This is a genomic window from Shewanella donghaensis (genome assembly GCF_007567505.1).
Lineage (GTDB): Bacteria > Pseudomonadota > Gammaproteobacteria > Enterobacterales > Shewanellaceae > Shewanella > Shewanella donghaensis.
Genome location: NZ_CP041783.1, coordinates 3,806,315 through 3,921,657, shown reverse-complemented (window position 1 = coordinate 3,921,657; position 115,343 = coordinate 3,806,315). Strand labels below are relative to the sequence as shown.

Here is a 115,343-nt window from a genome sequence, read left to right as displayed (position 1 = left end):
TTTAGGCCACTGGACCTACACAGCCGATAATTCCCAGCCGAGTATTCAAGGGCTTAAAACTGGCGAATCCGTCACCGATACTGTACTAGTTCACTCCGTTGATGGCACAGAGCAAAAAATTACCGTAACCATCAACGGTACTGACGATAAAGCCGTTATTGGTGGCACTTCCACTGCAAGCCTGATCGAAGATAAAGATGTTCATTCTGGCCAGCTTAGAATAGATGGAGCACTCACTGTTACCGATTTAGATAACGGCCAAGCTCAGTTTTCAGCAGAATCACTGCAAGGTCAATTCGGTACCTTGAGTATCAATAATCTAGGTCATTGGACTTACACAGCAAATAACTCACAGCCGAATATTCAAGGCCTTACAACCGGTGAATCCGTTACTGACACTGTGCTTGTACATTCAGTTGATGGCACAGAGCAAAAAATTACCGTCACCATTAATGGCACTGATGACAAAGCCGTTATTGCTGGCACATCAACGGCTAGCTTAACTGAAGATAAGGATGTTCATTCAGGTCAGCTTAGGGTTGATGGCGCATTAAATGTTACTGATGTAGATAACGGCCAAGCTCAGTTTTCAGCGACGTCATTACAAGGTCAATTTGGCAATTTATCGATTAACAATTTAGGTCACTGGACCTATACCGCCGATAATTCCCAGCCGAGTATTCAAGGTCTTAAAACCGGTGAATCCGTTACCGATACAGTGTTAGTTCACTCGGTTGATGGCACAGAGCAAAAAATCACCGTAACCATTAATGGTACTGACGACAAAGCCATTATTGGTGGCACATCAACAGCTAGTTTAACCGAAGATAAAGATGTCCATTCAGGTCAGCTTAGAATAGATGGCGCACTCACAGTCACTGATGCTGATAACGGCCAAAGCCTATTCGCTGCCACATCACAGCAAGGCCAATTTGGTACCCTATCAATTAATGAACTTGGCCATTGGACCTACACCGCCGACAATTCACAAATCGCCATTCAAGGCTTAAAAACCGGTGAATCATTAACGGATACGTTATCGATTCATAGTGTTGACGGCACAGAGCAAAACATCACGGTGACCATTAACGGCACTGACGATAAAGCACAAATTGCTGGCGTTGATACTGGCTCGATATCTGAGAATACCGCGGGCACAGACATGTCACCCGACTATTCCCAACCAGGGATAGCCACACTTGGCAATAAAACGCTATATGCCGATGGCAAACTGACAATAACCGATCCGGATGTCGGTGAATCAGGTTTTGAACGCCAAGGTAGCAATGGTTACGACTACCACGGCACCTATGGCGATCTAATCTTACTCACCGATGGCACCTGGCATTATCATGCTGATGCGGGACATAGAGCCGCTATTGGTGCAAGACCCACAACTCGCGGCACCGCAATTGACCAACTCGGCGAAGGCCAAAGCCTAACCGATACTATTACGGTTCACTCAAAAGATGGTACAACACACGACATCGTTATCACCATTCACGGCAGTAACGACAGACCCTATTGTTCATCTGAGGTGGTGCTACAAAGTGGCAGCGAAGATACACGCCAAACCCTGACAACTGCACAACTGCTTACTAATACCGTCGATGTCGATAAAAACGATGCCGGATTACTGGTTATTGAAAATCTGCATGCCGATCATGGCTCTATGTTAAATAATACCGATGGCACCTTTACCTTCACACCAGAAAAAGACTACAACGGTCAGGTTCACTTTACCTATGATGTCAAAGATGCCCACGGCGGAGTAACGCATGCAAGTGCGATTACTACGCTTACAGCAGTTCAAGACAATGCAATGATCAGTGGCGTCGACACTGGCAGTGTGACTGAAAATACTGCAGGTAAAGATATGTCGCCTGATCAGGCTCATGCTGGTATGAGTCATTTGACGGGTGCAATGTTATACGCTGATGGTAAGTTGAATATCTCTGACCCCGATACAGGGGAAAATGAATTTGATACCAATCAAGGTGGTGGTCAGGGATATGGGTATACCTACCACGGCAGCTACGGCCGACTTATATTAAACGCGGATGGTGGATGGCACTATAACGTTAATGCAGGAAACCAGCATAACGGCGCTATGTCTGGTACGGTGGGCACTGCCATTGATAAACTTGGCGAGGGTGAAGAGCTAACCGACACGATAACCATCCACAGTAAAGATGGCACTCCACACGATATCGTTATCACTATTCATGGTAGTAATGACCGTCCTTATTGCTCGTCGGAAGTACAGCTAAATGCTGGAACTGAAGATACTCGCCAAACGATTACACTAGCACAGTTACTTACCAATACTGTTGATGTTGATAACAATGATATCGGCTTGCTCACCATTGAAAATCTACACCCCGATCATGGATCTATCTTAGACAATAAAGACGGTACGTTTACCCTCACTCAAGAGAAAAATTATAACGGTCAAGTGCATTTAAGCTATGACATTAAAGATGCTCATGGTGGCATAACACATACAGGTGCAACCACCACACTTTCAGCTGTTAATGATGCGGCAATAGTCGGCGGAGATATAACAGGAAGTGCTTTTGAAGATCATAATATTTATTCTCAAAATCATATTGAAGTAACAGGCCATCTGCTTGTTACCGACCCTGACGCAGGACAACAAGGTTTCCAATATACTCGTTCCACCACCGTAAGTGATCCCTTTGGCGGATCTTTGCACATAAGTGCTTCAGGTAATTGGGTCTATGACGTAGATAACGCCAAGCTTCAGCATTTAGGGGCTAATCAGGAGGTATTGGTTACTCATCGTGTTTATACGACCGACGGCACTGCACAAGATATTATCATTAAAGTAACGGGTACCAACGATGCACCTGTTGTTTCATCTGAAGTGGTATTACAAACAGGTACTGAAGACACCGATATTATTTTCACTCAAGCTCAATTATTAGTAAATTCGAGCGATGTTGATGGTAATGATAAATTACATATTGATTCAGTCACTGCCGATCATGGTGCAATCACTAAAAATGCAGATGGATCATTTACTTTCCATCCTGATCAAGACTACAACGGCCAAGTGCATTTCACTTATGATGTAAAAGATGCTCATGGTGGAGTCACACATACTGGCGCTTCAACAACACTGGCTGCCATCAACGATAATCCTGATGTTCTACCAATAACTGATACCGTTAAAGAAGATGCTAGTAATCATCATACCGTAGATTTATTACTGGGCGCTTCAGACAAAGAGGGCGATACATTAAGTATTAACCAACTCTCTTATTCTATAGATGGTACTCATAATTCGGCACAGTTACCTCCAGGTATATCAATTGATGCAGATGGTCATACGATCATTGTTGATGCAACTAATGCTGCTTATCAACACCTAGCTAATGGTCAGTCACAAACAATCACTATTGCTTACCAAGTAATTGATGGACAAGGCGGTCACACTCAACAAACAGCTGATTTAACCATTGAAGGTACTGATGATAAAGCCACACTGGTCTCTAATGTTATTCAATTAACCGAAACGCAAACGTTAGATAGCCAACATAATGTGTACAGAGGAAATCTTCAGCTTATCGATCCGGATAGTGGCGATAATACACAATTTATCCATAGTGGTACTTATTTGGGACAAGGCTACGACCCGGGTTATTTTAATGTTTATCCAAACGGGTCCTATGACTTTAGTTTACAGTCAGCTCTTAATCGAAGCGCCAGTGATCAAGTTGCTAGTTTAAAAACTGGCGAATCGATGCAGATCCCCTATGAAGTTGAAACCAGTGACGGTCAGAAGCTGACAATCATGGTGAAAGTGATTGGCGAAGATAACCAAGCAAGAATTGAAGTTTCACCCGGATCTAGTTTCACTGAACATGCCTATGAAGATCGCACTTCAGCAAGCACACCTGATCAAATATGGAGTGGGGGAAATTTACATGTGATCGATCCCGACCATGATCAAGCAGGTTTTATTGCACAAAATATAGCGACACCAGAAGGAGGGAATTTTTACATCAATCCTCGCGGTAACTGGGCTTACACTATCGACAACGCAAAAGTTCAGCATTTGGGTCAAGGCGAATCTTACCAAAAAACATTTTCTGTTGAGTCTATCGACGGTAGCGCACATCAAAATATCACTGTAACAGTTCATGGCACCAATGATGCGCCAGTTGTTTCCGCCGAAGTTCGCATAGTTTCGGGAATTGAAGACACTAGCATGCAACTGAGCACGGTTGAGCTACTCGCCAACGCAACAGACATTGATCACAATGATGTGGGCCAATTAAGTATTGCCAATTTAGTGGCTGATCATGGAACGGTTATCGATAATAAAGACGGTACATTCACCTTCTCACCGGAAAAAGATTATAACGGTGCCGTGCAATTTAACTATGACATCAAAGACGCGCATGGTGGCATCACCCATACCCAAGCTGGACTGACGTTAACAGCCTCACAAGATGTTGCAACATTTAGCGGTGATAGCACAGGCGATGTACATGAAGGGCATAGTTTTACTGCTGCCGATGGAACAGTCACTAATAGCTCTGTGGGGGATCGCTCGCCCGATCATCAACATGGCAATATTGGCAAGCTTTGGAATGATCAAATCCATACCGACGGCCACCTTAATATCAACGATGCCGATAGCGGTGAAGCCCATGCTCAAACAGGTGTTTATCACGGAAGTTATGGTCAGGTCATATTACAAACCAATGGCGATTGGAGCTATTACGCATCAATAGGCCAGGATGCAACAGGCAGAACAATTGATAAACTAGGTCAAGGGCAAAGCTTAACCGATACTGTCACAATAACGTCAGCGGACGGCACAACTCATGACATTGTAATCACTATTCATGGTAGTAATGACCGACCTTATTGCTCGTCAGAAGTACAGTTAAATGCTGGAACTGAAGATACTCGCCAAACGATTACCCTAGCACAGTTACTTACCAATACTGTTGATGTTGATAACAATGATATCGGCTTGCTCACCATTGAAAATCTACACCCCGATCATGGCTCTATTGCGATTAATGCCGATGGCAGTTTCAGCTTTACCCCTGAAAAAGACTACAACGGTCAAGTCCATTTCACCTATGACGTGAAAGATGCTCATGGCGGCCTCACTCATACAGGTGCTACAACCACCCTTGCAGCAGTAGGTGATGCCGCAACATTCAGCCATACTGACAGCGGCGCGATTAAAGAAGATCGACACGTTGAAGGAGATGCAGACCAAAGCGTGGCAGTGTCAGGTGTACTCAATGTCACTGATCCTGATGCTAATGAAAGCGCGTTTGTCGCAAGCAGAAATGTGCAAGCCGTTAGCGATCCTTTGCATGGTCATTTAAGTATCGGCCGTGCGGGCGATTGGACCTACTCGGTACCTAATGCCAACTTAAATCATCTTGCTGAAGGTGAAACAATTCAAGTCACTTACCAAGTGCGCTCAAGAGGCGGCGATACCCATAACATTACCGTTGATGTGGTCGGTACTAACGATGCTCCTGCCATTAGTGTTCACACACTAGCTGACGGCAGTGAAGATATCAGCTATCAAATGCAAGCCAACCAGTTTGGATTCACTGATGTCGATAACAAAGATACGCTACATTCAGTTTCCATAACGGACTTACCCGACCCGCTGCAGGGTAAATTTATGCTGGATGGCCAAGCTATTAGCGCCAATCAGGTGATTGCTGCAGGCGATATAAGCAAACTACAATTTGTGCCAGCACATAACTTTAATGGTGATGTAGGCTTTTCATACACCGTTAACGACGGCCATGTAGATTCAGTTAAAGCAAGCAACACGCTGCACATTAGCCCAGTCAATGATGCAGCTACCATTGATGGACAGACGCAATCAAGCACTAGCGCTTCAATTACTGAAGATTCGGCCACCAGCGTGATATCTGGCCAGTTGACCTTGGTCGACCCCGATGCTAGCGAAGATAAATTTGCCAGTAATACTCAAATATCCGGCCAATATGGTCAGCTCACAGTCGATCAAGATGGCAGTTGGCATTATGCGCTTAATAACGCCTCGCCCCTGGTTAATATGTTGAGCGCTGGGCAGCAATTAACAGACACAATAACGGTGACTTCGCCCGATGGTACTGCTAGCCAAACCATAGCAATTACCATCAATGGCCACAGCGATACCCCAAGTTTACAGCTGCAAGAAGCTGGGGCGACGCAAGGCCTAGATCTCTTCGCTGGTATTCAAGGTAACGGTATTAGTCAGCTGCAATACTCTACCGATGGCGTCAATTTTAACAGTCAAATTCCAGCGGGATTTAGCCTTGGCGCAGACGGACATACTTTGGAGGTTGACCCTGCTAATGCAGCGTACGATCACCTTGCTAATGGGGCTCAACACAAGATTTGGGTCAACTACCAGCTGCAAGAAGGCGCAGGTAGCTCAACGCATCAATCAAGTCAGCAAGCTGAAGTGGTTATAGTCGGAACCAGTGATAAACCTTTAATCCATTCCTTTGATGCCAATTCAGCACAATTTAGTGGACCGGTAACGGGTAACTTACTGCAAGGTGCTACTGACGTGGATGACGGTGCGCAGTTAGTATTACAAGATCTACAGTTTAAAGATCCAACCACGCAGCACTATGTGACCGTTCACTCTGGGCAAGATGCCAACATCAAAGGTGTTGGTCATATCACTATAGCCAGTAATGGTGACTATACCTTTACCCCCGATCCAAGCTTTAGTGGCGATACGCCAGGGTTTATCTATCGTGTTGTTGATACCCATGGCGACTATCAAGACAATAGTCAAAATATGCTAGATATCCATATCAATGCCAACCACCAGCCAAGGGTACAAACATTCACAGCCAGCACTGCAGAAGATACTGACTTTCAATTTACTGCGGCAAGTTTTGGCTATCAAGATAGCGATAGTGATGCATTTGATCATTTGAGCATTAATCAGCTGCCCGATCCGGCCACTGGCTCATTGTGGCTAAATGGTCATGGAGTAACACAAGGGCAAGCTATCGATGCTAACGATATTGATAAGCTAATTTTCAAACCTGCGGCAAATTTTAATGGTGATGCACATTTCAGTTACGTTGCTAGCGACGGTCATCAAGACTCCGCAGCCCATACTGCGGTGCTAACCGTGACTGCAGTCAATGACCAACCGCTCCTTAGCATCAATCAAACCAGCCACACTCAAGGCCATTTAGTGGCGACTGACGTAGATACCGGTGACACGCTTAGCTTCTCAGCGCCGCAGCTAACTGGCCAGTTTGGTAGCCTGTCTATTGACCCTGACAGCGGCGCCTACACCTATACCCAAAACAACTCAGTCGCACAGATGAACTATAATCCTGCCACTGCAACCTATAGCGGTGTTGACGTATTTGAAGTACAAGTAAGCGATCACCATGGCGGCGTTGCGAGCAAATATATCAGCTTTAGTGCCGAGGCCACGGTGAGCAGCACAACAGCAGGTACCCTTGTCATCAGTAGCAGTGTTACTAACCAACCTATAGTTAGCAACACGCTGCCCACTGGGCATAGCGTTGCAACTCCACCCAGCAACCATGTCAGTATCGATCTCAGCGCCACTAGCGACTCAGGTAGTAGCAATCATGATGACTTAACTAATGACACCACACCAACCGTCACAGGTCATACTGATATTCCGTTCTCAACGGTCACAATTTATGACGGAAATACTCCGGTGGGTCATGCGCTATCTAATGCCAGTGGCGACTATAACGCGACCTTATCGAGCTTAGCTGAAGGGCTTCATAATCTGTCAGCCAAAGCCCTAGCACCATCATCAATATTACCTGCAGTATCATCAGTCGTTGATATTCAAGTTGATACTCAAGCCAGCTCAACTATCAAGCTTGACCCCATCACTAGCGATAATGTGATTAACGCACAAGAGAGTGGCGCGGATATCAGCGTGACAGGTCAAGTCAGTGGCGATACACATCAAGGTGATAGTGTCAGTCTAGTCGTCGAGCAACATAGCTATAGTGCAACCGTTGATGCCAGTGGCCACTTTAGCGTCAACATCGCAGGCATTGAATTAGCATCGAGTTCATCAATAACAGCTAGTGTTGTAACTACTGACAGCGCAGGTAATCCAGCTAACGCCAGCCAAGTCATGCACTATAGCAGCGACACACAAGTCGGTATGCCAACCATTACCTTCGAAAGCCCAGGCAATGACAACGCATACAGTAAAGCCGAAATCGCTCAAGGTCATGCAGGTACGATTACCGCGACAATTCATGCAGCAACTGACGCACAAGTCGGGGAGCATCTTAATATTAACGGCGTTGACCATGTACTGGACGCCAACAGTTTAGCCCACGGTATCGCCCTTGAAGTGGCGCCCAGCAGCATAGTCAAAGCCATCATGACGGATGAGCACGGTAACGTTAATTCAGCACTCAATATCGCCGCTGGAGCAAAACCTGAACCTATCGTGGTGACTGCCCCACCAGGCAGCCATCATATCGGTGCATCTTTGGGTGCACCTACGTTACTGCCAACACAAACACCAGTTCCTGTTGCCGAGCAAGGTTGGAAAATATTGGTTAATGGCCATTATCAAACCTCCTTTACCAGCCAATGGGGTACTTTATCGATAAACCCCAAAACAGGTCAGTTAAACTACCAAGAACATGCCGACACCCATACTGGTCCCCATGGCTCAGCCACCAATGTTGGCGTGCACGAGGATAAGTTTGAGGTTGCGCTGCAGGGATCACATCATGATGATGTCATCATGCATGTTCAAGTGAGCATATTAAGCCGTGGACCAGGCCATAGTGGTAAGCTGACATTAGGTTCTGAAGTGCTCGATATGACGGTGACTCCAACCTTTAGTCACCCTGTATCGCCCCAACCTTCAGCAGCTGATGCCCATGATGAGCCTCAGAGTGAAGCCATTACTGAGGTCAGCATAAACTTAAACGATATCGTTGTTGATGGTGCAGATGCTAATACTGAGCAAGATAAAAATACTGAGCTAAATGCTATTAAGCAGGATAGCGCTGAGCAGAATGATACTAAACAAGATAATACCGAGCAGGAGCCCTCAAATGATGGCTCTGCTCATACTGAATCAGAGCCAATACCAATATCACAACCTGCTGCAGCAATGAGCGCAACAGCAAGTGCGCCAATCGATCACTACTTACAAATGGTAGGTTTAAGTCACACCGATGTTGCCCCTGCCACTGATTTACCATCCATTGCAGGTTTGCCTGATATGCACGCGTTAAGTAGCAGCGATCCACAAACAGATATGCTTGATACCAGCCAAGTCGATGCCTTTGAAAACCCATTAGATGATGATAAAAATGATCATCAGCAACTGGAAGAACACAATCCAAATGACGATTCGATAGCACAACATGATGCTAATCAAGCTAATGATGATGACTTACTTCATCAAGCATTAAACGATATGCATAATCAGTTTTAGCGACTGATACAACCGTCCGAGTTGACACTCTCAGGTAAACACGGCACTTAAACTCAACAATAATGTTGAGTTTAAGTGCGTTGGAGATGAGCTAAATAACTGCGAAGATTATTGAATAAAATTAAAGCACTTTACTATAGCTTATCACCCCATAACCATGCCAATCGTCCACATCAGACTGATATTCTTTGCTATAAAAATCAAAACTCCAACTCACAGACCATGTGGGAAACGCCCATATCACCCCTAAACTTGCTTGCGCTTGTTCATGCTTGATTTCAAGCGCTGACTCATAAGGTAAATCACCATCAATGGTTAAATCATTAAACCGATATCCAGCCTGTACCCTTGCATAAGCCGTCCAGCTTCCATCAGAGTTAGCGGAATGAGTATAATTTCCTAAGTGACCAGCCTGACTTGAAAGTTGGCCAAAGGTTTGGTCTAAGTCATCCCCCCAACGCAAGGTGAGACCGACACTCGATTGAGAACGAAAATTCCCCGCCATCGAATGATTAAATGCGCTTAAATCCCACTGACTATTTTCAAATGCTTGCTGACGAGTGAGTAAAGCTTCGACTTCGTAAGCAAGTTGAAATGTCAGCTGATTCTCTATTTGGTAATCCCAGCCACCCGGTTTAGTCGATGAAGTGATTTTATGCACCACTGATTGCAGCATTTCAGCACCAGATGCAGGCCCCATAACACCAACAGACAACCAATTTTTTTGTGCCAGTGATGGGCTAAACACACCGGTATAACTTTCTAACTCCAATAGACCTGCATAAGGTCTTTCTTGTGCTTGCGGATAGTCATAGGCGATTTCGGTAGGAGTCCACATTCGGCTATATAACTGAGCACCACGATGTGTTTGCTGTGTTTGTTGAGGGAATAAAAGTGCAGACTGCCATTGAAAGACCGATGCAGCCGCTGAAAAATTTTGTTCTGGCTTTGCATGCCAACCAATGACAAAACCATTGGAGTAATCACCATCTGCGCCGGTAACGATATCATTATCAAAGCTAAAATAAAGTTGATCGGCATTGACAATATTGGGCATGAACATCGTGGATGCCATTAATAGCAACGATACTGCAGTTATGTCTTTGTTACCCAAAATAGCCCCTTAATCAACCAGAAAACGTTCAATGGGAATTCAATTAACCCAAGTTCAGTCTAGCGTTTCAAGTAAGTCACTCAATCTATTTTTATCAAATAATCAAAATGGGTAAAGCTTTAAGCATTGCAATGACAGTTCGATAACACCACGGTGATTGTTAGCGCATTTTATTTGCAAGAAAAACATGACCGCAGTATAAATATCTAAATGTAACTCAACCTAATGGTTGACGATTATCAGGTTGAGTAATTGTTGATTAAGCAATCTTTTATCGAGTACATTGCTGAATTAACCCATAATCAACCAATAATTGACCTGTAATCCGCCTTCTTTTACGAAGCGACTAACGAACTATAGTGCTCAAAAAAGTCATCTGCATCCAGCGGTTTTGAGAAGAAATAGCCTTGGATTAAATCAACGCCTTGGGTTTTTAAATACGTTAACTGCTGCTCTGTTTCCACTCCTTCAGCAATCACACTTAAACCGGACTTTTTCGCAAAAGAAATAATGGCATCGAGGGTTTTTTCATTGAAGTTATCTTTAACGCCAATAGTATCAATAAAGGCTTTATCAATTTTTAATGTGCTAATACCTAACTTTTGCACATAGCTGAAACCGCCATAGCCCATTCCGGCATCATCCAACTTTAAATCCACGTCTATCGCATAAAAATAATCAAGCATCTGACGTGCTTTAACTAAATCCGTAATAGGTTGGCGCTCAGTTATCTCTAATGAAATCCGGTGTTGGCCTAACTTTCCAGATGCGATTAATGCCTTGATATAGACATACAGCTTATCATCATGCAAATGTGCTGGAACGATGTTAATACTAAAGAATAGTGGCTTAACTTGATGACCCATTTTATGTATATCTTCCGCCATAACATCAAGCATAGAGTATGTCATATCAACAATAAGACCGGCGGATTCTGCGAATGGGATAAACTGATTAGGGGGAATTAAATCACCGTTAGCTTGGCGCCAACGCATTAAGACTTCAACACCAACCAGTTCGTTAGTATTCCCATTGATAACAGGCTGAAAAAATGGAATAAACTCATTATGCTTTATCGCATTTCTTATGTGTGAACGCGTTGAACCATAAGCATTTCTCCAGTACCAATAGGCCACAGCAACACCTAAAGCCAACCAGAAACTAATAAAGCCACTCACCCACCAATTTAAAGATTGATATTGAGCAAGATATTCCTCATTACCAGATAAAGTAAAGGTGGCGATATAATACTCATTTTTATGGGTGATTTTTTCAGTAACAACATGTGCACCTTCAAATTCATCAAAGCCAAACTCCAGAACTGGCACAGCGGCAAGGTTGTCATTAAGGCCATCAATGGTAATGGTATATTCTAAACAATCCTCGCAATATACGTGGACAAAATATCGTGGATTCATCGGTACGATACTGGCCACATATTTTAATTGACCGGAATTATGCGATAAAAATAATTCATGTAGATCTGAATCGTCTTTATCCATGACGGCCATATTTAAATTCTCGCCAATTTTATGCTTAGCGAGAGAGTCGTAATCCCTGACAATATCTTCAGAAGAACACAGCACATTGAGGTTATCCATCACCGCTGTCCAGCGGATAAACGTTGATTGAAAAATAGTTTTTCTCAATAATGCCCTGGTTTCTGACGTGCATTCAAATTGATCATCAAGTGCTGGCAGTGCTCTTAAATCTTCAGCTGAATCCCTAATGTACATAATCAGCTTTTCGGATAATATTGAGGCGTCTCTATTAATGAGCTCATCAGCAATAATGTTATCAATTGCTTTGCTGCCAAAAATAAAGACCACAAAAAAGATGGCGAATACAGCAACACATTTAATTCTTTCCATGATTTAGTAAATTCCATTTTATCTAGTATCTATATTGATGAATTTTAAAACTCAGCTTACTAGGCATTATTGATGAGAATCATTTTCTACAATATCAAACTCAGCGTCATAGCCCTGGCAACTCACCATTCTCTCTATATTGCTTAGGGGATCAGTAAAGGTCAATCTCTTAGCAATTAACCGCAGGGGTTTACTAAAGTCATCTGCACTTTTAGGAGCTAAGTTGGGGTAATTAGCATCATTTTCTAGTGGCATACCTAATGACATCATATGTACTCTCAATTGATGCATTTTGCCCGTTATCGGGCTCAGTTCAAACAAACCTCTAGATCCCTTAATCGCAATCAGGCTAATTTCAGAATGGGTATTCGCCTCACCTTCTATCACCTTCATTAAAAAGCTCGGAGTGGATCTCACCATGCGGTTTTTAACTGTCCAGTGTATTGGTAGTTTCAATTCACCGGCCTGATCCTGCGCCATTAATTCAGGCGTAATTTCAGCAATTGCCTGATATTGCTTGTTAATCTTCCCGTCACTGAAAAGGCTATGATATGCGTGTCTTGTCTCAGGATTAACCGTCATTAGCATGACGCCAGCAGTTGGCCTATCAAGTCGGTGTGCGGGTGAAATAGTATCAATACCCGTGGCGATTCTCAGTCGATGGATAAGGCATTCATTGACAAAATTACCGCTGGGGGTGACGGGTAAAAAGTGCGGTTTAAACACCAATATGCAATGTTCATCTTGGTGCAATATTTTTTGTAAGAAAGGGATCTTAGTTTCAGCTTCAACCTCTCGATAGTAATATACCCTTGTCGCTGGACGATACGCAGTATCTTGAGTAATTAAACTGCCATCAGCCCAATGCACTTTGCCTGCTTCAATTCGCTTTAACCATACTTGTTGAGGGATTCGAGAAAAGTGTGACACTAAAAACTCAACGACGGTTTTCGGCATTGATATATTAGCTTTAGATGCTGCTATGTCGCTATTGTTAGATTGCTTGGTTTTTGATGGATGAGCAACTTGTGGCAGAACAACATAAGAAGGTTGAGCGGCTCTGGCAGAGGTATCTGACGACATAGGTTAATTAATAAGTAGCTTAAATATTATCGGTTAGTATAACTGACAATATGCAGATAAATGAACTTAAGCAGGCACTTAAACTGCCGAATTAAGGTAAATGCCGTAAGTGCACAACGACAACATAAGAAAGCACACACAAATCAGCCATCCACATGAGATTTAAGCAGTTGCAGTACAAAGTCCATTGTCTTGTGGCAATTGGGTTGATCCACTAACAGTAACTTATCCCGATTATACATAGGTAAAACCTCTAGCCAACGCTGGCTCACCCATGCAGCATCTTCTAAATGCACTTGGTTATACAAGTCTAACAGGTCGGGATTCACTTCATAAAACTGCTCTAAAGCTGCGCTGATGATTTCAAACTCTTCAGCAATTGGCTCATGTTGCCAATTTTGACAAGGCAAGGTCCGCGCAATCCAACTTTGATCTTTCAACTGCGCCGCTGACAGAATTTTAACCCGTTGTCGTCCTTCCAGCACAATACTAAGTGAGTCATCGCTTAGCTGATGAAAGTCGATAATTTCACACTCTGTGGCGATATCATAACAAGGAGGATAACTGTTACTTTTTGTGGCTGCTAACGCCAATCGATAGTGGCCTTTTAGCACACTAGCAACCATAGCAAGCTGATGAGGAGAAACCATCCTCATTTCTTGCCGACCACCAGGAAGTATTACCGCTTCTTGGATAAATAGCGTCATTTCTATCGTTTGCATAGCAACCTCCATTACAACGATGCTAGCAGCCACGATTAACCACTGTGGCAACTAGAGCAAAGCTTGCAGCGTTATCGGCACCTGCCATCAAGGGGCAATAAAAATCAACAAGTTGTCATATTTAAAAGATAATTAAGTCTAGCAGCCAACGCTATATTTGCGAGAATAGCGCAGATTTTCAGCCTTTTTGATTAGCTTAATGAGCAACTGAGACAAGCTCACAGCTCACAACCAATAATTAACCAACAACAAAGCGAGTTATTTACCAGACGGTTTATTAAGCAAGGCTACTTGTAAAACACGGTTAATTATTAGACAGGGGTATTTACGAAATAGTTTCAATAAATGATCAAACTAGGCCATAAGCTTGCACAATACACGGATAAAACGTCTCAAATCCCGCTTAAATAGCCTAATACAGTTCAATGCAGCTAAAAGTAACTTAGAGTCGCTCGATATGATCCATCATTGATTGGTTGGCAACAATATCAGCAAACTCAATAGCCAGTTGCTCACTGCGCTTAACCGACTCACGCCAATAAGCAATTCGCGCATCAGTATCAAGATGCTTAAAATCTTCTCTATCGGGGATTTTTTGATATGGCAAAGAAGCGATAAACTCAGCTGTGGGAGCAAGAATAAGTGCATTGTGATAATGCTTTTTAGCGCGGCGCCACTTTAGTGATTTATCGAACCAACCAGGGCTCATATAAGGGTAAAAATGAGGATATAAACTTAAGCCCTCTTCCTCGTGTAACGGCATATCAAAATGATAGTCCGTAATACCACCATCATAATAATGACCATCACTCACACCATTAATTTGAGTGACTGGCGCTAATAATAATGGGATAGATCCTGTCGCGAGCAATACTTGATTGATATTGCTGCGAGTCAGTTGCGCATGCTCTGTCGGCAGATCGGATAATTGTGAAAAAGGGGATTTAACTTGCTGATGACTAAACACCAATCGCTCAAAGTGCCAACCTAAACTTCGACGACTTATTGCATTCGATAATGCTGTGGCGGCAAGTCCTACAGCCAACTTACCTTTAGACCGACCGGCATTTAAATGCTTAGCCTTACACACCACAAAATGGCTTTGTATAATACGATTATTGACGATTTCCATCGCACCATCGGCGCCTAAAATACCGCTAATGACACGCTCAACTTGTTCGGTAACTTCTTGACGAGACGGCACGGTCTCGTAACGTTGTTCAATGTAGTTATCTTCAAAACGATGATAGGAATTTAAGGGATTATTCTGTGCTAAACAGCTTAAACGCCAGGCTCCAGATGAAGCGCCCATGGTATAAAGCGGCGATTGCCTTTCGTTAAAAAACTCACTAAATAAGTATTTATCAAGTCCTGCAACGCCAATCCATTTGGGGCCACCAGATGCTGCAAACAATTGACTAAACATCGATTGTTGTAAGCCATTTTGCTCAATTTGTTTAAATGCGGTTTTACCTGCCAGTAGTCGTAATGCTGCCACTATATGTCCTATTGAGTTATGTATATCATCCTTGCCAATCAACAACTCATCATAACTAACTGGGGGATGCTTTGTCTAAGTGCGTTTGTTTATCAGCTATAGCTGTGTGTTTATAAACGCTTGAAGTGGATGTTCGAGATGGTGCGCTAGGAATTATTAAGCGATAATAACCCTACTACTTTCACGCAGAGACTCATCATGATTGTCGATACCCTATCAAATCATCAGCTTTATCATCCTTTAAGCCCTAGATTATCAACAGCACTCGCTCATTTAGCTGCGACTGATTTCAGCCAGTATGAAGTCGGCAGTTACCCGCTTGAAGGCAAAGATATTTTTGTTATCGTCAATGATTACCAAACTAAACCTAAACACACGGAACCTTTTGAAGTGCATCAACGTTATATTGATGTGCAGTATGTGGTGAGTGGCGAAGAAGAGTTTGGCTATGTACCTCTTGCAGATCAAACCCCGTTAGCGCCTTATCATACCGAGCATGATTTTACTGAATTTGATTATGAATCTAACAAAGACCAGGCGGCATTTATTCCGTTAAAAGCAGGTATGTTTGCGATATTTTTCCCTGATGACATGCATATGCCCGGTACCAGTGACACGCCCCAAGATGTCAGAAAAGTAGTCATTAAAGTCAAAATATAATTTTTAATAACAATAAAACCTTCCACATTATAAAAAAGGAATAAGCCTAATCGTTTTATTCCTTTTTTGATTTAAGAGTTCAATATCAAAAGACTCCTGCTGTGTCATCTGACTCTCGAAACATAAACTGCCAAAATTAAATCCCAAATACCCCACAAAAAATCAGATTAACCACGCAAGTGCTGCTGCCATTTAAAACTATATCGATAAATTACAGAGCATTCCTTAACCGCTAAAACATGGTCTTTCTGACCAATGACAATTCCAGCAAGCTATTTTTTAGGCGTTATTTTGAGAATTAGCTGTTTCGTAAAAAGTAAAAATGTGATCTTGATCGATATTTTTAACCTGCTAATATAACCGCAAGAAATTAGTTATAACTAAAAGCTATATACAAACTAATCAATTTGCGAGTCACTATCTTATGAAAAGCTCAACGGAATTAAGCCAGATTTATTTAGATGCCAATGCCACCACACCGGTATTACCCCAAGCCGCCCAAGCGTCATTAGCCACTATGGAAACCTTATTCGGCAATCCCAGTAGTAGTCATATCACCGGGCTTAAAGCAAAAAATCTGATGGAACAGACTCGCATAAAAGCCAAACAAGTTATTGGTGCAGAATCAGGAACGGTTATCTTTACTAGTGGTGCAACTGAAGGGATCCAAACAGCGATCATTTCAGCTTTAGTTGCCGCTAAAAAGATGATGAAGCACGATCAAACATACAGCCTACTTTACGGTGCAACTGAACATAAAGCGGTACCTGAATCGCTAAAGCACTGGAATAGTATTTTAGAAATCAACGCTGACATCAAAGCGATTCCAGTGGATCATCTCGGTAATCTTGATCACGAGTTTATTGCACAAGAAGCGCCAAATGCTTTAATGATTTGCACCATGGCTGTGAATAATGAAACCGGGGTATATCAAAACCTTGCGCAACTGGATAAGGTTATTCGCCAGGCAAACCCGAGCATATATTGGTTAGTAGATTGTGTTCAGGCTCTGGGTAAAACAGCGCTTAACCTATCAAAAACCAGCATTGATTACGCCCCTTTTAGCGGTCATAAATTGTATGCGCCTAAAGGCATTGGTTTTGTTTATATTCGCGAGAACGCCCCGTTTACTCCGATTATTGCTGGTGGGGGCCAAGAAGGCGGCTTGCGATCTGGCACTGAAAACTTACCCGGTATGGCAGCGATTAATGTCATTTTTGATATGCTGTTAAACACCCATGACAATCAAGCAGATCCTAAGCAATTAACTCAGTTTGCAGATGTTGATACCCTAAGGCGTTACCAGCAGCAATTTGTTGATACCCTTGAACACGCTTTTCCTGCGGTGGTGTTCAACCATAGTTTTACTAATAGTGTGCCAACAACCCTTAATTTTGCTATTGAAGGTTTTAGCAGCAAAGAGATCATGGACTTGTTTGATGCTGCCAATATTCGCGTAAGTTCAGGTTCCGCTTGCTCATCAAAAGTCACCCGTAGCTTTGTATTAGATGCGATGGGATTGCCTCAATGGCAAAGTGAAGCGGCTATTAGAATGTCATTTGGGCCAGCAATGACCCAAGAGCAAGTCGATGAAGCCTGCACTCGAATTCAATCAGCGGCTAAAGCGCTGACTCACAGTTGTATGATTTTAGACACTGGTGAAATTAGTGAGAAGCAGCCATTGAATGGTTTGGTTCAATTACGCTCAGGCCCGAGCTGTACTTGGATTTATGCTGACCAGCAAAGTAAACAAGCCATCATTATCGACCCATTGCCAGAACTTAATGAACGTTTAGATACCCTACTACAATGCCAACAGCTAGAGTTGGTCGCTGTTATCGATACCCATGGTCATGCAGACCATGATTCAAGCAGACAATTCCTTGCAGATAGACATTTACCGATGCAGTTAACTGACCATTTAGGTTGGCCACAAACGGTAAACACTCACTCAGAAGCCAATGAGACTTTTGAATACATCAAGATCGGCAATCAATCGCTAGTGAAAGTAGCAACGCCTGGGCATACCGCTGATAGTATCAGCTTGTTGTTATGTGCCGATGCACTGCAATCGAAACCATTAAGCCAGCAATGCCAATTTGCCTTTTGTGGTGACACCATTTTAATGGGCAGTTTAGGTAGAACCAACTTTGACAGCAGTAGCGCCAAAGCCATGTTCAATAGTCTTAAACAGCTTCATACACTAATTGGTAATCACACTTTAATTTGTGCCAGCCACGACTATAATAATGAGTTCACGACCTCATTAATGGCAGAGTGTTGCCGTAATACGTTATTGGCGAATACCTTAAATGGTGAACTGTCTCTAGCGCAATTTGAAGCTCAAAAAGCCCTGCTTGATAGCCAATTATGTGATGAGTCAGGTACTGAAATCCTTTGTGGTGCATTACCCGCTAATGCCTCGTCTGCACACTGTATTACTGAATACAATGCTGACAGTCTCAATACCGCATTATCTCAGCACCAGGTTACCTTGATTGATATCCGTGAGCCCCACGAATATGCACTGCAACATACCACCAGCTCCAGTGAAAATGTGCCATTGACGCGTTTAGTGCAGTTTATTCAGCAACATCAACATGAAAAACATAAGCCATGGGTATTGGTTTGTCGCAGTGGTAGCCGCTCGATGGTAGCCGCTCAAGCTATGCAGCGCTTAGGTTTTGACAATATTGCCCACCTTAAAGGGGGTTATGCGCTCAGTTAGTAAAAGTGAGCGAGTCAACACAAGCTCGCAAACATGAAGATAACTTGATTTGAATTGCCTCAGACTACTCTCTGGGGCTTTTTTATTGGTAAAGATTGGTCAGGCGGTTATTTCTTGTTAAAATCGCTGCAAATTTATAGGAGCGTAACAAATGGCAATGTATGTAGTGGGTCATAAGATCCCTGATTCAGATTCAATCTGCGGTGCGATCGCACTTGCTTACCTAAAAAACCAAATTGAAGAGCCTGCAATTGCAGCACGTTTAGGTGAGTTATCACCAGAAACAGCCTATATCCTTGATAGATTTGGTTTTGATGCACCAGAGTTCAAAACAAGCTACGCTGGTGAAGAAGTGTATATCGTTGATCACTCTGAATTAACCCAGGCACCAGATGACATTGCCCTGGCAACAATTGTCGGTATTGTTGATCACCATAAATTGGGTGACTTAACCACTTCAACACCGCTTGAGTGTTGGATCCGTCCAGTTGGCTGTAGTAATACCGTGATCAAAATGATGTACGATTTTTACCAGGTAAAAATCCCAGCTGATATTGCTGGCATCATGATGTGCGCTATTTTAAGCGACACTGTGATCTTCAAATCTCCAACCTGTACCACTGCCGATATTCGTTGTGTTGAAGCATTAGCAGAAATTGCTGGCATTGAAGACTTCAAAGAAGTGGGCATGGAAATGTTCAAAGTAAAATCTGCAGTTGAAGGGACGCCAGCCCGTGACCTCGTCATGCGCGATTTTAAAGACTTCAACATGAACGGTAACTTAGTGGGTATTGGCCAACTAGAAGTTATCGACCTAGCGGTATTTGACGATATCAAAGCGGATTTAGAAGCTGATATTGCTGCACTTAAAGTTGAAGGTAATCGTCACAGTGTACTATTACTGCTAACTGATATCATGAAAGAAGGTTCAGAAATGCTAGTGGTTTCTGACAATGCTAATTTAACTGAACAAGCCTACGGTAAAGCAACCGTTGAAGGCCGTGTATGGTTAGATGGTGTATTGAGCCGTAAGAAGCAAGTGGTACCATCACTTCAGGATGTATTCGCTAAGGCATAATTGGTGCTTGAGTTACGCTAGCACTAAAAAAGCTGAATCATTTGATTCAGCTTTTTTGTTTTTAAATGCCATGGCTTGGCCAAAAAGGACATTACAAATTTGTGAGTAATTTTATCCATACTTCTGAGTCTGCCACCATAAACTTGTAATGTTTGTCGTTACTTAATTCAATCGTTATAGCATCTGCCGTAATAGGTAATACGCCACCACCCGTTCCCCAACATTTTTCTACTTTAATAATATCCGTTAAATTAATTTCATAAGGGCCCATTTCAAATATTTTATTTGACGCTTCAAAATACAATCGACTTTGAGTAAGAGATAACTGACCATCGCCACTAAACGCCCCATTTTGAGCCGTCGCAAAAGTCGACTTAATCACGGTTTCATTATCTAAATTGATGGTACCCATATGTATTCCCTATTTATAGCCTGCTTTGCAACGGCCAAATCCCTATCAACGACCTATAAGGGCTATCTATAACTGCTATCTATAACTGCTATCTATAACTGCTATTTATAACTGCTATCTAAAACAACGAGCAATACTCACCATACTGATTGCCATACTATTGCATAGTAGACCCTAACTCAGTAAGTTGAATGCACGCATCAATAAGTATAGTCATAGTAGAAGATATGGCATGACTAACCGTTAATTAAGGCCGATATGAACAAAGTAAACAAACTAAGCACATTAGCCACATTGCTCGCTTGCTTAGGCTTAACAGCATGTGTCAGTACAGCGAATCAAAATAGTGAAAGTGTCGCCATTCTTTGGGAAGGACAAGGTGAGATGGGGCTCTGCCAATTAAAAGGCAACATTATTGGCTCTCAAGGTCATTGGTACGATTACTTATTTATTTCAAATAAGGATTTAACTCAGGGCGCGATTAATCAACTGCGAAATGATGCGCTTGAACGGGATGCCAATACGATTTACTTGTTCAAACCTAAAGCCTTTGCCACTTCAGTGACAATCATGGCCAATGTTTATGATTGCCCAGCTTCATAAACTGCCGATTTTACAGCTAATATTGAGTTGTTTGTCAGTACCTTCAATCCGGCTCTAATATCATATAGACATTTAAAGGGGTAAATATCTTCACCCCTTTATCTGGTGTACACCAAGCACTAATTGAAGGTTAAAGACCGATACAATTAGCGTAGTAAGTTACCGTTGCAGGCCAGTCTGAAAACACGCCAATTACGCCAACATCTTTGGCAAGTACATCCAATAATTCAAATGCATCACCTTCATTATCGATTGCATCTGTGATGCTCTGATAATACCAACCACCAGCTCCATCTGCTAACAAACCTGAGCGTTCAAGCGTCCAAGTAATGATATCTAAACCTGCTAATTTGGCTGATTTTGCATATTCAGAAGCAACAATATTATTCTCTGCATCAAGTGTCACTAATACCCACAAAGGCGGAGCAATGATGTTAACCCCATCATTGGCCAGTTCATCCATACTGGGTGTCCAGGTTAAACTATTTTGTGGATCAAAATCAGCAAGGTCATAACGATCATCCAAGTAAACCGCTTGTTCACCAAAATCAGGATTAGTGGTTATCCAGTATTTAACATCATCAAGATTAAAAGATTGGGGATATACTGATGCAGCATTCACATCTGCAGCAATGTATTCATCTAACATTTTTTGGGCATAATCTTGCTGACTAAAGCCATCAAATGGCATCTCTACACTGGCAGACTTAAGCTCAGGCGTCATTTTGATCCCTGCCGCTTTGAACAATTCAATACTCTCAGCGTGCGTCATCAAGGTACCGCTACCTGAATATAAATCGGTGCGCCAATTAGCCGTACCCGCCATAAACTCTTCAACCGTTATCGCATAAGGATTAGCACCATCCATTTTTCCTGTTAAGGTTTTGAACTCTGCTAAGGTGATGTCACTGGTGCAACATTGTGCTGTCGCTAATACACCATTAACTGCATCCGCAGGACTAAATGGCACCGAACATTTACTGGCAAGTTCTGGAATAGCCAATATATTGGTGGTGGTGGCTAAATCACATTGGGAATGTCGGCAAACTAATTCTTTATCTTCAGTAAAAGTCACATCACATTCAACCACACCTGCACCAGTAGCAATCGCAGCTTGGTAAGACTCTTTTGTATGCTCAGGAAATTGCATTGCCGCGCCGCGATGACCAATTGAAAAGTCATGACGATACATAGTATTTCCGCCACACTGAGTCAGCTGAGTTTTAAGTTCACTGTCTTGCATTTTATTAACTAAAAAGGTCGGTCTTGGGCCGACACTGACAACCACAGTTTCATTTATTTGAGGGCTAGCCCCCTTTTTATCGTCATCGTTATCGTTGCAACCAGTAACGAGTAACAAACTTGCGGTAATGCTCAATACGGTCAGCTTACTTATCCATTTCATCGACATTTTTACTCCATTTAACTTATTAAATATTTAAAAGGTTGGTATGGAGGCATAAGCTAAAGCCTAAATGTGACTATAAAAACAAGGTAATATGACAATTATTAGTATTTTTGAATATAAGCACTTTCGTTTTAGGGTGAACTAAAAGAGTAACTGTAATAATCTAATAGCTGACTAGTAGCTAACTAAAAGCACAGCCCAATTAATTCATTTGTAGGATGAGAAATGATTACCCACGAGCCTAACCCTCAATACATCGCTAATTCAGATCGTTATCAAAACATGGCCTACGCACGTTGTGGCCAAAGTGGAATACGCTTACCAAAAATTTCATTAGGTTTATGGCAAAATTTTGGTGCATCAGATCCACAATCAAATGCCAGAAGTATTCTACAAACAGCCTTTGATATTGGGGTCACTCATTTTGATTTAGCCAATAATTATGGCCCGCATTATGGCGCTGCAGAATCAACTTTTGGCAATATATTCAAACAAGACTTTATCCCATACCGCGATGAACTGATAATTTCGAGTAAAGCGGGTTATGACATGTGGCCAGGACCCTATGGTATTGGCGGTTCAAGGAAGTATTTGATCGCCAGCTGCGATCAAAGCCTTAAACGTACTGGTTTAGATTACTTCGATATTTTTTATCACCACTGTATGGATACTGACACACCGATTGAAGAAACTATGCAGGCACTGGATTATATTGTCAGATCTGGCCGTGCAATGTACGTCGGTATTTCAAACTATCAGCCAGCACAAACCCAACAGGCTATTAGTATTTTAAAGCAGCTAGGCACGCCATTATTGATCCACCAGCCTCGCTACAATATGTTTGATCGCTGGATTGAAGATGGCTTAACTGATGTATTAAAAAGTGAAGGCGTGGGGTCCATCGTATTTTCACCTTTGGCTCAAGGTGTACTTACCGATAAATACCTTAAAGGTGTACCTGAAGATTCTCGCGCAGCACAAGCGCACCAAATCTATTTGGGTAATAACGATCTTACCCCTGAAAAGTTAGCTAAGGTACAAGCATTAAACAGCCTTGCTCTAAAACGCGATCAATCTTTAGCTCAAATGGCGATCGCCTGGAACCTCAATAATGATGCAGTCACAAGTTGCCTAGTTGGCGCGAGTCGCCCAGCTCAAGTCATCGACTCTGTTGCAGCTCTAGATAATCTTGACTTTAGCCCTGCAGAACTTGCTGCAATCAATACTATTCTTCAGTAGCATTTATGTGCTCAAATTATGGATAAGCCAATGATGAATTTTAATATTAATGAAAATATAGATAAATTAAAAACAAAACTGACCGGAGCCATGTTAATGACATTAGTGACAACCACACTACTTAGCGCTGGTATCGTCAACCCTGCTGCCGCGCAAATAGACCCTAGTCAGCTTGATGATATCAAAGCGCTGAAAGTGAATAATAGCCAGGTGATTACTGCAGGTCTGCCAACAGCAAAACAATTTGAAAGCCTGCAAAAATCCGGGGTAGAACTGGTGATCAATTTGATCCCAAAAGACAATTCAAATTACATCGAAAATGAAGCTCAGCTAGTATCCGATGCTGGAATGATTTATCAAAATATTGAAGTCGATTGGCAAAAACCGACTATTGCAGATGTTGAGACATTTATTGCGCTAATGGAACAAAACCAAGATAAATCGGTACTTGTCCACTGCGCTGCCAATTATCGCGCCTCGGCATTTTATTATTTGTATTTAGCCACTCAAGAATCACCAATATCTGATGATGCCTTAGCTGATACCCTATCGCCTTGGGGAGATTTGCAAAAAAGTTATGCTAAGTACCCACAGTGGCAGAAGCTGATTGAAGATGTAAAAATCAAATATGCTGATAAGTAATAAGTTGAATTAAAATAAGCAATAACCGGACGGCCACTTTCTTGTCCTAATCGGAAGTGGCTTTGCATATATTTCCTCTTATGCGCTAAAGCATATTAAGCTCCGATGATTAATCAATCAGCTTTCCGCCTAATTTACGGGTTTTTCCCTTGGTCATTTGTTAGAATCCCATCTTATTTTTTGGCAGCTGTATTATCTGCCACTTTTGTACAAGATTCTTTACCTAGCTCGGGCTGACAATCTGTTTAGTTCAGAGTACTCAAGTTTTACTATTCAAAGGCAAGCTATGACTGTTCTTCTAATGACTCCACCTATGACCCAGCTGAATACGCCCTATCCGGCAACAGCCTATTTGACTGGTTTTTTGCGTTTGAGAGGCTATGAAGCAGTGCAGCGAGATCCTGCGATTGAGCTTTTCTTGGAAATGATGACAGCACCAGCATTGGATGCGATTCGTCAGCATGTTGAAGCTAATTTCGAGCACTTTGAAGATGATGAATTACCTGATGTTATCTTTAACTTTCTGGCTGAATTTGACCGTTACCAGCTCACCGTTGAGCCTGCTATTCGCTTTTTACAGGGTAAAGATCCCAGCCTTGCTCTGCGGATTAACTCTCGCCGTTTTTTACCAGAAGGCCCTGCATTTGACGCTATTGCTCAAATGGAAGCTGTCTCTGGTGATGTACTACAAGCTGCCTTTGGTAATCTCGGCGTACAGGATAAGGCCAAATACCTTGCGACCCTGTTTATAAATGATCTGTCTAACGTTATTACTCAAGGGGTAGACCCTTACTTTGAAGTTAGCCGTTATGGCGAGAAGCTAGCCGCGGCTAACCCAAGCTTTGATAATCTCTACGACACGGTAATGGACGAGCCAAGTTTCAGCTCAGAAATTTTGGAACAATTAGTCGAGCAGTATCTAGAAGAAACCCAGCCTAGCGTCGTCGCATTAACCGTGCCTTTTCCCGGTAATATGCTGGGCGCCTTACGCATTGCCCAAACCTGTAAAGCCATCAATCCTGAACTGCCTATCGTTATGGGTGGCGGCTTTATTAATACTGAGCTGCGCGCCCTGAAAGATCCTCGAGTGTTTGAGTTTGTTGACTTTATCTGTCTCGATGATGGTGAACGTCCGTTAATCACGCTACTCGAGTACTTTGAAGGGAAACGAGAAATAGACGATCTGGTGCGCACCTATTTTCTCGCAGAGGATGAAAACGGCCAACCACATGTTCATTTCAATGAAAACCCAGAGCTCCATGATATCCCACAGGTGGAAGTCGGCGCGCCGATTTACGATGGCTTGCCGTTAAGCGAGTATTTATCGTTATGTGAAATGCTCAATCCTATGCACCGTATTTGGAGTGATGGACGCTGGAATAAACTCACCATCGCCCATGGCTGTTACTGGCGTAAATGTAGCTTTTGCGATGTCAGTTTGGACTATATCGATCGCTACGATACTGCTGGCGCTGATATTCTGGTTGATCGCATCGAGCAACTTATTGAAGAAACCGGACAAACAGGGTTCCATTTTGTCGATGAAGCCCTGCCGCCAAAGACCTTATTTGCCTTTGCGAAACGCTTAATCGAACGCAATGTGGTGATCAGTTGGTGGGGTAATATCCGTTTTGAACGAACCTTTAGCCAAGCACGCTGCCAATTGCTCGCTGATTCTGGTTGTATCGCGGTCAGTGGCGGCCTTGAAGTGGCGTCAGATCGTTTATTAAAGCTGATGAAAAAAGGCGTCAGTGTTGAGCGAGTTGCCCAAGTCACCAAAGCCTTCAGTGATGCCGGTATTATGGTACACGCATATTTAATGTATGGCTTTCCATCACAAACCGAGCAAGAGACAGTCGATTCGTTGGAAATGGTGCGTCAGATGATGGCACAAGGTTGTTTCCAGTCTGCCTACTGGCATCGTTTTGTGGCCACGATCCACAGCCCTGTGGGCATGAATCCTGAGAAGTTCGGCATTACCCTTGCCGATCGACCTGAGGTTTTATTCGCTGAAAACGATGTCGATTTTACCGATCCTATCGAAACCGATCATGAGATGCTCGGTGAAGGACTGCGTAAGGCGATCTACAATTATATGCATGGTATTGGCTTTGATCAGCCGATGAGTTTCTGGTTTGAACAAGCCGTTACGCCTACTATGATGCGCAAAGATCTGGTATCAAGGGCCATTAGCAATCTGATCGAAAGCAATGAGGAATGATCCGCTGTTAACTATCAACGCTATAACAGCGATTAATACCTCACAGCTCTTATAACTAATAGCACTTATAACTAATAGCACTTATAACTAATAGCGCTAGCCAATAAAAAGGCCACTTTCTTGTTCCAGAAGAAAGTGGCCTAGTACTTCTTACATCATAAACTTCTTACTGCTTACTTCTTCATTAAGCCACGTTGTCTTAAATAACGTTTACCGATAAAGAAGCGTGTGAGGATGGCGTGTTCCAAACACCAACAATCACACTGTGCACTTCGTTTTTAGCATTTAAAGGATGAAGTAAAAATACTAAAAACCAGTACCTATTGTCACTCTTGTTAATCTCCAGTATTAATACTGGTAATCAAACTGCAGAGTGAATTCTGTTCCAGGCTCCTTCGCGTATACCACCACATCTTGTTGGTCGTATTCGGTCGTTTCGCCGAGGATATTCTTCACTTTAAACTTCACCCCAAAGCTCTCGGTCGGTAAAAAGCTATAAGTGAAATCTAAACTATGGAATGGTTGCTCATACACGTCATCTAAACCACCACGTCCACCATAAGCAATGCGCTCACCGAACACGTTATAAACCAGGGTGGCACTGTGGGATTCATTAGCAGAATCATAGCTTAACTGCATATTGGCAACCCACTCAGAGTGACCTGTCATGCGGCGTGTGCTATTGGTTGGGTCAATTTCACCATTGCTGGCAATATCAATTTCTGAATCACTTAAGGTTAAGTTACCTGCGACAAAGAAGTCTTCCCATATTCCACCATCACTGCCAATAAAGCCTAAGTCATGTAAAAACTCAGTTTCAAGACCGTATATGTAACCTGACTCAGCATTGTAAAACTTCAGCTGACGACCGGCTTCAGAGATACGTTGAATCGCTTCAATCGGCGCATCAACATCTTTATAAAAGCCGCCAATACTGAGGTTTGCGCCATCTTCTGAGTAGTATTCCCAGCGTAAATCTAGGTTATAGATATCAGAGCTTTCAAGCTCTGGGTTACCGAAGAAATCAAAACCGGTAATTGGGTCTTGGAAACGCACTGGGGCGACTTCACGCAAATCTGGACGAACCAAAGTTTTACTTGCGCCAAAGCGCCATTGACTCACATCTGATGCTTTCCAGGTTAATGCCAATGAAGGAAACCATCCGTCTTCAGCAATAGCATAATCTTCAATATCGTAACGGCCGCCTTCATCTGAAATCTCACCATCTGGTGTTAATGGCAATGTCACGCGGCGAAAATCTTCATAACGCACACCTGCGGTTAAGCGCCATACATCATCGAAATCGATATCAAGATTCACAAAACCTGCATCTATCATTTCCGCAGCAACGTAATCTTCAGTATCAGTTGAGGCATCTTTTAGTTCTAGATCAAGTGAGTCATCAGCAATATTCTTGTCTGAGAAAATATCATCAAAGTCACCTGCTAGGATGTCACCATTGGGATCTGTCGGACTGAGTCCCACATCAAAACCCAGTCGCGTGGCAAAGCTTTCACGGGTGCGTTCGAAATACTCATAACCACCACTGATTTTTAGCACATTCATGCCAAATTCAAAGGGTAGGGTTAAATCAAATTTGTAGTTTTCGGTATTATCGTCAAGGCGGCTATAAACATATTTAGGCGCATCTTGGGTGTTTAAGTTACGGCGAGTAATGTTATCCGCATCATCAAGTATTACATTGTATGTGTAGGACAATTCACTGGGTGCATAACGCTTTGAACTGGCATTTGAATACATCCAGTTAGCTTCTAAATCCCACAAGTATTCAAAGAAATGCTCACCTTGAATTTGGTTACTGATAAGGTTTCGCTCTTCATACGCAATATCATAAACCTGCAACGCATTAGGCTCAGCGATAGTATCAATGGTTTCTTCTATGGCCACTGACACATCATCTGATGTATCGCGTAAATAAGTCGAAAATGTCTGTATTTTATGGTCGTAACCAATTTCTAAACCTAAGTTAAGCATGCCAGACATTTGCACGATTGAGTCTGTGCCCACAATGTCTTTTGAGTTTTCAATTTGTACGCTGTTCTCATCACCATCTAGCTCAACTTCACGCTTGGTATAGTTTTCAGCTTGTTGTTTATAAGACACTGCAGACATGGCACCAAAAATAATGTCGTCAGTAATATCCCAGCGATCGCCAATGGCGATATTGCCGCGGATCCCAGGATCGGTACTTTCGGTAAATACTGTCATATCACGATACATATCACTGGCTAAACCACGGTTAATGGCCTGGGCACTAGCAAAATCAATGGTGCCATTTGAGCCCGTAACGATATCGATTGGGCTGATGCCGCCATATTGATTAGTCACATCATTAATGCTGTTTGGCATTGCACGGGTACCATCATCTTGACCCGTCCAGTCATCACCACCGCCGTTATAGGTATAAGTGTCATCGCTATCATTGGTGTTATAACGGCCACCAACAGATGCCTTAAAAAAGAAGTCAGCAGGAATTGATTTAGTACGAATATCAACATGACCACCACCAAATGCAGCGGGAGTGCTAGCTGAACTGGATTTTTGAACTGATAATGATTCAATAATTGAAGCGGGGAACATATCTAGCGGTACCACATTACGGGTAGGGTCTGGCGATGGTACAACCGCACCATTCAATGAGGTACTTGAATAGCGCTCACCTAAACCACGCACATAAATGAACTTACCATCTTTAAGGGTTAATCCAGTAACACGTCGCAGCGCTGCGGCGGCGTCGCTATCTCCGGTGCGAGAAATCTGGTCTGCGCCCATAATATCAACCACAGCAGGTTGCTCACGGCGCTCTTCCATAGCTTCTGAGGCGGAGCTACGTAAACGTCCTGTCACAGCAATGACTTCAATGGGGAAATCTTCACCTGGATCGTAAGCAGGTGTTTCTTCCGAGTAAGCAGGTAGTGTTGCAAAAAGTGAGGCTGCAGAAATAGCAGTGACAACAGCTAGGCTTAGCTTATTAGCGATAAAACTCGGCTTGGTTTTCATAACGTTTTTCAATCCTGTACACAGTTCAGGTCGCGCCACTAAGGTATGAAACATCGGTGACAATTGCTGGAAAATTTAACTAACTATTTTGATTATCTAATCGCACTTTAAGCAGCATCGAGGAGCACTCACTCCCCGATGCTGAAGGTGTTAATAAGCCTTATTTAATAAAAGCCCAACCTTGACGCCAATCTGTCTGACCATCGAATGCGCCGATGAAATCAGTTGCTTCGAAGAAGGTGTCAGTCGTGCTCATATCAAGACCCGTACCCAGTAACACAGTGTCAGTACCCGCTGGCATACCGTCGGTTAATGTCACTGCAGTAGTTGAGTTACCCGTCTGTGCTAGGAACCACGCCTCAGTATCAACAGCGTCAGCTGTATCAACATTGTCAGAGCTGTATTTGAAAGGTTCGTTACAATCGATAACCGAGTGAGACATCACTAATGTTTCATCATTAACGTTGGTAACAAGACCTGCGTAAGTACCATCAAGTTCTAGACACTCACCCGTTTCAGTTTCAGAAGTTGAGCCTTTACGACCTTGTACTAGAACGTTATGAAGTGACGCACGAGTAGCAACACGAAGAATAATACCTTCACCTTTATCGCCACTGGCATTTTCAATATCAGTACCAGGAAGAATGGTCACGTTAGAGATAGTTGGGTTTGAAACTGGCGTGTCGTCTGTGCCTTTATGGCTATCGCCTTCAATACCACGGTTAGCTTGTCCGTCTTCATGGGTGATATACACATATTGTGCTTTACCCTGCCAGCCATTAGTCCAATCTAAGCTGTCATCGAAGTTGTCTGTCAGGTAAACATATTTCAGGTTGACCGCGCCGCCCCAGAATTCAACACCATCATCACCATTTGCATGGACTTGAATATGGTCAACTTGGGTTCCGCTGCCCACTGCCGCAAATGAGATACCGTTCATTTCTTGAGTATCATTGACTTTGAAACCAGCGTATTTAACTACTACGTAGCTAATTTGACCGCTGTTATCTGCATTGTCGTTACCGCCATATGGGAAGTCGCCCACTTCAAATGACACATCACAATTGTCTTTATCAGGACACTTATTGGTTTCGCCATTACCCAGAATAACTAAACCACCCCATTGACCACGCTCGCCTTCTGCGCCAGCAATCACATCTTGCTGAGAGGTCATAGTAATTGGATGCTCTGCACTGCCTTGGGCCATAATTTTAGAGCCACGACTCACTGCAATGTAGCTGTTATCTGTCGCAAAAATCTGCGTACCTGCTTGAATCGCTAATGTCGCCGAATCAGTCTTATCGCCGCCGATAATCACCGCGCCGCCATCCACTTTGTACATCACGTTTTGACCAGCAAGCAGTGTGGTATTAGTGGTGATATTGCCTTCAATTGAACACACCAAAGTGACGCTATCGTCTTTATAAAGACCGGCGACCACATCTTCTGCCGTAGTGCCTACAGGACAAGACGTTAACACGGGTAATTCAGAGGGTGCAGGTGTAGTTTCATCATGAATGGCCGTGGTCCAGCCCATCGTCCAATCAGTCGTTCCGTCAAATGCGCCAATATATTGGGCATCATCTAAACGGTCATCCATGTTAGCTAAGTCAGCCGCTCCGCCAGTTAAGGCAACAGAAGATGAGTTTGGCATGTAATCTGTTAAATCTGATGCGCCAGCTAAGTTACCGTTTTGCGCCATAAACCATGCTTCAACGTCATAAGCTTTGGTGTAGCCTTTATCTGCATCAACCTTGGCGTTTTTAAATGGCTCAACACAATCGATTAAGCTGTTTTGCATGTTTAAATTGCCAGCTTCTGCTGTATCAACCGTGTTGTCGCCGTTGATTTCTAAACATTCGCCTGAATCCACATCGCCTTTAACCAGCATGTTGTAAGCATTAACCGCTGTGCCTTTACGCAGTAAAATACCTTCTGCATCATCGCCGCCACTGTGAGTGCCGTTAGCCACCTGAATGGTGAAGTTAGCCAATGTAGGCATTGACTGTGGCGCTGCATCAGCGCTGCTATTACTGTCGCCTTCAATACCGCGGTTTGAACCATTATCTTCTTGACGAATATAAACGTGCTGGGCACTACCTTGCCAACCGTTGGTCCAATCTAATGAGTCATCGAAATTTTCAGTTAACACCACATGTGAAAGTGATACGTTACCGCCCCAGAATTCAACACCGTCATCGTTATTCTTATGAATTTGAATATGGTCGACAGTGGTACCTGCGCCAACAGCGGCAAAGCTGATACCGTTCATTTCTTGAGTATCGTTGATTTTAAAGCCACCAAACTCAACCCGAACGTATTGAATAACACCTGAATTATCTTCGGTGTTATCACCGCCGTAGTTGTGGTTACCCACTTCAAATGCCGCATCACAACTGGTTAAATCAGGACAAGAGTTAACAGGCGCATTACCAAGAAGGACTAAACCGCCCCATTGTCCTGCTTCGCCAGTTTGGCCTAGCGCAGCTTCAAGAGAAGTAAATACGATTGGCGCTTCTGCTGTGCCTGCTGCCATAATTTTTGAATCACGGCTAATCACTAAATAGGATTCGCTGCCACCAATAATTTTGGTGCCTGGCATGACTGACAACTCAACTGAATCTGCTTTATCGCCACCTGCGATAACCGCACCATCTAGCATCCAAACAACATCGTTACCTAGAATGATATTTGCACCATCCTGGCCGCCAACTTTAACCGTTGAAGCACCTGTAGAAGGAGCAAGCGAGCCAGTTAACACCCACACTTCTTTGCCATCGACTGCCGCTATTGTTGTGCTTTTTTCTGCGAAGCCACCATAAGCAATTTGTTGATCTGTTTCAGTTGGTACTGTTGGTGTTGTTGGATTAGTAGGCTCTTGAGATCCCGTATCGATATTGATATCGCCACCGCAACCCGCAAGTAGCAATGTTGCAGAAAGAGCAGCTGATACAGCACTAAGTTTAAACATATTTTTCAGTTCCATTGTCATCTCCGAAGACGGATGTAAGCGTGTTAAGTAATTCGATTGGACGACAAATTAACCTGCAAAAATGACAAAAAGACTGCTATAAAATGACAACTACATTTCATTAACATTATGAATTTGTGAATAAATAAGGTAAACAATGACTTAGGCGAGGATTTCAGGTAACTTTAATTATCACAATATTAACAATTATTTCACCTAGGTAACCTACAGCGGAGCTGTAGTTGTAATAATCGTCTATTTTATCTTCTGTTATTACATCCAATAATTGGCTTCAGCTATTCATTATTCTTAGCAAAACCTGCCACTAATGGGAGGCTAACTTTTCAGTAACATTTGTTTAACAAAACTTTCAGGCACTTTCGCTGTATATTCTTGCTTGGCAATTAACGGTGAATAATGTTAAATACGGCCTTGCTTCTCAAAGCTAATAGCCTGCTTTTTCACTAAGCGGCTTAATAAGGTTTTAACCGTTTTCTCATGCAAAATTTGAGCTTTTGCTAATGCATCCACCACTTCACCCGAGGTTAGCGGCGCTTGCAAACAGAGCGGTTTTAATACTAATAACTCGCTATTACTGATGTCTTTAATATGCTTCACTTCGTTAGTTTTTAATGCTAAATAAATTCAGCGAGTGAAATCGCCCTTAGATTACAAACGTAATCCTAATGTTAAAATTACAGCCGTAATCCTAAATAAGTAATTACTTATTTGATGTTTTTATAAACAGTTAAAAAACGCATAAAAAAGCCCAATCAATTGACTGGGCTTAATGGACTTAAAAAGCTATTTACTATAGGAAAGTTAACTATTAAGTGAAATTTCATCTAAATAAGCCATCACTAGCTCACTTGCTCGTTCCATCTTGTCAAGATATTCCAACGCTGATTCTTTTTCGCCAGCATTAATCAAAGTAAGCGCTTCGACACCACTTCGATGCACAAGCTTATGCGGCTCATCTAGCTTTTTAAACGCAGATAAATTTGCATAATTATTTCGTCCAGTGGTTTGATACCATTTACCTAATCGGCACATAGTGTGATCTGAAAATGAACCAATATTTTTATTACTTACTCCTGAAGCCACTGCATAAACATCACCTTTCCAAACAATATGATCTAATTTAACTGTTTGAATAAAAGTGCGTAATGACGCATGGCCAATTGCATTCTTCATAGAAGTACAGCATGAGATTATGGACTCATAATCCTGCTTCAGTGACGTCATGTCATTCGCTAATTCTGAGTTACTTGCTTGAATATCTTCGACTGAATAAACTGTTTCATTTGTAGAAAGAATAATTTTTTGCACTAACTCTGCGACTTCTTTTGCTGACACATTAGTATTACTGGCCAAAGCCCTTACTTCGTCCGCTACCACACTAAATCCCCGCCCAGCTTCGCCTGCTCTTGCAGCTTCAATTGCAGCATTCAAGGCTAGTAAGTTAGTCTGATCAGAAATTTTTGAAATAGTTGCTACAAATGCATTGATATTATCCGCCATAGACGACAAGCCCGAGATATTAGTCGTTAATCCCGTCATCTTCTGAGTTATCGCATCAATACCTAGCACCATATTTTCTAGTGAATGATTAGATGCATCCAATGACTCATTAATCTGTTCGCTAGATTCTTTCTCATGATTAATATCATTATGAGCCTGAAGCACTGTCCCTCTAACTCCTTCAATGTGCCCTAAAGATTGAATTGCACAATTTAAAAGTTTGCCTTCAAACTTAGCATCGGAATGATGGGTCATTACTATTATCTCTTTAGATAATTCTTGGTTTTTATTATTTAGCTCGACATTTTCCGCAGTTAATATCTTGATTTGTTGCTCTAATGCCTGGTTTTCTTGTTGTAATTTTTTATGGTTATTTTTTAGAACGAACATAACTTTCCCATTAAATATTGATATTGACTTCCCCAAACATTTTTTGAGTATAAGCTCTATTAAAATAAGTTAGATTACTTTGTGTCAATAATAAGAACTAAAGCTGTATCAGTTTGCATCCCAAATGGCTTACTACAAAAATTTACTTAGTAAAAAGCCCAAACAATTGATCGGGCTTTACTGATCGAAGATCCCCTATTAAAGAACTCTTTACAAAAAAACTTGTTCCTCGCTATAACTGGCTCAACATTTTTATGCCGTGACTCCATGACGTGTTTTCCACTGCACGCCAATCAAACTTAAAATCACTAATACCCCGATAAAACCAGTGCTTAACGGATTAAACAATACCCAAGGAACCACCGTTATTGCCACTACTCTCTCAATCGTTTTAAGCGGTCGTAATAGATAGCCCTCTATCGATATTGCTATCGCGACAATAATGGTCGCCGTTTGCACTATGGCAAAAGTAAACGCCATTAAACCTGCATCAGGATTAAGTAAATCGGTATAAGCCATCATGATTGGGATCATAAATAACCCCCCTGCTAATTTGAAGGCTTCCACAGAAGACTTCATCGGATTAGCATTGGCGACACCCGCCCCCGCAAAGGCAGCAAGTGCAATCGGCGGAGTCACATTTGAGGTTTGCGATAACCAAAACACAATCAAGTGTGCGGTTAATAATGGCAGGCCAAAATCACCTAGCATTGGTACAGCCATAACCGCCAATACAATATAAGCTGCCGTCACAGGTAAGCCCATACCTAACACCAAGGCCACAATACTGATTAGGCCTAACGCCACCAGCATATAACCGCCAGAAAACTCCATCACAAATTGGGTAAATTGCAAACCTATGCCTGTTTGACCAACAACCCCCACAATAATCCCTGCTGCGCCACACGCAGCCGAAATAGGCAGAGCCATTAAGGCGCCATTTTTCATACCAGCAATAAACTTTTTCAAGCCGATACGGCTATGTTTGCGCAATGCTGCAGTTACTAAAATTGCTGCACAACCAGCCACGCCAACTAACAATGGCGAATAGGCCATCATCAATAATGTGGTAATAATAGCCAGCGGAATAAGGTGATGCGCGCCTTGCTTCATAACTGAAATGACGGCTTCTGTTCGGCTCGCCGCTTTAAGGTCTAATTTACATGCCATCAAGTGCACGTAGAGCAAGGTACAAAAGAAATATAGGATAGCTGGCGCGATAGATGCCAGCATGATGTCGCTATAAGGCACGCCGGTAAACTGTGCCATCACAAACGCACCCGCGCCCATAATCGGCGGCATAATTTGTCCACCGGTTGAGGCCGCAGCTTCAATACCAGCAGATTGCTCAGGGGTATAACCGAGCTTTTTCATCATTGGAATCGTCACTGAACCAGTGGTCACAGTGTTGGCTATGGCTGAACCCGATATCGACCCCAACCCAGCAGAGGCTAAAACCGCAGCCTTGGCCGGTCCGCCGCGATATTTACCCGCGATAGAAAATGCCAAATCAATAAAAAATTTACCTGCGCCAGTCACCTCTAAAAAGGCCCCAAATAACACAAAAATAAACACCGTCGTAGCAGCAATGCCCAGTGCTGAGCCAAATACGCCGTTCGCTGAATATATTTGAAATTGAATCAGTTCCTGTAAGGAATAGGCTTTGGTTGCCATTGCCCCAGGCAGCATATCGCCAAAGGCGCTATAAGCTAAAAACATACCTGCGATCAGTACCATGACCCAGCCTACAGTCCGGCGGCAACCTTCAAGTAATAGCAGCACCAATGCACCGCCAGCAACTAAGTCCGCCATGCCTAAGCCATACAGCATATGGTCGATATCGTTGTAGTCGAAAATCGACATACGGTAACCTGCAAATACCGTTAAGCCGCACAAGGCCAGATCAACTGCCCGCCCCAACATATAGCCTTTATTTTGGCGATTACGAATCAGTGGGTAATGCAAAAAGATCAACACTAGCACCCAACATAAATGCACTGGACGAAAGTAGGTTGCAGAGATAGTCGAAGTGATCCCTTGCCAGATTTGAAATGACGATAATGCCACTGCTATGGCTAGAATGAGGTAACCGAAAAACTTAACTGATTTTTCATAAGGTAAGGCTTCAATTATTGCCTTACTGCTATCAAAACTATCCGCTTGAACTGGGTTCATATAAAGTCCTTTGAAACTGCAGTGATGGCAATTAGCCAATCACAAACAGCCTAAATAACGCAAAGGCAACTATTAGCTGCCTTTGTGGGTAAAACTTTGCCTGTTAACATCAGTGGTTATTGTTAACTTCTGACTTAACTGGCTAATTATAATGAGATAATCATCGCTATTTTAGAGAATCTAAATACTTTTTTGCACCCGGATGTAATGGCACACCTTCTAGACGGTTAGCATTTTCTGGCGTGGTAGCTTCAGCCACTTTTACCACTTTTTGAACTTCTGTCATATTTTCAAAAGCCGCTTTAGTCAGGTTAAACGCCATCTCATCGCTCATTTTTGCGCTAACGACAATGACGTTCCAAACACTTAACGTCGATACTTCACCGATATTGTTATAAACATCAGCAGGTATGGTGTAGTTACTATAGGCAGGATTTTGTTTAATAAATGCAGCGCTTTCAGCAGCAGATACAGGGATGATATTAACCTTATGAGTCAATGCCACCTGTGTCACTGCGCCAACACCTTGGCCACCAACTATAAAGCCTGCATCAATTTGGCCATTTGCCAGAGCGTTAGTGGTTTCAGCGTAGTTAAGATATACCGCGTTAATGTCTTTCTTAACATCGATGCCTACAGATGCAAGTAATGCAGCTGATGTCACAGCGGTGCCACTGGCTGGAGCGCCTAATGAAATACGTTTACCTTTAAGGTCTGCTAATGAGTTAATACCTGATTTTTCTAAACTAATGGCATGAACAAGATTTGGGTACAATGCAAATAAGGTCTTAACGGGCAAAGCACCTTTAAATTTACCTTCACCTTTATAGGCATCAAGCACCACATTACCCATTGCGATCCCAGCGATCATATCGCCGCGAACCACTTTGATGGTGTTCTCAACGGAAGCTGCTGTCACTTCGGCTTTTACGTTTACTTCAGGGACCTTATCAGACCAAACTTTTGCTAGTGCGCCACCAAATGGATAATAAATACCACTTTGACCACCGGTACCAATTGAATAGTTTTCAGCCTGAGCTGAAGCTGGCAATACCAATAGTAGAGCTAAAACTAACGAACGATAAAACATAGCCTTCCCCTTATTACTCTTTTTTATATATTAGGATTTGATGAAAAACCTTTATATATTAGTAGTTTTCTTAAATTTGGCATCGATAGTCACTTATGGACTAGGCAATGTCAAGGTACCGAATAGTCGAACAGAGTCAATTTAGATAGGGGGAAATAACCATCAAACATAAGTCGTTGAGACTTTTTAGCATCGGCTTTAGATGAAAATACAGAGGATAAATAGGAAGTAGAGCTAAGGGGGACTTTTCAAAAACAGTAAAAAAAAATACCAAGATTTGTACCGTGTTTACAACGAGTTTATTACAAAAAACAAACTTTTGGTTGAATCGAATAAATAGCTGACAACATTGCATAGCCACACAACGCTGTATGCTTTAACAAGCGATTTCGTTATTGAGATTTGACGAAATATTTTCATAAATTCAGGTTTAGGTGATCAAGCTAAACCTATTAGCTAATACTCAAAAAGCGAGTATTGCTCACACTTATCATTAGTTAACTTTAATGCGCTCTACATCAGCAGCTGGCTCATGAATAACAAAATCAAGCTGTACTTGTGCTTTTTTAACGCCACTAGCTGATTCAGTATAAACCCATTGTGATAAGGCATCTGTAGCAGATTGGTCAAATACACCTGTAGGAGATGATTTAATCACTGCAACATTCGATACTTTACCAGATTGACTAATATCAAATTCCAGCTGTACATAACCATTGAGTCCTGCAGTTGCCGCTTTAGCAGGATAGATAGGATCTATACGCATTGTAGGGACAACATGTGTCTCCGCTTGCTTAGCTTGTGAACCTGCATGAACTTGCTGGTTTAACATTAATCCACTCACACCTAATGCTAGGGTGATCCCCATGATGACGAGTGTGTTTTTTCCGTGCTGTTTTTTCATCTGTATAATCCTTTCTTTTAAGATGGTTTTATCTCCATAGTGAGTGTGTAACATGCTCAAAGGAACATGCTGCGAGTAGGCCAATAGCGCATGGCTATAGGCAATTTTATTATCTTTTTCCATTTCTGATGTTACCTGGGCATCACACGACAACTCTTGATCATGTCTAAAGCGCCTGTAAGCAAACCACATCAAAGGATTAAACCAGAACATCAATAGCACACTACAACCAATGACATTGCACCATAAGTCTTTACGCTCATGATGAAACGCTTCATGAGCGATGATTGCTTGCTGTTGATTAATATCTAATGATTTGAAATTTAACGGCACCAGAATACAAGGTGACAATAGCCCCACCAACATTGGAGACTGAACGGATGCATGAGCCAATATATCAACACCCTTATTGGTTTCAGCGACTTTAACCGCAGAGGCCACAATGGGGTTAAATTGAGTCTGTTGGTACACCATACTCACGAATAAGAAGCTCATAACCGCGATGTATAAGTAGTCGAGATACAGTGAGCTAATAAGCATAGAAGATAGCTTGATAGTATCAGTGGCAAGCACTTGATAATGCTGCATGACAGCAGCAGGCTCAGGCAATGACAACCATGAAAGCTTTAGGGACATAAAGCCCTCAGGAAACCACAGCTGACATACTGAAATGAGCAGTAATATCGGCACTGCACTCCATAATACATAGGTATAATGGGCACCGATTTTTGCCAAAATAATCCGATGAGACACCATCATCGGCAAACAAAATAGCGTTAATATCACGGTTTGTTCCATAAACCAGTTCAGCATCATTTTTGCTCCTGCTGCCAATCATCAAGTAATGTCTTTAATTCAGCGACATCATCTGCTGATAACTTATTGTTCTTTGCAAAGCCCGCCACCAAAGGCGCTAACTTGCCAGCGAACATACGTTCAACAAATGATTCTGATTCTTTAGCGGTGTAGTCATGCTCAACAATCAATGGTGAATAATGGTAAACCCGACCTTGCTTCTCATAACTAATCGCCTGTTTTTTTACTAAGCGGTTAATTAAGGTTTTAACGGTTTTTTCATGCATATCATGACTTAATGCCAAAGCATCAACCACTTCAGTTGATGTTAAAGGCGCCCGTTGCCAAAGTTGTTTAAGGACTAATAATTCGCTATTGCTGATGTCTTTCATCGTTTACTTCCAATGCTATTTGTTTTGAATGCTATTTTTTTTCGATGCTATTTTTTCAATGCTGTGTTTGATAAAAGATGTTTGAAACACTGCTTTTTTCAATAAAATTTGCTTCAAACATTAGGATTACATATGTAATTCACAATTAAAGATTACAACCGTAATCCTAATTAAGCAACACCTTATTTGAAGTTTTTTTGAACAGCTATATTCGTGAATGGAGTCTATGGCGAAGATACCAGTAAGTTAAAGTGCAGCTTAAGCGACGATAAATTGATGTAAACAAAAACAAAAAATGCCAGTCGATTTACATCGACTGGCATTGACTTTGTTGGAGACGAGATTTGAACGGAGGTTGAATTTACCTATAAATCGTCGAGAGTCGGCTTATATTCAAATCAACTAGCAAGCTTACTTAAGCTCTGCTGGCCATTCTTTTTTAACACGCTTGTCTAAAAATATTTCTTTAGACGCTTGCATAGCTTCTAGGTCAAGACCCACTAAAGGCTGTACCTTCGCTTTAGTGTCGTACTTAGTTGCATCATACTTATAGCTAGGTGCGTATTTAGCTAATAATGCATCTGCTTCAGTCAATGCTGCATCTAAAATATCATTAGATTTTTCTAGCAAACGTACTGCTTCAGTCGGGTTATGCGCATGAATACCGTGAGATGCCGTTGCGCTATCCCAGAACCATTGTGCATTTCTCACTTTAGTCAGTAGGCTATTCATTTCAGTCGCAAGCGGGGTTTTCGCTTTTAAGGCTGCTTCATAGTTGCCTTTTGCTTCACCAATACTCTTACCTGCTTCTAATCCTTCAATACCATTAGCAGACCAGATAGCTTGTGCTTTAAAGTGCACTTCAGTTAAACGTGGGTCGGTGCCATTGGCATCGAAACGTAACTTAGTGATCTCAGCTTTACGCTCATCAAGGATCTCTTTAAAGTCACCAGCTTCATGACAAGATTGACAGTCTTCTGGCAATTTATCCGCTTCAAAAGTCACTTTATGGTTAGAGAACTCTGCACCTTTAGCATTAGTCGCTTTAGGCATATGACAAGTCGTACAACCAAACTCTAAATGGTCATCCATTGCATGTTCAGTTCTATCTAACATGTTTTCAAATTCAGGATGCTGCGCTTTAATCATTGGCGCGCCAGAAACGGCGTTAGTCCAATCTTTAAAGCCACGTTGGTCGAAATAGGCAAGTTGTGCTTCAGCAGCAAAACCTAGGTATAAACCATCAGTACCAGTGTAGTTAACAAACTTTTTGTAATCAGTTTCTACGCCAGGTACCCAGTAATCCGTTGGGTATTTCACTTTCTTACTGTCTGTGCCATCAAAATAGTATTCAACATGACACTGAGCACAGGTTTGGCTGGCTTGCATCGTTGAATCTTGCTTAGCGAAATCTTTACCAATCGTTTTCATCGCACGATCAGTATAAGGACGGCTCAATCTAAGCTCTTCTTTACCTAACTCATGACAATCAGCACAGCCGATTGTGTTAGACATTTCATGACCCCATGTAGACCATGCATTGTCAGAGAATTTACCTTCACCCACTTCATCATACATACGGGCGACATCAGGGCTTTTACATGACCAACAGCTAGCAGCCATTGCTTCGCCAACGACTTTACCGTCATGACCAACAACAGGATGGCCTACACGTAATGTTTCGATAATATCGGTCAAAGCATAGTGATGACCACGAGCACGGTTATAGTCTTTAGCAAAACCGTAACCCGCCCAAGCTGAAACTAGGTTTGGGTTAGCCGCTAAAAGATCGTCAAGTTCACCAGATGCAGGTGTGCTTTGCTCAGTTTCAGCCCAAGTTTTATATTGCTCAGGGAAGGTTTGTTGCCAGTTTTCACTCTTGTATAAATCAACATCTTTATCTTTAGCAACGGTTGTACCTGCAAAAATCGCAGATACCATTACCGCTAGCGCAAGCTTTTGTAATTTCATCATCACTCCTAATTGGAACTTATTTCATTTTATTAGCAATCTATTATTTAATAAACTTAAAAATTAACATTCAAAGTTTAACAATTATTGTCACAAATAAAATAAACGTAAATTTATTTAACCCAATAGTGTGACCATGTTCTAATCAAATAAAATAACTCGCTACAGACCAATACCTCTTTAGGAGTACATAGTTTATATTAAAAAGTATAATTATTATTAAACCTTTCAAATATATAAATTAACAATAAATAAAATTTAAAACAAACTGATTAAAAACAATTGCTTAACTTTTTAAATGGTGAACTCAAGATTGTGACAGGTATTTAATTCAAGTAGTTAAGAAACACTAGAACATTTATTAATTTAAGCTTAAAAATAAATTAAACCAGCATTAATAAATTAACATTTATAATAAAAAATACTAAGACCAAATGTAAACTTAAATCTAATACATATAATAGTTTATTAGAAAGTAATTTATTACCATTTATTAATATCTATATTATTTTTTAACTTTATTTGTTGAGTTATTCTACCAATAACGTTTACTAAATTATTAATCGATATATTTATTAGAATTATTTGTAAAATAAAAATAATATCTAAAATTAATATCAGACTGCACAGGGATTAAGCAGGATGATAAAACGCACTTAAACAAGACCCGTTTCCGAGCTGTTTATATTGCTTTTATTTCATGTTGTGGCACATATTGAACATCCATAGAGATTGAAACTCCTAAGCCCAATCATAGGATTGGGCTTTGCTTAATAAATATTTTTAAAAGTGATGATTTACTTCATGACTCATTCTTCGATTAAGTGACGTTTCCCCCTCGATAAAGCCACTGATACATAGTCGGCAGTACCAACAACGTCAGTGCGGTGGAGCTAAACAGTCCACCAATAATCACTATTGCTAAAGGTTGCTGAATTTCGCTGCCGACGCCTGATGAGATTAAGATGGGTATTAAGCCTAAGGCAGAGGTTAGCGCAGTCATTAATACCGGACGTAATCGACCAACAGTGCCTTCATAGACACTATCAAATAGACTTTCATCACCGTCAGTAGCTTCAACAGTTAAACGGCGTTGGTTAATCGAATCCACCAGCACCACCCCATTAAGCACCGCAACGCCGAATAAGGTAATAAACCCTATAGAGCTAGGCACAGACAGATAAGTGCCAGTGACATAAAGCGCTACTACACCACCAATCAAGGCTAACGGCACATTAGCCATAATCAAGGCGACTTGTTTGATAGAACCAAAGGAGAAAAACAATAACAATGCGATTAAACCGATCGAAATTGGCACCACTAACATCAGCTTTTGTTGCGCCCGTTGTTGGTTTTCATATTGACCGCCAACGACAACGGTATAACCAGAAGGCAATTCAGCTTGCGGCACAATGGCATAGATATCATTAACCACTGAGCCCATATCACGACCCGAAACGTTTGCTTGTACCACAACACGTCTTTGCACGTCATCACGGCGAATATTCGGTGGCGCCATTTCAACGCCCACTTCAGCCACTTCGCCCAATCTCACTTGAGTGCCATTAGCGCCCATCATGATCAAATTGCGTAACACATCAGGGGAGCTACGGTACTCTTTCGCTAAACGCACATTAATGTCGTAGCGAGCATTACCATCAATAACTTGGCCAGCACTCACACCACCAATACCTTGGCTCACAAGGTTCATCACTTGATCGACACTTAACCCATAACGAGCCAGTTGATCGCGAAGTGGCCGAATAACCAATTGCGCTTCGCCACTCACTTGCTCAAGTGATACATCTACAGCGCCAGGAATAGCGCTGACAAGCTCAGTAAGTTGTTGGCCTTTTTCAGATAGTACATCTAAATCAGGGCCAAAAATCTTGATGGCTAATTGCGCTTTAACACCTGACAATAATTCATCAACGCGGGTGGCAATGGGCTGTGAGAAAGTAAACAATAATCCAGGGAAGATACTCAGTTTTTCTTCCATCAAATGTTGTAGCTCAAAGCGATCGCTCGCGCTTTGCCATTCACTGACGGGCTTTAAGCCAATGTATATTTCAATATTACTCACAGGTTCAGGATCGCCGCCTAGCTCAGGTGCACCAATACGACTTAGCGCATATTCCACCTCAGGAAAGTCCATTAACATGGCTTCAATTTTAGGAGCAATGTCGAGCGATGTCCCAAGACTTGCCGTTGGCGCAAGCGTGACACGTAAGTTGATGGTGCCTTCTTCAAGTTCAGGGACAAACTCTGTGCCTAAACGTGGCACTAACATCATGCTGGCAATAAACAACACCACGGCGATGCTCATCACAGTCACTGGACGATTCATTATTGATGCGAGTAATTTACGATAACCTGCTTCAATCGGCGCTAAAACCACGCTTTTCTTGATAGTAACGCCACGATTAAATAGATATACCGCCATGGCGGGTACGGCTATTAATGCCACTAACAAGGCTGAAATCATCGCCAGAATGATACTTACCGCCATTGGCTGGAATAACTTACCTTCTACCCCCTCAAGTGCAAATAACGGGGCAAATACCACAATGATAATCGCAGTAGCAAAGAAGATTGGGCTACAAACCTCCTTTGCTGCTTGCATGACTTTAGTCACTGTTGGATTCGGCACCGCTGAATTAGTAGCAGTTGACTTAGCGCTCTCTCCAGCTTCGATAACACTTCCATCTGCCGAAGTTTCTTCTCGGGTTAAATGTTTGAAAATATTCTCAACCATCACCACTGAGCCATCAACTAACATCCCGATGGCAACGGCTAAACCGCCCAAGGACATCAAGTTAGCGGACATGCCGTAATACGACATGATAAGTAGTGCCATACCAATAGAAATCGGGATAGACAGTAATACCAGTAAGGTCGCTCTGATGTTGACTAGAAATAACGCTAAGATGATGACAATAAAGAAAAACGCCATTAATAAAGCATTCACCACGGTCGTCACTGCTTGTTTAACCAGATCAGATTGATCGTAAAACACCTCAAACGATACGCCTTCCGGTAGCGATTGTTCAATCAAGGCCACTCTGTCACTGATATCATCAATGGTTGCTTTGGTATTTGCGCCCATGCGCTTGAGTACGACACCCGCGACCACTTCACCCAAGACTTCGACCTTATCATCTTGTTTTCTAGTCATAGTCACTGCGCCAACACGAATTTCACTGCCATAAGCCACCGTTGCAATATCTGCTACCCGTACAGGCGTGCCGCTCACTTCGGTTAATGAAATTTGGCCAATGGCTTTAAGCCCTGCATCACCAGCAGGTAATAAACCGTAGCCACGAACCACTAACTGCTCCTGACCTTGATCCATAAACCAGCCGCCCGCATTACGGTTATTGCTTTCTAATGCATCGGTGACTTGCTGCATTGTCAGGCCGTAACTGAGCAATTTATTGGGATCAATTTGTACCTGATATTGACGAACATCACCGCCAAAAGATAACACTTCAGTGACACCGCTCACTGGCATCATGATCAATTTTACTAAGTAATCATTAATGCTGCGAAGCTCTGCAGCGTCAACACCTGACTCTGGTGTTGTGCGCAAAATATATTGATATATCTGCCCTAGCCCTGATGTATTAGGGCCAATTTCTGGCACGCCGACGCCATCTGGGATCATTTCACGGGCAGCTTGCAGTTGTTCAAACACTTGCTGACGAGCAAAGTAAATATCGGTGCCTTCAGCAAATACCACTGTCACTATCGACAAACCAGTGCGAGATAATGACCTCACTTCTGTCACTGCAGGCAAGGCATACATTGCCGATTCAACGGGATAACTGATCAGTTTTTCAACTTCTTCGGCCGCCAAACCTTCAGCCGCTGTATTGACAGTAACTTGTACATTGGTGACATCCGGAAAAGCATCGAGATTGAGTTTGGGTAACATAAACGCACTGGCTACGGCGATACATAGCAAGGCTAAGCCGACAAGCAATCGGTTACGGATGGCAGACGCTATTAATTTAGCTAACATGGCTTATTCCTTCCTAGTGGTTGTGGATATCAAAACCAGCTTTCGCTAATTCAGATGCCAACAGGAAAGCACCGCTAATCACTACCTGACTGTTTGGTGCAAGTCCGGTAACCATGTTCATGCCACGTTGACGTTCGACGACTTCAACTTCTACCGCTTCAAAACCATCCTCAACTTGAATAAACACTTGCCAATCACCATCACCACCGCGAGTTAGTGCAGCGTCGGGTAACACCACACCACCATTAAGCGCATTGGGTAAATATAATTCAGCAAATTGCCCGGCATGCAGGCCGTAGTCAGTATTATTGATACTGACAAGCACTTGCTCGGTACGGGTAATAGGGTTGAGTTCATGTGAACGACCAATAATCGTGCCTTCAATTGATACCTTGCCCACCTTCACCATGGCTTTATCGCCAGATTCAATACCATCGGCTTGCATAGCCGATAATTGCGCTTCAACCCATAAATGTGACTCATCAGTTAACTGCATTAATGGCGCACCGCCTGCAGATACTTGCCCTAACATAGCGACATCTTGTTGAACACGGCCACTAATAGGCGCCAGTAATTGGTATTGACCAATAGCCTTAGGATTTGCTGTTAAGCCACTAATTTGAGCTGGAGTCATTTTTAACGCTTCAAGGTTTGCTCTTGATAATTCTGCTTGTACTTGGGCAACTAACAATTGGCTTTCACTGAGGGTATTTTTCACCATCCTCTGCATCCGTCCCCATTCTGCCGCATTAGTAATAAAGTCAGCTTGCGCCTTGGCAACCTCAAAACCGCCTAGGGTCAGCAACGGCTGGCCTTTAATTACTTCTTGCCCTGGGACCACATGACGCGCAAGAACCCTTACATCTAGCTGCGGTGCAATGCTGATAGTACGATCGCGATCGACAACGATGGCAGCAGGCGCAACTGAGTCGATATTAAACTTACTATTAGATAAGTTAACCACTCTGATCCCAGCGAGCTTTTGTTGATGTTCAGAAAGCACCATTGCGTCATCATGCTCAGCTTCGTTTACTTCGCTATTATCAGGTTCATGATCATGGCCATCACCTTTCTCTGATTTTTTAATCGTATTTCCCACTGACGTTAGCGGTGTTTTTTGAGCAGGTTCACTTAACTCAGAGGGCAGTAAATCATGATTATGCTTACCAGCTTGAACGTGATTATCTGTTTCAGCATAGCTATTAGCTGCGTGATTATTAGCAGCATGGCTATTAGCAGCATGGCTATTAGCAGCATGGCTATTAGCTGCATGGCTATTAGCTGCATGGCTATTAGCTGCATTTAGCTGAATAGCTTCTACCGCAATAGTGCGTGATGAAACCGTTAAGCCAGCACTGGCAATAGCTGCGAGTACACTAAATTGAATAATGAGTGAGCTTGTAGCTAATGATTTTTGTATCGTGCTTTTTTGTATCGTACTTTTTTGTATCGAGCTTTTTTGCATAGTATATTTTTTCATCGTAAGTTCTCGATTCAGCGAGGCTGAATATTTAAGAATGTCATTACGATTAATACTGCCAACATCCACAGCGCATCTTGCAGACCTGTTTAGGTACCAAGCATAAACTTAGTGCCAATGAGCCGCAGGATGATACTAGCCATTGATTAAACCAATTGGCGTAAATATTGATAAAGACGCAGTATTAATCAGTTAAAAATTAACTGATTTTATGCAATTGGAGGGCGATAACTTAAGCGCGCGTCTGGGGGGAAATAAGCTTGTTGAAAGGTGTGTGGTACCGCTGATATACAATGATTTAGTGCAAGGTGAGATATCACTTCTATCGTAGCTGAGTGTCCACCATGGCATTGGCAATCAAGACATAATTCGACACTTTCATCATTTAACGAGTTGTGCTGATGACCCGCTTGAACGGTTTGACTCATCTTTATATCACCATTAACACTATGCAATAAATGATTGAGATCATCATGCATATCACAGACATCACTTGGCGCTGAAATCATCAAATGTGAATGACTGACGTCTTCTTGTTCTGCATCACTCAAGTGCAGTTGATGCGCGCCAACATTCACTGCAAAAAGCTGCAGTAACATTACGCTGAGCATCAACTTAGCAAAATTTCGCATGAACACTAATGAATACAAGAAGAACCTTTTTAAATATAAAAAGCAAAAATGAAAATAATCAATAGATATGACAGCCAGTGTAAGCCAAAGTTCTCACTGAGCTATCAATATCTGTTATTAACCAATATCTATTCTTAAAGCTACTGATACCACTGTTAATATTGCGGAATTAGCACATTAAAAAACACAATGTTTTGCGTAATCAGCCGCTTCATTGGCAGTCCAATCACCACTAGGCTTGTCTTGCATTTGTTTACACCATGCTTCGCTACCCACTTCTGGCGAACAAGCACTTAAACCGATGATTAACAGACCTGCGCTCAATACTGCGGCGATTTTTGAATATGATGTTGTTACTGACATATTTTCTACTTCCTTGAAGATTCACTTATTAATATTATTGTTGCAACCATGCGATTGCTTGCTGCTTTTGTTCAAGTGGAAACCACGCCACTTCGCCCTGCATAAAAGGCGCAAGTAAATTGACCGCATTGCCGACCCAATCAGGCCCGCCGACAAAAACTAACGAATCAAAATGCGGTAATTGCACTTGATCACCACCTGATAGTGATTTGACATCCCAACCTTCCAGTAAGACATCTGCTTCGATATATAAGCAAACTCGACCAGTTTGTTCACGATATTGTGTGATCAAAGGTTGTAGATGCGTTCGGTAATCTTGCGTTGATAACCGCCCACTGACGAATAAACTAATCACGCCCTTGGCGATATCGGGAATTTGGCACAACATAATAAAACTCCAAACGGTCAATGTGGCCTAGTTTTTATATAATTGTTGATAGTAGCAAATCTTATCCGCAGTACTAAACAAAAGTTTGTTAAACTCAAGACATAACAAACAATAATCTCGAATCTGTATCCTTAAACGTACCCAAGCAGAATTCTAAAAGTAGAATGATAAAAAGTAGAATCAAACAATGATCATCATAACCAACCGCGTCAGCATTGAAGATAATGAAATTGAATGGCAATTTGTCCGTTCAAGTGGCGCTGGCGGACAACACATCAATAAAGTCTCGACTGCAGCGCAGATTATCTTCGACATTCGCCAGTCTTCTTTACCTGAATTTTATCAGCAAAAGCTATTAGCCAAAGCAGATCACCGTATTACTAAAAGCGGTAAGGTCATTATTAAATGTCAGCAAAGTCGCAGCCAAGACTTTAATCGTCAGGTGGCGTTAGAGCAATTTATCGAACTGGTAAAAGGTGTGGGTATTGTGCAAAAGGCGCGTATTGCAACCAAAGCGACCAAAGGCAGTCAACGTCGCAGAGTTGATGCAAAAAAACAGCGTGGCGCCACTAAAGCACTGAGAAAAAGTAAGTCTGATTACTAATCCATTATTCTCAATAATCAAACTTATTCTCGTCATGAAAAATTATCGCCTTAGGGCAATAATTACATGATAAATTAAACTTATTCGGTATTATCAATACTCATCATTCGTAATCGGTAAGGAAAGAGCATGACGTCTCAAGCCAAAATCTTATTAGTTAATGGCCCTAATTTAAATTTATTAGGTCGTCGTGAACCGGGCCTCTATGGCAGTGATAATTTAGACACGATTATTGAGCGTTGTAAATCTCAAGCGTTGTCAGCCAATTTGGCTTTCGACCATATTCAATCTAATGCCGAACATGAATTGATTGACGCTATTCACGCAACCGATGCGGCATTTATTGTCATCAACCCTGCAGCATTTACTCACACAAGTGTGGCGTTAAGAGATGCACTGCTTGGGGTAAATATTCCTTTTATTGAGATTCATATCTCGAATGTACATGCCAGAGAACCGTTTAGACATCATTCTTATTTATCAGACAAAGCGGTTGGGGTTATTTGCGGACTAGGTACTCAAGGCTATAGCTTTGCTATGCAAGCGGCGATTAGTCAGTTGAATAAGAGCTAAGTAGAGAAACCGTTAGTAATAAAGGCCAATAGTAATAGAGACAAGCAATACATGAGTAAATTAAGAGCTGACGTCAGCATTATTCAATCTGGTATTTTTAGTCAGTGGGATTCTGAAAGTGATGAGCTACCAAAGTTTTTATCTGCAACGGTACATGTTCCGGCTGAAATTGATGTTGAATTTGGTTTTGTCACCCGCATTCGTAAAGCTAAAAATCAGGTACTGCAATATTGCATATACCATCCAGATATTCCAGATGCCGAGGGCAATATCGAAGCGCCATATGCTGGCGAAGTGTATATCAAAGAGAATGACTGGAAGTTTTATCTCGGTGATTGTATTTGGGCACCGGTTAGCAATAAAGTCGGTAATTGGCGTATGACGTTAACCTTAAATAACAAAGTCATTGCCGATAAAACCTTTAAAATATACTCAGTTTAAGTCATCAACGTCAGCAATCAGCTCAGTGTCCAAAATGATGGCTCACCTTTGAACTACTTCTGTATTTACAGCATTTAAACTCTGACCTACCGACAAGCAAGACGAAGCTTGATATAATCCACTTTTGCCCTCTAAACGCGAACGAGCACAACTATGTCATTAAAGTCTTCTCTTACTACTGCTATCAATCAACGCGCTGACTTTATCAAGCAAGCACAACTCAATAACACTGATTGTTTTCGCGTATTTCATGGCACCGTAGAAGGTGAAAATGGGCTTAATATTGATCGTTATGGCAACGCATGGTTGATTCAAACATTTCATCAAACGTTAACTGAACAGCAGTTAAGCGAGATTACGGAGATTCTCAATGCTCAAATTGAGTTACCGATCATTTATAACGATCGCGCTAAAGGTAATTCTCGCATTGAAAATAACCTACAAGATGGCTTTAGTGACTTCGCCTCATCAGAGCAAGTCATCCAAGAAAATGGCATTACATTCACCTCCAAATTACGCCATGAAGGTCAAGACCCTTTATTGTTCCTTGATATGCGAATTGGCAGAGAATACGTTCGTGCCAATAGCCAAGATAAAACCGTATTAAACTTATTTTCTTATACCTGTGGTATTGGAACTGCGGCTGCTATAGGCGGGGCTTCACGTGTCGTAAATGTCGATTTTTCATCTTTCGCTTTAGCTGCAGGTAAAAAGAACGCTGAGCTGAACCAGGTATCTGACACTTGTGAGTTTATACAAAGCGATGCTTTTCCAGCTTTACGTCAATTAGCAGGGTTAAAAGTGGGCGGACGTCGCGGCCAAAAATTGCCGAAATACCCTAAGCTAGCCGCGACGCAATTTGATTTAGTATTTCTTGATCCGCCACGTTTTGCCAAGAGCCCGTTTGGCACTGTCGATTTAATCAATGATTACCAAGGTTTGTTTAAGCCTGCAATGCTAACAACTAAAGCTGGCGGCACTATCGTTTGTTGTAACAACGTAGCAAAGGTAGAAAGAGAAGCTTGGCTTAATAGTTTAGTTCGCTGTGTCGAGAAGCAAGGCCGTAGCGTAAGTTCATTTGAATGGCTCCATTGCCATGAAGACTTCCCATCATTTGATGATAATCATCCACTAAAAATTGTCGCGCTGACCATCGACTAACCAGCCGATAATTCAAAAGCATAATAAAGCCGCATCATGCGGCTTTATTATGCTTATTCCCCCAGCTTGAACTACAAGTTCCCGGCACATTAAATCAACTATTTATGTTGAATGACTCTCGCCCTCACTATTTCAAACACACAAGAGATCAACATTTTTATCAGTAAAACTGCGATCGACAGCTCAGATTGTTAAGCCAATGCGTTCAAATGTCATATTATGTAAACATAAATAATGGCAAGCACGTATTTATTAGGTAAGTTATCTTTATGCATTAATTTGATGTATGAGTTAAATAATAGGATCTTAAAATCATGAAAATCAGCGCACGTAACTCTCTAGTCGGTAAAATTCTTTCAATTGAAGTTGGCTCAGTAAACAACGAAGTTGTTATCGAATTAGCAGCAGGTGTTGAAATCACTTCAGTGGTGACTAAAAAATCTTGCGAGCAACTTGGCTTAGTGGTTGGCGGTAACGCATACGCTATCATCAAAGCAAGTAACGTTATGGTTGCTGTAGACTAATATTGTTTATGCCATAACGATAAGCGAAATGAGCCAATACTCATTTCGCTTTATTATCTCGACAGCTCTCCTTACGAATTTGAGCAACTGAACATTGGAGAATGTTTCCTTTAAGGTTAAATAAATAATTAATCGTATATCCCTCCTAAAAAAGCCCTAAATTACCTCCTAAAAAGTCAACATCTATACCCACTCCACACTAACAAAAGTATCTTGGCGATTAACATCAGCGGATTAGCTTTTAATAACATGTTAAATTCGGTCAAAATAGCGCCAAAAATTACGGTATGAATACAATTGCCATGATAATTAGGGCTAACTTCCTTTATAATTCAGATTAACTAATAAATCTAAGTAATATATAAAAGGCATACCATGTCGTGATGCACAATAATATTGTGTAAATCATTCATTGTTATACAAAAAAGGAGTTCCATGAATACAGTTTATTCTATTGGAGAACTTGAGTCGTTTCTTGTTGCGATTTTAGTACTGTTCATTGGCCATTCGGTTAACCGACACGTATCCGTATTCAGAAAGTACAATATCCCTGAACCAATCGTGGGTGGGCTTATTGTCGCTGGCATAATCACAGTCTTACACTTCAACAATATCAGTTTAGAATTCAGCCTTTCGATGCAAAATACCCTGATGTTGATGTTTTTCAGCACGGTAGGTCTAGCTGCAAGTTATAAGCTTTTGATGAAAGGCGGAACCAAAGTTATCGTCTTCTTAGGTATAGCTTCCCTTTATATCGTCATCCAAAATGCTGTCGGCGTGAGCATGGCTACCGCACTTGGACTTGAACCATTAATGGGATTAATCGCAGGTTCAATCACTTTATCAGGTGGACACGGAACGGGTGCAGCTTGGGCACAAACGTTCCAAGAAAACTATGGCATCAACACCTTAGAGTTTGCTATGGCTGCTGCCACATTCGGCTTAGTCATGGGCGGTATTATTGGTGGGCCTGTTGCCCAGCGTTTAATCAATAAGCATAATCTAGTGTCTTCATATGGGGTTGGTGGTAACCACCATGTGGATCACCCTGACTTAGTCACATATGACCAATTAGAAGAGGATCGCGTTACAGCTAAAAAGATTCTAGAGGTATTATTTGTCTTACTTTTATGTGTTGCTGGTGCTAAATGGATTGGTTCGATTATCTCCACATTAGGCATCTCTTGGCTAAAAATGCCTGACTTTGTTTATGCTTTATTCTTAGGCGTGGTAATCACCAATGCGACTGAATTGACCCGTGGGTTTAAGATTAATACTGAGTGTGTAGATATTTTAGGCACGGTTTCATTGTCGTTATTTTTATCAATGGCATTAATGAACCTTAAGTTATGGGAAATTTTTGACTTAGCTATTCCGCTATTAATCATCCTAGTATCCCAAGCAGCCATTTTGGCGGTATTCGCCTACTTTGTGACCTTTAAATTAATGGGTTCAAACTATGATGCTGCGGTTATGGCTGGCGGACATTGTGGCTTTGGTATGGGTGCTACGCCGACTGCTGTCATGAATATGGGTGCATTAGTGTCACGTACAGGTCCTTCTCCACAAGCCTTTATGGTTGTGCCAATAGTAGGGGCATTCTTCATTGATATTGTGAACGCCATTATCCTGCAAGGTTACTTAAGCTTTCTTGTCTAAGGCATGATGCAATAAACATTAGTACGAAAAAACGCCACTTAATATGTGGCGTTTTTTATAGCTGTAGACCTGGGCTTTCTTATATTGATTAGCTTATATTAATTGCCTTGAAGCCGCGTGAACTGACACTGTTGCTGTTGTGGATTATCACAGCATGAAAGTAGCGCCATGACTGAAGGAGCATAAACTTGCTGCCAAAAAGCCTGGCTATGAAAGTTATTAACAGGCATCCAGGTACTTAACGGGTATTCATTAGTCAAATTATCACCATTTTTCACTGGCAGAGCCATCCCCGCAGCCATTTGTACATTACCAGGTAGATACAGATTTTTAGCCGAATCGTATATTTTACAGCTGCCTAAATTAGCTATCCGATGACAAGTCGTACAGGTATTCCCTTCGATTTCAATACTGCTAGACACTGGCCATTGACTAAAGTCACCAATCGCATTGTTATAAGGCCCAAATGGATCAACGGGTACGTGTTGCCACACTTGGCCGATATAAGGACTATACATGAAAGGATCGGCGTCATGACAACTACCGCAGTTTTTACTCACTGTATCTGTTGGCTTCCACCAAAATGTAACTGCTGCAACATGTCCTGGGGGCGGTGTAACTTCATCTGGCGGTGGTACCCTCGATGCATCAAAACCTTGACCTGTTTGAGTGCTATCTTCCGCATGAAACCAACAGGTATCCCCTGAGGTCGTACTATGCAAAATAACGTCAACCTCATCATAAAAGGGACTATCAGCTGGGCGTAAATGTTCTCGACGACAAAAAGCAGAGATTTGTGTGCTCCCTTGTGACAAATCAAGCACTTTAGAAAAAGGAGTGCATTGACCGAATGTGTTATCACCATAAGGCAGTAGCGCTGGACGATCACAATTCATATTGGCACTGTACTCAGCATACTGAGGAACCACTCCACTAACGGTTATTGGAACGTCGATACCATCATTACAATCAAATGCAGGGACTTGTGAAATCAGTGCTGCACATTGTGCGCCATACTCATTGATGGTTTGATTAAGTTGAATACCCTCAGATGCCGCAACACGATTATTTGCAGCAGGACTTGGTTCTGATGTACCTAAACTATCGCAGCCTGAAATAGCCAATATGCTTAAAGTCATTAATCGCTTAATCCCCTTCATGACAAATGCTCCATTGTTAATGGTAGTGCAAGTTCACGAATGGCTTCGTAATAGCGTACGTAGCCACTACAACGACAAATGTTTCGCCCTACACCTTTTTCAATTGCTGCATCAAGATCTTGCTCTGGAATTGGCGACATTTGCAATTTCTGCAATAAAATCCACGTCGCCATTAAAAAACCAGGAGTACAATAGCCACATTGAAACGAAAAATGCTGTAAGAATGCCTGTTGCAATGGCAGTATATTATCACCTTGTTTCAAGCCTTCGACGGTGACAATCTCCAATCCCATTAAGCTACTAACTGGCGTTGAACAAGCTAATGTTGCTTCCATGGGGGCTTTAGGATTATTTCGAGTTGCCACCGTACAAGCTCGGCACTCACCGATGCCACAACACAACTTTGTTCCGGTTAAATTCACTCGTTCATGCAAATAATCAATAAGTGACATATCACCATCAGTCGCAGGTGCATGATTAATTAAGCCATTTACGACAAATGTAATCTGTTTATTATCCATTATAGAATCGTCCTTATTGCCGCAGGTGTGACTGGTAATGTACTAAACCTATGTTGTGTTGCCATAGCCAGAGCATTAAGAATCGCTGGCGGGATAGGACACATAACGGCTTCGGCAATACCTCTTGCTGTCGTTTCATTCTCGGCAGGTGGCATAACTAACAATTGTTGATTCAGTGGTACATCGTTCATTCGCATGAGGTGATATTTGTCTAAATTCCAATTACCACCGCCCGGACCATCAGGTGTTAAAGGGCAATCTTCCGACAAGACATAACCCATTGCCATTGCAACACCGCCTTGAGATTGGCCACTCACTAGTTGCGGGCAATGTTGCACTCCTGCACTGAGGGCAGTAATGCAATCTTCAACAGTCACTTTACCTGTACTCGGATCAACACTCACCGCGATTAAAGCGCCACTAGGCGCATAAGTACTGCGTCCATATTGTGAATTAGCAGCGGGTAAAACGGTTATTTTGCTGCGAGTGACTGGCATTAAATCGTTAACGGATGTCCCAAGAGCAATATAATCAAGAGGTAAAGTGAGTGGTGTATCACTAAGCAGAGGGAAACTAAAATCCGCATTGACAAAATCGACAATAAAACTCGCGTGTACAGCGCCATAAGTAGGGAGGTTTTGACGAAAGATAGCTTCCACAATAGTGCTCCACTCTACCGTCGGATAACCCGCTAAAGTAGCACTGCCGGCTTGCCATGATAATTGTTGGTAATCGACTTTTACTTGCCATATTTGCTGCAACACGGGCAAAACGCTACCAAGCAGTAAGCTCAGCCCAGCATGAGCAACTGCATGATATTGATAATAAGCCCCAAGACAAGCACTCGCTGAACCCGATAAAACGGCCACTTCTTTTGCCGAAAAAGGATTGGGAGTGGGTTTATGGCAGAGCTTACTAGATTCAGGAGTGTATAAGCCCAATGAGTTAAAAAAACCTGCGTCACCCATCATAATATTACTGGCATTACGTCCTAGCCAATTTGACGGTGCTAACCCTAATGCTGTCGCAGCGCCATTGCCCATATCAATATAAGGTGTGCGGGCGGTAATGCTGCCATCACGATTGATAATTACTGCGCCAAACATGCCATCTCTACCAGTACCATAAGCCTCATTGGCTAAAGCTAAACCGACACCATATTTAAGCCCTTTGTTAGCAAAATTCTGCTGAGACGCCAGTCGATTTTGCCAAAGAGGTTGTGACTCTAATTCGTCAAGAATTTGTGGTAGCTGTAAATCTTGGGTAATGGGTGCCCCTGTGACTGTCGTACCTTGTTTATTGAGTAAATTTAAACGCCTAATAGTAAAAGGATCGGTACTAGATTTTTGGGCAACTTCATCAAGTAAAGTTTCTATAGCAATAAATGCCTGAGGCCCACCAAAACCACGTTGAGAACCGCCAATTAAATCAGGCGTATCTAATGCTTCGCCATATGCCAGAATTTGCGGAATGTTATATGCGTTACAAACACTCAAAGCGGCAAGTTCAGCAACATAAGGGCTGAGATTTTTTCTGCCACCACCGTTGAGCGTAAAGCTGGCATTTACAGCTTGAATTAAGCCATTTTTATCGACGTATATACTTTCATTAAAATCAGTGTGATGTCGCTTCAAACCCACTTGAAATTGTTCAAATCGATCTTGGGCCCATCGAATAGGATAACCTTGAGCGTAAGGTGCAGCCATGGCTAAATACATCGAAAAATAAGAACTATCACGCCCTCCAAAACCACCTCCAGGATAACAAGCAATCAAATCGACGTTATTAACTGGATATGGACAATTGATATCTCGAAATATTTCTGCTGCACCAGCCATATCACCGGTCGGTGATTGTGTACCTAATACCAAGTGTAAACGATCTGAGTTGGTGTCATACCAGGCCAACCCCGCTTCTGGTTCCATGAACATAGGATCCATGACCTGAGTTTGAAATGTGCGAGAGTATTGCTGCCATTCCCCTTGTTGCGTTTTAGTTTGCATGTTAACTAACACGTTGTGTTTAACTTGAGCACTTTGAGCTTTATATTGGCTTGGGTCTGTTTGAACACGGCTAAAAGGAACTTCTAATGCTTCGTTTTTAACATATTCATATGGGTTTGGATAAGGCTGTGGTGTAGGCCGTAATACCGCAGCTCCGTAACTAATAACATCGGGATTAAACTGAAGAATCTTTTTGGCTTGTCGAAAGACATCAAAGTTTTTAAAAATAAGCAAGGCAACAGGCTGGCCATAATAAGCAGCAGCACTGGATAATTTAACAAAAAATGGTTTTTTCATATCACAGCTGACTAATACGTTATCTGTAGCCAGACATGCAGCATCTATTGTTTTAATCGGTCGAAGCTCGCTTGGCAACATGTCGAATTGATAACTGTCGACCTGAGCGTCTATGCGATTAGTTCTTAACGCATATAGGATTCTTTCTTCTTTTTGGCTGGGCCAACCATGACTCTCTAAATCACGAGCGCGAAAATCACGGGCATATATTTTTTCCCCTGTGACTTTAGGCATGCCATCAATTCGCCAATTAGCGATACCAGATTCAGGAGCCCAAGCGGGATCGGTTGCAAATGTTGAAACAGGCGGGTTTTCTGCGGCAAGTAATGAAATAGGTAAACTGGAAATACTGAAGGTGACGGCGGCTCCACCAGCAATTGTTTTGATAAAACTGCGTCGGCTTATAGGGCTATTATTGAATTGATTCATTTATGCATCCCTGCATCCTTATTTTGACCATAAGTTAAGCAGACAGATGGTATTTCAGCAATGTCTGATGTAATAAAATTCTGTTCAGTTAAAGAGTTTATGTTGAGATAGATATTTTGAGATAGATAATACTCATTAATATGGAGCCATTAAGATGAATCTCTCTGGCTGAATAAATGATGTGATAGCAGCCAATTAATTTGTTTTAAGATCAAAAATGCCAGTCAAAGACTGGCATTTTTATTTTGTATTTGGCTAAATTAGTGAGAGTCTAATCAGATTAATGTGCATGACCTTCTTTGCCAGCACAATGCCCACATTGATTGATAACAAAGCCCGCTTCAGTTTCTGTTAAACGGCCATTACTAATAAACAGTTCAACTAACTGGTTCGCTGCCATATCGCTTGCTTGGCAAGTGTGAAACTCAGCATTCTCACCGAACTCTTCTGCCATCAAAGCAAGCCATTGTTGTTGTGGCTGTGGTGTATTTTGCTCTTTCATCAATTTAATAACATTGCGACCATGAATTGATTTTGACATAAAGAAATCCTCAAATTGAAAAAACCATTTTACGATATATTCGCAATAACACGCGTGCGTTAGCGCATGCTTTAACAAAAATTAATCTGATGATTTATCATCGTTGCCTAGATTCGTTATAGTGTGGCACATACCGGTGGCGCTAAAGCTGAACACTCACAGTAATAACAGCTCGATTAACATGACTATAAGTTGAAATAATGGCTAAAAATATCTCTCAAGAAACCCAAGTAGAAGCAATGAAAGTCGCTAAAGCCACTCAAAAACCTTCGCAAACTAAAGAGCAAACAAAACTGATAGCTCAAGGTATTGAGAAGGGAATTGCAGAGTATAAAAAACAGCATAAAGTCAAAGCGCGTGACAAAGATAAGTTACGTAAGCAAACTTTAAAAGCTAAAAATCAGCTCAATGATAACGATGTTGAGGAAGTGGCAGAACCACAAACATCAACAGCTTATTTACCATGGGGATTACTCATCGCCAGCTGGGCAGGTTTTATTGGCTACTTTTTTACACAAGCTAGTTAATTTTCAATCTTGGCCTGAACAGTAATCTTCGGGTTCTAAGATGTAAGTCGCGATACTTTACACTGCGATTATTAACAGATACAAAGTAAAACAGTCAGCATAGCTGACTGTTTTTAAATTAAATTTTGCTGTAAATAAGCTTACATTTTTAAGGTTACATCAGAAGTGATTTTAGTCGAGCAAGCTAACACATAACCCGCTGCAATTTCTTCAGCGGTTAATGTCATCGTGCTGCTAGATTCAGTCGTACCTGAAGTCACTTGGCACTTACATGCGCCGCACACACCGCTTCGGCATGCCGCTATTATCGGTAGCCCTTCTGACTCTATACCATCGAGTAATGTTTGCTCAGTCGATAGTGAAATATCTTTTTTATCAATTGATAACATAAACTTGGCAGCGGTTGAGGCTGAATCAGTACTGCTATCAGACGTTTTTGCTGCACCAGTAAAGCTTTCTTGATGAAAGCGGCTCATATCAAAAGTACTGCTCTCAATCAGTGATTTAACTGCAACCATATAAGGTTCAGGCCCACAGACAAAGATGGTGCGAGACATAAAGTCAGGCACTAATGCAGTTAACTTCTCAACATCTATGCGTCCCACCATACGGCTGTCATTAGCGGTATGATTGATGCCTGCTGATAGATCATCTGCTGATTCCAACATATAACTCAATTGGAACTGGGCACTACGATGTGCCATTGCCGCTAAACTATCAGCAAAGATAATATCGTCGTTGCCTCTAGCGCTGTGAACAAACGCAATATCACTGCCGACTTTGGTATCGAGCAGCCAACGAGACATTGAATACATTGGCGTAATACCGCTGCCTGCACTTAAAAATAAATACTTTTCAGCTGCTATATCCACTAAGTTAAACGCGCCGTCCGGCCCCATTAACGTAATGACATCACCTTCATTAACGCTATCCGCTAAGAAGTTAGAAACTTGACCACCAGGAATACGTTTAACCGTCACTACAATTGAGTAAGGTCTTGATGGCGAAGATGACATGGTATAACTGCGGTATACCATCTCGCCGTTTATTTCTAATTTGAAGGTAATAAATTGTCCCGGTTTATAAGTAAACTTAACCGGTGATAAACCTTGAAATCGAAAACTTATTACATCATGAGTTTCATGCCACTTTTCAGTACAGCGTAATTGAATATCGCCCCGTTGCCAGTCATCGGCTTTGAGTAGAGCGTCATTTGAATTCGTGGTCTTTTTATTATCAGCAGTTGCAGTAACCTCAGTCGTTATCTTTGCTTTGGCAGCAAGTGCACCCGACATTGAGAAACTCGGTTTGGCTATTACCTTATCAGCTGATTTTTTGTCATCTGTCGTTGATTGGGCTGCTGATAATGCTGCTGAAAATGAAAATCCTGATGAACTCATATTGCACCTGTATGGGAAATCATGTGATAAAAACAAACAAAAAAAAAGGTGATATAAACCTAAGCTTATATCACCATTAACAACCAATTAAGCGGCTTTGATCATCGCTTTAAGATCAGTTGCTACATCAGTTGTATTGCGTAAACCAAACTGGTCTTCTAACACTTGAGCCAAGTTAGCCGTTAAGAATGCAGGCGGTGTAGGGCCTGTACGGATATTTTTAACGCCAAGTGACAATAGAGTCAGTAACACAACTATCGCTTTTTGCTCGAACCATGAAAGCACGATGCTTAACGGCAGTTCGTTTAAGTCACAATCGAAGATATCTTTTAATGCTAGCGCTAACTGAATAGCAGAGTATGCATCGTTACATTGGCCAACATCTAATAAACGCGGAATACCATTGATATCGCCAAACTCAAGTTTGTTGAATTTGTACTTACCACAACCTAAGGTCAGGATAATGGTGTCATCAGGTACAGACTTAGCTAAATCAGTAAAGTAGCTACGTTCTGACTTATCACCGTCACAACCACCGATTAAGAAGAAGTGCTTAATTGAACCATTCTTAACGTTTTCAACTACTGTTGGCGCCGCTTCCATTAAGGCATTACGAGCAAAACCAATCGTGATTTCGTGTGGAATTTCATCGTAGCTAAAGCCTTCAAGCTCTAGTGCTTTATCAATCACAGCGCTAAAGTCTTCACCTTCGATGTGAGTCACACCAGGCCAGCCTACAATGCTACGAGTGAAAATACGGTCTGAGTAATCACCGACATTCGGGTCGATAATACAGTTTGAAGTCATGACAACAGCACCTGGGAACGTAGAGAATTCACGTTGTTGGTTCTGCCAAGCGCTACCGTAGTTACCCACTAAATGTGAGAACTTTTTAAATGCTGGGTAAGCTAATGCTGGTAACATTTCGCCGTGGGTATAGACATTAATGCCCTTACCTTCAGTTTGTTCTAGGATAAGTTCTAAATCTTTCATGTCATGACCTGACACTAAGATAGCCTTACCTTTAAATGATTTGGTGTTTACTTGAGTTGGCTCTGGGTGACCAAAAGACGTTGTCTCACCAGCATCTAACATCGCCATCACACGATAGTTAAGTTGACCGATCTCCATAGCGGTAGCAAATAGCTTATCGCCATCAACTGAATCTTCGCCAAGGAAAGACATGATTTGATGAAACTCACCAGCAACATCTGCATCAGTTTGATCGAGAACACGTGCATGCTCCATGTAAGCTGCTGCGCCTTTAAGGCCATATAAACAAAGTAGGCGTAGACCTAGAATATCTTCATGCACGTTTTCACCACGATTAGGTAGTGCGATAGGTGCTTGCTCTAACATTTCAGGTTGTGAAGCAGCTAAGTTAAATTCAGCTTGAGCAATCACTTCTTCAACAGCTACGCCTTTTTCAGCGCAGGCTTGTTCGTAAGCGGCTTTTAACTTATTACGGTAAGCTTGGGCTTGATGTGCGTAATCAGCTAAACGTCCATCATCAAAGTTCACATTGGTTAATGTGGCGAAAAAAGCTTTAGGAACAAAGGTATCAATCTCTGCATCAATAATATCAAACTGACGAGCCTTAACGGCATAAGCAGAAACGCCCTGCAACATGTAGATTAATAAATCTTGTAAGTCTGAAGTCGATGCTAATTTTCCGCACATACCTTGAGAATAACTACAACCATTGCCTGCTGGGGTTCTAACTGTTTGCTCACACTGAATACAAAACATCACTTCGCTCCTAATTTAATCATGCATACTATTTACATGTTTAAAATCAGTTTACGCTTATCAGCAAAAAGCTAAACCACTTTTTACAAAATTTAATCGGTTTTATGATCTAGATCAGTTTCAGTAATAGCTAATATTTTTCATCTTCTAGTTTAAATGGAATATAACGGGTGTGAATAATGTGTCTAATAAACCGTTACTCACACTATTAATAGCAAAAAACCAGCACTGCATTAATACAGTACTGGTTTAATTGGATGCAGAGCTAAACGTTTAATACACGACTAGAGTTTATTAACTCTTATGTAGGACACTATTTATAAAACCATTATTGGGTCAACAATACAGTAAAGCGACGCTGCAGATTCTCAGGGTCTTGTTTACCAAACTTCAACAGTAAATCATCTTTGCCATCAGCATTAATATCGGTTGCCGATAACATTGAGCCCTCAACAGGGATCGTCATATCCCATTGTTGCGATCGCTTTGAAAATGGATTGCTTCCCGCCTGGCCGAAATAAATATCTAGCGTTTCATTATCATCAGATAACAATAACTCTTTAAAGCCATCACCATTTATATCAGCAAGTGCTACTACCGGTTCGCCGCTTTGTCCCGAGGTTAAACTGAAGTTCAATTCAACTTCTTTACTGACATTGGCTTTTTCACCAAACTGACTCGCACTATTCATTTTAAAAACATGAACATCTTGATCAATACTGCCAGAGAGTAATGCACTAACAATTTGCGTGATGCCAATATCAAACCCAGACACTATCACTTCATCGACATTGTCATTATCAATATCATCGAAACGTAGCCCTGTTAAGGTGCCATCAGCTTTAATTATAGTGTCTGGCTCACGCCCAAAACCAACGATGCCATTGTTATTGCTACCAAGATAAATCTCATAATCGTTAGTACGATCAAATACCCCAGAACTTTTGGTATATCGAACCACCAGATCTGTTATGTCGTCACCATTAACATCACCAATACGTTCAACTTTACGGTATAGCAAATCACTTTGATCAAGCGACTGCCCATAAGCATCACGCTTGTTCCACCAATCTATACCACTTATCGGTTGGCTCACTGCAATATACTCGGCTATTGGGGCAAACTGCGCTTGTTCATCTTGATAATATACTTCAAGCGAACCTTCACCGACTTTGACAATATCATCACGGCCATCAAAGTTCATGTCACTATGATAAAGCTTAGAGCGACTATATTCGGCGCCGCGATTAGTTAATTCAACTTGAGGTAATAATGGCAATGACTGTCGGGTAAATTGATCGTTTCCTGCACCAAGTAACACATGCATTTCTCTAAAATCACTAATAAGAATATCGGCAACATCATCATTATTGATATCACTGACAAAATCACCTCGAGAGATAAAATCGGCATGCCCTGTTACTGCTAAAGAATTAATTTCGGCAACAGGAACTAATTCACCAGCACCGTTTGTTGATACTGATACTAGAGCAGATTCTGTTTGTTGGGCATTTAGAGAAAGAGTGGGAATTATTGACGTATCTTGATCTGCAGTGACATCAGCAGGTGTCATATTCAAATCTAGCTTGTTACTAGCATTTTGAGAAGGTTTAGCCGTTACCGGAACATAACGAAGTAACTGCTCAGCACTGACAAAATACAGTTGCTGTAATGCAAGAGTACTATCGGTGTTACTGTCGACTTCATTAATATCAAAACTATATACATCATTATTGAGTAAGACTTTATCTAGCATGACTAATTGGTTATCGACAATACCGTACACTGAAAACCAACGCTTATGATCATCATCCACACCCATGGCTAATAACTCATTGCCTTCATTATTGAGTAAGTTGACACTTATGACCGGATGAGTAAGCTCAAATTCGGTATCAATGCTAAAAGTGGTAAATTTCACTTCTGCTTCAGCTGCAAAAACTGATTGAACAAAAGGGAAAATACAGCAGGTTGATGCCAGTAAAGTGCGTGTTAACTTATTCATCCTGAAAACATATCCTTAAGTGGTGAGACTTATATAATGATTAACTTACATAACCATTAACTTATGTAAATAAGATACCCTTGATTGGATAAAGTTCACACTATTGAATTGTTACCACTTGAGTATTGCAGGTTCTTGGAAGTTGAAGAGCATTTTCACCACTTAGCTATTCATTTGAAATGCCTGCTTGAAATACCTCTTTAAAGCTCCGATTAAGCATGAGCCGCTATATAGACTGATAAGTGATTTTAACCAGTTCTTCACCATATTTTCGCTCAAGCTTTCGAACAATAAAGTGTCCTCTTGCCATGTCCTGAAAATGATCGATAAACAGGGTATTAATGATCGCACCACCCGCAGCGCCGATTGCTGGCACCGCTTGAGCAGCCACTTTTTGAGTCACTTGCACACCAAAGCGTTCTGCCACTACGGTGACTAACTTCACCATCATCGGGGCAGCTTCTTTACTAAAACCTTTGGTGGCAATATATTCCGCCGCTTCAGCAATTGAATTTGCAAGAACTGTTCGTACCGCAAAATAACCCTTTTCAGCCTGATCGTCATCATTAGATTCACCGCCTAGGGCAAACACTTCCATACAGGCCATTTTAGTGGCAACTTCATCAAGTTGCTCACCTTCACTGCGGGCGATATCAGCAATTGATCGCAGCATGATAGTCGTTGAAACAGGCAACTCTAAAGCAAGCGCACTCAAGCCAAAAAAACCACCAACACCACCACTTACTGCCACGCCTAATTTGTGCCAGCGATCTGAAGATTGTTCGTGGGGGGTATTTTTCATGGTAAATAGTGCTGCATCAGAGGCTTTCATCAACGCCATCTCAGTGACTTTACCTATACCATTGCTGACACTTTTTGGTAATAATGCGAAGCCCTGCTCAATGGGAGCACCAATGAAGTCAGTGATTTTTGCCGCTAAACCAGGATTTTCAAGTAACTGTTTAGCCTGAGCTAATTCAATATTATCTTGCGGTGATAAACTCACAGAGCCTCCCTTTATTAGCGACTAAATATGCTTCTCAAAGCATTTTGTTAAGTAGATTAAATCACAATTTAGAGAATGGTGACTTTCTCAATGACTATGGCTTTTTTAGGCACATCTTCATGTCCTGCCACTGTTGCCGTTTTAGCCTTTTCAATTTCTTTTACCACTTCAATACCTGCTGTCACTCGGCCAAATACTGCATAACCCCAACCACTGTTGGTCGTTGCTGTATGATCTAGAAAAGTATTGTCGCCAGTATTAATAAAAAACTGCCCAGTTGCTGAATGCGGAGCATCGGTTCTTGCCATCGCAATCGTTCCAAGGGTATTACTTAAGCCACGATTAGCTTCATTCACTATCGGCTCAAGCGTTGGCTTTTCTTTCATCTTGGCTGTAAAGCCACCACCTTGGATCATAAAGCCTTTAATCACTCGGTGAAAAATGGTGTGTTCATAAAAGCCATCTTGGCAATACTGTAAAAAATTCTTTGAGCTAACAGGGGCTTTTTCCATATCCAGTTCAATCTGAATATCGCCAAGGTTAGTGGTAAAAATAATGGTCATGGGATCTCAATACAACAGCTAAAGGTTAACTCCAATTATAACGGTTATAGCCAATTAGGTAATAACAATTAAATGAATCTTGAGGCTACAATTGCTCAATAAAAAGAGCTCAATCAAAAAGAGCGCAATAAAAAGGGCTCTGTGTATCAATATACAAAAGCCCTTTCAGCATTAGTCCGTATCTATTTATCGTTATTAAATAAATCCATTGCGGCGCGTGTCATGGCGCGAACCCCGGTATTAATCGTTAACGGATAATCAGGGGCAAATTTACTTGAGTGTAATGATGGCAAGCTATCTCCACTAGCAATGCTTGCTTGGTATTTAGCAGGCTCAACTGCGCCTAACCAAAATAATGTAATAGGAACATTTTGATCAGTTCTGCCATATAAGCCAAAATCTTCTCCGGCCATAACCTGCGGCGCAAGCACCACATTATCTTTACCAATTTCAGTTTCAATACTGGCTTTTACTGCAGCGGCTAATTCAGGGTTATTATAGGTTGAAGGTATTTTTTCATCTTCATGCACATAAACCACAGGCATTAGCTCATCAGGTAAACCTGCACTCATGGCAATGCCTTTAGTAATGCGTTTAATCGCCGCAATTTGTTGTTCACGTACTTCAGGGTTGTATGAGCGCAGTGTTAACTGCAGCTTCACTTCATTGGAAATAATATTGTGCTTTGAACCACCATGAATTGAACCAACGGTTACGACATTGGGCTCAAGTGGAGAAACTTCGCGACTAGGAATAGTTTGCAAAGCAAGCACTGTACGCGCCGCTAATACCACAGGGTCAATGGTTAAATGAGGATAAGCGCCATGACCACCTTTACCTTTAATCGTAATATCAACCGAGTCAACATTCGCTAACGCATAACCACTAATGGAGCCCACCTTCCCCGCTGGGATAGAGGCACTAACATGTAATCCGATAACACTATCTGGTGTGGGGAATTCACTAAATAATCCCTGTTTAAGCATCGCTTTAGCTCCGCCGCCCATTTCTTCAGCTGGCTGAGCCACCATCATCAAGGTGCCCTGCCACTCTGATTTATGTTGCATCAGTTGTTCAGCCGCGCCAATCATGCTGGTCATGTGAATATCATGGCCACAACCATGCATAATTCCCACGGTATTATTATGCGCATCTAGTGTGGTGACTGTTGATGCATAAGGTTTTCCCGTTTGTTCAATAATAGGTAAACCATCAATATCGGCACGGATCATGACAGTTGGGCCAGCGCCATTCTTATATATACCAACCACCCCGAAACCACCGTATTTATCAGTGACCTCAAAGCCTAATTTAGTCAGCTCCTTTGCCATCCGTTGGCTGGTATTTTTCTCTTGGTAAGACAACTCAGGATTTTGATGCAAATGAGTATAAAGCGCCTCAAGTTGAGGCATTGCTTTGTTCACCGACACCTCTAGCTCTTCAGCGTAAAGCGAGTTTGTATTAATGATTGTAGCTAAAGCCAGTGATATAGATAACGCGGTAGGTATGGCAGCAAAGCGTGCAGAGAATCTCATGGTATCTTCCTTGTTAGCCGCTAAGAGTCTCAGCCGCAGGTAAATAATATTTATTATATTGCCTTAATAACCTAGCATAAGCTTGGTCAATTTTATAATGTGCTTTAAAGCATTTAGCCATTCAAAGAGGAAGTACACTTGTGATAATGGAAACAGGTCGATTAGTTCGCTGGAATAGTAGTAAAGGTTTCGGCTTTATTGAACCTGATGAAGGTGGAAGGGACGTGTTTATTCATATTTCAATCCTTAAACATATGGCCAGAAAGCCCATTAAAGGTGATTATGTTGAGTATATTGTAGAGCAACAAGCTGACGGCAAAATCAAAGCGATCAAAGCAAATATTAAAGAAGTGGCGATTCATGCCCGCTCAAACCAAAACTCGCCGAAAAAGAAAGGCCCGCTAAAAATGCAAAAGGCTACCAGTGCTTCAGGCACCATGAGCCGAATCATTATTATTTTGATTGTTATCGCAATCGGCCGCTTTGCTTACCAAGCTTACTATGACATCAGTAATGTATCTCACTCAGATACCAGCTCACTGTCACAACCAAGTCCCCAATCAATCCCCCTTCAATCAGGTAATGGATTAGATAAAACGTTAAGTGACCTTCAATCTAACATAGCACCCGCAACGCCTAAGTTTGAATGCGAAGCAGGTAAAACCCATTGCAGCCATATGCGTTCGTGTGAAGAAGCCATTTTTTATATCAAAAACTGCCCTGACACCCAAATGGATGGCAATGGGGACGGCGTTCCTTGTGAACGTCAATTCTGTAATTAAATGGCAAACTAAAATTTATAGAGGTCATTATGAAAATCATCACCGAAACAGACCGTCTCATCATCCGTGAATTTAACTTAGATGATGCAGAAGCTGTGCTGCACTTCAACTCAGAGAAAGTCACTCGATACACAGGTGATGCAGGCTTATGTAACACAGTAAAAGATGCTGAAAATATAATTCAAAATATTTGGTTAACAGAGTATAAGCAGTTCGGTTTTGCTCGCTGGGCTGTGGTGCTTAAAACCAGCAATCAAGTTATTGGGTTTTGCGGTTTCAAAAATGACTCACGCATAAGCGCTATCGATATTGGCTACCGTTTACATCAAGACTTTTGGGGAAAGGGTTATGCCACTGAGGCAAATCAAGCCTGTATTAAGTTTGCAAAACATCACATGGATTTAGATATCGTTTACGGCGAAGTAGTGGATGTGAACCTTGGCTCAGTCAACATCATTGAAAAGTTAGGTATGACGTTTATCAGACAATATGAAGACGAAGGTTTTACCCTGCTACGATACGCTATCTCGTTAAAAGGTAATCCGCTGCCAACTGATTAATTAGATGCAAAGCACAAAAAAGGCGCCAACTAATCACATTAGGGCGCCCATTTATACATCCAAATATTTATCGTTAATTAGGGTTAAAAGTGTGCAGCCCAGCCAATAACAAAGCCTTGGGAGGCGGTATCATAAGAAAAGTTTTCTTCGTTATCGTAATCAACCCAAATTGATTTATAACCTATATTCAAATCAGACCAAGTGTTTATTTTATACCTAACACCCGTGAGCAATGCTGAGGTAAAATCCGTATCTGAGCCCATACCTGCATCAATACTTAAGTAATATAACCAATCAGTATTAATAGGCGTCATCCAACGTATACCGACTACAAAATCGACCCAATCTTCTTCGATATTAATATCACTAAAAATAGCATTATTATCTTTACGATACAGCTGCATATCGATGTCATTATCCCACCAACGAATACCGGCGGTATAATCAAGTGTATGCTCACCATATATATAACGTTTGAACCCCTTTGCTTCTAACACCCCCTGACGAATATCGATGTCACCTTTAAGCACTAAATTATTAGTGTTATCTAAAACATTGTCCGTTTCACCATTGAGTTTCATAAAACTATAATCGATGTAAAAACCCCATTGGTCTTTATATACGCTCTCAAAATGAGCCATAAAGGTCATTTCTAGTGTGTCCATAATAAATTTAGGGTCAACATCCACTTCTAAATTTTGATCATTAACAGAGCTATCACCGCGAATGTTTAGCGCAATACCATAGATTTCTGCACTGTGCTGCCAGTTTGCAACAGATTCACTTTCTTCTGCATGAGCAATAAATGGGCTTAAAACACTTCCACCTAACAACATCAAACTTAGGCTAACAACTAACTTACTGCGGCTCATAAAACCTCCATGTAAAAACTAAACGTGCCTCTGTGTATATCAACGGATGGTGCATAACAACTTTGGAAACATAGCTAATTGAAGATACATAGCCGCACTATTTGAACATCGCTGTAATAACAACATCAAACGAATACGGCCATATAAATCTTCGTAGCAAGAAGGTGACTTACCGATATCCACCTAATTACTGAGTTACCTATTAGCTACTGATTAGTTGCCTACGCCACCATTCTTAACCGGTGAATCATTGGGCGTACGAGCAGGCCATTTAGTAAAGGTAGCTAAGTGCTGCTGCACTGCAGCCTGTGCTGGCCCAAACGCCCACATTTTCTCACCCATCCATTTGACATACATGCCAGACTCTTCAGCGGCGCGCTCATATGGGTCACGTCGAAGATTAAACAACAATGGTGCATTCAGCTCTTCTTTAGCGCCACCCCATCCATGATTTTGAATGATAAAATGGGCTTTCCAGTCGCCGACACGTACTGCTTGCAAGCGATCTCGTTCGTAATAAAAGATCTCCTTACGGTTTGAAGGACTGTCTTTAACCAGCATATCCAGTTGGTTATAACCATCTAAATGGCCTTTAAAGCCTTTATATCCTGATAGCATCTTCTCTTTTAGATCTTTAGGTCCACCAGCTGCCGCAATTAATGTCGGTAAAAAATCCATACCGTCAAACATGCCATTTCTGACTTGCCCTGGTTTAATTTTATCAGGCCAGCTAATTAACATTGGTGCTCTAACACCGCCTTCCCAAGTTGTGCCTTTTTCGCCGTGAAACGGTGTCATACCGCCATCTGGCCAAGTCATAATTTCAGGGCCATTATCCGCGGTAAATACAATGATGGTATTATCGGCAATCCCTAAGTCTTCGATTTTAGCTAGCACTTCGCCGACATGATCATCTAAGTCTTTCATGACCACTTCTTGTAATCCCCAACCATTTTTACCGAGCATTTTTTCATATTTTGGTGATAAGTGAGTCCACACATGGCCGCGAGACGGACAGTACCAAGTAAAGAATGGCTTATCGGCTTTAACCGCACGCTCAATGAAATTAATAGTATGTTTATTCACTTCATCATCTAAGGTGCGCATTCGATCAATCGACAACGGACCATCATCTTTAATACTTTGTTTACCCTTACCCGTCGACTTAGCATGAATCACATTACGTGGTGCAAAAGACTGAAATGCCGGATCGGTTGGCCAATCAGGATCTTCGGTATATTCCATTGCATTCAAATGGTAGAGCCAGCCCCAATATTCATCAAAGCCGTGCATGGTCGGTAAAAATTCATCACGATCGCCCAAGTGGTTTTTACCAAATTGGCCCGTCATATATCCCATCGAGCTTAATATTTCTGGCAAGGTGGGCGTGTCATCATGCAAGCCCACTGGACCCCCTGGTAAACCCACCGAGTGCATGCCCGTACGTACAGGAAGTTGACCCGTTAAAAATGCTGATCTTCCTGCGGTACAAGAAGGTTGAGCATAATAATCGGTCATTAAAATACCTTTCTTAGCAATACTGTCGATATTCGGCGTATCACTGCTCATCACACCATTATGGTATGCACTTAAGTTTGAGATACCGATATCATCGGTAAAAATCACAAAAATGTTGGGTTTATCACTGGCAGCAAGCGCACTGGACGCAACACTCATCAGCAAAGTAGAAAAAACGATTTGAACAATCCTTCTCATAACAACTCCTTAATTTAAGTAGACTTCTTAATCATATAGATGCCAACAGCACCAAAACCAATTTCTAAAAACATGTATACAACAAGTAACCAATTTGGCACCCCATCAACCACCAAACTCAGAAAACGCCCCGCCGCGAGACCCAGCATAAATACCACCAAGCTATATAAAGCAGGCACGAGTAAATGCTCTCTCGTTGCCCCTTTAACCCAAAATATAACCAGTGCCAAATACAAGCCCATAACGGCTCGAAATATATGGGTGGTGTTGGTTGCGGCGGCATCTATATCGAAAAAGAATGCCAGTGATTTTGCGGGGAATAAGCCATAAGATAATGCGATTGGTGTCAGCCCTACAGCGGCAGACAAGAGAAAAATTTGCTGTATTTTCATTGAATAACACTTCCTTATGTAGTGACTAATTTGAGTGTAGTAGAGGTTTAAGTATTTACAATTTTTCAGCGGGGAATTTACGATTAAGTAATGAGATGGCAATTAACGACCGTCATTTAAACAAGCTAAATAGTAACTGCATCAGACATATATACAGCTAAACCACCTCACTAGATAATTACCGCACAGGGGCTGTGTAAATATATTTAAGTAACTTTGTGAAAAATATGATAAATCACGCTAGCAGTCTGGCCTTAAAACACATATATTTGAGTCTGAAATTGCGCTTTTAGGGATAAACTTATGCTGCAGAAAACTTGGCGAACTCTTTTTACAGTTTTTTTGCTGTTATCGATTGTCGGTGTTTCAAATACTGTTATTGCTGCCGATGACATCAATTTAAAAAAAGTGGCTGAGGCTGAAAAACGCAGCGAAGCAATTGCTGAAGCGCAAGGCGGGCTTATGCTTTCCCGTGATGGTGAAACACCATTATCCGCCTTAATAGCCATAGGGAGATCAATTGAAGAAAGCGATTGGGAAACTGCCACAGAATTCATAGATTTACGTTACCTCCCCAAAGATATTAATCCTGAAGATGGCGCGGAATTGCTGCGTAAGCTGGCTATTTTATGGAATAAACAAAACATCCTCGACCTATCGCAGATAAGTGATCAACCCGAAGGTCGCCTTAACGATAAGCTACCAAGTTATCGCGACTTACTCGGCGTGTTAGAAACCACTCAAGGTCCAGTGCCTGTTTACCTGCAACGAGTCCCTGATGGTAAAGGCAATAAAATATGGAAAATATCTAACGCAACCATCGCCAAAGTGCCTGAACTTTGGGACGAATATGGCTATAGCCCACAAATAGAAACATTAGCTAATTTCCTGCCGCAATTTAAAGCCTTCCACATGGAAAACTGGCAGCTTCTCATATTCAGTTTATGTATTTTCTTTGGCTGGATTGCCACTGGATTAATTAGTATTGCCGCAAAATCAATTTCCCGTAAGTTTGAACATAAACTGGCTGGGTTAACCCGTTTTTCAGGCAATACCTTACGCTGGTTTTTATACCTTTCAAGCCTACAGTATGTTGCACTTTCATTAGGATTATCCATAAGAGCACGGGTATGGTTTGATAACAGCACCTTATTGTATATCGCTAATACCATCATGATATTAGGTTTGGTCGAACTCTATTCTGCCTTCAAATCAAAGCAACTAAATGATCTGGATAAGGGCTACAGTGTCGCTTTGCTTAGACCCATGGTTGCGATATTAAAAATGGTTATTGTGGTGGTCATTGGTTTAATGTGGTTTGAAAGCTCAGGCTATAACATGGCCACTATTTTAACAGGACTTGGTGTCGGCAGTTTAGCGATTGCATTAGCGGCGCAAAAACCCCTCGAAAACGTATTTGGCGCGCTAACTCTTTATGCTGCAAGACCGATTAAACCGGGCGATTTTTGTCGTTTTGGCACCACTATGGGGGTGGTTGAAGAAATAGGTCTGAGATCAACCCGGATCAGAAAGCTCGATCGCACCGTAGTGCATATCCCCAACTCGGTATTTTCATCACAAGAATTAGAAAACTTTTCAGTGATTGATCGCCGCCGCTATAAACATGATTTACGTATCAGTCTTGATACCAGCAAAGAGCAACTGCAAATGCTGTTAATGGAGTTGCGTAAGCTATTGTTATCTCATCCAAGGGTATTAGAAGTGGCGCAACGTGCGCGTTTTCTTGCAATAGAACGTGATGCGTTTGTGGTTAACGTAAATGCTTACATCGATACTGGCGACATCAATGAATACTTTGGGATTGCTGAAGATTTGAATTTTCACTTGCTCAACATCATGAAGCAACTGGATATTCATATCGCACCAGTCGGTCAGAGCGTCGTACTACAAAATGCGACCCCTGCGGACTTAGCCGTACAAGAAAGGGCAGAACAAACCATTTCTCAGCTCATTGAAGAAGACGCATTACCCTTCCCTAATTTCAGTGAAGATACCCGTGAAGAATTTAAAGGCACGCTACTCTATCCACCCAAAGGCAGTGTGACCAAGCCAAAAGATGTGATGAAATCACCGGAAGAAACGGACATTGAAGTCGATATAAAAGGCTAAATCGTTATACGTGTGTTCGAGACATAAAAATGCCGAGATAACCTCGGCATTTTTAGTTAATCTGCTCATTCAAAACAAATGAATTAACTCATTAAAGGGTGATCTTCAGGAAGTTGGCGACTGATCCACAAAATCAATTTGTGTTTGCGATTAGGACCATCATCTTTATCTTCTGCTAATCCCTGAATTAGTCCATCTTGCACTAACAAACGATAAATACATTCCACTTTATCTTTTGGTGATATACCAACACCAAAATTTTCAAAACCTCTACGTTTTGCATAACCCTCACCAATTTCCATTGCGAGTTTAAGCAATTTAGTATCGTTCTTACCTGGTTTCATATAACCACTCTCGTTTGGGTCTTTAAGCTAAAACTACGCTATTCGGCATAAAATTCAATAACTGCAGCTTAAAAACTACCACCGATAGGCTGTTTAGATATTATTTGAACAATAATCTATCAATATCTGTTTATTAACGAGATATGCACCTGATGTCCATGCATTTGAGCAAGCTAATCACTTAACTTTTACACTTCAGCTTTTACACTTTAGTTCTGGCACAATAGTGAGCGACCATTTTCGAGCCTGGAAATGGGTTGATTATTGATAATAAGATGAATAACAGTAGCAACTAAACGGAGACTTAATGGCAATCAGCAATGACGTTATCAACGATATTACCCATGCACTGAGTGCTGAAAATACCGATGCCAGCGCCAATATTAGCATTAGTAATATTGACGTCATACAATCGTTATGGGGTGGCTATGGAGAGCTATTTCGCGCCAAAATATCGGGGAGTCAGTATACTTCTGTTATCGTCAAACACATTAAACTGCCACAACCTGAATGCCACCCTAAAGGTTGGAATACGGCACTGTCACACCAACGTAAACTAAAATCTTATCAAGTTGAAGCAAACTGGTACCAGCATTATGCCAAGCTTTGCAGCCACCAAAGTACGGTACCTCAGTGTATCTTCATTGAACAAAATGAATTAGAAACCTTATTAATTCTTGAAGACTTACACACCTTAGGCTTCGACCAAACATTAACTCAAGCCGATGACAGTGCTATTTTGTCATGCCTTAAATGGTTGGGGTATTTTCACGGTCAATTTATGGAAAAGCTGGTTGATTCAATAAAGGATTCAACCATTAAACCACCTAAAGTGAACATAACAGGGCTTTGGCCAACCGGGACATACTGGCATTTAGCCACTAGGCCAGACGAATTAGCAGCACTGACAGATCTTCGATTAAAATCGGCTGCTGAAGCAATCGATCGAGCTTTGCAGCAAACGCCCTATCAAACCTTAGTCCATGGCGACGCTAAACTCGCTAACTTCTGTTTTAATGCTGCCCATGACAAAGCAGCAGCGGTTGATTTTCAATATGTAGGCCAAGGGTGTGGCATGAAAGATGTGATTTTACTACTCAGCAGCACCCTTAAATTTGATGAATCTCCTGCGTTAATCGAGCATTATTTAGATTATTACTTTCAGGAATTAACAAAAAGTTTAGCTGCACACAACTCAGATATCGATGCTGCAGATGTAGAGCAAACATGGCGACCACTGTATTGCATCGCATGGGCTGATTTTCAGCGATTCATCAAAGGCTGGAGCCCACAGCACGTCAAAATTAATGCTTATACTGAAATGCTAACAGCGCAGGCAATCAAGCAGATTGAAGCGAGTTAAATAAAAAGGGCAAGCTACCTAACTTGCCCAGAACACCCATTAAAATCCTATAACGAAATTAATATTTAACAATAAGCATAATGCTCACGCCAATAACTGCGGATCGCCCTGTAAAATATACATCCGCTTGACGTCGCAGTATTTGCCATTAATAAAGATTTCTTTAACCAAATGCCCTTCTTCTCTAAAACCGCACTTTTCATATAAATGGATCGCTCTTTCATTTTCTATCGCGACGTGTAAATACACCTTATGTAAGTTCAAAATTGTAAAGGCATAGTTAAGTGCTTTTCTAATCAAGGTTCTGGCATAGCCTTTACCTTGGAAACTAGGCGCAATAATAATTTGAAATTCGGCGCTTCGATGGATGGTATTAATCTCAACCAATTCAACTAACCCAATTGTCTGGGATAAATCATTTTCAACAATAAAACGTCGTTCGGTCTTATCGTGAATATGTTTACCGTATAGTTCTTCTAATTCATCAAATGACTCATAAGGCTCTTCAAACCAATAAGACATAATCGTTCGATTATTATTAAGCTGATGGATAAATCGTAAATCAGTTCTTTCAAGCGCACGTAATTTAATATCATGACTCATAACACACCTTCAATTACAAAAAGTAATGCAAAAACAACTGTTAGCCATTAGTTACCATGTATTAATGACACCATCATCTATGTCGATTTTTTGTGCAAAATAGAAGCCGGCGGCGGATTATATGGGCAAAATCGACTCTCGGCAATAAAAATTATTAACGCTTGCATAGCCAATATTTCATTAATGAATTCTGGCACTTAACTCAAAGGTAAATTTCACAATATCAAACATTTAATGCTTACAAAATAGTCAGCGACTTGATATGATTATTATCTAATATACTAATATTTGCTTATACAAAGCCTTGCTGCAGTTGTTACATGCCGGCATTGATGCAAACAGCTGACTATTCAACGGATTGGAATAATGAACAAAGATATTTTTTTCTTTGGCGATTGGCAGGTAGACCCCAATAGCAACACCCTTAGACATGGCAAAAAAACCAAACAACTTGAGCCCAAAGCCATGGATGTGTTGTTGTTGCTATGCCAGCACAATGGTGAAGTAATCAGTAGTGATGACATAGTGACCCAATGCTGGCCAGAAGCCGACATCGGTGACAATCCGCTACATAAAATCATCAATCAGTTGCGCCGTGCATTAGGCGACAAAGCTACCGATCCCTCTTATATCGAAACCATCCGTAAACGCGGCTACCGTACCCTCGCAGCGGTGAATTTTCCTATTGGTCATGAAACCATAGCAGAAGCACAAACCTGGCAAAGTGGCTCTCCTTTTCCTGGATTACAAGCCTATAGTGCCAACTATGCAGAAGTCTTTTTTGGCCGCAGTAAACAAATTAACACCTTGCTTGAACGGATCAGCCAGCAAGTTAAATTCGGTCGTGGTTTTTGCCTATTGTTAGGCCCAAGTGGTAGCGGTAAATCGTCAATCATTAACGCTGGAGTCATGCCAAACTTAATGGCAACTGCGGGCTATAATGGCGTCAACGTTGCCGCCTATGGCAGTCTCGATTTTGCTGATGTGGCAAAAACGCAACTGTTTACTGAACTCGCCAGCACCATGCTCGACTGGGAAATAAATGATATTCCGGTATTTGATGGTGACAGCACCGAGTCCCTTTCACACAGATTAATCGCTGAGCTTCAATCAGTAATAGACCAATGTCAGCAAGCTATTCAAACGAACATTAAAAATCACACCCATTTCGCTTTATTTGTAGACCGACTCGAAGTCCTGCTGTCATCACCTATTTTCTCATCAGATCAGCGCCATGCTTTTGTGGACATCTTAGAAAAATTGGCCAAGTCAGGCGCTGTTATTGTTATCAGTGCCTGCCGCAATGAGTTTTACCCCTTACTCGTCGGCTACCCCAGTCTAATGTCAGGCAAAGGTAAAGGCGCGCATTTTGATTTAGCCCCGCCAACACGCACAGAATTGCTGCAAATGATCCGCTTGCCTGCAATCGCAGCGAATTTAACTTGGAGCATTGATCCTGAAACCGCCATGCCACTGGATGAAATCCTCTGTACAGAAGCCGCCAGTAACCCAGATGCACTGCCAATGCTGCAATATATGCTGCAAGCCTTGTACATAAATCGAAGTAAAGATAACCAATTACTGTTTACCGTTTACCAACAACTGGGTGGGATTGAAGGCGCAATTGGTAAGAATGCCGAAGAGGCAATCGCAGAATTAACTGAGCTGCAAAAAATCTGTTTACCCCAAGTGTTATCGCTGCTGGTGACATTACGAGAAGATGAAACCTCGGTAACCAGTCGCACCGCAAGATGGTCGCATTTGCATACAAAAGAACAGCGCACCTTGACCCAGGCCATGGTCAATAGCCGTTTATTTGTGTCACACCTTCAAAACGACATTCCCTGTTTTAGTATCGCTCACGAAGCGCTGTTAAGGCGCTGGCCACGCGCAACCGCTTGGATTGCCGAGCACAACGATAGCTTACGAATTAAAAGTCGGCTGCATCATCTATCAAATCGATGGCTTGCTGAAAATAAACATCATGCCTATTTATTAGCTGAAGGTAAGCCGTTAAAAGAGGCGCAATCACTTAAACAAAATCCATTATTTTCACAAGATCTTGAGCCACAAGAATTAGCCTTAATCGCCGCCTCAAGTAAGTACGAAAAAGTAAAACGCTGGCAAAAAACCTTCATTATTTCACTGTTATGTGTACTAACACTGACCTCTATTTTAACCAGTGTAAAAAGCTTTGAAGCGGAAAAAATGGCCCAAGATAAACGCATAGCGGCAGAGAACTTACTGGGATTCATGGTCGGGGATTTCGCCGATAAAATGCGCGGCATTGGCAGAATGGATTTACTGGATGGCATCAGTAATAAAGCCTTAGAGTATTTCAGTGACGCCTCAAGCCCCAGTGATGACAGCTTAAGTGTTGCAGCACGTTTTCAGCATGCCCAAACCTTAGAGGCCATAGGCGAAGTAGCTTACTCACGCGGCAAAGTCGATGAAGCCAAAGCAGCACTGCTGTCATCTCGTACCAAGCTGCTGGCACTACTTGGTGAACAACCGCAAGATTTAGATATTCTTAAAACACTGGGCGCCAATGCCTTTTGGCTGGGGCAACTTGATTATGACCTAAGTGATTGGGCAGCCTCAAAGGTGTGGTTTGAACAATATCTTAGCTACAGCCAACAGATGTATGACCTAGCCCCTGAAAATACCGAAGCCTTAATGGAGCTATCCTACGCCCATAACACCTTTGGCTCAGTGTCCCTAAAGCAGCAACACTTTACCCAAGCTAAACACCATTTTGAGCTCTCGTTACAGCTTAAAAATATCGCTCTAGCCCAAGACCCCAGTAACCAACAACTGCTGGCCGATATTGCAGACACTCGCTCTTGGCTGGCAAGTGCCGTGGTATCCCAAGGGGATATTCACACTGCGATTAAGCTGCATCAGCAGTTACAACATGATTTATTGAGTAACGACACCGAGCTTGATGCCTATGGGTTAGATAGGCTATTTTCTAGCTATCAAATTCATACCGATTTATTGATATTTCAGGGTCGTCGCCAACAGGCGTTTGAGCTTGCTTTATTGGCATTTGAAGCAGTATCGAGCGCGCTACAACAAGATCCGCAAAACCAGCAATGGCAAATTTATCGTTATTACACCATGTTTAAATTATTCGAGCTCAGCAGCGCTGACAATAGACAGTTAATACCCTTTAACAGCGACACTTTAACTGAGACCCTGCGTGCAGATAAGCAAATCCAGCAATCCACTAAACACAGCTTTGTATGGGCGAATTATTATTTGGCGGCGGCCAAGCATTTTTATCGTGGGCAGCAGTTTGACCGCAGTCAGCAATCCTCCCAGCAAGCCATAAGCTTATTCTCTGATATGTCAGCTAAACAGCCTAACAATGTATCTTATATAGCCATGCTATCGTCGAGCCAAATGCTCCATTATGCGGCCGCTAAAGCGCTTAATGCCGCACACAGTGATACCACAGCTTGCCAGCAAACTAAGGCAAGACTTGCACCGCTACTTAGCGCCAATAAAGATCCTAAAATAATTGTGCCTTATGCGGCGGCATTGCAATGTTTAGGCGAGCTAGATGCACACCAGCCCCTTATCGCCTTGCTCGGCAATGGGGGCATTTCAATAACAAATCACTAATTACTAATAACTAATTACTAATAACAGTTACGACCACTAAAAAAAGGAAATATGCTCATGTCAATCAGCAACGGAATCGCTCAGTTTATAGAGTTAACAGTGAGTTTAGATAATGGAAAATTGTGCTTTAGTTATAGCAATGGCAATAATCCGATTGAAGTCACACAAAAAGGCACCATTACTTACCAATTAATCGACAACACCGCTAAGGGGCTTAAATTTGTTGGCGCCGCTTTTGATGCGCCTTTTGCAGGGCTGATTGATTCGGCCACCGTCAGTAATGATGGTAAAATGTTACAATTTCTTGATCTCGATAATGCCAGCGGCGCTGCCAGTTTTCGATTTATCTTTAGCAATGCAGAAAACACATTATTGCTAACCAGCCCAGATCCTCAAATTATTAACAGACCAGCATAAATAAAAATATCCCTTAACTCGTTACAGCACATAGCATCACGCGGTTGATGCTATGTGCTGCTTTTATTTGAATAATCTATTAATCAATCTCGTATTAAATTAATGATGGTTAAAAAGTAACAACAAATAACAACACTATTATAGAAAAGGAATTTCAATGAAAACCCCGTTTTTTCGTTTCACCAAACTATCGTGTGCGCTATTAATTAGTGCAAGCGCATTAGCTCAAGCGGCAACCCAACAACAAATTGATGTAGCTTTTGCCCCTATCAATTCTGCTGAAAGTTTACAGATGATATTGAGCCAGCCATCAGCGCTTGATGCATTGGGTGATGACTTACCCGCTTTTATTCACAGTATTCAATTTGGCCAAAACGCCAATAGCGCTGTTCAGTTTGATAACTCAGCATTAGAAACGAATTTAACTGTATCCGAGGTCTATAACATACTGTCACTGTTTGGACTGCAATCAAGCTTTAATCAGTACACCGAGGCGCTAGTGATTAGTGACACGGATAAGTTACTGCAACAAAACTTTGCCCTGCCATTTTGTGATAACGCAAGCCCGATTGATTTGCATGTCACTATGAATAAGAAAAAGCAGGTTAAATTTAAGTACAAGCAGACCGGTGTAGTGTGTGATGGCAATGTTGAACTGTTTGAAAACACCACCATCACTTACCGACTTAAACACAATAAACGCACCCCAAAAGGGTTGCGTATAGAGGGCGCAGGTTTCACCAACCCTTATGATGCCCACATAGAACGCGTCAGCATCAGTCGCGATGGCCAAAGCATCTCGTTAGACAATAATATTGAGAATAAAGGCGTCAGTAAGTTTCAATTTATTTTCAACAGTGAAGAAACTGACTTATTACTTGTCAGCCCAGACCCTCAAGTTATCAATAGAGGCGATACATAACCCAATATCTCTAACATCAGTTACAGCACATAGCATCACGCAGTTGATGCTATGTGCTGATTTTATGTGAATATTCTATTATTCAATCTCGTTTCACAGCCATATTTTTTTAAGAAGTAAAAAGTAAAAATAACAACAAAGCTCATCCTCGACCACGACCTATTATGTAAAAGTATTCACGAAAACACCTCATCACTTAATCACTTAATCACTTAATCACTTAATCACTTAATCACAATAAACGCACCCCAAAATATTTGCGCATTGCAGGCATAGGTTTCAGCATTGAAAAAGCGAGCTTTGCTGGCAAGCCCTGACCCTCAAATTATCAATAAAGATAAAATATAGTCATTTAACCTCCGTATACACAACAAGAAAGTAACAATATAAACGATTAATATCAATAACTTAAAAAGGAAGGTTAGCGAAAGGTTGTAGACGTATTAGTTCGATAAAGTATCAACTAGAAAACACCTGATATGCCGATAGCGCATTTGATATCGGCATAACTAATCTAGTAAGGATACTTAATATGTTAGATCTTTCAGCCAACTTTTATGATCTTGAAAGCACACGCACTAATAGGCCACAACCTCAAACTTATAAAGATGCGTTAATGCGTGGTGACTTAGAAGGCGTAAACTTGCCGTCACAATGTAAACCATTAAGCGCCAAACCTAATACTGATTACAGCCCTCTGGCAGGCCATAGCGTTAATACACTGTCGAACTTAGTAGATCATTTAATGGAAGCCATGTTGGTGGTAGATGACAGTGGCTGTATTCAAATGGCAAATCGCCATGCCAGAACATTACTACTCGGTGCAGATAAACAAGCGAGCAACAATCTAGTCGGCCAGCAATGGCAGTCTTATTTATGCGAACCACAAAAAACCTTGTATCAAAAAATGATTATTGAATCGAAACTTGAGCCAAGACCATTGAATCATTTACCCACTGAAACAAGAATAACCCTTGAGAATGGTGACACCATTGATGTGGAAATTTCAGTCAGTTATCTACCAATGAGATTACCACTATTTAGCATCATCATTCGCGATCTCAGTAAGTTTCGCGCTGAATATAAGCAACTGCATCACTGGGCATCCACTGATTGTTTAACCAATTTGGCTAACCGCCGCATTTTCGATACTAACCTTAAATCTCATTGGCAAAGCTGTATCGAAGCTGCTTGCCCTATCAGTGTTGTTATCATTGATATCGATCACTTCAAAGCATTCAATGATAAGTATGGCCATATTCTTGGAGACCGCTGTTTACAAAAAATAGCTAACGCCATTAAAGTATCTGTGCCAAACAATGAGTGCACAGTTGCCCGCTATGGTGGTGAAGAGTTTGCGCTCGTTTTACCTAACTTAACTCCCCATGTAGTGAAGCAAATAGCCCAGCTAGTTCAAAAAAACATTAATGCACTTACCTATACTGATATTGGCTTAGATGCGTCTGTCAGTGTTAGCGTTAGCCAAGGCTATGCCAGCGAAATAAATGGCCAGTTTAGAACGGCTAATGCCTTATTGTGCGCCGCAGACACTGCACTATATAGAGCTAAAGCCAATGGCAGAAACCGGATTAACACTTGCTGTTAGCATTGCTATAAATGATATTGAGTTAATCAAGCTTGCAGAAATTGCCTCAGCTTAAGAAATACAATATTGCAGTTACACTTCGAGATGAATGAGTCAGCAATTAAAATAGTTTATTTTAATTGGATTCATTCATCTTTGGCATCACTTAAAGCTTAATCGTCTCATGATATTGACCACTTGAAGACATACCACACATCTCATCATAAGCGGTTTGATAAACAACATTGGCCGTTGAATAGTAATGACTGCGTAAAATTGCTTTAGCTTCTGCTAGCGAGTTAACCACGATACTCGCATTGCCATCACTCAACCCTGAAAAGTTGTTATCAGCATCCACTAATCCCACCAAGTAATGGGTTGAGTCTGCAACGCCAATGATTGTTGGTTGACTATCACTGAAGACAGACTGCTCAAAGGTGTTATCAATATTATGATTATGATTATGGCTAAAAGAGTTATCTACGCTCTGGTCATGATTTGCTTTGTTCATGTCTGACATATTGGCTTCCTCTCGGTGATAAGCTGCAAAACTAATTAGGCTACTTGGCAATACGCTAGACACCTATAAATTGTTCACCAACGATAACCCTCAACGAAAAGTATCAATTTCTATTATCCACCAAACCACTCAGTAACAGCTTTACCCAGCCCTTTTAGGCGAAATAATCACCCACTAAACGATTACCAAAACAATGGCTTAAAAACTGTGATACAGCTCTCTTGAGCGATGACCTTACTTCACGCATGCTAGCTGTCCTTCTGTTTAGCTTTTCATAGCATAGCTGTGCTAAACCTAAACAAAAGATCCGTTCGGATGAAGGTAGCAGGAGAGTGGGGAGTAACCCCACACCGACGAGGCAAGTTTATAGCATGATGTATCTATCATTCTATTGACCACTCTTTCAGGTGCCACTTAGTGGTGAGGACTGTTACTGGACGAGCCTCTGGAGAGACTGTAAGCATTAACGGTTCGTTAGTTTAATGTCATTACAGCGCCGAAGGCGAAAGTGGTAGTTGACTCAATTCAACTGCTGCGAAACGCTCAGGCAAAAGGACAGAGGAGAGGATGACTGTATTCATATATGGTCACTGTCGTTTTGCTGCGCCTAATTTCTGCTTATCAAGGCAGAATGCTCTGCTAGCTGTATTCTTCAGTACCACTTATCAGCCATTTCTTTTCCTCCTCCATATTAATTTTGTTGTTTAATATTCGAGGAATATCATGAATTTTGAAGCGCTTTTAGCCGATATCAATGCCATTGTCTGGGGACCTATCACCCTATGCCTGTTGGTCGGTACCGGTTTATATCTCACCATTAGATTAAAACTCCTACAAGTCCTTAAGCTGCCCTTAGCATTAAGCTTATTGTTCAAACCTGCCACTGGCAAAGGTGACTTAACCTCGTTTGCCGCCTTATGTACTGCACTGTCGGCCACTATCGGTACGGGTAATATTGTGGGGGTGGCAACGGCCATCAAAATTGGCGGCCCTGGGGCACTATTTTGGATGTGGTTAGCAGCCTTTTTCGGCATGGCGACCAAATATGCCGAATGTATGCTGGCAGTTAAATATCGCACCACCGATGCCAAGGGGAATATTGCTGGCGGGCCGATGTACTATATTGAGCGAGGACTTGGCCTTAAATGGTTAGCAAAGATTTTTGCTATTTTTGGTGTTGGCGTCGCTTTCTTTGGTATCGGCACCTTTGCCCAGGTTAATGCCATCAGCGATGCAATGAACATCGCCTTTAATGTTCCTACTTGGGGCACGGCAATTGTGCTTACTATCATGGTGGCAGCGGTAACATTAGGCGGCGTCAAGCGCATCGCCAATGTGGCGCAAAAGCTAGTGCCAACAATGGCTTTAGGTTATGTGCTTGCCTGTGTTTGGATTCTATTCACTTTTTCAGATCAAATCGTTCCTGCCATTGAATTGGTATTACACTCTGCCTTTACGCCTATTTCTGCTGCCGGCGGCTTTTTAGGCGCTACGGTAGCCCAAGCTATTCAAATTGGTATTGCCCGCGGGGTATTCTCTAATGAATCAGGTTTAGGTAGTGCGCCTATTGCTGCTGCAGCGGCAAAAACGAAAGAACCGGTTGAGCAAGGCTTAGTGAGTATGACGGGGACGTTCTTTGACACTATTTTGATTTGTACCATGACAGGTTTAGTGTTGATTATTACTGGTGTTTGGAACGGTGATACTGCCGGCGCGGCTATGACCAGTGCAGCTTTTGCTTCTGGTGGTTCAGTCATCATTGGCCAGTATGTGGTCACTATTGCCTTGGTATGCTTTGCATTTACCACCATTCTAGGTTGGCATTATTACGGCGAACGTTGTTGGTATTACTTAACGAATGCAAGGCTTGGTGACAAGGGGATTAAAATTTATCAACTGACATTTTTAAGTTTAATTGCCGTGGGTGCATTTATAAAACTGGATGTTATCTGGATGCTTGCAGATACGGTGAATGGTTTGATGGCCATACCTAATCTCATAGCCATTATTGGTTTAAGACATGTCATTATTACGGAGACTAAGCATTATTTTGACCGTAAAAAATTGAATCATGAAAAGATTGACCGTAAAAATATTGGCTCATAATGAGCTTAAATCGTAAGAAATAAAAATATGAAAGTGATGAGTGTTGATTCGACGATTTTCGCTACAAAGTATAATCTGCATTGGTATATTTATGCACCAATGACTGAATCGTGCCATCACTTTTTAACTTTGCGATAGCCGCATTAATTTGCGGCATTAACGCCTGATGCTCTTTTCTAAGACGCATAACTAATACTCCGTCAGAGTGAACAGCTGCCAATGAAATCGGCAAGTTCAATTTTTTGGCCCAATATAAGGCCGGTAAATCTCCTGATATAGCGGCCTCAACTCTATTTTTATGCAAAGCTAGAATCAGTTGTTGTTCAGAGGTGAAGTCCACACGTTTGAAAACGTCATCATCATGATATAAATACCCTCTCACAGTACCAATTGACTGATCTTTTATTTTATCAATATCAGCCCAAGCCAGTGAGTTTTTCTTAAGGGTAATGATATTTTCTTGGATATTAAGCACTGGCTCAGATTGAATAAACTCCGCTCCCATATCACCGTTAGCAAACCAACTCGGGCTGACAAAATCAAAGTCCAGTAAGCCTGTTTCTAATGCTTGATTGGTCCGTTTGGGTGGGTAGTTGTGCTTTTCTATCTCAATTTCAGCTATTGATAACAATTTAGGCACCAATTCTCCAAGAATGCCAGAATCCAGTGCTTCATTTGGAATGTAGTAAGGTACCCAACCACTGGAACCATTGACGTTGTATTTTAGTTTCGTTTCGTTTGTTTTCGTTGCAAGCGAGGGCAATGAACACAGTAAAAAAGTAATACTTAAGAATATTGTCTTAATTTTCAATTCATTCACCCAAACCTATACAAATTCAAAACAATACCAAACACATAAAAATTATTCCCACTACTATCATAGATTTAAGATAGAACAATAGAGTGCAATAGTTAAGAGTAAATTGTACATAACAATCAAAATAGGCCATTTAAGTATCAAAGCTCTAATACAAACTGACTATGCCACATTTAACACTACAGTAACAACTTGCTTTGACATTAAACGCTGAATTTTGAGTTTTAAATAGCCTCAAACAGTATCTTATATTATAAAAAGTGTTTTTTACGGTATAGAATTTAATCCTATTTGATTTAGATCAAAGTATCCCTAAGACATTTAAGGTCTTATAAGGGTGACCTGCATCACATAGGCTATTTAAAACATCCTGCATGAGTCACATAAAATTGAATTATGAATAGAGAATCGATTAGACCCTTAGCCCTACTGATATAAATACAAAGGTGTACCAATGGAATTACTACCAAACTGCTATACAGAACTGTGTATTAATGGAAGATGGTTTCATTATAATCACGACAAAAAGTCAGTGTTTATGCTTAATGGAAGTAATCCCCTCTCTTTCGAACTCGAAATTGCCCCGACTACGGAAGAAGAGCTTGAAGCGCATCTAACTAATATTGCCGCTTTCTAAAACTCATATTCGTGATTTTAACTACTGAGTCATAATTAGCCTCAAACACCATCTTTATAGCGTGTTTGGGGCTTTTTAATATATTGTCTATTTTAGAAGGCTAGCTTTGCGCTATAATTTGAATACAATGCAGACAGCATCTACTTGTTAATGAGGCATAAAATGGATAAAGCGAAGATAGTGGTCATTGATGATGATCCCGTTTGTACGGGTCTTTTACTGGCAATATTGGGTGATGAACACCTCGTTATGACAGCAAACTCAGGTGATGCCGCCATCGAAATCCTGTCAACGGTGCGCCCTGATTTAATTTTCCTCGATATCACCATGCCTAATATCAATGGCTACCAAGTGATTAAGTTTATTCGAGATCAACCTGAGACAGCAAAAACGCCTGTAGTTGTCGTCAGCTCTTTAGTTGAGAATTCAGATCAACAATTCGCATTAAAACTTGGCGCAGATGATTATCTCACCAAACCAATCATGCCTGATTCCATTCAAAGAACCATTGATACTTTTCTGCCGCAATTTTCATAATCAGCAGTTATTCAACACTTAAAGCTAATTGAATCAATAAAAAAAATGGCTACTTATTACAAGTAGCCACAAGGGTGATGATGATGTCACCGTTATACGAAAAACATGTATAACAAAAGATTACGATCTAATTTCTCATTATTAATAGAGGCTTACTTTCCTATTAAATCTAAAATTGAGATAACAATAGCTTAATCCATAAAGATTAATTCATGGTGCGCCTTTTCACCTTTTACCTCTAGCGCAACACGGTATGTTTCAACCCCATCTTTCCAATCAACATCATCAAAAGTTAACTGGTATAAGCCTGATTCAGCTTCATTAATATCCATCAAGCAAGTTTCAGCTTCAATACAATTAGCATGGGTCGCTTGATGCCAGCCTAGGCTATATTTGGTTGACGACTTCCCTGCTGCAGGATAACCGATCATCATCAAGTTAAATCCTGTGGCATCTGTCACTGATTTAGCTTCATCACCGGTCAGTTTAACTATAATCGTTCCTTTTTCAGCATCTACGGATTGCACCGCAGCTGTAAGCGTCGCCGTTTCATCAATATTAACGGTAGTAACGATAACAGGTGGCTCCACCGGCGGATCGATTGGATCGACTACGGTGTCGTCATCAGAGCTACCACAGCCAAACAGCAATACTGTGCTCAAGCTGATGACACTACAAAGTTTAAAGTTTTTCATGTTAATACTCCCAGCAATTAATGGCCGCCGTGACAGGTAGTACATGACATATTCGTTTTAACACTTGGTGCAAATGTTGACTCAGAGGTATGACATGATTGACAACTTTGAGTGGTATCAGAAGTTGGATGATCCATGACAGTTTCACCATCAAATGCTTTGTTAAGCATGGTGACTATTTCATATACCACTGAAGCTGAAAGTTGTTTACAGCGCATACCTTTTTGGCTAAATGATTTACCATTTTCACTAGCCCAAAGACTGATTGAGCTATGACATAGCATGGTGTTTGCCGCTGTAGGCGTACCTACTTGAGCAAGGGTTTCTGTCATATCTGCACCGATACCTTCAATAAATTCAGCGGTCTGAAATGGTAATGCTTCTTGCTCATAAAAGCGCATGGTTTGGCTTAAAATGGCATTAGCTGATTCACCATTAATAGATAACAAATTCACTAACATGCCTGTCGCATTAATATTACCGCAAACCGTACCTTCACCTAACATGCCTGCATAGCCATAATGCGCCATCGCAGTAGGAATTTGAGCAAACTTCTCAGCATCTACTGAACCTGATTCAGCAAGGCTTTGAATGATGCTATCAAACACCTGGTACATACAACCGTTACCTGTTTCATACGCACGCTTGGCCACAACCATAGGATCGAGTTTGGCGTAAGCTAATCTGGTGCCCACTTCTAATGTCCAATCTCCTGTTGCATTTGTTACTGCTGCGATTACAGGGTTAGCAACAAGAGCTGTTCCCGCTGCCGCTGTTGAAATACCAATGATACGGTTAATCGCCTGTCTTCTATTTAGTGTTTTCATGATTAATTGCCTCTATTTTTATATTTACTGCTCAACATTAAAGTTGAGTATTCGAAACTGGGAGTGCTGCATTAAAAGTTAAATAATTGATTCAGATTTCAATGCTGCTTTGCGCTTGAGTTAAGAATGACAGATCATAAAAATGTGATTGAGAGCTAGCTCAAAGTAATATTTAGCAAAAACCTTCCATTAGAAAAAACGAATGAATGCAGAATAAAAAACCATAAAGAGACAAAATACTAGCGCTTAACACCATACATATGAATTTATAAGCATGTAATACTAATTACGTGATATTACCGAAACAATTACACCTAAAGAAACGTGATACAGATCACATACCCTATTAATCCTTAGATAAATTTATTGTTTGGTATTGAAATGAGCAAAAGATCTCAGTGGCTTCACAAAGTAATTAACTAAGATTTAGCATTTATTTAAAAGTAGCATTCTTAAACTGTGATTGACCGAATGTTTGTGAGAGATTAATTGCAGTAAGCTGTTTATAGACTTTTATTGAGGCGTGCTCTAAATGCAAATTGACATCTTTGAATTTGATATTGCTAACAACCAAATACTCAATACTGAATCACAAAGTTGTCTTCGCCTTACGCGTACTGAAAGCCAGGTTTTAGAGCAATTGAGCCGCCACCCTAATCAGATAATGACCAAGGGCCAGTTAGCTTGTGCTGGTTCGCATTCGGCTGTGATGAGTGAGTCTGCCGTGTCTAAAGCCGTATTTACCTTGCGGAAATATTTTGGTGAAGATCATGCAGAGCTGATTGAAACAATTCCTCGAAAAGGATACCGACTTAATATTGCCCCGCCAAAAGCCAGCTGGATACAAAGGTCAAACAAATATCGTAAACACGCACTTTATAGTGTGTTGATGATGCTGTTGGTGACGACCATTTCGGTTGCTGCAATGCATAAATACATCTTATTTAAACCTGCAGAAACACCGATTAAAAACTCCAGAACGGTCACACTAATAAATAATCAAGATATTGAGCTAACCTGGCTGGAGTCACCAACAATAACCATGCAGCAAGATATTCCGGTTGAACAACGGATCATAGCAGCGCTCAATCAATGTCATTATTTGCCCTGGTCACAAGTATTTCTTGCATACTCTAATGACATGCAGGTCTTCAATATATCCATGGCAGGCCGCAAGCAGAATGGCGATTCACTCATGCGAAATATTAAAACCAGTGACTTCAGTTTAAGTCCCAATTTTATCTCTGAAAAATGGTTAGACGAGGTATCACTCTGTGACTAATCGAATTCTAATTGGACTCATCAGCGCCCTACTCGTGCTGATTAGTATCTTCATTACCTATCAGCATATTAAAGCTACTGAAGTTCATATGGCACTATCTTGTCGAAATGAATTAGTGGCAACAAACCCTAGCACCCAAATGATTGAACACCATTCACTTATTGCTGATTTCACTTTACAAAAGCGCTCCGCAAGCATTAGCTATCGTTATTTCACTATCGATGGGACACCGATTGCGACACTGCATTTAAGTGGCGATATTCTTAGTGCCTATAAAGAAAAAGATATCTACGTGTTAAATTTATCCCACAGTGAATTAATCCGACATAACAGTGATCTTGAACTGCCATTGCATGCGAGTCATTTAAAAGCGTTTGCCAAAAGAAATATCGCCAAAGAAGGTGTTTATAACTTCACGATACAAATCGCCAAACGAAACACAGAACAAAGTACGGTGTTGTTGTATTTTTTACCTAGCACCAATATTTGCGCCTGTAGCTTGGTTGAAATGGGTTAAAATCATCATATTCTGAATGAAGCTAATAATTAGCATTATATAACCAAAAGGATTGATGGGATTCCTTACGAAAGGCTGTAGTGCGGTTAGATAGTCATCATTAAACCGTTAATCAAACATGACCATCGGTCACAATGCTACAAAATCTAACAAAAACAAAGCTATAAACCTCTTATTATCATAAGCACGGCACAGTAAAAAAACGCCATAACTGTTATTATCATATATTTACAGGGTTAGATTAACCCAAATAATAACAATGTGTTACAGGATAGATGTGTCTTATATAATTACAAATAAAACCACAAAGAACTTTTTGAGGTATTTACCTCTTTGCGTTGCTGCTGCATTTGCATCATCAGCCCATGCTAACAATCACAGTTTTGATGCGCGTTCACATGCCATGGGCGGTGTGGGCGTCAGTACCGCTGATTTTCTCACTGCGCCTTTCCATAACCCTGCATTAACTGCACGCTTTAATGAAGACGACGGTGTCGCATTGCTCATTCCCTCTCTTGGAGCCCATGTCAATGATCCCACTGATACCATTGAAAATGTAGAGGACTTCTCAGATATCTACGATCAGTTTAAATCATTAACCAACCCAACTGAAGCTGATGCTCAAGTAGTCATTGATCAACTCAAAGTGATACAAGGCAACTACGCTCAAGTACAGGTAGGCACTCAATTGGCTATAGCCATTCCCAACAAATCCCTTTCGGTAAACTTATTTGCACAAGTCTATGCAGATGCATTGGTGTTTGCTGATATTGCCGATGAGGATTTAGACCCAAGCAATATCATTAACCAAGATTTGAACTCTCAAGCGTTAACCATGGGCGTTGTAGTATCAGAGATTGGTGTAAGCTTGGCAAAATCCTATAAGCTCGCAACCGGTGAAATATATTACGGCGTATCGCCGAAGTATCAAACGGTAAACACCATCAATTATATTGCTGACATCGAAAATTTTGAATTTGATGATTGGGATGACGATCGCTATCAAAATGATCAAGGGAATATGAACCTTGATTTGGGTGTAGCTTATCAGCATAACGCTGGGTTTGGTTTTGGCTTTGTTGCCAAAAACCTAATAAAAAATACTTATGACACAGAAGTGATTGAAGGTGTCTATGGCCAATATGACATCAGCCCTATTTATACCGTGAGTGCGAATTATCAAACCCGTTATATGACCGCTGCTATTGATATTCAGCTCAATGAAGCTGAAGGTTATAGCCGTTTAGAAGGTACTTCAAACCCGTTTGATACCGACAATGACAACCAACAAATTGCCGCGATTGGCATTGAATTTGTACCTGCAAGTTGGGTTAAACTACGCACCGGCTATCAAAAGGATTTAAGCAATAATAGTGACGACAGCATGACTGCCGGTTTAGGTTTAGCAGTGGCAAACACCTTTAACATTGATTTATCAGCTAGCTACAGTGACGAGAATAATATGGGCGTCGCTTTTCAAACCAGCTTCAATTTTTAGCTTTAACGTGTGAGAGTAAAAAATAAGGCTGCCACTCTGGCAGCCTTATAACTCTTTGCACTTTTGCTCTCTCAGTATCTTTTAAAGATGCCAATAGCGCTTATCTCACTTAATCGATTGTCTCTACATGCTTACAATTACTGCTTTGTAGCTTTTAGCACCGCAATTGCACCATCAAAATCATAATTATTAATTTCAATTTCTAACTGCTTCAACTGATTCTTCGACAAGCCAATAACCTGTGGTGATGTTAATGATTCAATAATCGATAACGCCTCGGTATCATTTTGCTCAAGTGCAGCCATTAATGATTCGAATATGGCCTCATCGACAGCTTCAATACCAGGCTCAGTATTATTCGTAGTGTTATCCCCTATTTTATCGACAGTGTTATCAAGGAGTATGGGTATCAATTGACGGGTTAAATTACCCATCGCCATTTGCAATTCATTTAAATCACTTTTTAGCGCATCAATATCTGCTACTTCAATAGCTGTTTCTTCAATTGAGCTAGCCGCTTTCTGTATCACATGAACCCGAGTTTCAGCTAAGCCACATAGTTGGTATATCTGGGTGAAATGTAAATTCCCAGACACTCCTTTTAAGGTATGAATATAATGATCCAGCTCGTTTATTTTATCGCTATCCACATGATTTTTTCTCACTGGCTCGCTTGTACTCGAAGCACTGTTACTAGAGTCACTGTTACTAGAATCACTGCCACTAGAATCGCTAGGCTCAACAAACGGAATGACCGTATCACTGTATGATTGGATAAATTTACGCGTCAACTTGAGATACAGTTTTTCATTGCCCATTAAGGCTTTTATCCCGCCGACCGCATCAATCTCTGTAATTGCTGATAGTTGTGAAATCAAATGTCTCTGATCATCAACCAGTTCATCAACCCGTTTACCAACTAGAGTAACCTCTGCTGAAGGTTGCTGCTGTGTCGAGCTGTCTTTAGGGCTTATCCAGTTAGCCATCGTCTCAAACATGTCATCAATAACAATAGGCTTACCGATTAAATCATCCATGCCACAATCCAATACTTTCTGTTTATCGCCAGACATCACATTCGCAGTCATGGCGATAATTGGCAATGTAGTTTGCGCTAATTGATCGCGGATATATTGGGTCGCTTCATAGCCATCCATAACGGGCATTTGGCAATCCATTAACACACCATCAAATTGCTGGGCCGTTAACTTATCAATAGCTTCTTGGCCATTGTTTGCCACCTCTACCGTCATACCATTTGTGACAAGTAACTCGACAGCCAATTCCTGGTTAATAAGGTTATCCTCAACCAGCAAAATATGTGCTCCAGCTAATTTTTGAATATTAAGATCATGCATATCATTATTCATTTTCAGACGAGTACGCTTAGAGGGCTCTTTGTCATATAGCGAGATAATTTCATCGTATAGAGTTGAGTTAGTAAACGGCTTACTAAGGATCTGATTGATCGGTAATTGGTAGGCCTCAGCCTCTGATTGCACATCCTCAACCACGCTAGATGTCATGATAATAATCTTAGTTTTCGTATCAACAATTTGTAATAGTTGCTGATATTGAATAACACTTTCATGGTGTGGCAAGTTCCAATCAAAGAAAATAATCTCAATAGGCAGGTCAGAATTTAACGCAGCAAGATACGCTGCTTCAATATCGGTAAATGCATCCACACTACTAGGTTGATACTGTAAGCTTTCTAATTGCTTACTCACAATCGCACGAACAGTCGGGCTGTCGTCATACAGCAGCACGGCTTTGTTTTGAATATGAGACGGCACGATTTTATCAGAAACGCGTAAATCACTTTGCTCAACCTCTATTTCAAAACTAAACACCGAGCCATGACCTAATTGACTGCTTACAGCTATTTCACCAGCCATTAAGTTGACTAATTGCTTACAAATAGCTAATCCAAGGCCTGTACCACCATATTGACGAGTAGTTGAGGTATCGGCTTGCGAGAATGACTTAAATAATTTGTGCTGCTGCGCTTCACTTATGCCGATGCCATCGTCAGCAACTTCAAATCTTAACTTCAACATTTTGTTGTTTTGAGAGACGAATATAATCGATAAGCTGATTTCGCCACTCTCAGTAAATTTAACGGCATTCGCCCCTAAGTTCACCAAGATCTGGTTAATACGCAATTGATCTCCCTTCAAATAACTGGGGATGTTGTCATCAAGGTTTATCAGTAACTCGAGGCCTTTCTCTTGTGCTTTACCGCCAATAAGGACTTTAAACTCATCTAATAAATCTTCTAACACAAAATCTCTAGATTCAATCTCTAACTTGCCCGCTTCAATTTTTGAGAAGTCCAAAATATCATTAATAATCAACAGTAATGATTGCGCTGAATGATGCACTTTGGTGATGTAATTATGCTGTTTTTTAGACAGTTCAGTGGTTAATGCGAGATAACTCATGCCAATAATGGCATTCATCGGGGTTCTGATCTCATGGCTCATGTTGGCCAAAAAGTCAGATTTAGCTTGGTTAGCTTTCACTGCCTCTTCACCGCTTTGCTTGAGCGATTCCGACAACTCCACTAATGAGTGCTGAGATTTACGAATTAAAAAGGCCAGCATCAGGATAGAAAGAATAAATATGATACCCGCATAGGTCATGTAATCAGCCAAGTTTCTGGCTTGAGTCATCTCATTAAAGCGAAATTCTCGTAAAGTTGATAAAATATTATCTGCTGATAATGCCGAGCTCACCATGCCTTTTGAGATACCGTCAAGCTTAGCGGTGACAATGACCACCTTTCTAAAATTATCGAGATAGGATGCAATATTAGGGTACACCGTCTTGAAGACTTCTTTTTCATCATCTTCAATTAACATGCTTTGAATTTTTTGAGTGCGATAAAGTGCCCCTTCAAGTAACGATACAACCTGCTGTGCCAGATACTCTTTTGCTTCTATTGTGCGCGACAACGAAAAATCCCTATCGGCCTGCCTAGCATCATTAATATTTTGGGTCAGTAAAGTCACCTCTTCAGATAACTCCAATCGATTAGCCATCACTTGTTGTTTCTGACTGACTTTTTCTTGCTCGACACTCAGCAATGTCATTTTATGACTGCGTAAATCTAACGCCAGTTGCCCAAGCGCGGCTGAACTGATGGCTAAACTTCTGACGATTGGATTTTCAAAGTTAATTTGATCTGCATCTCGTAGCGCTTTAAGTTGCAGTAATGACTCTTGATAATGCAATTCTGCACTTTGTAATTTAGATAATAATAACCGACTATCAGCATTATCAACCTGATAGGTTAACTGGTTAATATAACGATTCAGCATGCTCAGTCTTTCAAATGCGCTGTCATAATCACGTTGATTTCTAAACAGCATAAAATCTTTGCCATAGCTTCGAATTGATTCGATTATCACTGATATTTCATAGGAAACGGCTGAGTTGTCAGTAATGGTGCGAATTTTTTCGCGGTAATTACTGACCTTCTCTTTATCATAGTTAATGTATTTAGTTTGCAAACTTTGCAAGGCATTAGCACTTGATGTGGCTTTACTTGCTTCCTCTACCATTTTGAAACGAGATAATTTTTTCTCTTTCGTCAGCGCCACATAACGCTCAAAGCCCAATTCATAGCTTTTAATTAATGTTGTTAATTCAGCCGTTTTAGCGCTGGTATCCACATAATCGATATTATGAAAACTCTCTACTATGCTAAGTGATTTTTTGATATTTTTTTCAGCTTCCTTTGCTTGCTCTGGCAAATTATCACGTGTAAATGAAAGCTCGTTGAGTCTCGCCCTATCTAAAGCAAGCAGTAATTGTCCAGCACTGGTGTAGCGGTCAATTGAAATGAATAGCTGATTCATGCCTCCCCATGCCGAAAAACCCGCGATAAAGAGCAGTATAATAGCGGCAATAAAACCAAACATAATTCTACGAGAGCGGTTTAAGATGCTACTAGAGTTTGCTTGAGGAGATATTAATGGCATTTTAACTTCCGTAAACCTTGAGTGATGTATTAACGTTGAAGAAAATAACTTTCATCAGAAAATGAAGATTTAACATCTAATATGCGTGGAATCAGCTTCATAAAAATAGGCACTAATTGCGGGTCAAAGTGTTTACCAGCTTGCTCTTCAATCAATTGGCATGCATCTTCAACACTCCAGGCTTTCTTATAGGGTCGTTCACTGGTTAACGCATCAAATACATCGGCGATGGCTACGATTCTGCCAGAAAGAGGAATGTCAGTTCCGCTTAAGCCATTAGGGTAACCGCTGCCATCCCATTTTTCGTGATGGGTAATCGCGACTTCTCGGGCTAACTCAAGTAAATCAGAACTATTGCCGCCTAATATTTTAAAACCATATTCTGAATGCCGTTGCATTTCTTTCCATTCATCAGCGTCCAGCTTTCCTGGCTTACACAAAATATGTTCTGCAATCCCAATCTTACCGATATCATGCATTGGCGCTGCACTAAACAATAAGTCACACCATTCAGAATTAGCTCCATAAGCTTCTGCAAGAAGTTTGCTATAGCGGCTCATTCTGACAACATGCATACCCGTTTCGTTATCTTTATATTCAGCCGCACGGCCTAAGCAATTAACGATTTCAAGCTGACTTTGATGAATGTTATTGGTGCGAATTTTAACTTCTTTTTCCAGCTCACGCTGTTGAGAATACAATGCTAAATGGGTTTTGATTCTGGCGTATACTATAGAGGGGCTTATAGGTTTAGTGATGTAATCCACTGCGCCCATGTTAAAGCCTTTTTCTTCATCAACCGTTTCAGACTTGGCAGTGACAAATATGATTGGAATGTTGGCCGTTTTAGGGTTGTTTTTTAGATAGTGGCAGACGGTATATCCATCCATGACCGGCATCATGATATCCAGTAAAATAAGGTCTGGCGTCGGTGTTGCCTCAGCAATACTAATAGCTTTAGCCCCTGACGTGGCAGCTTTCACTCGATAAGTGGGAGAAAGAAGCTCTGAGAGTATTTGAATATTTGCTGGTGTATCATCAACCACCAAAATCGTCATTTTTTCATCTAGCATCATAAAATCCATTCTAATATGTGAGCCATATTCTTATTTATATCGATATAACTAAAAATCAAGATTTGGGATTACAGCAATATCTTTAGAACCAGTCGCTCCACTTCGTTTAATCAATATAGCAGATGCAAACCTCAACAGCCAAGCAACCTAATTGACTGATATTTATAAATTATGACTAACAATAAACTTCACTGCCAATACTAATGAATATCGTAACGGTAGCCATCATAAATAATCGTATTTTGCGCTGATTTACTGCCTTTGCAGGCATGAAAAAGGAGCCCTAAAGCTCCTTTGATTTAGCACAATTATCTATCGTTCCTGCTGAAGCGTTATTTATCAGAATTGGTTGACCCAATTTTATGAATCGCCAAATCTGCACCAATAAATTCATCTTCCTGACTTAGACGCAGGCTAGAAACTTTGTTAACGATACCGTATACAATCACACCGCCAACTATCGCGACAACGACACCCGCAACCGTACCAACAACTTGCGACATCAGGCTTACGCCGCCTAGTCCACCCAATGCTTGCTGACCGAAAATACCTGCAGCAACACCGCCCCAAACACCACATAAACCATGTAATGGCCACACACCTAATACATCATCAATTTTAGCGCTGCGTTGTAACCGGGTATACACCAACACAAATAATCCACCAGCAACTCCGCCGACAACGAATGCCCCAACAGGGTGCATTAAGTCGGAACCCGCACAAACCGCAACTAAACCCGCAAGTGGTCCGTTATGAATAAAACCTGGGTCATTTTTACCGACTACTAACGCCACAATTGTACCGCCAACCATCGCCATTAAACTGTTTACAGCTACTAAACCACTCACGGCATCAAGCGTTTGAGCTGACATGACATTAAAGCCAAACCAACCGACAATCAGTATCCACGAACCTAACGCAAGAAACGGAATATTAGATGGCGCAAACGCGATACCCGGTTTACGACCTTGACGAGACCCTAAGAAGTATATAGCCACCAGCGCTAACCAACCGCCCATGCCATGGACGACGACTGAACCCGCAAAATCATGGAACTCAGCACCGAAAGTCGTATTTAACCAAGCCTGGAAACCATAATTACCATTCCAAATAATGCCTTCAAATAAGGGGTAAACAAATGCCACGATGAGTGCAGAGGCAAATAAGAAGGGTCTAAAGCTGCCGCGTTCAGCAACACCGCCAGACACAATGGCTGGAATGGCTGCGGCGAAAGTGAGTAAGAAGAAGAACTTCACTAACTCATAGCCATTGTTGGCAGTCAGTGCATCTGCACTAACAAAGAAGTTACTGCCATAAGCTATTTGATAACCAATGACGAAATACGCAACGGCAGAAAAAGCAAAGTCAGTGAGAATTTTAACCAAAGCATTCACTTGGTTTTTATGTCTAACAGTACCGACTTCTAAAAATGCAAAACCCGCATGCATTGCAAGCACCATAATGGCACCCAGTAAGATAAACAAGCTATCTGCACTCTGTGCAATGACGCCAATCGCATCACTAATATTGTCCATGCTTTACCCATAAATTATTATTTTATTAAATTCATGAGCTTACAAAAGCAAGAATTATTCCGATGTTACTAGTTTGTTATTGAGTTATGCCCTAAATAAGCGCAAAGTCCTGATGCTAAACATGAAAATTAAAAATATTTGAACCACAAAAGTGCGCACCTTAATCAACTAATCACTATAAAGCATAAAATAATCGATTATGCTGCACTGTTTTAACTCGCAAACAGACCGCCTTGCTACAAGTTGGTGCAAGGCAAAATCAACTCCAATGGTAATTATTAGTTTTTGGATAATGTTAAATATTGTTTGTCGCTATACCCCCCTCAATAACCCACATTGACTTAATCCCTTTCCAAACATTACCTTGAAGTTTAATCCTAAAATTGTTAACTCGATCAAAATATAACCCCAATAATGGGAATAGACTGATCACTACAACATTTGGTTAATTAGCCAAATGACCAAGTGATAATGTCTACTATCAATAGACATATAGCATGGATGACATGACAAGCTAGATAGGAAACTAATGACAGAGCCAGATCTAAATAGGCTAAATGCCCGTTCTACAATTCTAAAAGCATTAGCCCATCCAACGCGATTATGGTTGCTAGAACAATTACAGCAACAAGATCTTAGCGTCCTTGAGCTCACTCGTGGCGTTAATGCCGATATTTCAACGGTGTCTAAACACTTATCAGTATTGAAACAAGTAGGGATTATTAGCAATCGTCGCGAAGGTAAGCAGGTTTTTTATAGCTTAGAGACACCCTGTCTGTTGAACATGTTTAGCTGTGTCGAAACAGTATTAGAAAAAAATGCTCTCGCCCATGCAGCTTTAGTTAAACCATCCTCTGAAACCTCAAGTAGGGAATAACATGAAAATTGAAATATTGGGTAGCGGTTGTAAAAAATGCTCTAATTTGGCCGCAGATGTTGAACAAGTGGCTCATGAGCTATCAATGGAATTTACGATTGAAAAAGTCACTGACATGGCAATAATTCTTGAATACGGTGTGATGTCAACCCCAGCAATTGCCATAGACGGTAATGTGGTCGCAGCGGGCGCGGTTCCCTCTCATGCTGAAATTAAACAACTATTGAACCAAGCCAGTAAGGCTTAATGTAACTGAAATAACTAACAACTTGCGATTCAAAGAGGTCCAATTAACTGGTTTTTAATAGCGAGATATAAGGCTTATGACTATTTAAAAATCATCCTTATTACTAGTGAGGTAAACCAATGTTAATTTGGTTCTCTGTATTTGCCGATTGGCTAGTTTATGATTTATTAAGGCTATCAAACCAAACACAACTCGGCCAAGCCGTTCACTTTTTTGTTGAAGACACCAGCAAGATTTTTGCATTACTTATTGTGATGATTTACGTAATTGGCTTTTTGCGTGCATCATTAAATGTCGAACGAGTACGACAGTATTTGGCAGGAAAACCTAAAATCATCGGCTACGGTTTAGGTGCGGGTTTTGGTGCTATCACTCCTTTTTGCTCTTGCTCAAGTATTCCGGTATTTCTAGGCTTTACCTCTGCGGGGATCCCTATCGGCATCACCATGGCTTTTTTACTGACTTCTCCACTCATTAATGAAGTCGCCATTTTATTGTTATTTAGCCTACTGGGGTTAAAAGTCACCCTGCTATATTTATTAACGGGCGTCACTATCGGTATGTTAGGTGGCGCATTACTTGATCTTTTAAAAGCTGAACGTTGGCTTCAGCCATTAGCAGCAAAAGCTTACGCAATGGGTCAACAGCACTCTCCTCGTGAGACCTTAGCTAAACAATCGCAGTCAACAAGCATAACTTGGCAACAACGACATCAATTTGCTAAATCTGAAACAAGTGAAATTTTTAGCCGAGTGTGGAAGTGGGTCATTATTGGTGTTGGATTAGGGGCCGCTCTTCATGGATTTGTTCCTGCAGGCTGGCTAGAAGCTAATTTAGGTGACGGTCAATGGTGGACTGTACCACTAGCCGTTTTAATGGGGATCCCACTTTATGCTAATGCCACAGGCGTAATCCCGGTGTTAGAAAGTTTACTATTGCAAGGTGTACCATTAGGCACAACGTTGGCATTTTGCATGAGCACTGTAGCAGCCAGTTTTCCTGAGTTTGTAATGCTAAAACAAGTGATGCAATGGAAATTGTTAGCACTATTATTCTCCATATTACTAGCGTCGTTTACACTAATGGGCTGGATACTTAACCTTGTCGGCTACTAATACCATACGATATGTGCGTAATAATATGTGTCACTAAAGCCTTCGAATGTCTACCTCAGGCGAATTAGCCACTAGCTGATGATTATCTCAACATTACCACTCAACTAAAGAGATATTTTTGTTAAGTTGATCAAAAAATTATTTGAAAGCTCGCCCATAGTCAAAGATCATAATGCTATAGTGATTATAGTTTCAAAATAATGAATCTTAATAAATTTCAGTTCATCCATTGAGGGTTATCTATGCTAAATGAGAATCACGCACTTATTTTCGACTTCCCAGAATTTAAACAAGACATTGTAGATTTGACACACAAAGACGAAGCTTTCAAAAATCTATCGAAGCAGTATCATTTATTGGATTATGAAATTCGTCAGTTAGAAGTAGCAGGCAGTCCTACTGATGACGAACATATGCATCAGCTGAAAGTAAATCGCGCCAATATGAAAGATGATTTATTCCATCAATTACAAGCCCACAAAAACGAATCTGTGGCGTAAAAGATTAAGCTAAATGGCCAGGATTTATTAGCTAAGAACTGGCCATTTATTTTAATGTCTACTGCAATATCCTCTAAGACATACTCTCGATCGACTGTTATTAACTGAAGTAACTAACTGAAGTAACTAACTGAAGTAACTAACTGAAGTAACTCACTAATGTTGCGAACTGCAGAGAATCACTTTTACGACTCGCAGCAGCAAAATCTTAAACAATCCATATTACAGCTGGGTAAATTGTCGGATCAAATTATGATAAACGTTATGAAGTTTATTGAGCTCTTCACGATCAGTCTTACCTTGATTGATCAATGACTGAATACTTTGATCAAGCTGATACAAATTCTGTCGTAAACTCCCATCAGCCACCATGCTTTGCATCCATGTTATCGCAGCAATTCGCTCACCACGCGTCACCGCAGTGACCTTATGTAAGCTACTAGATGGGTACAATACGCTGTAACCCGCTGGTAATTTTATTTGTTGATCGCCAAATTCTGTCGAGATGATCAATTCCCCACCGTCATATTCATCAGGCTCACTTAAAAAAGTAGTCATCGACATATCACTGCGGATCACATCAGCGGTGCCTGGCACCCTCATAACTGCAGCATCAACATGAAAACCATATTCTTCAGTCTCTGAATAACGATTGAAGCAAGGCGGAAAAATTTTATGGGGTAAGGCCGCCGAAACGACCTTGGGGTTATGACCAATTTGCGCCAACAGCTGATTAGCTAGTTGGCGAACCACATCTTGATTAGCATCGGCTTGAGTGTTATTTTTTACTGACGCCGCCATGCCCATGGCGGTTTGTTTACCATCTAGCCATGGTGCATCAGCTAATTGCTGTCTGAATAAACTCACTTCTTCAGCAGTCAATATTTTCTCAATAACAATCATTACGATACCTTTATTTAAAATTCATATGTCGCGGTTAAATTAGCATTTCTTGCATCACCCAGGTACATAAATGACCCTGAACGATATGCTGCAGTCCAGTACTCTTCATCTAATACATTGCCAACATTAACGCGGAAGGTTAAGTCCTCTGTAGCATTGTAATTCGCGAATAAACTCACCACTTGGTAAGCGGGTACTTCTATGCTGTAACGGCTATTTTCAGTATCATATCCGGCTGCAGTATCAGGTTGTCCACCGTACATTTTACCTTGATAAGTGTAACCACCACCAATGACGAACATGTCATTAATTTCGTAACGTAGTTGTAAATAGGCACTTTCGTCAGCAAAGTTACTCAGTTTTTTACCTATGTAGTCTTCATTAAATGATTCGAGTATTTCAGAGTCCATTAACGACGCCGATAATTGAATACTTAACGCCTCAGTGATATTACCCACCATGCCAATTTCAATCCCTTCGACACGGTTTTTACCGGTATTGAGGCTACCTAAGGTTGAATAGCTATCACCGACACTTTCCATTACATCATCTTTAGTGATTTGGAATATCGAGGCAGAAAACATCACGCTATCGTCAAACAGCATCCATTTAGTACCAAGCTCAATATTCTCAACCAATTCAGGATCCGCTGCCAGTACTTGCTCAGGTGTGCCACAAAGTCCACCATAACCACAACTTGCGCCAAGGTCTGACTCACCGCCATTGATGTTAGTCGCCGTGCTGTAGCTGGCGTATATATTGCCTGCTTCTGTCAGGCTATACACTAAGCCAACATGGCCGTTATACATGCTGTCGGAATAGTCATATAAAATATCACCATTACGGCTACTTGAAGTGTCATTGGTGTAATCAAAGCTATCTTGTCTGAAGCCGAAAAAGAGTTCTACCTCTTCGGTGATTGCCACGGTATCCATGAAGTAAGCCGAGATGGTTTCGATATTATATATCGCATCAGATGCCCCTTTTGAATAAGTACGGCCCATCAGTTGATCGATATTATCAACTTCATCGCCATTACCATCAACAATACAATAAGCACCAGACTCGCCTCGGCGGCCATCGACAATACAGTTAGTGGCGTTATTATTGACGATATCATAAACGCCGTTATCCACTGATTCATCGGTATATTCGAGTCCAAATACCCACTTATTCTCCATACCTAAAATATCGGTATTCCAGAATAAGTTGAACTGAGTACTCCAGTATTCAACATCTTGGCGTCCTTGATGGGTGCTAATAGTTAAGGTTTCAGCCCCCGGCGCGTCAAGATCACTCGCAGCACGGTTAGTGCCACTCATACCCGTGGTAATGTAGCCATTTTCAGTGCGACCAATACGGGTGGCATTATAAAAACTTAAACTATCTGAAATCTCATATTCTGTGCGCAAGGTAAACGTGCTGACATCAGAGCTGAGAAAGTCAGAATCTTGAGCATAAACTGGAATATCTTCGATAGGCTTGCGAGTATCTTGGTCAAAGTAGCTACCTAAATCAGCCACATCATCGGCTTTCATGTAGTAACCATCGGCGATAAATGACAAGTCATCTGTCGCTTCATACACCAGTGATAACTGGGCGCCATTTCTTTCTGAGCTAATGCCTTCACGACCCGGCTTATCTTCATCGGCAATCAGGCCGTTAATTCGTAGCGCGACCTCTTCAGTTAACGGCACGTTATAATCAACCGTAAAACGGGTATGGTCATCGGTGCCCACAGCAGCATCAACACGACCAAAGTTATAAGCAGTCGAGGCTTTTTTGGTGACACTGTTCACTGCACCACCTGATGAACCGCGTCCAGCAAAGGTTGAACTTGGGCCTTTAGTAATTTCAACTTGTTCGGTGGCAAAACTTTCACGGGTGGTCATACCCGGATCGCGCAAACCATCAACAAACACATCACTGCGGGCTTCGTGACCACGAATAATATAACGATCGCCAAAAGCATTGCCGTTTTCGCCCGTTCCCAAGGTCACACCCGCTTGAGTAGATAAAATATCTTTTAAATCGGTTAAGCCAGATTCTTGAATTTGATCTTGAGTCAGTACCGTGATCATTTGTGGCGTATCAACCAGATCCGCAACGCGGCGTTTATCACCTGAAGTGTCATAGAAATAGACAGAACTTTTCACACCATGAATTTGAATGCGTTCGATGGCTTCTTTTGAGGTTGCAGATTGGCATTCAACGCCGCTTTCTTTATCACAGACTTCATTTTTTTCATCAGCCGCATGCAGAGGCGCACTACTAAAAACCAGTGCGGTAGCAACCGCTTTAGCACCTAATAATAATGATGTTTGATGGCGAGATTTCATGTTGTAAACAATCCTTTTGTTAGAACAAGCTAAATTAGGTTGCGAACTCTAACAAAGATCTAACACGAATGTAAATAAAAACCATTACTATTTACATTCATTGAATTAAGGATTGAAATTATGAAATATGGCATCAGCTCAACTTATTTTGTTGTGACAAACATCTTATCTACCACTGATTATATTTATGGATATCGTTCTCTTATAGCAGTCTTACCTGGCTCCAATATCGTCGCAAAATCTTAAAAATCAGTCTTTCTTCTATTTCATTAGTGGCCTAATGAATTCGTTACACTTTTACAGAAAAATAATAAATATCACGGTTCAAAAATCACTGAGAACCTGCATGGATACTAGCAAGTCTACTATTCATAACTATACTTTTGGGGTCAAATTTCTTACACCTTATGGAGAGTATAAAATGAAACATATTATCGGAGTTATCGGATTATGTTGTTTACTCTTTGCTGTTTCTTCTCAAGCTGAACTTGAGATCTATAAAGATTATGACCTTGGAAAAGACATTACTTCAATGACAACAGTACGAATAGACCCAAACATGGAAGATGTGTATTTAGAAGGATTACGAGAGAGTTGGGTTAAAGCGGTTCGATTACAAAAAGAGCTCGGTTTTATTAAAGACTGGAAAATTTATGCCAGTGAATTACCCCAAAGTGGCGACTTTAATATGGTGCTAATGGTGATGTTTGAGAACAGCGCTGACTTAGAACCTAATCAGGAAAAATACAAAACCTTTATGAAAAGTTGGGGCCAAGCCAACCAAGACAACAGCCGAAAAATTACCAAAACATATCCCGATGTAAGGACATTAACAGGAGAGTACAGATTAAGAGAAATCATCATCAAGTAGGTAATAATCGACAGAATAGACAATTCATCATAGTTAAACCCCCTCACACTTAGTTGATACCCTTTTAAGTGTGAGGGATCTGGTTTCACTCAATCACCTTCTTAAATCCAAATCTAGCAGACCAATGTTCATTGGCTCATTTTTCATTTAATAGCTGTGCATTTAATAGCGGCTCGTTTAATAGCTGTTCGTTTAAATGCTGTTTTTTAAAATGCTGTTCTTTTAAATTTAGTGCATTGAAATGTTTTCCAACCTAATCAGGTCTCCTTATCCAGATACCATTATTTGTGTTTGCCGCTATTGCCTTTGTCGCAAATAGTGCATAAATCAATAACAAGGATTTAGGATGAAAAAGCTGACTTACCTGCTACTCGCGTTGGCCATGATGGGCTGTACCAGCATAAGTGACCAACCGATTTTTAATCAGCAAGGTTATGCTGTCAGTGGCTATGATGTCGTTGCATATTTTGCAGATAACAAAGCCGTTAAGGGCAGTACAGACTTCACAAGTGAATACCAAGGCACTCAATGGTTGTTTGCCAGTAAACTACATCAAGCCCAATTTGAGCAATCGCCACAGCAATATATCCCGCAGTATGGTGGCTATTGCGCATACGCCATGAGCAGTGGTTTTGTCGTCAGTAGTGACCCGAATGCATTTACCGTTTTTGAAGACAAACTTTACCTAAACTACAGTCTAAGTGTGAGAGAAAATTGGCTGGAAAATAAACACCAATTTATTAAAGAAGCCGATGAGCATTGGCTTGAAAAGAATAAATGATATTTATCGTTTTATTGAGTCTGCGGTACTGAGCGTAAGATTATTCAATCTAAATGACTGAGCATAAGTAACTGGACATAAGTAACTGGGCGATTCAGTATTTAACTTGCTTGAACCTATATCCCTTATAAAACAAAAAAGCCTTGAGCGTATTTACGTTCAAGGCTTTATAACAGCTAACAAATGGCTATTTAATTTGCGACTGTAACCAGTTAATCAATTCGTTAGAGGTTTTAAGTGCATATTCTTTTTTTACCAACTTGCCCGCGGGATCAAAAAGTAACATTTCTGCTGATTTCACCCGATATTTAGCGATGAACTGATCACCCTCTGGCGTTCCCATTCTGGCAATAAGGAAGAAAGCTTGATCATTAAGCTGTTCCCGAGCGGCATTCATTTGCTCTGTTTGGCTATTACTCACGGCAAGGTTAGGATCATAAACAAATACTAACGCAGGTTTACCGGTGCCAACTTGCTCATGGGATGTTTTAAAGCCTTTTGGCAAGACATTGAACACCACTGCAGCTAATATTGCTATGGCAGCTATCACGCCTAAAACCACCCAAGGCTTGCGACGAGAAGAATCTGAACTATGGTTGTCTTTGATAACAAAGCCCTCTTTAAAATGTTGAATGCATCACACATTATGCATGATGTTTAATAAATGCCGCGTTCTACAAAAGTGTCTTATTATAATAAACTTAACTGAGTTTTATCTTAAAATACCAGGGCTCAGCTAACGATAAGATAGAGAAGTAATAAGTCCTTAATATATTTAAATAATCATACAAAACTGCCGGAGTAAAAGCTTGTTTTAATTGCAAATCCTTATTCCCTAAACTCTTTAAGAACCAGCACTGACTCCCTTCTCAAGCGAGTGAAATCTGTGTTGAGGATTGCTTTAATTTCAGCTCCCTCAATTCAGCTTTTAGTTTTTCGACGTCATCCAATAACGGCATCACAATATCCCATCGGTGTGTTTTAGCATTCCTTTATATGGCTTATTGTACTGTGATATTTTATGAAGGGAAGCAGTTGATTTTATGCATCAAAATCATGATTAAAGACCTTTCCTCTCAAAATGATATTTATGATTGCGGTTCAGATATACGCCAAAGCGGTTCAAGCAATACGGTGAAACCTGAGATATGGCCAATATAGCTAAGTGGCTTAGCTTGTTGGCGAAGTGAGACAAAATCACCCTGCTGATATTGTTGGTGCGCCAGCGCCGATGACCAATAACTGAGCACGACATGTTGAGTGCTATTTTGCCAAACATCTCCCCCAATAAACCCCGTTTGACGTATCATCCCAGGATTCCAAATGTGTTGCTGATTAGCCATAAATGCCTGTTTATCAGTAACATCATCACAATAAGCAATCCGCAGTATTCCCGTATTAGGGAACTTATCTTGGTCATGGTGAATAGGCATAACATGGCTTAAACGATTAACGCTACAGTTCAAATAAGTCGATACCTGCTGATTTTGCTCAATAATGTCATCATGAACCGTCGCCATAAATAAGGCTAAATCCTGCTCTGTGCGCCACAAACCGACAATTACCGCTGTCAGTTCTGAATGATTCACATTCTCTTCATCTTGCACCCATCCACCAAACTGCCCCATAAATCCATCACAGGTAGCAGCTGACTTCCAGCCTTGCTGACTATGACAAAAATGCGCTTTTTGATCCTTAGCAACTTTACAGGTAATGATTTTCGCGATGGTCATATTGTGTATCCATACTGTTATGTTCGCTGAATTAACATAATCAAAAATTCGCAAGCGCTGCTAAAAGACCGCTATGAACTATTGATTTAAATAACTTTACTCAGAAGTTTCCCTTATGCTCTGATAGTATACAAATAATATTTACATTGCTGTATGCAATTGCATCTGACAACGTACGTAGATCAATTAATTAGCTCAAACAAAACCACACTCGCTAATAACGCGTTTCCGATATAGCCATAAGCCTAATAAGCTTAGCAGCAGTTATCGCAACATTAACGAGTTGGCAGTTGCCACGAAACGAACACAGAACCAGCCTTACAGGCTTGTGATTAAGTGAACTTTAATCGAGCTGAAGTAGAAGTAAAAAAACCAAAACAAGATTACTTACTGCAGTATTAATGGTTTTTGGTTTTTTTATTATAGTGTGTCGCTAGCTGCTAGTGACACATAACAACTTGCTTAAAGCTACTTGCTACAAGAGCCACAACACACATCACCACCATGTTTAGCAGTTTCAGCTTCTTTCGCTTTAGCATCTGCATTAGTCACTTTACCTTGTTCAGCGTTAGCTGCAACCGGAGCCGAAGTTAACACAGAAGCCTGCTCAACTGACTTTTTAAAGCCAAACATTTTCTTGAAAGATACTGACATAAGAACTCCAAACCATTTAAAGGTGCATTTTAAATAAATGTTATTATTCCCGAGTAATTTAGTCAACTATTAATCCATTAACTTGATTTGATTGAGGTGGGATAAGGAAGGTGTTTTTAAAATAAGACCTAACAGGCACAGTCCTGATGCTTGGACAGTTCCAAGCTCAAAAATATATCCTAATCAGCCATGATGACTGTTGTTAATCACTAGTAGTTTACATATTTAAGTCTACGAAAATACGTTAGGACAACTTACTCTAGCCCTAACTCATAATGCTTGTTATGGCAGGTTAGTGCTTATATCTAAAGGTTTTACTGTCATCTAGTATGTCAATTTTGATCGGTACAATGCCTTGATTAACACTAGCTATTTGTTGGAATGCTTTTTGAGAAAGATCGATAACTCGACCTTTAACAAATGGACCGCGATCATTAATTTTTACATCGACACTTTTATTGTTAGCGGTATTTGTGGCTCTCACAATCGTGCCAAAAGGCAAAGTTTTATGCGCCGCTGTATAGGCTCTCATATTGTATTTCTCACCACTTGCCGTCAATCTGCCGTGATATTGACTACCGTACCAAGAAGCTTGCCCCACTAGCGCATGAGATTTTGAATATTGGTTTGTCTTTGATGCATCGATTGGTGATGTTGATGAACAGCCAGATAACATGGCGAGAAGTAATACTGTAACGGTAAGCTTAAATTTTCTCATTCTATTAACTACTCGCTTTAAAAGTGATATTGCATCTTTTTTTCAGCCTTTAAAGCACTAACGAATGCCTCAATACAGCTAACTAGGCTTAAGGTCGCAGTGTAAATTAGAACACCTAAGCTGTCACCCAACACACCTCCATAGAGAGCGCACAATCACACAAACCCTAACTCATGTTGATTTTTTAAACTTCAAGACCAATCTTTTCTATAATTCATTAGCATAAGTTTGCTCTAACTCACGAAGATATAACGGGTGACAGATCATCGAGCTTGCTAGTGTATGTAAGCGCAGTTACAGTGCATTTCAGCTATTGTTATAAATAATTAACACAATGGGTTTCTAGCGTATTTTATCTGAAGGATTAAGTTTTTATGGAACAAATATTTGAAAAATTAATGTATGCATCGCGCTGGATCATGGCACCAATTTATTTGGGCTTAAGCCTAATCTTATTGGCGTTAGGGTTGAAATTCTTTCAAGAGATTTTTCACATCCTACCCATGGTTTTCGAAATGAAAGAAGTTGACTTGATACTCGTCACCCTGTCGCTTATCGATATCACTTTAGTCGGTGGGCTTATCGTTATGGTGATGTTTTCAGGCTATGAAAACTTCGTCTCACAGCTTGATGTGGGCGAAAACAGTGAAAAACTAAGCTGGCTTGGCAAGATGGATTCTGGCTCACTTAAAAACAAGGTCGCTGCAGCGATTGTCGCCATTTCATCAATTCACCTGCTTAAAGTATTTATGAATGCTGAGAATATTAATAATGACAAAATCATGTGGTATTTACTGATCCACATCACTTTTGTTTTATCAGCCTTTGCGATGGGATATCTGGATAAAATTAGCCGCACAAAATAACCAGGCTAATCTTTAAATAGGGTCAGAACATTTACTCTGACCCTTAAGGAACCGCACTTATTATGGCTATGGCTACAAAATAATCTCAGCGAATACAAATCCGATAATCACCGAGCTAACAATCGTCACTACACCGGGTACCACAAAAGGATGATTAAATACCCACTGGCCAATACGCGTCGATCCTGTGTCATCCATTTCAACTGCCGCCAACAAGGTTGGATAAGTTGGCAATACAAATAAAGCACTGACCGCAGCAAAAGAAGCAATAGCAGCCTCAGGGCTAACCCCTAGCATAAATGCCGATGGCATTAACGCCGCTGTCGTTGCGGCTTGCGAGTACAACAACATGCTCGCTAAAAACAAAATGATCGCCAACATCCACGAGTGCTCTTCTAGCAAGCCACCCGATACCGCTTTAATCTCTTCTAAATGCCCAGCAACAAAGGTGTCGCCTAACCACGCTACGCCCAATACACAAATACACGCACTCATGCCTGATTTAAACGTAGCCGCATTAAGCACCTCTGCAGTATCCACTTTACAAAACAGCGTAATGGCCATGGCTGCCGTTAGCATAAACACCATAATGGCTTCATTTCGCGGCAATGTCGGATTATCGATAAGGCCTACAGCATCACTAATCGCCGTGGCGTAAAACACCACCGCCACAATTGCCACTAGAAAAACCATCACCGAACGCTTAGCACCCGCAGGTAACTCAGTGCTGTTCACCTCACGTTTGCTCACTAAACCCTGAGCTAAACGGTCTTGATAAACTGGGTCATCTTTCAACTCTTTACCCATAAATTGGGCAACAAAGGCGCCGACCATACAAGCAAGAAAGGTAGAGGGAATACAAATCAATAATAAACTGATATAGCCCACCCCTTTGCTTTCAAGCATGCCGCTCATTAGCACGACCGCAGCTGAAATAGGTGAAGCCGTAATCGCAATTTGAGACGCTACAACGGCAATACTTAATGGACGCGAGGGACGAATGCCCTGCTCTTTCGCCACCTCAGCGATAACAGGTAAGGTAGAAAACGCAGTGTGACCCGTACCCGCAAACAGTGTCATGGTATAAGTGACAATCGGGGCTAAAAAAGTAACCTGCTTGGGGTTTCGACGTAGGACACGTTCAGCGATATTCACCAAAAATTCCAAGCCACCAGCAACTTGCATCGCCGCAATAGCCGCGATGACAGACATGATAATCAGAATCACATCAATAGGAATGGTGCCAGGTGTCATACCTAACCCTAGAGTTAACACCAACACACCAAAACCACCAGCAAAGCCAATACCAATGCCGCCTATTCGTGCGCCGATAAAGATGGCAGCTAATACCACCACTAACTCAATTGTTACCATAAATCCTCCCAAGCTATAATTGCGCGCACTTTACTGCAAAACCAATATAAGCAATGGATGATTAAATCAATAAAACCTCAACTAACAGAATAAAAATCCGTAAGTGTTAACTTAAACAGGTTACATTGCTTAAGTTAAAATCCTATCTATTTCAACACTGCTTATGCGTGCATCACTTTAATGAGTACCTCTGGTAAATAAAGAAATGGTTGGCAACAAAAATGGAGTCTCATATGTGAGACAGTATTGGAATTGAATTTGATGTTCAGAGAAGAAGTTTTGCTCAAATCTTGACGAATCCCCAGTTATTCTATTAGCGACGCAGCACCGCTATCCAGCGGCCAAGATTGAGCAAGCTGGCCAGCGAGCCTGCCACGTAGGTCAGCGCCGCCGCTTTGAGGATCTTCTCCGCATGTATTAGGTCACCGTCATGCAGATACTTGCCCTCTTTAAGTATGGGCAACGCCTTGCCATAACTGGCGTCGAACTCCACCGGCAAGGTCACCAGATGCACAATAGTGCTCAACCCCATCGACAGCACGCCGATCAAAATGGTCAACGCGCCAGCCTGCGGTATACGGGTTAGCATGAAGACCACTGGCGCCGCTAACATCATTATACCGGCAATACGCTCACCGGCCATCGCGGTTCTAGCGAGCTTCTGTCTCATCAGAAACAGAGATTCGCCGCGAGAATCCTGTATAGCATGCCCTACCTCGTGGGCGGCTACAGTCACAGCAGTCAGGGAGTGACCGGAATAGTTATCCGGCGTAAGTCGAACAGTCTTAGCGGTGGGGTCATAATGATCGCCGTCGAGCGTCTCTTCAACCTTGACGTTATCCAGGCCAAAACTATCCAGAAGATGACGAGCAAGTTCACCACCGCTACCTTGCTGAAGGTAGCGATCAGTAGGCTGTTGGTACTTGCTCATTATGTGTTTGACCCACAAGCCGGGCAAGAATACGCAGCCCGCAATGATAATAATTAGAATGATCCATAGCATGAAAACCAGTATGCCATAAACCTTGGTATAACTCTCACGGCTTTAACTCAAAGCCATTAACCGTGAATGTGTGTCGTTGCCCCACTTACTCGATTTTTTATGGCACGAAAGAAAAAGTCGTGGCGCTTCGCCCACACCAGACCAAGAGGGAATAACGGCTACTCCCTCTTGGATCTCCTACCCGCTCCGAAGAAGTGTTATTTCCTCACGATTAGAAGTGAATTAGCTACCGCCTCAGATGCGCCATCCATGGCTTAACCGAGGCTATGTTGGCATCCATGCCAACCTCACGCTAATTAACTTCATCGTTTCAGACACTTCCGACGGAGACTATTGAGCCTACAATTTCATTTGAATATTCATCATGACTATTCAATCTACTGAGTTAAATTGAAGAACAAATTACTTATGTAGATGCTGCAGTTTTTCTACATCATCCATCAACTAAACAGCCCTCGATATTGTTAGGCATCGGGGCTTTCATTTTCTTTTACAAGAAGTTCGGTTTAAAGCTTTTAGGCTAGAGACCAACAGAGAATTGCTAAGTAATGAAGTTTTACCTTATTAATAGGAAATCATTCTATAGCTTTCAAACCCAGTTTATGAGTATTATAGTACTGATTATTATCAAGTTATGAATGGATGCTGTTGATAAATGATTCTTAAAACGAAAACCCTGCAAAACACCACTTCACCGCAAGCGATAGCGGGTCAAAAGCAAGAGCAAAATGTGGCCTTCTTTTTACGCCGCGCCTTTAAAGATCACCCAGAAATACTGGTGATCAATGATTTCAAATTTAGCTTTAATGATGAAGTTGCTCAGATCGATCACTTGATCGTTTACCCCTATGGCTTTGTATTAATCGAATCAAAAAGTATTAAAGGCCACGTGAAGGTCAATCAGCAACAAGAGTGGACTCGCAGCTACAACAACCAATGGTCAGGCATCCCCTCGCCCATCAAGCAGGTAGAACTGCAACAAGATTTATTTCAGGAATTACTCGACCAAAATCGACTGAATGTATTAGGAAAATTTCTTGGTATAAAACAGGGTTTCGGTGGCCGTTGTTGGGATCATCTGTGCGTAGTATCAAGCGATGCCGTTATTGATAGAAACACCATGCCTAAAGCGGTATCAGAGCAATTAGTAAAATCTGAGTTTTTGGTAGATAAGCTCATCAAAATGATGAACCTTAGAAATAAATTTATGCGGGTAGTAAATATTACTGACTCAAGACCTTACTTCAATCAAGAAGAACTCGACTCAATAGGTCAGTTCATTATAAGCCAACATATCGATGGCAATAACCAAGCAAGTGCAGTGGTCACCAAAGCGCCAGAGCCACTACAACAAACACAGCAACAGCCGCAAACTCAAACAACAGCTCAAGCGAACCTAAGGTGTAAACATTGCGGTGAATCAACAAATTACATCCCAATGTACGGTAAGTTTGGTTACTACATCAACTGTAATCAGTGCACTAAAAATACACCCATGAAGCAAACCTGCCCGCAGTGCCAAAGTAAAAATACTAGAGTCACCAAACGCAGAGAAACCTACACCCTACACTGCCAAGATTGCAGCTTTGAAAATCAGTTGATTTGAATGTTGTGGGGAATGACAGGACGTTAAAATGTTTACAACGCCCCACTTATTACTCTGATTAACTTATTTATTTGTATATTTTAATGTAAATCTAGAGCGTTATATAAATTCACCTCAAACTTTAGGGTAAGCAATGGACACAGCTAATATTACAACTAACAATGATCCTGAAGAGCAAACTATCCCTATTAGTCAAAAAGCAATTAAAATACCTCTTAACCTCAAAGGTACATCTAAAACTTTTTCTACGCCTGAATCATTATTAGCGTTTGTTGAAGAGCAAAACGAACTATTTAGTTTCATAAGAATTGAAAAAGATATCTATATAAAAGATATATCCAATATAGTTTGGAATAATTTTTATACTCCCCACCTTAAAGGCTTAACCAGTATTGCGAGCCACTGGAAAGCAGATGGTGAAAATTTAGATAGTCTTATAAATAATTTTTCCAGTTCGTATTCTGATTTTTATGTACCGTTCAATAATACAGGTTTAGGCAAATCCATAATCAAGCATTCAAAAGTATCTGCAACCGAAGCCACCCTAATGGTTTATTGTTCAATAGCACCTAATTTAGCCACGAACAACAACCCAGCTCTAAACATGAAAAATACTTTTGTGGGTATGCAAACCAATACTCTCAACAGGAAACCAGCTCCATCTTTTACTGCATTAGTAGCACTGTCCGGTCAAATAAAAAAAGCACAACGTTTGCTTATCTCATTTGAACAATTAGGAAGTAAGACTGCAGTTCAAAGTCACATGGATTTAATCGAGTCAACACTGAAATCCACTGATAATCTGTATGCTGACAGTGTTAAT

General features: G+C 41.3%; 89 protein-coding genes and 1 riboswitch (2 of these 90 running past the window's edge). Of the genes, 38 read left to right on the top strand and 51 right to left on the bottom strand.

The window, feature by feature from the left end; translation table 11 throughout:
* A protein-coding gene (locus FPK91_RS16790; RefSeq protein WP_227006774.1) for a VCBS domain-containing protein crosses the window boundary here: on the top strand, positions 1-9,496 show its 3' portion. Its footprint begins 4,241 nt before the window's first position; the window shows 9,496 of its 13,737 coding nt (coding positions 4,242-13,737); its start codon lies off the left edge, out of view; the stop codon is at positions 9,494-9,496.
* 121 nt (positions 9,497-9,617) lie between these two features.
* Here the strand turns inward: FPK91_RS16790 and FPK91_RS16785 are convergent, their stop codons facing one another.
* The 5 genes from FPK91_RS16785 to FPK91_RS16765 all read right to left on the bottom strand — a co-directional run bounded on the left by FPK91_RS16785 (position 9,618) and on the right by FPK91_RS16765 (position 15,784).
* Positions 9,618-10,610, bottom strand: coding sequence for a lipid A deacylase LpxR family protein (locus FPK91_RS16785; RefSeq protein WP_227006601.1), 993 nt, complete (start codon positions 10,608-10,610; stop codon positions 9,618-9,620).
* A gap of 335 nt (positions 10,611-10,945) precedes the next feature.
* Positions 10,946-12,481 carry an EAL domain-containing protein gene (locus tag FPK91_RS16780; protein WP_144212588.1) on the bottom strand — a complete coding sequence of 512 codons (1,536 nt, stop codon included), beginning with the start codon at positions 12,479-12,481 and terminating at the stop codon, positions 10,946-10,948.
* A gap of 66 nt (positions 12,482-12,547) precedes the next feature.
* Positions 12,548-13,564 carry a pseudouridine synthase gene (locus tag FPK91_RS16775; protein WP_144212586.1) on the bottom strand — a complete coding sequence of 339 codons (1,017 nt, stop codon included), beginning with the start codon at positions 13,562-13,564 and terminating at the stop codon, positions 12,548-12,550.
* Between the two features lie 143 nt (positions 13,565-13,707).
* Positions 13,708-14,286, bottom strand: coding sequence for an LON peptidase substrate-binding domain-containing protein (locus FPK91_RS16770; RefSeq protein ID WP_144212584.1), 579 nt, complete (start codon positions 14,284-14,286; stop codon positions 13,708-13,710).
* Positions 14,287-14,728: 442 nt separating this feature from the next.
* Positions 14,729-15,784, bottom strand: coding sequence for a patatin-like phospholipase domain-containing protein (locus FPK91_RS16765; protein WP_144212582.1), 1,056 nt, complete (start codon positions 15,782-15,784; stop codon positions 14,729-14,731).
* A gap of 198 nt (positions 15,785-15,982) precedes the next feature.
* Between FPK91_RS16765 and FPK91_RS16760 the strand changes: the two genes are divergently transcribed.
* The 3 genes from FPK91_RS16760 to FPK91_RS16750 all read left to right on the top strand — a co-directional run bounded on the left by FPK91_RS16760 (position 15,983) and on the right by FPK91_RS16750 (position 20,250).
* On the top strand, positions 15,983-16,444 hold the full coding sequence (locus FPK91_RS16760; protein ID WP_144212580.1) for a YhcH/YjgK/YiaL family protein: 462 nt from the start codon (positions 15,983-15,985) through the stop codon (positions 16,442-16,444).
* 424 nt (positions 16,445-16,868) lie between these two features.
* Complete coding sequence (locus tag FPK91_RS16755) at positions 16,869-19,172, top strand: aminotransferase class V-fold PLP-dependent enzyme (RefSeq protein ID WP_144212578.1); 2,304 nt, start codon at positions 16,869-16,871, stop codon at positions 19,170-19,172.
* Positions 19,173-19,323: 151 nt separating this feature from the next.
* Positions 19,324-20,250: a manganese-dependent inorganic pyrophosphatase gene (locus FPK91_RS16750; RefSeq protein WP_144212576.1), complete on the top strand. Its 927-nt coding sequence runs from the start codon at positions 19,324-19,326 to the stop codon at positions 20,248-20,250.
* Between the two features lie 91 nt (positions 20,251-20,341).
* Here the strand turns inward: FPK91_RS16750 and FPK91_RS16745 are convergent, their stop codons facing one another.
* Positions 20,342-20,662 carry a PH domain-containing protein gene (locus FPK91_RS16745; RefSeq protein ID WP_144212574.1) on the bottom strand — a complete coding sequence of 107 codons (321 nt, stop codon included), beginning with the start codon at positions 20,660-20,662 and terminating at the stop codon, positions 20,342-20,344.
* A 258-nt stretch (positions 20,663-20,920) separates the two neighbouring features.
* Here FPK91_RS16745 and FPK91_RS16740 point away from each other — a divergent pair, with 258 nt between their 5' ends.
* Positions 20,921-21,265: a DUF4156 domain-containing protein gene (locus FPK91_RS16740; RefSeq protein ID WP_144212572.1), complete on the top strand. Its 345-nt coding sequence runs from the start codon at positions 20,921-20,923 to the stop codon at positions 21,263-21,265.
* 130 nt (positions 21,266-21,395) lie between these two features.
* Here the strand turns inward: FPK91_RS16740 and FPK91_RS16735 are convergent, their stop codons facing one another.
* Complete coding sequence (locus FPK91_RS16735; RefSeq protein WP_144212570.1) at positions 21,396-22,676, bottom strand: glycerophosphodiester phosphodiesterase family protein; 1,281 nt, start codon at positions 22,674-22,676, stop codon at positions 21,396-21,398.
* Between the two features lie 222 nt (positions 22,677-22,898).
* Between FPK91_RS16735 and FPK91_RS16730 the strand changes: the two genes are divergently transcribed.
* From FPK91_RS16730 to FPK91_RS16720, 3 genes are all read left to right on the top strand, one after another.
* A complete protein-coding gene (locus FPK91_RS16730; protein ID WP_144212568.1) occupies positions 22,899-23,912 on the top strand; it encodes an aldo/keto reductase in 1,014 nt (337 codons plus the stop codon).
* A gap of 30 nt (positions 23,913-23,942) precedes the next feature.
* The gene (locus tag FPK91_RS16725) at positions 23,943-24,554 is read left to right on the top strand and encodes a protein tyrosine phosphatase family protein (protein ID WP_227006600.1); all 612 of its coding nucleotides are present in this window, start codon (positions 23,943-23,945) and stop codon (positions 24,552-24,554) included.
* Positions 24,555-24,840: 286 nt separating this feature from the next.
* Positions 24,841-26,775 carry a B12-binding domain-containing radical SAM protein gene (locus tag FPK91_RS16720; protein ID WP_144212566.1) on the top strand — a complete coding sequence of 645 codons (1,935 nt, stop codon included), beginning with the start codon at positions 24,841-24,843 and terminating at the stop codon, positions 26,773-26,775.
* Between the two features lie 348 nt (positions 26,776-27,123).
* On the opposite strand, the gene FPK91_RS16715 is transcribed toward FPK91_RS16720, so the two are convergent.
* The 14 genes from FPK91_RS16715 to FPK91_RS16650 all read right to left on the bottom strand — a co-directional run bounded on the left by FPK91_RS16715 (position 27,124) and on the right by FPK91_RS16650 (position 48,889).
* Entirely contained in the window at positions 27,124-29,796 is a 2,673-nt protein-coding gene (locus tag FPK91_RS16715; protein WP_144212564.1) for a TonB-dependent receptor domain-containing protein, read from the bottom strand.
* A gap of 160 nt (positions 29,797-29,956) precedes the next feature.
* Complete coding sequence (locus FPK91_RS16710) at positions 29,957-32,782, bottom strand: hypothetical protein (protein WP_144212562.1); 2,826 nt, start codon at positions 32,780-32,782, stop codon at positions 29,957-29,959.
* A gap of 405 nt (positions 32,783-33,187) precedes the next feature.
* Positions 33,188-33,385, bottom strand: a complete 198-nt coding sequence (locus FPK91_RS16705; protein ID WP_158638096.1) for a BlaI/MecI/CopY family transcriptional regulator — start codon at positions 33,383-33,385, stop codon at positions 33,188-33,190.
* Positions 33,386-33,589: 204 nt separating this feature from the next.
* Entirely contained in the window at positions 33,590-34,678 is a 1,089-nt protein-coding gene (locus tag FPK91_RS16700; protein WP_144212558.1) for a methyl-accepting chemotaxis protein, read from the bottom strand.
* Between the two features lie 252 nt (positions 34,679-34,930).
* A complete protein-coding gene (locus FPK91_RS16695) occupies positions 34,931-36,853 on the bottom strand; it encodes a TRAP transporter permease (protein WP_144212556.1) in 1,923 nt (640 codons plus the stop codon).
* Positions 36,854-37,019: 166 nt separating this feature from the next.
* Positions 37,020-37,943 carry a TAXI family TRAP transporter solute-binding subunit gene (locus FPK91_RS16690; protein ID WP_144212554.1) on the bottom strand — a complete coding sequence of 308 codons (924 nt, stop codon included), beginning with the start codon at positions 37,941-37,943 and terminating at the stop codon, positions 37,020-37,022.
* A 493-nt stretch (positions 37,944-38,436) separates the two neighbouring features.
* Entirely contained in the window at positions 38,437-39,663 is a 1,227-nt protein-coding gene (locus tag FPK91_RS16685; protein ID WP_227006599.1) for a M56 family metallopeptidase, read from the bottom strand.
* Positions 39,660-40,034, bottom strand: a complete 375-nt coding sequence (locus tag FPK91_RS16680) for a BlaI/MecI/CopY family transcriptional regulator (protein WP_144212552.1) — start codon at positions 40,032-40,034, stop codon at positions 39,660-39,662. The genes FPK91_RS16685 and FPK91_RS16680 overlap by 4 nt, the downstream gene beginning before the upstream one ends.
* Positions 40,035-40,445: 411 nt before the next feature.
* A complete protein-coding gene (locus tag FPK91_RS16675) occupies positions 40,446-42,008 on the bottom strand; it encodes an ammonia-forming cytochrome c nitrite reductase subunit c552 (protein ID WP_227006598.1) in 1,563 nt (520 codons plus the stop codon).
* Between the two features lie 817 nt (positions 42,009-42,825).
* Positions 42,826-46,026 carry an efflux RND transporter permease subunit gene (locus FPK91_RS16670; protein WP_144212550.1) on the bottom strand — a complete coding sequence of 1,067 codons (3,201 nt, stop codon included), beginning with the start codon at positions 46,024-46,026 and terminating at the stop codon, positions 42,826-42,828.
* A gap of 13 nt (positions 46,027-46,039) precedes the next feature.
* The gene (locus FPK91_RS16665; RefSeq protein ID WP_227006597.1) at positions 46,040-47,506 is read right to left on the bottom strand and encodes an efflux RND transporter periplasmic adaptor subunit; all 1,467 of its coding nucleotides are present in this window, start codon (positions 47,504-47,506) and stop codon (positions 46,040-46,042) included.
* Between the two features lie 209 nt (positions 47,507-47,715).
* Complete coding sequence (locus FPK91_RS16660) at positions 47,716-48,156, bottom strand: hypothetical protein (protein ID WP_144212548.1); 441 nt, start codon at positions 48,154-48,156, stop codon at positions 47,716-47,718.
* 159 nt (positions 48,157-48,315) lie between these two features.
* The gene (locus FPK91_RS16655) at positions 48,316-48,501 is read right to left on the bottom strand and encodes a DUF3012 domain-containing protein (RefSeq protein WP_144212546.1); all 186 of its coding nucleotides are present in this window, start codon (positions 48,499-48,501) and stop codon (positions 48,316-48,318) included.
* Positions 48,502-48,535: 34 nt separating this feature from the next.
* A complete protein-coding gene (locus FPK91_RS16650; RefSeq protein ID WP_144212544.1) occupies positions 48,536-48,889 on the bottom strand; it encodes a SpoIIAA family protein in 354 nt (117 codons plus the stop codon).
* Between the two features lie 187 nt (positions 48,890-49,076).
* Here FPK91_RS16650 and arfB point away from each other — a divergent pair, with 187 nt between their 5' ends.
* From arfB to gltS, 6 genes are all read left to right on the top strand, one after another.
* Positions 49,077-49,493 carry an alternative ribosome rescue aminoacyl-tRNA hydrolase ArfB gene (arfB, locus tag FPK91_RS16645; protein ID WP_144212542.1) on the top strand — a complete coding sequence of 139 codons (417 nt, stop codon included), beginning with the start codon at positions 49,077-49,079 and terminating at the stop codon, positions 49,491-49,493.
* Positions 49,494-49,622: 129 nt separating this feature from the next.
* The gene (gene aroQ / locus FPK91_RS16640) at positions 49,623-50,066 is read left to right on the top strand and encodes a type II 3-dehydroquinate dehydratase (protein ID WP_144212539.1); all 444 of its coding nucleotides are present in this window, start codon (positions 49,623-49,625) and stop codon (positions 50,064-50,066) included.
* 51 nt (positions 50,067-50,117) lie between these two features.
* On the top strand, positions 50,118-50,507 hold the full coding sequence (locus FPK91_RS16635) for a DUF3859 domain-containing protein (RefSeq protein WP_144212537.1): 390 nt from the start codon (positions 50,118-50,120) through the stop codon (positions 50,505-50,507).
* Positions 50,508-50,660: 153 nt separating this feature from the next.
* Entirely contained in the window at positions 50,661-51,668 is a 1,008-nt protein-coding gene (locus tag FPK91_RS16630; RefSeq protein ID WP_144212535.1) for a class I SAM-dependent rRNA methyltransferase, read from the top strand.
* A gap of 314 nt (positions 51,669-51,982) precedes the next feature.
* On the top strand, positions 51,983-52,192 hold the full coding sequence (locus tag FPK91_RS16625; protein WP_144212533.1) for a TOBE domain-containing protein: 210 nt from the start codon (positions 51,983-51,985) through the stop codon (positions 52,190-52,192).
* A 435-nt stretch (positions 52,193-52,627) separates the two neighbouring features.
* Positions 52,628-53,851: a sodium/glutamate symporter gene (gene gltS, locus FPK91_RS16620; RefSeq protein ID WP_144212531.1), complete on the top strand. Its 1,224-nt coding sequence runs from the start codon at positions 52,628-52,630 to the stop codon at positions 53,849-53,851.
* 98 nt (positions 53,852-53,949) lie between these two features.
* Here gltS and FPK91_RS16615 read toward each other — a convergent pair whose 3' ends face one another.
* The 4 genes from FPK91_RS16615 to FPK91_RS16600 all read right to left on the bottom strand — a co-directional run bounded on the left by FPK91_RS16615 (position 53,950) and on the right by FPK91_RS16600 (position 58,802).
* Positions 53,950-55,011 carry a hypothetical protein gene (locus FPK91_RS16615; protein WP_144212529.1) on the bottom strand — a complete coding sequence of 354 codons (1,062 nt, stop codon included), beginning with the start codon at positions 55,009-55,011 and terminating at the stop codon, positions 53,950-53,952.
* Positions 55,008-55,532 carry a (2Fe-2S)-binding protein gene (locus tag FPK91_RS16610; RefSeq protein WP_144212527.1) on the bottom strand — a complete coding sequence of 175 codons (525 nt, stop codon included), beginning with the start codon at positions 55,530-55,532 and terminating at the stop codon, positions 55,008-55,010. Before FPK91_RS16610 ends, FPK91_RS16615 begins: the two co-directional genes overlap by 4 nt.
* Entirely contained in the window at positions 55,532-58,261 is a 2,730-nt protein-coding gene (locus FPK91_RS16605; protein ID WP_144212525.1) for a xanthine dehydrogenase family protein molybdopterin-binding subunit, read from the bottom strand. The genes FPK91_RS16610 and FPK91_RS16605 overlap by 1 nt, the downstream gene beginning before the upstream one ends.
* 280 nt (positions 58,262-58,541) lie before the next feature.
* Entirely contained in the window at positions 58,542-58,802 is a 261-nt protein-coding gene (locus tag FPK91_RS16600) for a YecH family protein (RefSeq protein ID WP_144212523.1), read from the bottom strand.
* A 200-nt stretch (positions 58,803-59,002) separates the two neighbouring features.
* Between FPK91_RS16600 and FPK91_RS16595 the strand changes: the two genes are divergently transcribed.
* Positions 59,003-59,329, top strand: coding sequence for a DUF2956 domain-containing protein (locus FPK91_RS16595; protein ID WP_144212521.1), 327 nt, complete (start codon positions 59,003-59,005; stop codon positions 59,327-59,329).
* A gap of 140 nt (positions 59,330-59,469) precedes the next feature.
* Here the strand turns inward: FPK91_RS16595 and FPK91_RS16590 are convergent, their stop codons facing one another.
* From FPK91_RS16590 to FPK91_RS16565, 6 genes are all read right to left on the bottom strand, one after another.
* Positions 59,470-60,624, bottom strand: coding sequence for a hybrid-cluster NAD(P)-dependent oxidoreductase (locus FPK91_RS16590; protein WP_405127368.1), 1,155 nt, complete (start codon positions 60,622-60,624; stop codon positions 59,470-59,472).
* 192 nt (positions 60,625-60,816) lie between these two features.
* A complete protein-coding gene (gene hcp, locus FPK91_RS16585) occupies positions 60,817-62,478 on the bottom strand; it encodes a hydroxylamine reductase (protein ID WP_144212517.1) in 1,662 nt (553 codons plus the stop codon).
* Positions 62,479-62,806: 328 nt separating this feature from the next.
* The gene (locus tag FPK91_RS16580) at positions 62,807-64,483 is read right to left on the bottom strand and encodes an FG-GAP repeat domain-containing protein (protein ID WP_144212516.1); all 1,677 of its coding nucleotides are present in this window, start codon (positions 64,481-64,483) and stop codon (positions 62,807-62,809) included.
* A gap of 226 nt (positions 64,484-64,709) precedes the next feature.
* Positions 64,710-65,489 carry an EcsC family protein gene (locus FPK91_RS16575; protein WP_144212514.1) on the bottom strand — a complete coding sequence of 260 codons (780 nt, stop codon included), beginning with the start codon at positions 65,487-65,489 and terminating at the stop codon, positions 64,710-64,712.
* Positions 65,490-65,557: 68 nt separating this feature from the next.
* The gene (locus FPK91_RS16570) at positions 65,558-66,052 is read right to left on the bottom strand and encodes a peptidylprolyl isomerase (protein WP_144212512.1); all 495 of its coding nucleotides are present in this window, start codon (positions 66,050-66,052) and stop codon (positions 65,558-65,560) included.
* A 182-nt stretch (positions 66,053-66,234) separates the two neighbouring features.
* The gene (locus FPK91_RS16565; RefSeq protein ID WP_144212510.1) at positions 66,235-67,587 is read right to left on the bottom strand and encodes a M20 metallopeptidase family protein; all 1,353 of its coding nucleotides are present in this window, start codon (positions 67,585-67,587) and stop codon (positions 66,235-66,237) included.
* Positions 67,588-67,733: 146 nt separating this feature from the next.
* On the opposite strand from FPK91_RS16565, the gene FPK91_RS16560 reads away from it, so the two are divergent.
* Positions 67,734-68,369, top strand: coding sequence for a cold shock domain-containing protein (locus tag FPK91_RS16560; protein ID WP_144214499.1), 636 nt, complete (start codon positions 67,734-67,736; stop codon positions 68,367-68,369).
* A gap of 29 nt (positions 68,370-68,398) precedes the next feature.
* Entirely contained in the window at positions 68,399-68,929 is a 531-nt protein-coding gene (locus tag FPK91_RS16555) for a GNAT family N-acetyltransferase (protein ID WP_319593222.1), read from the top strand.
* A gap of 83 nt (positions 68,930-69,012) precedes the next feature.
* On the opposite strand, the gene FPK91_RS16550 is transcribed toward FPK91_RS16555, so the two are convergent.
* The 3 genes from FPK91_RS16550 to FPK91_RS16540 all read right to left on the bottom strand — a co-directional run bounded on the left by FPK91_RS16550 (position 69,013) and on the right by FPK91_RS16540 (position 71,909).
* Positions 69,013-69,801 carry a hypothetical protein gene (locus FPK91_RS16550; RefSeq protein WP_227006596.1) on the bottom strand — a complete coding sequence of 263 codons (789 nt, stop codon included), beginning with the start codon at positions 69,799-69,801 and terminating at the stop codon, positions 69,013-69,015.
* 213 nt (positions 69,802-70,014) lie between these two features.
* The gene (locus tag FPK91_RS16545) at positions 70,015-71,517 is read right to left on the bottom strand and encodes an arylsulfatase (protein ID WP_144212506.1); all 1,503 of its coding nucleotides are present in this window, start codon (positions 71,515-71,517) and stop codon (positions 70,015-70,017) included.
* A gap of 14 nt (positions 71,518-71,531) precedes the next feature.
* Entirely contained in the window at positions 71,532-71,909 is a 378-nt protein-coding gene (locus FPK91_RS16540; protein WP_144212504.1) for a DUF4345 domain-containing protein, read from the bottom strand.
* Between the two features lie 303 nt (positions 71,910-72,212).
* On the opposite strand from FPK91_RS16540, the gene FPK91_RS16535 reads away from it, so the two are divergent.
* Positions 72,213-74,039, top strand: a complete 1,827-nt coding sequence (locus FPK91_RS16535; RefSeq protein WP_144212502.1) for a mechanosensitive ion channel family protein — start codon at positions 72,213-72,215, stop codon at positions 74,037-74,039.
* 83 nt (positions 74,040-74,122) lie between these two features.
* Here FPK91_RS16535 and FPK91_RS16530 read toward each other — a convergent pair whose 3' ends face one another.
* The gene (locus FPK91_RS16530; RefSeq protein ID WP_144212500.1) at positions 74,123-74,383 is read right to left on the bottom strand and encodes a DUF5062 family protein; all 261 of its coding nucleotides are present in this window, start codon (positions 74,381-74,383) and stop codon (positions 74,123-74,125) included.
* Between the two features lie 307 nt (positions 74,384-74,690).
* On the opposite strand from FPK91_RS16530, the gene FPK91_RS16525 reads away from it, so the two are divergent.
* Entirely contained in the window at positions 74,691-75,746 is a 1,056-nt protein-coding gene (locus FPK91_RS16525; protein WP_144212498.1) for a phosphotransferase, read from the top strand.
* Positions 75,747-75,830: 84 nt separating this feature from the next.
* On the opposite strand, the gene speG is transcribed toward FPK91_RS16525, so the two are convergent.
* A complete protein-coding gene (speG, locus tag FPK91_RS16520; RefSeq protein WP_144212496.1) occupies positions 75,831-76,349 on the bottom strand; it encodes a spermidine N1-acetyltransferase in 519 nt (172 codons plus the stop codon).
* A 366-nt stretch (positions 76,350-76,715) separates the two neighbouring features.
* On the opposite strand from speG, the gene FPK91_RS16515 reads away from it, so the two are divergent.
* From FPK91_RS16515 to FPK91_RS16500, 4 genes are all read left to right on the top strand, one after another.
* Positions 76,716-79,976, top strand: coding sequence for an nSTAND1 domain-containing NTPase (locus tag FPK91_RS16515; protein WP_144212494.1), 3,261 nt, complete (start codon positions 76,716-76,718; stop codon positions 79,974-79,976).
* A 57-nt stretch (positions 79,977-80,033) separates the two neighbouring features.
* The gene (locus FPK91_RS16510; RefSeq protein WP_144212492.1) at positions 80,034-80,393 is read left to right on the top strand and encodes a DP-EP family protein; all 360 of its coding nucleotides are present in this window, start codon (positions 80,034-80,036) and stop codon (positions 80,391-80,393) included.
* Positions 80,394-80,550: 157 nt separating this feature from the next.
* Positions 80,551-81,315 carry a DP-EP family protein gene (locus FPK91_RS16505; protein ID WP_144212490.1) on the top strand — a complete coding sequence of 255 codons (765 nt, stop codon included), beginning with the start codon at positions 80,551-80,553 and terminating at the stop codon, positions 81,313-81,315.
* A 532-nt stretch (positions 81,316-81,847) separates the two neighbouring features.
* A complete protein-coding gene (locus FPK91_RS16500) occupies positions 81,848-82,921 on the top strand; it encodes a GGDEF domain-containing protein (RefSeq protein WP_144212488.1) in 1,074 nt (357 codons plus the stop codon).
* Positions 82,922-83,066: 145 nt separating this feature from the next.
* Here the strand turns inward: FPK91_RS16500 and FPK91_RS16495 are convergent, their stop codons facing one another.
* Positions 83,067-83,420: a DUF6482 family protein gene (locus FPK91_RS16495; protein WP_144212486.1), complete on the bottom strand. Its 354-nt coding sequence runs from the start codon at positions 83,418-83,420 to the stop codon at positions 83,067-83,069.
* A 435-nt stretch (positions 83,421-83,855) separates the two neighbouring features.
* Positions 83,856-83,989, top strand: a riboswitch (glycine riboswitch).
* 154 nt (positions 83,990-84,143) lie between these two features.
* On the opposite strand from FPK91_RS16495, the gene FPK91_RS16490 reads away from it, so the two are divergent.
* The gene (locus FPK91_RS16490; RefSeq protein WP_144212484.1) at positions 84,144-85,526 is read left to right on the top strand and encodes an alanine/glycine:cation symporter family protein; all 1,383 of its coding nucleotides are present in this window, start codon (positions 84,144-84,146) and stop codon (positions 85,524-85,526) included.
* A gap of 61 nt (positions 85,527-85,587) precedes the next feature.
* Here the strand turns inward: FPK91_RS16490 and FPK91_RS16485 are convergent, their stop codons facing one another.
* A complete protein-coding gene (locus tag FPK91_RS16485) occupies positions 85,588-86,331 on the bottom strand; it encodes a substrate-binding periplasmic protein (protein WP_144214494.1) in 744 nt (247 codons plus the stop codon).
* Positions 86,332-86,797: 466 nt separating this feature from the next.
* Here FPK91_RS16485 and FPK91_RS16480 point away from each other — a divergent pair, with 466 nt between their 5' ends.
* On the top strand, positions 86,798-86,980 hold the full coding sequence (locus FPK91_RS16480; RefSeq protein ID WP_144212482.1) for a hypothetical protein: 183 nt from the start codon (positions 86,798-86,800) through the stop codon (positions 86,978-86,980).
* Positions 86,981-87,142: 162 nt separating this feature from the next.
* Positions 87,143-87,517 carry a response regulator gene (locus FPK91_RS16475; protein WP_144212480.1) on the top strand — a complete coding sequence of 125 codons (375 nt, stop codon included), beginning with the start codon at positions 87,143-87,145 and terminating at the stop codon, positions 87,515-87,517.
* Positions 87,518-87,708: 191 nt separating this feature from the next.
* On the opposite strand, the gene FPK91_RS16470 is transcribed toward FPK91_RS16475, so the two are convergent.
* A complete protein-coding gene (locus tag FPK91_RS16470) occupies positions 87,709-88,212 on the bottom strand; it encodes a hypothetical protein (RefSeq protein ID WP_144212478.1) in 504 nt (167 codons plus the stop codon).
* Between the two features lie 17 nt (positions 88,213-88,229).
* Positions 88,230-89,039 carry a cytochrome c3 family protein gene (locus tag FPK91_RS16465; RefSeq protein ID WP_144212476.1) on the bottom strand — a complete coding sequence of 270 codons (810 nt, stop codon included), beginning with the start codon at positions 89,037-89,039 and terminating at the stop codon, positions 88,230-88,232.
* A 532-nt stretch (positions 89,040-89,571) separates the two neighbouring features.
* On the opposite strand from FPK91_RS16465, the gene FPK91_RS16460 reads away from it, so the two are divergent.
* The 3 genes from FPK91_RS16460 to traF all read left to right on the top strand — a co-directional run bounded on the left by FPK91_RS16460 (position 89,572) and on the right by traF (position 92,336).
* Positions 89,572-90,321, top strand: coding sequence for a winged helix-turn-helix domain-containing protein (locus FPK91_RS16460; protein WP_144212474.1), 750 nt, complete (start codon positions 89,572-89,574; stop codon positions 90,319-90,321).
* Entirely contained in the window at positions 90,314-90,838 is a 525-nt protein-coding gene (locus FPK91_RS16455; RefSeq protein ID WP_144212472.1) for a hypothetical protein, read from the top strand. Before FPK91_RS16460 ends, FPK91_RS16455 begins: the two co-directional genes overlap by 8 nt.
* Positions 90,839-91,154: 316 nt before the next feature.
* Positions 91,155-92,336: a conjugal transfer protein TraF gene (gene traF / locus FPK91_RS16450; RefSeq protein WP_158638095.1), complete on the top strand. Its 1,182-nt coding sequence runs from the start codon at positions 91,155-91,157 to the stop codon at positions 92,334-92,336.
* Positions 92,337-92,473: 137 nt separating this feature from the next.
* Here traF and FPK91_RS16445 read toward each other — a convergent pair whose 3' ends face one another.
* The 3 genes from FPK91_RS16445 to FPK91_RS16435 form a co-directional block, all read right to left on the bottom strand.
* Positions 92,474-96,322, bottom strand: a complete 3,849-nt coding sequence (locus tag FPK91_RS16445) for a hybrid sensor histidine kinase/response regulator (protein WP_144212468.1) — start codon at positions 96,320-96,322, stop codon at positions 92,474-92,476.
* Between the two features lie 29 nt (positions 96,323-96,351).
* Positions 96,352-97,407: a response regulator gene (locus tag FPK91_RS16440; protein ID WP_227006594.1), complete on the bottom strand. Its 1,056-nt coding sequence runs from the start codon at positions 97,405-97,407 to the stop codon at positions 96,352-96,354.
* Positions 97,408-97,730: 323 nt separating this feature from the next.
* The gene (locus FPK91_RS16435; protein WP_144212466.1) at positions 97,731-98,933 is read right to left on the bottom strand and encodes an ammonium transporter; all 1,203 of its coding nucleotides are present in this window, start codon (positions 98,931-98,933) and stop codon (positions 97,731-97,733) included.
* A 529-nt stretch (positions 98,934-99,462) separates the two neighbouring features.
* On the opposite strand from FPK91_RS16435, the gene FPK91_RS16430 reads away from it, so the two are divergent.
* The 4 genes from FPK91_RS16430 to FPK91_RS16415 all read left to right on the top strand — a co-directional run bounded on the left by FPK91_RS16430 (position 99,463) and on the right by FPK91_RS16415 (position 101,672).
* The gene (locus tag FPK91_RS16430; RefSeq protein WP_144212464.1) at positions 99,463-99,810 is read left to right on the top strand and encodes an ArsR/SmtB family transcription factor; all 348 of its coding nucleotides are present in this window, start codon (positions 99,463-99,465) and stop codon (positions 99,808-99,810) included.
* 1 nt (position 99,811) lies between these two features.
* Positions 99,812-100,057 carry a thioredoxin family protein gene (locus FPK91_RS16425; protein ID WP_144212462.1) on the top strand — a complete coding sequence of 82 codons (246 nt, stop codon included), beginning with the start codon at positions 99,812-99,814 and terminating at the stop codon, positions 100,055-100,057.
* A gap of 119 nt (positions 100,058-100,176) precedes the next feature.
* On the top strand, positions 100,177-101,172 hold the full coding sequence (locus FPK91_RS16420; protein ID WP_144212460.1) for a permease: 996 nt from the start codon (positions 100,177-100,179) through the stop codon (positions 101,170-101,172).
* 242 nt (positions 101,173-101,414) lie between these two features.
* Complete coding sequence (locus FPK91_RS16415; protein WP_144212458.1) at positions 101,415-101,672, top strand: YdcH family protein; 258 nt, start codon at positions 101,415-101,417, stop codon at positions 101,670-101,672.
* Positions 101,673-101,894: 222 nt separating this feature from the next.
* Here the strand turns inward: FPK91_RS16415 and FPK91_RS16410 are convergent, their stop codons facing one another.
* Together FPK91_RS16410 and FPK91_RS16405 are read right to left on the bottom strand one after the other, a co-directional pair.
* On the bottom strand, positions 101,895-102,575 hold the full coding sequence (locus FPK91_RS16410; RefSeq protein WP_144212456.1) for a Fe2+-dependent dioxygenase: 681 nt from the start codon (positions 102,573-102,575) through the stop codon (positions 101,895-101,897).
* Positions 102,576-102,589: 14 nt separating this feature from the next.
* Positions 102,590-104,914, bottom strand: a complete 2,325-nt coding sequence (locus FPK91_RS16405; protein ID WP_144212454.1) for a TonB-dependent receptor — start codon at positions 104,912-104,914, stop codon at positions 102,590-102,592.
* A gap of 421 nt (positions 104,915-105,335) precedes the next feature.
* Here FPK91_RS16405 and FPK91_RS16400 point away from each other — a divergent pair, with 421 nt between their 5' ends.
* Positions 105,336-105,785: a hypothetical protein gene (locus FPK91_RS16400; RefSeq protein ID WP_144212452.1), complete on the top strand. Its 450-nt coding sequence runs from the start codon at positions 105,336-105,338 to the stop codon at positions 105,783-105,785.
* A 346-nt stretch (positions 105,786-106,131) separates the two neighbouring features.
* Entirely contained in the window at positions 106,132-106,566 is a 435-nt protein-coding gene (locus tag FPK91_RS16395; protein WP_144212450.1) for a YHS domain-containing (seleno)protein, read from the top strand.
* Between the two features lie 187 nt (positions 106,567-106,753).
* On the opposite strand, the gene FPK91_RS16390 is transcribed toward FPK91_RS16395, so the two are convergent.
* The 4 genes from FPK91_RS16390 to FPK91_RS16375 all read right to left on the bottom strand — a co-directional run bounded on the left by FPK91_RS16390 (position 106,754) and on the right by FPK91_RS16375 (position 109,671).
* A complete protein-coding gene (locus tag FPK91_RS16390) occupies positions 106,754-107,116 on the bottom strand; it encodes a hypothetical protein (RefSeq protein WP_227006593.1) in 363 nt (120 codons plus the stop codon).
* Positions 107,117-107,654: 538 nt separating this feature from the next.
* Positions 107,655-108,299: a DUF4937 domain-containing protein gene (locus tag FPK91_RS16385; protein WP_144212446.1), complete on the bottom strand. Its 645-nt coding sequence runs from the start codon at positions 108,297-108,299 to the stop codon at positions 107,655-107,657.
* Between the two features lie 468 nt (positions 108,300-108,767).
* Positions 108,768-108,953: a CCGSCS motif protein gene (locus tag FPK91_RS16380; protein ID WP_144212444.1), complete on the bottom strand. Its 186-nt coding sequence runs from the start codon at positions 108,951-108,953 to the stop codon at positions 108,768-108,770.
* A gap of 292 nt (positions 108,954-109,245) precedes the next feature.
* A complete protein-coding gene (locus FPK91_RS16375; RefSeq protein WP_144212442.1) occupies positions 109,246-109,671 on the bottom strand; it encodes a septal ring lytic transglycosylase RlpA family protein in 426 nt (141 codons plus the stop codon).
* 374 nt (positions 109,672-110,045) lie between these two features.
* Here FPK91_RS16375 and FPK91_RS16370 point away from each other — a divergent pair, with 374 nt between their 5' ends.
* Positions 110,046-110,537 (top strand): TIGR00645 family protein, encoded by a 492-nt coding sequence (locus FPK91_RS16370; protein WP_144212440.1) that lies wholly within the window; start codon positions 110,046-110,048, stop codon positions 110,535-110,537.
* A gap of 72 nt (positions 110,538-110,609) precedes the next feature.
* Here FPK91_RS16370 and FPK91_RS16365 read toward each other — a convergent pair whose 3' ends face one another.
* Both FPK91_RS16365 and FPK91_RS16360 read right to left on the bottom strand, forming a co-directional pair.
* The gene (locus FPK91_RS16365; protein ID WP_144212438.1) at positions 110,610-111,911 is read right to left on the bottom strand and encodes an anaerobic C4-dicarboxylate transporter; all 1,302 of its coding nucleotides are present in this window, start codon (positions 111,909-111,911) and stop codon (positions 110,610-110,612) included.
* Between the two features lie 313 nt (positions 111,912-112,224).
* Entirely contained in the window at positions 112,225-112,914 is a 690-nt protein-coding gene (locus tag FPK91_RS16360; protein ID WP_144212436.1) for a zinc metallopeptidase, read from the bottom strand.
* A gap of 655 nt (positions 112,915-113,569) precedes the next feature.
* Here FPK91_RS16360 and FPK91_RS16355 point away from each other — a divergent pair.
* Positions 113,570-114,520 carry a nuclease-related domain-containing protein gene (locus FPK91_RS16355; protein ID WP_144212434.1) on the top strand — a complete coding sequence of 317 codons (951 nt, stop codon included), beginning with the start codon at positions 113,570-113,572 and terminating at the stop codon, positions 114,518-114,520.
* A 133-nt stretch (positions 114,521-114,653) separates the two neighbouring features.
* A protein-coding gene (locus FPK91_RS16350; protein WP_144212432.1) for a DUF6161 domain-containing protein crosses the window boundary here: on the top strand, positions 114,654-115,343 show its 5' end (the start). Its footprint extends 696 nt past the window's final position; only the first 690 of its 1,386 coding nucleotides appear in the window; the start codon lies at positions 114,654-114,656; its stop codon lies beyond the right edge, outside the window.

Bases quoted from the DNA above. Each gene is read 5' to 3' on its own strand.
- FPK91_RS16780 (WP_144212588.1), bottom strand. From the start codon at position 12,481: ATGGAAAGAATTAAATGTGTTGCTGTATTCGCCATCTTTTTTGTGGTC.
- FPK91_RS16775 (WP_144212586.1), bottom strand. From the start codon at position 13,564: ATGTCGTCAGATACCTCTGCCAGAGCCGCTCAACCTTCTTATGTTGTT.
- FPK91_RS16770 (WP_144212584.1), bottom strand. From the start codon at position 14,286: ATGCAAACGATAGAAATGACGCTATTTATCCAAGAAGCGGTAATACTT.
- FPK91_RS16760 (WP_144212580.1), top strand. From the start codon at position 15,983: ATGATTGTCGATACCCTATCAAATCATCAGCTTTATCATCCTTTAAGC.
- FPK91_RS16755 (WP_144212578.1), top strand. From the start codon at position 16,869: ATGAAAAGCTCAACGGAATTAAGCCAGATTTATTTAGATGCCAATGCC.
- FPK91_RS16750 (WP_144212576.1), top strand. From the start codon at position 19,324: ATGGCAATGTATGTAGTGGGTCATAAGATCCCTGATTCAGATTCAATC.
- FPK91_RS16745 (WP_144212574.1), bottom strand. From the start codon at position 20,662: ATGGGTACCATCAATTTAGATAATGAAACCGTGATTAAGTCGACTTTT.
- FPK91_RS16740 (WP_144212572.1), top strand. From the start codon at position 20,921: ATGAACAAAGTAAACAAACTAAGCACATTAGCCACATTGCTCGCTTGC.
- FPK91_RS16735 (WP_144212570.1), bottom strand. From the start codon at position 22,676: ATGTCGATGAAATGGATAAGTAAGCTGACCGTATTGAGCATTACCGCA.
- FPK91_RS16730 (WP_144212568.1), top strand. From the start codon at position 22,899: ATGATTACCCACGAGCCTAACCCTCAATACATCGCTAATTCAGATCGT.
- FPK91_RS16725 (WP_227006600.1), top strand. From the start codon at position 23,943: ATGATGAATTTTAATATTAATGAAAATATAGATAAATTAAAAACAAAA.
- FPK91_RS16720 (WP_144212566.1), top strand. From the start codon at position 24,841: ATGACTGTTCTTCTAATGACTCCACCTATGACCCAGCTGAATACGCCC.
- FPK91_RS16715 (WP_144212564.1), bottom strand. From the start codon at position 29,796: ATGAAAACCAAGCCGAGTTTTATCGCTAATAAGCTAAGCCTAGCTGTT.
- FPK91_RS16710 (WP_144212562.1), bottom strand. From the start codon at position 32,782: ATGGAACTGAAAAATATGTTTAAACTTAGTGCTGTATCAGCTGCTCTT.
- FPK91_RS16700 (WP_144212558.1), bottom strand. From the start codon at position 34,678: ATGTTCGTTCTAAAAAATAACCATAAAAAATTACAACAAGAAAACCAG.
- FPK91_RS16695 (WP_144212556.1), bottom strand. From the start codon at position 36,853: ATGAACCCAGTTCAAGCGGATAGTTTTGATAGCAGTAAGGCAATAATT.
- FPK91_RS16690 (WP_144212554.1), bottom strand. From the start codon at position 37,943: ATGTTTTATCGTTCGTTAGTTTTAGCTCTACTATTGGTATTGCCAGCT.
- FPK91_RS16685 (WP_227006599.1), bottom strand. From the start codon at position 39,663: ATGATGCTGAACTGGTTTATGGAACAAACCGTGATATTAACGCTATTT.
- FPK91_RS16680 (WP_144212552.1), bottom strand. From the start codon at position 40,034: ATGAAAGACATCAGCAATAGCGAATTATTAGTCCTTAAACAACTTTGG.
- FPK91_RS16675 (WP_227006598.1), bottom strand. From the start codon at position 42,008: ATGATGAAATTACAAAAGCTTGCGCTAGCGGTAATGGTATCTGCGATT.
- FPK91_RS16670 (WP_144212550.1), bottom strand. From the start codon at position 46,026: ATGTTAGCTAAATTAATAGCGTCTGCCATCCGTAACCGATTGCTTGTC.
- FPK91_RS16665 (WP_227006597.1), bottom strand. From the start codon at position 47,506: ATGAAAAAATATACTATGCAAAAAAGCTCGATACAAAAAAGTACGATA.
- FPK91_RS16655 (WP_144212546.1), bottom strand. From the start codon at position 48,501: ATGTCAGTAACAACATCATATTCAAAAATCGCCGCAGTATTGAGCGCA.
- FPK91_RS16650 (WP_144212544.1), bottom strand. From the start codon at position 48,889: ATGTTGTGCCAAATTCCCGATATCGCCAAGGGCGTGATTAGTTTATTC.
- arfB (WP_144212542.1), top strand. From the start codon at position 49,077: ATGATCATCATAACCAACCGCGTCAGCATTGAAGATAATGAAATTGAA.
- aroQ (WP_144212539.1), top strand. From the start codon at position 49,623: ATGACGTCTCAAGCCAAAATCTTATTAGTTAATGGCCCTAATTTAAAT.
- FPK91_RS16635 (WP_144212537.1), top strand. From the start codon at position 50,118: ATGAGTAAATTAAGAGCTGACGTCAGCATTATTCAATCTGGTATTTTT.
- FPK91_RS16630 (WP_144212535.1), top strand. From the start codon at position 50,661: ATGTCATTAAAGTCTTCTCTTACTACTGCTATCAATCAACGCGCTGAC.
- FPK91_RS16625 (WP_144212533.1), top strand. From the start codon at position 51,983: ATGAAAATCAGCGCACGTAACTCTCTAGTCGGTAAAATTCTTTCAATT.
- gltS (WP_144212531.1), top strand. From the start codon at position 52,628: ATGAATACAGTTTATTCTATTGGAGAACTTGAGTCGTTTCTTGTTGCG.
- FPK91_RS16615 (WP_144212529.1), bottom strand. From the start codon at position 55,011: ATGAAGGGGATTAAGCGATTAATGACTTTAAGCATATTGGCTATTTCA.
- FPK91_RS16610 (WP_144212527.1), bottom strand. From the start codon at position 55,532: ATGGATAATAAACAGATTACATTTGTCGTAAATGGCTTAATTAATCAT.
- FPK91_RS16605 (WP_144212525.1), bottom strand. From the start codon at position 58,261: ATGAATCAATTCAATAATAGCCCTATAAGCCGACGCAGTTTTATCAAA.
- FPK91_RS16600 (WP_144212523.1), bottom strand. From the start codon at position 58,802: ATGTCAAAATCAATTCATGGTCGCAATGTTATTAAATTGATGAAAGAG.
- FPK91_RS16595 (WP_144212521.1), top strand. From the start codon at position 59,003: ATGGCTAAAAATATCTCTCAAGAAACCCAAGTAGAAGCAATGAAAGTC.
- FPK91_RS16590 (WP_405127368.1), bottom strand. From the start codon at position 60,624: ATGTCGGGTGCACTTGCTGCCAAAGCAAAGATAACGACTGAGGTTACT.
- hcp (WP_144212517.1), bottom strand. From the start codon at position 62,478: ATGTTTTGTATTCAGTGTGAGCAAACAGTTAGAACCCCAGCAGGCAAT.
- FPK91_RS16580 (WP_144212516.1), bottom strand. From the start codon at position 64,483: ATGAATAAGTTAACACGCACTTTACTGGCATCAACCTGCTGTATTTTC.
- FPK91_RS16570 (WP_144212512.1), bottom strand. From the start codon at position 66,052: ATGACCATTATTTTTACCACTAACCTTGGCGATATTCAGATTGAACTG.
- FPK91_RS16565 (WP_144212510.1), bottom strand. From the start codon at position 67,587: ATGAGATTCTCTGCACGCTTTGCTGCCATACCTACCGCGTTATCTATA.
- FPK91_RS16560 (WP_144214499.1), top strand. From the start codon at position 67,734: ATGGAAACAGGTCGATTAGTTCGCTGGAATAGTAGTAAAGGTTTCGGC.
- FPK91_RS16555 (WP_319593222.1), top strand. From the start codon at position 68,399: ATGAAAATCATCACCGAAACAGACCGTCTCATCATCCGTGAATTTAAC.
- FPK91_RS16550 (WP_227006596.1), bottom strand. From the start codon at position 69,801: ATGAGCCGCAGTAAGTTAGTTGTTAGCCTAAGTTTGATGTTGTTAGGT.
- FPK91_RS16545 (WP_144212506.1), bottom strand. From the start codon at position 71,517: ATGAGAAGGATTGTTCAAATCGTTTTTTCTACTTTGCTGATGAGTGTT.
- FPK91_RS16540 (WP_144212504.1), bottom strand. From the start codon at position 71,909: ATGAAAATACAGCAAATTTTTCTCTTGTCTGCCGCTGTAGGGCTGACA.
- FPK91_RS16535 (WP_144212502.1), top strand. From the start codon at position 72,213: ATGCTGCAGAAAACTTGGCGAACTCTTTTTACAGTTTTTTTGCTGTTA.
- FPK91_RS16530 (WP_144212500.1), bottom strand. From the start codon at position 74,383: ATGAAACCAGGTAAGAACGATACTAAATTGCTTAAACTCGCAATGGAA.
- FPK91_RS16525 (WP_144212498.1), top strand. From the start codon at position 74,691: ATGGCAATCAGCAATGACGTTATCAACGATATTACCCATGCACTGAGT.
- speG (WP_144212496.1), bottom strand. From the start codon at position 76,349: ATGAGTCATGATATTAAATTACGTGCGCTTGAAAGAACTGATTTACGA.
- FPK91_RS16515 (WP_144212494.1), top strand. From the start codon at position 76,716: ATGAACAAAGATATTTTTTTCTTTGGCGATTGGCAGGTAGACCCCAAT.
- FPK91_RS16510 (WP_144212492.1), top strand. From the start codon at position 80,034: ATGTCAATCAGCAACGGAATCGCTCAGTTTATAGAGTTAACAGTGAGT.
- FPK91_RS16505 (WP_144212490.1), top strand. From the start codon at position 80,551: ATGAAAACCCCGTTTTTTCGTTTCACCAAACTATCGTGTGCGCTATTA.
- FPK91_RS16500 (WP_144212488.1), top strand. From the start codon at position 81,848: ATGTTAGATCTTTCAGCCAACTTTTATGATCTTGAAAGCACACGCACT.
- FPK91_RS16495 (WP_144212486.1), bottom strand. From the start codon at position 83,420: ATGTCAGACATGAACAAAGCAAATCATGACCAGAGCGTAGATAACTCT.
- FPK91_RS16490 (WP_144212484.1), top strand. From the start codon at position 84,144: ATGAATTTTGAAGCGCTTTTAGCCGATATCAATGCCATTGTCTGGGGA.
- FPK91_RS16480 (WP_144212482.1), top strand. From the start codon at position 86,798: ATGGAATTACTACCAAACTGCTATACAGAACTGTGTATTAATGGAAGA.
- FPK91_RS16475 (WP_144212480.1), top strand. From the start codon at position 87,143: ATGGATAAAGCGAAGATAGTGGTCATTGATGATGATCCCGTTTGTACG.
- FPK91_RS16470 (WP_144212478.1), bottom strand. From the start codon at position 88,212: ATGAAAAACTTTAAACTTTGTAGTGTCATCAGCTTGAGCACAGTATTG.
- FPK91_RS16465 (WP_144212476.1), bottom strand. From the start codon at position 89,039: ATGAAAACACTAAATAGAAGACAGGCGATTAACCGTATCATTGGTATT.
- FPK91_RS16460 (WP_144212474.1), top strand. From the start codon at position 89,572: ATGCAAATTGACATCTTTGAATTTGATATTGCTAACAACCAAATACTC.
- FPK91_RS16445 (WP_144212468.1), bottom strand. From the start codon at position 96,322: ATGCCATTAATATCTCCTCAAGCAAACTCTAGTAGCATCTTAAACCGC.
- FPK91_RS16440 (WP_227006594.1), bottom strand. From the start codon at position 97,407: ATGGATTTTATGATGCTAGATGAAAAAATGACGATTTTGGTGGTTGAT.
- FPK91_RS16435 (WP_144212466.1), bottom strand. From the start codon at position 98,933: ATGGACAATATTAGTGATGCGATTGGCGTCATTGCACAGAGTGCAGAT.
- FPK91_RS16430 (WP_144212464.1), top strand. From the start codon at position 99,463: ATGACAGAGCCAGATCTAAATAGGCTAAATGCCCGTTCTACAATTCTA.
- FPK91_RS16425 (WP_144212462.1), top strand. From the start codon at position 99,812: ATGAAAATTGAAATATTGGGTAGCGGTTGTAAAAAATGCTCTAATTTG.
- FPK91_RS16420 (WP_144212460.1), top strand. From the start codon at position 100,177: ATGTTAATTTGGTTCTCTGTATTTGCCGATTGGCTAGTTTATGATTTA.
- FPK91_RS16415 (WP_144212458.1), top strand. From the start codon at position 101,415: ATGCTAAATGAGAATCACGCACTTATTTTCGACTTCCCAGAATTTAAA.
- FPK91_RS16410 (WP_144212456.1), bottom strand. From the start codon at position 102,575: ATGATTGTTATTGAGAAAATATTGACTGCTGAAGAAGTGAGTTTATTC.
- FPK91_RS16405 (WP_144212454.1), bottom strand. From the start codon at position 104,914: ATGAAATCTCGCCATCAAACATCATTATTATTAGGTGCTAAAGCGGTT.
- FPK91_RS16400 (WP_144212452.1), top strand. From the start codon at position 105,336: ATGAAACATATTATCGGAGTTATCGGATTATGTTGTTTACTCTTTGCT.
- FPK91_RS16395 (WP_144212450.1), top strand. From the start codon at position 106,132: ATGAAAAAGCTGACTTACCTGCTACTCGCGTTGGCCATGATGGGCTGT.
- FPK91_RS16385 (WP_144212446.1), bottom strand. From the start codon at position 108,299: ATGACCATCGCGAAAATCATTACCTGTAAAGTTGCTAAGGATCAAAAA.
- FPK91_RS16380 (WP_144212444.1), bottom strand. From the start codon at position 108,953: ATGTCAGTATCTTTCAAGAAAATGTTTGGCTTTAAAAAGTCAGTTGAG.
- FPK91_RS16375 (WP_144212442.1), bottom strand. From the start codon at position 109,671: ATGAGAAAATTTAAGCTTACCGTTACAGTATTACTTCTCGCCATGTTA.
- FPK91_RS16370 (WP_144212440.1), top strand. From the start codon at position 110,046: ATGGAACAAATATTTGAAAAATTAATGTATGCATCGCGCTGGATCATG.
- FPK91_RS16365 (WP_144212438.1), bottom strand. From the start codon at position 111,911: ATGGTAACAATTGAGTTAGTGGTGGTATTAGCTGCCATCTTTATCGGC.
- FPK91_RS16360 (WP_144212436.1), bottom strand. From the start codon at position 112,914: ATGCTATGGATCATTCTAATTATTATCATTGCGGGCTGCGTATTCTTG.
- FPK91_RS16355 (WP_144212434.1), top strand. From the start codon at position 113,570: ATGATTCTTAAAACGAAAACCCTGCAAAACACCACTTCACCGCAAGCG.